Raw genomic sequence first — 115,343 nt, forward strand, 5'->3', positions numbered from 1 at the left:
GCCAGGGGTCGGCTGGTCCGCTGGTTCCCCGTCCGTAAGGCGCCGTTGCATGCCCGCGACCTCCCGAACATCCGTACCTACCCTGATGGCTACGACGTCACCGCGCTGGGCACATTCCCTCGTGGATGCCCTGTGGTGCACGGCGATTCGTCCCCGGTGGCTTCGGGGCAGGCAGCTGCGGCCACCCTCACCAAGTGATCTGGCAACTCACGCAGGCATCTTGACGTCTTTTGCGGCGAGGAGAGCTGACAGCGCCTGAGGTACCAGGGCAAGACTCAGCACGCCCATGGCCAGCGGCCATGAACCGCTGATGTCATGCAAAGCGCCGATGGCCAAGGGGCCGGCTGCGGCGAGGCAGTAGCCGACGGCCTGCGCCATGCCCGATATCTGGCCGGTCTGGGCGGGACTCGAGCTGCGCAACACCATGAACAACAGCGCCAAACTGATCGACGCCCCCGGCCCGGCAGCCACACAGATCACCCAGAACGCGGTCCAGTGGTCGGTACCGATGAGTCCGGCGAATCCGACTGCACTCACCACGCACGCCGCCAGGGTGATCACACGCTGGCCGCGGAAATGCCCGGCGATGATGGGGACCACCAGCGACATGAGCAGCGCGACGGTCTGGGCCAGCGCCAACAAACCGCCGGCTGCGGATTTGGCCATGCCCCCATCGATCAGGTACTCGGGAAGCCACGCGGTGAACGTGTAGAAGATCAGCGACTGGGCACCCATGTAGATGGTGATCGCCCAGGCGATCTTGTTGCGCCACAGCGAAGGAAGCGCGGGTCGGGCGCCCATCCGGTGTTTGCGTGAGAGTTGCGGAATCCACAGGACGAGCCCGACGACGGTCAGCAGCGACCACGATGCCAAGGCGATGCGCCACTGGTCATCGACCGCCGAGTAGATGGGAACCGTTAGGCCCGCTGCCAGGGCCGCGCCGCCGGACAGTGTCATCGAGTAGAGACCGGTCATCAACCCCGATCGGTGCGCGAAGTCCCGTTTGATCAATGCCGGCAGCACCACGTTGCAGATGCCGATCGCAACGCCGGCCAACGCCGATCCGGCAAAGAGCGCCGGTACCGAGGGAACGAGACGGAGCAGTATTGCACTGAGCAACAGGAGCATTGCGCCGAACACCGTGCGTTCGATACCGAACCGGCGGACGAGCCGCGGCGCGATCGGCGACACCAGCCCGAAGAACAACACCGGAAGGGTGGTCAGCAGCCCGGCGGTGGCACTGCTGAAGCCCTCAGAGGCCTTGATGTCGTCGACCAAGGGAGCGACGGCCACCACGGCAGGCCGTAAGTTCGCTGCCACCACCATGATCGCGAGGCCGGCAAAGATTGCCGCGGTGCGGCCGGGCCGTCGCGGGGACGTCGACGGCGGACCCACGGCGACAGTGGTACTGCCCGAACTCGTGAGAGGACCAGTCATGAGAGGACCTCGATCGAGCGGTCGAGGTAGCAGGCGACAGCCGCCTCTGCCGCCACCGGGTCGCGATCTCGGATGGCTGCGACCACTTCGGCATGTCCGGTCGGATGGGGGTGTGACTGGGCGTCGGCCGCGATGACGGTCGCATGGGTGCGTGCCATCACCTCCGCGACTCCGGCGTAGAGCTCACCGAGAAGCCCGTTGCCCGAGGCCGTGATGATGGCGGTGTGAAAAGCGATGTCCGCGTTGATGTATCGATCGAGGTCGTCGGCGTCGAATGCCGCGCGCATCTCGGTCAGGAGTCGGTCGAGTTCCCGTACGTCATCGTCGTTCCTGGTGGACGCTGCCGAGCGAGCGGCTTCGCGCTCGAGGGCGCGTCGCACCTGGAGCAGCTCGAGGATCTCGGCGTTCTCCACGCACCGGCCGATGGCAGCGGCCATGAGATTACGGCTGCGCACGTATGTACCATCGCCGCGCCGGGGCTCCAGGAAGCCCGAATGTTCCAACGCGCGAACGGCTTCCCGAACTGTGTTGCGCCCGACGCCGAGCTGGGTCACCAACTCGGGCTCAGCCGGGATCCTGGCGCCGACTGCCCACTCACCCGACCGGATCAACTCCTGCATTTGCTCCACGACGAGTTCGCTCGTACGCCTCGGACGAGTGATCGACGCCGCCTCGACGGGTACCTGGGTCATCTCCGTTCGCATGAAAACAACCTAACATCCCATGTTTGGAGACGCGAGCGATCCATGGTCGGGAAGGGGCGGGCTATTCGCCTTCGACGTTGTTGTCCAGCGAGAACATCGACAGCGCTGTGAAAATCGTCAGCCGTCGCTCCGGTTCATTCATGAAAGGGCCGGTGATCTGCTCGATCCGGGCAATTCGGCTACGAAGCGTGTTGGGGTGGATGTACAGCTCCCGTGCGGATTCGGTGATGTTGCAGTCGGTGGACCGCAGCACTCGCAGGATTCGCCGTTGATCGAGACCGTCCGGGGTCGGACCGGCAACCGAGCCCAGTGTCTCGGCGACAAAACTGCGGCGGGCGTGTTCGGGCAGTTGGTACAGCAGGCCGAGCACACCCAGGTCGCGGTATCTGGTCACCCGGTTGATCGCGCCGACGCGTCTGCCGACCGCCACGGCACGGCCGGCCTGACGGAACGAACTCGGATAGCTGCGTGGATCGTCGACCTCGTCGCTGGCGCCGACCGCCAGCGGAACCTGCACCGAACGGTACAGCGCACGGGCCAGGGCATCGAAATCGACTGTCGCACGGATCATCACGACCACGGTGCCGGAATTGACGATGGTGATCGAGTCGGGATCGAATCGCAGGGCCACGGGGGTCATCGCCGTTCTGAGCTGCTGCAGCCCGTTCAAGTCCACCGAGATGCCGAACGGTTCGATGCCCAGACAGACGACGCGATGGCGCGGGAACAGCGACAACCGCCGGCTCTTGCGCAAGCTCATCTCGCGTTGCACGAGGTCGTCGCCCAGGATGTGTTTGAGGTTGCGGGCGATTTCCGCGGCGGCTTCGTCGGTGGCTGTGTCGGCGAGCCTGGCGTGCAGGCGAAAGACGGGCGCGAGCGTCGTCAGGATCAGGAGTTCGTCTGGCGTGAGGGCGTTGTCGCGGCGAACTTCCAGTACGGGTCCGCCCACCGACGCCGCAGACAATCGCACCGAGGTGACGTCGGGATCGGCCGGGCCCGCGACGTCGGAGAGGTGTAGGTCGGCGCCGAGGAACCGGCCCAGACGGTCGAGCAGCTTGTCGAGGTCGTCGGCTGCGCCAAGGATGTCGTCGGGAACGGACGCAGCGCGTGGCCCGGTCTCGGAACGGACCTCGCCCGACTGCTGCAGCTGCCGTTCGAACGACACGACGAGATCTGCATGCGGCACCAGTGCGCTGTTCCACAGCAGGCACACACCCGCCCGCTCGGCGCGAGCCACCAGCTGCCGGGGCGGATTGACCGGCCGAATGGGGCTGACGAGTACTGCCACAGGTTTCTTCACCAGCACCGGGTCCAGGATCGGCAACAGATCTGGAAGTGGGCCGCTGGGCCGGGTGGGCTTCCATTCCACCGTCACAACGGCCTGGTCGAGCGTGAGGTGGTCCCGTGTATCGGCCAGGTCGATCACCGACGTGATCGAGGTGTCGATTCCGGCGGGCGAGGTGGCCATCTGGACGCCGGTGAGCCCGGCGAGCCCAGCCGGTGTGGCTCTCCCGTTCGGCACGTCGATCCTCCTCTGGGAACCACACTGCAGGTTCGTCAGGCAGAGTAGTCGCGTGCTCGCCATCCCGCCGGTCGACTTGCTCGAAGCCTCCCGCGACCCCGAATCGAGGGCGCGCCAGATCGAGCTGCTCGACACCGCCTGCTCCCGCACCGGCTACGCCTTGCTCACCGGTCACCGCATCCCGACCTCGTTGCTCACCGAGCTGTACAGCGTGAGCAGGCAGTTCTTCCTCTTGTCCGACGAGGAAAAAGCAGCCGTGAGGCAGCCGGCGCCTGAGCAGGTTCGCGGCTGGACGGGACTCGGATCCGAGGGGATGGCCTACTCGCTCGACGAGGAATCGCACGGCGACCTCAAGGAGAAGATGGACATCGGCCCGGTGTCGGGCCCGACGGTGGGGCAGCCCGGCGCCGGCCCGATGGCGTATCCGAATCTATGGCCGCGATCCCCTGAGGGGTTCAGAGCGGTGTGGGAGGACTACTACCGCCATATGCAGCGGGTCGGCGCCGAATTGCTGTCGCTGGCGGCCGAGGGGTTCGGTCTGTCGTCGGATCATTTCGCGCCGATGTTCGACACCGAGATGAGCATGCTCCGCGGGCTGTACTTTCCGCCCCAACCCGAACCGCCCCTGGCCCACCAGGCACGCGCCGGCATCCACACGGACTACGGCGCGTTCACCGTGGTCTCCGCGGAGTCGTCGCCGGGAGGCCTTCAGGTACTCGACCCCGACGGCGAATGGCTGGAGGTCACCACCACCCCGGCCACGTTGGTGGTGCTCACCGGTGACCTGCTCGCGGAATGGACCGGTGATCATTGGCCGGCCACCTTGCACCGCACGGCCAATCCGCCGCGGTCGGTGGCCTTCGACAGCTCGCGCCTGAGTTTCGCCTTCTACCAACATCCAAATTTCGATGTGTCGGTTGCGGCCTTACCTCCTTTTGCGGCATCCGATCCGGCGGCCGTACCGGACCCACTGCGTGCCGGCGACCACCTGGCCGAGAAGTACGTACGGCAGACCACATTCGGCCGGCGCACCGCCGATTGACACCGATCGCGGTGTTACGTCTCGAGTGCGGCAGGAAACGTCCACGTAATCCACTGTTACGCATGTGTTTCCGATGTGGTGATGTGACAGGTGGCGGCGCGAACTATCGGTGATCAGTGCTCTTGTTGGTTGCTTGCATCGCAAACAGACTTGATGCAGACGACAAGTGAGGAGCCTGCAGATGTCTGTAGTACCGGTGATCGACATTTCCGCACTGCACGGAGACGACGACAACGCCAAGGCCGCGGTGGCGGCCGAACTCGACCATGCATGCCGCGAGATCGGGTTCTTCCAGATCACCAATCACGGAATCGACGCTCAGGTGATCGCCGACATGTACCGCACGTCCGACGAGTTCTTCTCGCTGCCCGAAGCCGAGAAGCGGCACGTCGCGCAGCCGAGTCCGGACACCGTGCGCGGTTACTCGTCCATCGGTGAGCAGGCGTTCTCCTACAGCGAGGACGTCCATCAGCCGCGTGATCTGCACGAGAAGTTCGACGTGGGCCCGGTCGACTTCGATCGCGACGACCCCTACTTCTCGGTGGATAACGCAGGTCCGCACTTCCTGCCCAACCAGTGGCCGCAGCGCCCGGCGGAGATGGAACAAGCCTGGAGCGCCTACTTCCGCGCGATGAACGACCTCTCCCGCAACCTGATGAGTGCCTTCGCCCGCGGACTCGGACTCGACCCCGACTACTTCGTCGACACCATCGACAAGGACATCAGCATGCTCCGCGCCATCAACTACCCGCACATGACCACACCGCCCCAGCCGGGTCAGATGCGCGCAGGAGCCCACACCGACTACGGCAGTCTGACCATCGTCCGGCAGGAAGAGGCGCCCGGTGGACTCGAGGTGTTCACCATGGACGGGGACTGGATCCCGGTGCCGGTCATCCCGGGTGCACTGGTGGTCAACATCGGAGACCTGATGGCGCAGTGGACCAACGACCAATGGACGTCCACCCGGCACCGTGTGCGCACGCCGCGGCCCGACGCGGCCGGCGACACCCGCCGGATGTCCCTGGTGTTCTTCCACCAGCCGAACTACGACGCGATGATCGAATGCCTGCCCACCTGCCTGGCTCCGGGGGAGGAGCCGAAATACCGGCCGATCAGTTCGGGTGACCACCTCACCGAAAAGTTTGCCAAGACGATCGCCCTCACGCCTCGCTGATGTCGGGCTCGAGCTTCGAGATCGAGCTGCGGCGCACCGGGCGGGTGGTGACGGTACCGGCCGACCGGTCCGCATTGGCAGCGGTCCGCGATGTGGTGCCCACCGCCGAGTTCAACTGTCTCCAAGGCGAGTGCGGTGCATGCGTGGCCACGGTGCTCGAAGGCACCCCTGACCACCGCGACACCGTTCTGTCCGAGCGGGCAAAAGCCGCAGGCAAGCGAATCATCCTCTGTGTCAGCCGATCCGCCTCGGATCGGCTGGTGCTCGACCTCTGAACGAAAGGCCCCGACCATGACGACAACCAGCCTGTCGTTTGCCAGCGTGTTCACTACGGACATCGAGAAGCTCAGCACCTTCTACCGCGAGCTGCTCGGACTCGACGAGGTACTCGAGTTGCGCTCGGAGCACTTTCGCGGACTTCGCATCGGCGGCACCATCCTGGGTTTCAGTGCCCCGACTGCCTATTCGATGCTCAATCTCGTTGCCCCGAAACATGATCAGGACGGGGTGAGCAGCTTTTTGACGTTCGAACTGCCCACCGATGCCGACGTCGACACCGTCACCGCGGCCGCAACGGCGGCCGGGGCAACCTGCGTGAAAGAACCCGGTCGGACGTACTACGGGGCCTGGCAGTCGGTGCTGCTCGACCCCGACGGCAACGCCTTTCGGCTCAACCACCTGACGCTCGAACAGCCTTCCTGACGTTCTCTCCACCCCGCCCCACCTCGACAGTGCCGTCGAATCATCAGATCCGCACGGGCGCAGGTCTTCTCTGCGCCGAAAGGAAGCCCGCATGTCCATATTCGACTGGCAACTCAAAACCGGTGACGCCGTCGTGGCGCCGCACGAACGCCTCAGCTGGCCGCGCACCGTCGGCATCGGGCTACAGCACGTGGTCGCGATGTTCGGCGCGACATTCCTCGTCCCGGTCCTCACCGGTTTCCCGCCGGCCACCACGCTGCTGTTCTCCGGTATCGGAACCATCCTCTTCCTCATCATCACGCGTAACCGGCTGCCCAGCTATCTGGGTTCGAGTTTCGCGATCATCGCCCCCACGATCGCGGCGGGCGCCTCCCACGGCCCGTCCGGCGCACTCGGGGGGATCGTTGTGGTCGGCGCCTTGCTGATGATCATCGGTGTGGTGGTCCACTTCGTGGGCATCGGCTGGATCGAAGCATTGATGCCCCCGGTGGTGACCGGCGCGATCGTGGCGCTGGTCGGCTTCAACCTCGCGCCCACGGCCAAGACCAACTTCGAAGAAGACGCCATCACCGCCTTCATCGTGCTTGTGCTGCTGCTGTTGTCGCTGGTGCTGTTCCGCGGCTTGCTCGGTCGACTCGCCATCTTCACCAGCGTGGTGATCGGCTACTTCATCGCCCTGGCCCGCGACAAGGTCGACACCGATCCCATCGGCCAGGCCGACTGGTTCGGTCTGCCCGACTTCACCGCACCCACCTTCCACCTGTCGGTACTGCCGATGTTCATCCCGGTGGTGCTCGTGCTGGTCGTCGAGAACATCGGGCACGTCAAATCCATCAACACCATGACCGGCATCAACAACGACCACCGGATCGGGCGGGCACTGGCGGCCGATGGCCTCGCAACCGTGCTGGCCGGTAGCGGCGGTGGTTCTGCCACCACCACATACGCCGAGAACATCGGGGTCATGGCCGCGACCAAGGTGTATTCCACCGCCGCCTACTGGGTGGCAGGTGGCGCGGCGATCCTGCTCGGCCTCTCGCCAAAGGTGGGTGCGGTCATCGCGTCCATCCCGCCGGGCGTTCTCGGCGGCGTGACCACCGCGCTGTACGGCCTCGTCGGTATTCTCGGCGTCCACATCTGGGTCACCAACAAGGTGGACTTCTCCAAGCCCATCAACCAGTTCACCGCGGCAATCGCTCTTGTCATCGGCATCGCCGACTTCTCGTGGAAGATCGGCGATCTGAGTTTCGGTGGCATCGCTTTGGGCGCCATTTCCGCGGTGGTGATCTACCATGTGATGCGTCTGATCGGACAGTGGCGCGGCACCGTGGTGGTGGACGAACGAGTGCCTGCCACAACCGGGCCGACCGATCCCGAACGTCCGCACAGCGCGGAGAAGCAGGAGATCTGATGGCGATCACACTCATCCGCGGCGGCACGGTGGTGTCCTCGACCGGCAGACAACTCATCGACGTGTTGATCGACGGCGAGACGATCGTCGCGCTCGTCGAACCGGGCGCCACTGCGCTGGGCGCCGATCTCTCCGCCACCGCCGACACCGTCCTCGACGCCACCGGCAAGTACGTCATCCCCGGCGGTGTGGACGCGCACACCCATATGCAGATGCCATTCGGTGGCACCACCGCGTCGGATACCTTCGAAACGGGTACCCGTGCAGCGGCTTTCGGCGGTACCACCACCATTGTCGACTTCGCCATCCAGACACCCGGGGAGCGATTGCAGGACACCCTCGGCGCGTGGCATGACAAAGCGGCGGGCAACTGCGCGATCGACTACGGGTTCCATCAGATCATCGGCGATGTCAACGACGAATCCCTCTCGGCCATGAGCGAACTGGTGGCCGAAGGGGTCACCAGCTTCAAGTTGTTCATGGCCTACCCGGGCGTCTACTACTCCGATGACGGCCAGATCCTGCGGGCGATGCAGAAGTCCGCCGACACCGGCGCGCTGATGATGATGCACGCCGAGAACGGCATCGCCATCGACGAATTGGTGGCCCAGCACCTCAAGCGTGGAGAGACCTCCCCGTACTTCCACGGTGTCTCACGGCCGTGGCAGCTCGAGGAAGAGGCCACGCACCGGGCCATCATGCTCGCCGATGTCACCGGAGCTCCTCTCTACGTGGTGCACGTGTCCGCCCGGCAGGCCCTCGAGCAGATCGCGACCGCACGTGGCAAGGGCGCCAACGTGTTCGCCGAGACATGCCCGCAATACCTGTACCTCTCGCTGGAGGAACAACTCGGCGCCGCTGGCTTCGAGGGTGCGAAGTGGGTGTGTTCGACGCCGCTGCGCTCACGTGCCGAGGGTCATCAGGACGAGCTGTGGAAGTTCATCCGGACCGGCGATGTGTCCGGTGTCGCCACCGACCACTGCCCGTTCTGCATGGTGGACCAGAAGGAGCTCGGAATCTCCGACTTCTCCAAGATCCCCAACGGGATCGGCGGTGTCGAACACCGGCTCGACCTCATGTACCAGGGTGTGGTCGACGGACGCATCAGCCTGGAGCGCTGGGTGGAGGTGTGTGCCACCACGCCGGCCCGCATGTTCGGGATGTACCCCCGCAAGGGAGTGATCTCCCCGGGAGCCGATGCCGACGTGGTGATTTATGACCCGGCAGGTCACACGAGCATCGGGCTGGGCAAAACGCACCACATGAACATGGACTACTCGGCCTGGGAGGGTTTCGAGATCGACGGCGCCGTGCAGACGGTGCTCTCCCGGGGCAAGGTCATCGTCGATGGTGGCAGTTACCTCGGGGCCAGCTCAGACGGGCGGTTCGTGCGCCGCGAGCTGTCACAGAACCTGCTCTGAGAAGGCCGCTCGCCGGCAATTTTCCGACAGCGGTCCCGGTAACGGTCAACCACCGCACTCTCAACGATTGGAGACACCGCATGGATTTCGGTGTTGTCATGCAATGCAATCCGCCGGCATCGCGGGTGGTCGAACTGGCCGTCTCGGCCGAAAACCGTGGTTTCAGCCACGTGTGGACCTTCGACTCCCACGTGTTGTGGCAGGAGCCGAACGTGATCTACAGCCAGATCCTCGCGGCCACCCGCAATGTGACCGTCGGTCCGATGGTCACCAATCCGCTCACGCGTGACGCAACGGTGACCGCCTCGACGTTCGCCACGCTCAACTCGATGTTCGGAAATCGCACGGTGTGCGGTATCGGCCGGGGCGACTCGGCCGTGCGTGTGCTGTCGGGCAAGCCATCCACACTGGCGACTTTGCGCGAAAGCATCGATGTCATCAAAGAACTCGGCAACGGGCGTAGTGCCACGATCAACGGCACGTCCGTGCGCTTCCCCTGGGCGGGCAAATCGCGTCTCGACGTCTACGGCGCCGGGTACGGACCGAAGGCGCTCGAGATGATCGGTCAGGTCGCCGACGGGTTCATCCTGCAACTCGCCGATCCCGCCATCGTCCGATGGACGGTGGAACGCGTGAAGCAAGCAGCCGAGGCGGCGGGGCGTGATCCCGCGGCGGTATCGATCGTGGTCGCCGCCCCGGCCTACGTCGGAGACGATCTGGACCACCAACGCGATCAATGCCGCTGGTTCGGCGGAATGGTGGGCAACCACGTCGCAGACCTCGTCGACAAATACGGCGGTGACGGCGCGCAGGTACCTTCGGCCCTCACCGACTACATCAAGAACCGGCAGGGTTACGACTACAACGAACACGGCCGAGTGGGCAACAGCCACACCGCATTTGTGCCCGACGAGATCATCGATCGGTTCTGCATCCTCGGTCCACCGGAGCGTCATGTCGAGCGACTGGAGGAACTGCACGCCCTCGGTGTCGACCAGTTCGCCGTCTACCTTCAGCACGACGGTAAGGACTCCACCCTCGACGCGTACGGCGAGACGATCATTCCCGCCCTCGCGCCCACAGTCGCTGCGCGATCATGACCGGCGCGGAACAGAAAGGACCGTCATGACCCCCTCCGAATCGCACGCCTCCGGGTCCGTTCGGGTCGAATCGAAGTCGGCGTCCGACACCGCGTTCCTCGATGACTTCGCCACCATGTCGACCTTCGGCGCCACCACGGCGGGCGGTGTCGAACGACAGGCCGCGACAGCCGCCGATGCCGACAACCGGCGCTGGCTGAGCCGGTGGCTCACCGATCGCGGGTTCACCGTTCTCTACGACCGCGTCGGCAACATGTTCGGCCTCTACGAACTCGTACCGGGGGCGCCCTACGTGCTCGCGGGTTCGCATCTGGACAGTCAGCCACGCGGCGGACGCTTCGACGGTGCGTACGGTGTGCTGGCTGCCGCCCACGCGATGGACAGGCTGCGCCGTCATTACACCGACCACCCGGAGCACGCCCGCCACAACCTGGCAGTGATCAACTGGTTCAACGAGGAAGGCTCTCGCTTCAAGCCGTCGATGCAGGGCAGTGGCGTCTTCACCGGGAAGATCGCCCTGCAGGCTGCCCTCGACACCACCGACGCCGACGGGACCACCGTGGCGCAGGCGTTGGGCGCGTGGGACATGCTCGGCGACAACGACGTCTTCACCGTCGGTGACCACCACACCGCCGGCGGCCGCGCTGTCGCGTCGTACGCCGAGATCCACATCGAGCAGGGCCGCGAGCTGGACAAGGCCGGTGTGCTGATGGGTGTGGTGCCCTCCACCTGGGGAGCCAACAAATACGAGATCTCGGTGCTGGGCGCTCAATCCCATACCGGGGCCACCGCCATCGCCGACCGTCAGGACGCCCTGTACGGGGCAGCCAAAGTTGTTGTGGCACTGCGTGAACTTGCTGATGAGTACGGTGATGACCTGCACACGTCCTGTGGTCAGCTGACCGTGTACCCCAACTCGCCGGTGGTGGTCGCCCGCGAGGTGGACATGCATCTCGACCTGCGTTCGCCGTCCGATGAGTTGCTCGAGGAGGCCGACGCCAAGTTGACCCGGGCGTTCGCCGAGATCGAGGTGGCCGCCGACGTCAAGATCGAGCGACGTTTCGCACACACCTGGAAAGGCCATACCTATCAGCCAGAAGGCGTGGCTTTGGCCGAAGAGGTGATCGATGCCCTGGGGCACAGCCACATGCAGGTGCGCACCCGTGCAGGCCACGACTCGACCAACATGAAGGACGTGGTTCCCACCGTGATGTTGTTCATCCCGAGCGTCGACGGGGTATCCCACGCCGAGAACGAATACACGCACGACGGCGATCTCACCGCGGGGGTCGACGTGCTGACCGAGACCGTGGCGCGGATGGTGGAAGGCAAACTGTGACCGATACGTTCGAGAACACACCGTTCGGGGGCCAGGACGCATTCGACGAGGCTCGCGAGGCCGGCCGCCGTGCCCACGAACTCGACCGCGCCCACGTCTTCCACTCGTGGTCGGCGCAGGCTCAGATCTCACCGATGACGATCCTCGCGGCGTCGGGTTCACACATCTGGGACGGCGACGGCAACCGGCTGTTGGACTTCTCGTCGCAGATGGTGAACACCAATGTGGGACACCAGCATCCGAGAGTGGTCGAGGCCATCGCCGAACAGGCGCGCACGCTGTGCACCATCGCACCCCAGCATGTCAACGTGGCACGGTCCGAAGCTGCACGCCTGATCGCCGAACGCACCCCCGGTGACCTCGACCGCATCTTCTTCACCAACGGCGGCGCGGATGCCGTCGAACATGCGGTGCGGATGGCGCGGCTGCACACCGGACGGCGCAAGGTGCTGACCCGCTTCCGGTCCTATCACGGCGGCACCGACACAGCGATCAACATGACCGGCGACCCACGACGCTGGCCGAACGACTACGGCGCCGCGGGGGTGGTCCACTTCTTCGGCCCGTTCTTGTACCGCACGCAGTTCCACTCGGTCGACGAGCAGCAGGAGTGTGAGCGCGCACTCGAACATCTCGAGGCCGTCATCTCCATGGAGGGTCCTGCGACCATCGCCGCGATCGTCCTCGAACCGGTGCCCGGAACCGCGGGGATCATGGTCCCACCGCCGGGGTACTTGGCCGGTGTCCGTGAACTCTGCGACCGGTTCGGCATCGTCATGATCGCGGACGAGGTGATGGCGGGGTTCGGGCGGACGGGGGAGTGGTTCTCCATCAACCACTCCGGAGTGGTACCCGACCTCATCACGTTCGCCAAAGGCGTGAACTCGGGGTACGTGCCGCTCGGCGGTGTCGCGATCAGCGGTGCGATCGCCGAGACGTTCGCCGACCGTGCGTACCCGGGCGGGTTGACCTATTCCGGACACCCGTTGGCGACAGCCGCAGCGGTCGCGACCATCAACGCCATGACCGAGGAAGGCATCGTCGAGAATGCAGCGGCCATCGGACGCGACGTCCTCGGGCCCGGGCTCGCCGAGCTGGCGGCACGACATCGCAGCGTCGGCGAGGTGCGTGGGATCGGCGTTTTCTGGGCGGTGGAGCTGGTCAAGGACCAGGGCACCCGAGAACCGTTGGCGCCGTACGGTTCCACCAGCGCAGCCATGAACGACGTCATAGGCGCGTGCAAGAAGGGTGGGCTGTTGCCGTTTGCCAACTTCAACCGCCTGCACATGGTGCCCCCGTGCACGGTGAGCCCGGCCGAGGTCGCCGAAGGCCTGGAGATCCTCGACGCCGCACTCACCGTCGCCGACGCGTTGGTCGGCTGACGGCGAGCGGTCGGTCAAAATCGGCTGGTGTGCCGTCCGGCGTCGTTACCCGGTCCGCTTACTCCTCGACAGCGGCGGTGAGTGCATCGATGTCGTTCTCGGACAACTCGATTCCGGCCGCGGCCATGTTGTCTTCCAGGTGGTCGACGCTGGACGTCCCCGGAATGGGCAGTATCACAGGCGATTTCGCGAGCAACCAGGCGAGCGCGAGCTGAGAGGGGCTGGCTTGCTTCTGTTCGGCGATGGCGGCGAGCTTGCTGCCAGGGCCGGCGAGTTCGCCGGTGGCGAGCGGGAACCAGGGGATGAAGCCGATGTTCTCGGCGGTGCAGTGGTCGAGGAGCGGTTGCGCGCTGCGGTTGGTGAGGTTGTACAGGTTCTGCACGCTGGCGATCTCGACGATCTTCTGTGCCTCGATCAACTGGTCGACGTTGATCTCGGAGAGGCCGATCTGATTGATCTTGCCCTCCTCCTGCAGCAGCTTCAGTTCGCCGATCTGGTCGGCGAGATCGACCTTCGGATCGATGCGGTGCAGCTGGAACAGAGGGATCCGCTCGATGTCGAGGATGCGCAGACTCATCTCGGCCTGCTGGCGTAGGTATTCGGGCCTGCCGACCGGCCGCCAGTCACCCGGGCCGCTGCGCGTCAGGCCCGCCTTGGTCGCGATGACGAGGTCATCGGTATAGGGGTGGAGGGCTTCCTTGATCAGCGGTTCCGCGATCGCCGGGCCGTAGGAGTCGGCGGTGTCGATGAGGTTGACCCCGAGATCCACGGCTCGACGCAACACCTTCACGGCTTCCTCGGGGTTCGCGGGCGGTCCCCACACGCCGGGCCCGGTCAACTGCATCGTTCCGTAGCCGAGTCTGTTGACATTCAAGGATCCGCCGATGGCGAATTGTCCGGATTGCTGTGCGGCTGTGGTGTTGCTGGTCATATAGGCACTCCCGATTGGAGATCGAAGACTGGATTGGACGGGTCATTTCACGGTAGACCCGATCGGCGCGGGGCGCTTCTGGGGTTCATGGCGTCCGAGGTGTCGCGGGCTAACCTGGTGTTCTGACGTCCGAACGAACACCGTGAAGGGATCCGAGTGCCGAAGCTCAGTGCCGGGATCATGCTGTACCGCAGTCGTGATGGACGCACCGAGGTGCTGATCGCGCACCCTGGTGGTCCGTTCTGGGCCCGCAAAGACGAAGCGGCGTGGTCCATCCCGAAAGGGGAGTACACCGAGGAGGAAGAGCCCCTGGACGCCGCTCGTCGGGAGTTCCGCGAAGAGCTCGGTCTGGACGTACCCGGCGGTGAGGTCGCAGAACTCGGGGTGATCAAACAGTCGGGTGGAAAGATCGTCACCGCGTTCGCGATCGGGGCCGACCTCGACATCACCGGCGCGGTGAGCAACGAGTTCGAGATGGAATGGCCGCCGCGGTCGGGGACGATGAAGTCGTTTCCCGAAGTCGACCGGGTTGCCTGGTTCGACGTGGAGACGGCGCGCGTGAAATTGCTCAAGGGGCAACGCCCGTTCCTCGATCGGCTGCTCGATCTGCTCTGAGAATGCGAAATGCGGCGGGATCAGTCCGGCATGGCGCGCGACACCTTGCGCAGCAGCTGAACAAGAGTGGCGCGCTCTTTCGCGGTGAGTCCGGCGAGCACTGCGGTGTCTCGGGCCAGTCGCCTCGGGAACTGGGCGTGGACCAATTCGCGGCCGGTGTCGGTCAGCTCCAGCAACACCACCCGGCCGTCACGGTCGGATTTCCTGCGCGCCAGTAGACCGAGCTCGGCGAGGCGCTCGGTGAGTTTGGTGATGGATGCGCCGCTGAGCTTTGTCGTCGACACCACCTCGCTGGCACGCAACGGGCGGTCGGCGCGGGCCAGTGCGCCCAGGATGTCGAACTCCGACCGGGTGATGGCATGGGCGTCCAGATCGCGGTCGAGTTGGTGGGCGAGGACCGACGAGATCCGGTTGATCCGTCCGATCACTTCCACGGGTTCGGTGTCGAGATCGGGATATGTCCTGGCCCATTCCTGCCGAACCCGCTCGACGACGTCCGACGGCTCATTCTCTTCGACCACCGGCACAGCTTATCGACCCAGGATATTTAGTTCACTAGTAAAATAGTGATAAATTACTTATGTGCCTCTCACCGTCCCCGTCATCGACCGGGTCCATCGGAGCAGGTCGGCGCTGCTTCACTCGCTCGATCCGCAGACCTGGCGGTCCGCCGTCGTCACCGTCGAGACCGGCAACACTGCGATTGCTTCGGCAGTCCGGGTGGGACTGGCGGTGGCCTTGGTGCTGGTTGTCGGTGGGCTCACGGGCCACCGAGACGTCGCGGGATTCGCCGCGTTGGGTGCGCTCACCTCGGCCTTCTGTCGCCCCGACCCTTTTCGGGTTCGTCTGCCCCGACTGGTGGTGACGGGGGTGATGGTCACCGGGTACGTCGCATTAGGTGCGGTGCTGGGGGCAGCGGGGGTATCTCTCGCCGGAGAGGTGGTGACCATCGCACTCGCCGCAGGTTTCGCCGCGCTGGTACTGGGAGCGTTACGGGTGGTCGGCCCCGGCCCGGTCGTGATGGTCTTCGCTGCGGCAGGCGCCGCAGATTTTGCCGACAGCGCCGACGACGTCTGGAAAGCGTCGACCGCCGCGGTGATCGGCGCGGTGGTGGGCGTGGTCGCCTCGCTTGCGCCGTGGCTTGTGATGTGGGTTCGGCGTGAACGTCCCCAGCCCCACCCGTCACCCGCTCGCGCCTCCCTGGTCCAGGAGTTGAAACGGATCGGGGACACGGAGCTGCTGTCGCGGTCACTCCGGATCGTCGTGGCAGGCGGTGTCGCGGCCGGAATGGTCGCGGCGGTCGGTCTGCAGCATCCGATGTGGGCGGCCATGGGTGCCGTTGCCACGCTGCAGGGCGTCAACTATCACCTGACCGTCACCAGGGGAGTCCAGCGACTGCTCGGGAACGTCGGGGGCGCTGCGATCGCCGCTGGATTGCTGGCACTGCCGATCGGCTACTGGGGCGCAGTTGTTCTCATCGCCGTTCTGCAAGTGCTCGCCGAGACACTGGTCACGGTCAATTACGTACTGTGTTCGCTACTGGTCACGCCGATGGCGCTGATGCTGACCGCTCTCGGCGCCGGACTTGCGCCCGAGGTCGCCGTCGACCGGGTGCTGGACACTGCGGTCGGAGTGGTGATCGCGGTTGTGCTGGCTGCGTTCACCATCGCCCACCACGACGCCACCGTCTGATCAGCGTCAGCTCAGATCAACGCCCGATTCCCTCGGTCAGGAGGTGGGCGAGTTCGAGGTACGCCTGAGAATCGTCAAGCCCGACAGCAGCTTTCATGCCCCGCTGCTGGATTCGAACCATCGCCGAGGTGGCGACATCGGCGACGAAGTCGGCGTGCACATCACGTACGTCCCCGGTGGCAACCCCTTCGTTGATGAGTTCGCGGACTCGGCCCGCGGCGGCACGCGTGTTCTGCTCGTACAGTTCTCGAGCCGGCGCGAAGGCGGCGAGATCTTCCATGAATGTCTCACTGGCGCGGCTGAGCGCCGCTCCCACGGCGGTGAGATACGCGGTCAACCTCGCCTTGGTGCCGGTGATGCCGACCAGTGCTTGTTCCACCTCGGCCGTGGCCGACCGGAAGAAGTCCACGGTGACCGCTCGCACCAGATCGTCCTTGCTGCCCGCGAGTGTGTAGAGGGTGGATTTGGAGCAGCGCAGTTGCGCGGCGATCTGGTCCAGCGTGAGATGCGCGAAACCGTCGGCGAGGAACAGTGCCGCCAGTTCGTCGAACAACTCGGCCCGGCGAGCGGTGGCGTGGGTCGGCGCAGCGGGAGTGGCCATGCGTCGATAGTACTGGCGAAGTGAATCTAGTACTGTCAGCAGTACTAGAGCGCGGCTTCCAGTACTGTCGCGCCCGTCCGACCAAGGAGACACCCATGCCCGTGGACCGGCTGCTGCCCACCGACGAAGCCCGCGACCTGGTGCAATTGGCAGGCGATGTCGCCGACAAGACCCTCAAGCCGATCGCCGATGAGTACGAGAAGGCCGAGAAGTACCCGGCTGAGGCATTCACGGTGCTGGGGCAGGCCGGGCTGCTGAGCCTTCCGTACCCCGAGGAGTGGGGTGGTGGTGGCCAGCCGTACGAGGTCTACCTGCAGGTGCTCGAGGAGATCGCCGCCAGATGGGCGGCAGTTGCCGTTGCGGTGAGCGTGCACTCGCTGGCCTGTCATCCCCTGATGGCGTTCGGAACCGACGAGCAGAAGAAACGATGGCTGCCGGGAATGCTCAGCGGCGATCAGATCGGGGCGTACAGCCTGTCGGAGCCGCAGGCCGGATCAGATGCGGCAGCGCTCAACTGCAAGGCGGTGGTCGCTGACGGGGGCTACCGGGTCACCGGCGCGAAGGCGTGGATCACACACGGTGGGATCGCCGACTTCTACAACCTCTTCGCGCGTACCGGCGAGGGGTCCAAAGGAATCTCGTGCTTCCTCGTCCCGGACGGCACCGACGGACTGACCTTCGGCAAACCCGAAGAGAAGATGGGCCTCTCGGCCGTTCCGACCACCTCGGCACACTACGATTCCGCCTTCATCCCGGAGGAACGGCGCATCGGCGCGGAGGGCCAGGGGCTGCAGATCGCCTTCAGTGCACTCGATTCCGGACGGTTGGGTATCGCTGCGGTGGCGGTCGGAATCGCCCAGGCGGCGCTTGATGAGGCGGTGGCGTACGCGAAAGAACGAAAGACATTCGGCAAGAAGATCATCGACCACCAAGGGCTCGGGTTCCTCCTTGCGGACATGGCTGCAGCGGTCGACTCGGCCCGGGCGACATACCTTGATGCAGCGAGGCGCCGCGACGCCGGGTTGCCTTACTCGCGCAACGCGTCGGTGGCCAAGCTGGTCGCCACCGATGCGGCGATGAAGGTGACCACCGATGCCGTTCAGGTGTTCGGCGGCTACGGCTATACCAAGGACTTCCGGGTCGAACGGTTGATGCGCGAGGCCAAGATCACGCAGATCTTCGAGGGCACCAACCAGATTCAGCGGCTGGTGATCAGTCGGTCGCTGGCAGGTTGATCCGCCGGGTTCAGGGAAGTCCGACCATGTCGCGCCGGTAGATCAGCGCCGCTGCCCCGGCGAGCGGCGCGTCTTCCGGCAGCCCGGCGTCCAGGATCTTGACCCTCGAGATGTATTGCAGTGGATGGCGATTGACCACAGATTGGATCAGCGGCAGCAGATCGGGAGTCACTCGCGAGAATCCGCCGCCGATGGCCACGGTATCGAGCTCGACCAGCGCCGCGGCACTGCAGATCGCCTGGCCCACAGCCTCTGATACCCGGAGCACCGCGCTGTAGGCGATGTCGTCGCCGTCGCGGTATGACGCGGCAAGGTCTTCTCCCGACTCGCCGGTCCACCCCTGAGCGCGGGCCCACGCCACCGCATGGGGTCCGGATGCCACCGACTCGAGGGTTGTCCGGCTGCCGATGCTGACCTCGCCCGTGAACCCTGACACCTGAATCTGTCCGATGTGGCCGCTGTTGCCGGCGAGCACACGACCGTCGACGATGAAACCCCCACCGATACCGGTGGAGAGCACCATGCCCATCAGATTGCGGGCACCGATCGCGTTGCCGAGCCACTGCGCAGCCAGCACGATCGCCACGCCGTCGCGATGCAGGTGAACGGGGATGTCGCGCAGCGGATCCGGCAAGCGGTCGCCGATCAGTTGTCGAAGTGGATGACGACGCCATCGGGGCAGGTTGATGGGGGAGACGGTTCCGTTGTCCTCGTCGACGGGCCCTGCGGCGGCAATGCCCACGCCGACCACCCGTGTACCGGCCGGAATCTGCGCGAGTGCAGTGTCGACGACGCGCACAACGCTTTCTTCGAGTTCGGAGCTGGTGGCATCGGGCCCGGTGGGTGCGCGATTGCGTCCCGCCTCGAACACCTGCCCGGAGGAATCGACCCACGCGGCTTCGACCTTGGTTCCACCGAAGTCGACGGCGAGGACAACATCATTGGACACCCGTCCCAGCCTAGTGTGCGGGTCACCCGCACGGTCCAGTTGCGCAAAGACGCGCCACCGAGGTGGGGGTGGCGCGTCATGCGTTGATGGTCGACAACCGAGTTCAGAGCCGTTCGATGATCGTTGCGTTGGCGAGCCCACCGGCCTCACACATCGTCTGCAGTCCGTAGCGGCCGCCGGTCTGCTCGAGTGCGTTGACCAGGGTGGTCATGATGCGTGCTCCGCTGGCCCCGAGGGGATGGCCGAGTGCGATCGCGCCGCCGTTGACGTTGGTCTTGCCGAGATCGGCCCCCGTGTCCTTGGCCCAGGCCAGCACCACAGGTGCGAAGGCTTCGTTGACCTCGAACAGATCGATGTCCGAGATCTGCAGACCCGCTCTCTCGAGGACCTTCTGCGTCGCTGGTATGACACCCGTGAGCATGTAGATCGGGTCGGAGCCCACCACGGAGAAGCTGTGCAATCGGGCCAGCGGCTTGAGGCCCAGTTCCTTGGCCTTGGCGCTGCTCATGATCAGTACCGCGGCGCTGCCATCGGAGAGTGGGCTCGAGTTCGCCGCGGTGATCCGCCAGTCGATCTGCGGGAACCGTTCTTTCATGGCCGGGTTGTAGAACGCGGCCTTGAGTCCGGCCAGTTGCTCGACGGTGCCGCCGGGGCGGATCATCTCGTCGGTCGACACGCCCGCGAGGGGAGCGATCTCTCGCTCGAATCGGCCGGCCTTGGTGGCCTCGGCGGCCTTCTCGTGGCTGGCGATCGAGAACTCGTCGAGCTCGGTGCGCGAGAAACCCCAGTCCGCCGCGATCAGTTCTGCGCTGTACCCCTGGGGGATGAACCCTTCTGGGTAGCGGCGCAAGAGCGCTTCACCGAATGGGTTTGCCCCGTCTCGGACATCGGACAACATCGGTACGCGGCTCATCGACTCCACGCCCGCGGCGACCACGATGTCCTGCACACCAGACATCACGGCCTGTGCTGCGAACGAGATGGCCTGCTGGCTCGACCCGCATTGGCGGTTCACCGTGGTGGCCGGAACGGTCTCGGGGAAGCCCGCGGCGAGCACCGCATTGCGGCTGATGTTCTGGCCCTGCTCGTCGGCCTGTGTGACGTTTCCGGTGATCACGTCGTCGATCAGGGCCGGATCGATGCCGGTCTGTTCCACCAGGGACGTGAGGCTGTGGGCCAACATGTCCACCGGATGCACGCCGTGGAGCGCACCGTTTGATTTGCCCTTACCGATCGGGGTCCTGACTGCCCCGACGATGACAGCGTCGACGATCGAACTCATTGCGGCCTCCTGTTGTCTGACTATGGTCTATATAAGTCAGGTATACCCCTGGATATTCCGGGTTGTAAACCCTCCGACGGTGCCCCTGTTCCAGCCGGTCGAGGGGAGTGGGGCGGGGAGAGGCAAGGTCAGTCCCGGTCAACCACCCAACCTGGCCGGTAGTGTGTGCTTCCGTGGTGCGTCTTCCCAATCTCATGACCGGTCCAAGGCTTCTGACCAGTGCGGCAACAGCTGGCGTAGCGCTCACCGCGGCCGGCGTCGGCGCCGGGTCCGAGGTGTTCCGAGCGATGGGTGCACCCAAAGACCTTGTGCTATCCCACATCAACCATTCGCCGCATCAAACCGGCGGCAACTTCGGAAATGTGGAGCCGCCGACACCCGTGCAAGGGGATCGGGCAGCCGCGCTGGCAATGCTCCGTCGCGGCGACATCGGCAAGCCGCGGCGACCGCTGGAGTTCGATGTGACGCCGTTGCCTGATGTCGCAGCCGAGCTGGCGGCGACCTGGATGGGGCACGCGTCGGTGCTCGTGGAACTGGACGGATACCGCATCCTCACCGACCCCGTCTGGAGCAAACGGTGCTCACCGTCGAGTCTGGTGGGACCGGCGCGTATGCACCCGGTACCCCACGCGCTGGCGGATCTGCCCGCGCTGGATGTGGTGCTCATCAGTCATGACCACTACGACCATCTCGATACGGCCACTGTTCGCAAACTCGCGGCCACCCATCCCGAGGCCGCGTTTGTCGCTCCCATCGGCGTCGGGGCGCACCTCGAGTACTGGGGCATCAGCCCCGAACGTATTCACGAGGCTGACTGGGGTGACTCGATCACGATCGGCGAGCTGACCTTCAATTGCACTCCCGCACGCCACTTCTCGGGACGCGGGCTGCAGCGCAACACCACCCAGTGGGCCAGTTGGGCGGTCGCCGGACCTCGACACAACTTCTTCTTCTCCGGCGACACCGGAATCACCGACGCATTCGAGCAAGTCGGCACCGACCAAGGTCCGTTCGGGCTGTCCCTGATCGCGATCGGCGCCTACGACCGGCTGTGGCCCGACATCCACCTCAATCCGGAAGAGGCGGTGAGAGTGCACCGAATGCTCAATCGCGCCAATCTGTCCGAGTCGTTGCTGCTGCCGATTCATTGGGGCACCTTCAATCTGGCTCTGCATGAATGGGCCGACCCGGTCCAACGTCTGCTGCCCGCCGCTCAGAGCGAACACATCCCCGTGATCACGCCGATGCCCGGTGCGCGTTTCGACGTACCGTCGCGGTCCGGCCACGGATTCGACACCCAGTCCTGGTGGGAAGGCGCAGCGTGACCACGCTCGGCGAAACACACGTGACCACAGGCCTGACTGCCGCGCAGGTGGCCGAACGCGTCGCCGCCGGCCAGGTCAACGTCCTGCCGGACCGCTCCGGCCGCAGTGTCCTCGACATCGTTCGCGCCAATGTCCTCACCCGTATCAACGCCATCTTGGGTGTGCTGTTCATCATCGTGATGACCACCGGCTCGATCATCAACGGCGCCTTCGGTTTACTGATCATCGCCAACAGCGGCATCGGCATCATCCAGGAGATCCGGGCCAAGCGAACACTCGATGCGCTTGCGATCGTCGGGCAGACCCGGCCCATGGTGCGCCGGGATGGGGTGGCCGCCGAGATCGCGCCGAGCGAGGTGGTGCTCGGCGACATCATCGAATTGGGGCCCGGAGACCAGATCGTCGTCGACGGAGAGACCGTGGAGGCGGGAGCACTCGACGTCGACGAATCGTTGCTGACCGGTGAGGCCGACGCCGTCTTCAAGTCGGTGGGTGATCCGATCCTGTCCGGCAGCTTCGTGGTGTCGGGTTCGGGTGCCTATCGGGCGACCAAGGTCGGTCGCGACGCGTACGCGGCGCAGCTCGCCGAGGAGGCCAGCAAGTTCACCCTCGTCAACTCCGAACTCCGCAACGGGATCGACAAGATCCTCCGGATCATCACCTGGCTTCTGATCCCCGCTGGGCTGCTGACAATCGTCAACCAGCTGTTCATCAGTGAAAACGGCATCAAGGCAGCCCTTTTGGGTATGGTCGCCGCGCTGGTGCCGATGGTTCCCGAGGGCCTGGTGCTGATGACGTCGATCGCCTTCGCCGTCGGGGTGGTGCGGCTGGGTCGTCGACAGTGTCTGGTGAACGAGTTGCCGGCCATCGAGGGACTCGCCCGGGTCAACGTGGTGTGCGCGGACAAGACCGGCACGCTCACCGAGAACGGCATGCGGCTGGCGCAACTGGTTCCGCTCGGCGACGATCGCGCCCAGCTCGAAGAGGCCCTGGCCGCCCTCGCGGCGCACGACCCACGCCCCAACGCCAGTGTGCAGGCGATGGCCGAGGCCTACCCCGTCGCCCCGGAGTGGTCGGCGACCCACATCGCGCCGTTCACGTCGGCGAAGAAGTGGAGTGGGATCTCGTTCCAGGACACCACGACCGCCCAGGGCCAGGGCAACTGGTTGCTCGGCGCCCCCGACATGTTGCTCGATCCGGCGAGCGAGACCGCGGCGCGCGCAACGGAACTGGGCTCGGAAGGATTGCGGGTTCTGCTACTCGCCTCCACCGATCAGCCGGTCGACACTCCGACCGACGACGGCCTGTCAGCTCCGGGACACGTTGTGCCGCGGGCACTCATCGCACTGGAGCAACGCGTTCGTCCCGACGCCCGCGAGACATTGGACTACTTCGCATCCCAGCACGTTGCGGTGAAGGTGATCTCTGGCGACAACGCCGTGTCGGTGGGCGCGGTGGCGGGTTCGCTGGGCCTGGGAACCGTTGACGACGCCGTCGATGCGCGGAGTCTGCCGACCGACCAAGACGAGCTCGCCGACGTCCTCGACGGCCACACCACCTTCGGTCGCGTACGACCCGACCAGAAACGCGCGATGGTGGGTGCGTTGCAGGGCCGTGGCAATACCGTCGCGATGACCGGCGACGGCGTCAACGACGTCTTGGCCCTCAAAGACGCCGACATCGGTGTGGCGATGGGGTCGGGTAGTTCGGCCAGCCGCTCGGTGGCCCAGATCGTCTTGCTCGACAACAAGTTCGCCACGCTGCCCTACGTGGTCGGCGAGGGCAGGCGGGTCATCGGCAACATCGAACGCGTCTCCAACCTGTTCCTGACCAAGACCGTGTACGCGGTGCTGCTGGCGTTGATGATCGGCATCGCAGGGGTGGCCGGGGAACTGTTCGGCTTCACGCCCATCTCCTACCCGTTCCAGCCCATCCACGTCACGATCTCCGCATGGTTCACCATCGGTGTGCCGGCGTTTGTCCTCTCGCTGGCACCCAACAACGAACGCGCTCGCGGTGGTTTTGTCGGCAGGGTGCTGCGGTTGGCCATTCCCTCCGGCATCGTGATCGCCGTGTGCACGTTCGTGGCGTACGCACTGGTCTATCCCGGCGGAGAGGGTGTTGCGCTCGGCAGCAAGGACTCGGTCGAGATGACCCCGGAGCAGACGCAGGCGGCCACGACGGCCCTGATCACCCTCATCGCGATCGCGTTGTGGGTGCTCGCGGTGATCGCGCGACCGTACAACTGGTGGAAGGTTGTGCTGCTGGTCGGCTCGGCACTGGCCTACGTGCTGATCTTCTCGCTGCCGTTCACGCAAGAGCTGTTCAAACTCGACCCGACTGACTGGAGCAAAACCGGAATTGCAGTCATTGCATCGGCGATCGGTATCGTTGCTGTGGAAGTGCTGTGGCGACTGAACCCGACAATTGCGGCGTGGTTTAGTAAAGTTAAATCGAATCCGCAAGAGCAAAGATCGCCGGCGTGAGAGCATCGGCGATCCGGAGATAGGAGTGGCATGGATTTCAAGAATTTGGTCAACAAGGGCAAGTCCACGCTGAGCAAGAACACCAAACTCATCGACCAGGGCGCCAGCGCGGTCAACAAGGCCACCAAGGGCAAGTACTCGAACCAGATCCGAAAGGGTGCAGATGCTGCCCGGAAGTTCGCGCAGGACGGGAACAACCCCGGCCACCAGAACCCCGGTCATCAGCCTCCTCGGTAAGGCGATCCCGGCAGCAGCGATTGTGCTGCTGTCGGTGAGCGCGTGCGCCGGCGGCGAGGACAACGGTCGAACGGCCGCGTCCTCGCCGCTGTCGTCTGTCCAGTCCTCGTCTGTTCCGGCCCCGGATTCGGATCGTCCACCGGCTCCGGCGCCCGGCGAGCGCGGCGACATCGTCGAGCAGATGCCTTTCCAGGCGAGTTCCTCCCTGAGTGATGGGGCCGAGGTGACGCGTGTCATCTATCGCTCGACCGCCGGATACCAGGGCGGGTTCGGCACGGAGGTGTCCGGCGTGATCGCCGTCCCGAACGGTGAGCCGCCCGCGGGTGGCTGGCCGATCGTCGCCTTCGGTCACGGAACAACAGGTACCGACGAGAGTTGCGGTCCGTCGGACTACCCAGACCTTCTCGGCGAAGACGGTGCCATCACGCGACTGGTCGGGCGCGGATACGTGGTGGCGGCCAGTGACTACCAGGGGCTGGGTACCTGGGTGAAGGACGCGCCTGGCCACCCGTACCTCGAACCGAAGACAATCGCCTACAACATGATCGACGCTGTGCGTGCCGCTCGAAACCTCGTTCCGGACACCTCGGACCGGTGGGCGGCAATGGGTGCTTCACAGGGTGGCCAGGCCGCGTGGGCGTCCGCCGATCACGCCGATGACTATGGCCAGGGTCTCGAGTTCGTCGGAGCGGCCGCATTGGCCCCTGCTGCCGACCTCTCGCCGATCACCGACGCCGGAACCCAGATGGCCTACACCGACGCTCAGAAGATCTTCATCCCCAACCTCATCGAGGGATTGAGGGAGGTGTACCCAGATTTCGACGCGGACGACTACATACGCGGAGGGCTGGCCGACAACGCCGAAGTCTTCACATCCTGCGGTCCCACAGCCATGGTGGACCGATTCAGCGCGGCGATGAGCGTGGCCCCTGGAGACGCGGCCGTCGCCGATCAGGAGGCAGTGGAACGTATCCGCACGATCCTGAAGCAAGACGCGTTGCCTGCGGGCCGGGCAGCCGGACCGCTCTTCGTCGCATTCGGCGACCAGGACTCGATCATCTTGCCCGCATGGACCGCGGCAGCAGTGCAGCGTGCATGTGCAGGCGGTGACGTCATCGAGGTGGTTCGCAAGCCCGACGGCGGGCACACCAATCTCGGTGTGACAGGCCCAGCGGTCAACTGGATCGGCGACCGCTTCGCTGGTGAACCCGCCCCGGACACCTGCCCGGCATGACACCGATGGCTATGGTCCACCGGTTGCCGGTGTCGGAGCGCTAACGTCGCACCTATGGCAAAGGTCAAAGATTCGATCGACGTGAACCAGTCCCCGGATGACGCGTGGGCGCATGTGCTCGATCTGTCGCGGTATGGCGAGTGGCTCACTCTGCACGATGGCTGGCGTAGCGAGTTGCCCAGCCCCGACGAGATCCAGAAGGGCACGAAGGTGTCTTCGGTCATCGCGGCCAAGAATGCCAAGCTTCGTTTCGACTGGGTGGTGGATGAGTTCGATCCGGCCCGCCGGGTGGACCTGAAGGGCGACGGCAAGGGTGGCGTCACGGTCACCCTGACGCTGACGGTGGAGCCCGCCAAGAGTGGGTCAAAGGTAGGACTCGAGGTGAACCTGACCGGATCGCCGATGATGTCGTTGATCATTCGCAGTACCGCGAAGATCCTCAAAGGTGAGATCAACCAATCACTCAAGAACTTTCGCGATCTTTACTCCTGACCGTAGAGCCGTTCGCCAGACCTGAGGGCGAGCCGGGTCTGGCGTCTGCCCGCCACCATCTGGGGTGTTGGTTCCTGATTCGCTGTGGATAGAATCCGGCGAACCTCGAAACAACAGGGTGGGTGACGCATGGGTCGACATGGGGTCGATAGCAGGGCCGATGACGACTTCGGATTCAGCGAGGGTCGAGACGGCGGTCGGGGTGGCGGTGGGGGCGGCGGCGCTCGCTGGGCGCTTCTTGCGCTGGTTGTCGTCGCGGTGTTGGTGGCCGGGCTGATTCTCTGGCGGACGGTCTGGGCATCGTCCGGCAGCGACTGCGATTCACGAGAAGCGGTGTCGGTGATCGCCGATCCGTCGATGGCTGCGACCCTCAAGCCCCTGGCGGCCAAGGCGTCGGCTGACTCGTGTTACGACTTCAATGTGGCTGCGGTCAGCGGTGCCAACGTCGCCGGCCAGCTCACCAAGGGTGATCAGGCGCCCGACCTGTGGATCGCCGATTCGCAGGCTCGGGCCCGCAAGGTCACCGACCAGGCCCGCGTGCAGCGCGACGTGATCGCCGAATCCGTTGCGGCCAGCCCGGTGGTGGTGGCAGGTAAAGATGTTCCGGCGCTGACCAATTGGGTCGACGTCATGAAGCTGCCCGGCCTGCGCCTTGGCAACCCCATCGACTCCAGCACCGGCGACGCGCCGATCGTCGGGGCGCTTGCGGCCGAACAGGCCGGCGCCATCGACCGCAAGCAGTTCACCGACGGAATGACCCTGCTGGCTCTGCAGCAGGGCAATGCCCGCATCGGGGGCGACTCCGATGTCGACCGGCTCCAGGTGGCTGCAGGCAGCGAGTCGCCGACAGTGGTCAGCGAGCAGCACTTCATCGAGTTCCAGAACACCAGCGGCAACAGTGGTCTGCGAGCCGCGATCCCCGCCGACGGGACCATGATCCTCGACTATCCGATGCTCAACACCGCGTCGGCAGCTCGGAAAGAGATCGTGGCCGCAGCGGGTGAACAACTGGCCGAACACATCACGTCCGAGGACGGCGCGAAAGCGCTGACCACCGCCGGATTCCGAACGGCCATCGACGCGCCGTCGCCGGAAGGGGGCGTGGGTGCGGTAAAGGTGCTGGCGCTCAAAGACCCTGCGCAGGAAGAGAAAGCGCTCAGGCAGTGGGCAGTTCTCGGGGTGCCGATCCGCACGCTGGTGGTGGAAGACGCGTCCGGTTCGATGCGTGAACCGGCGGGCACGTCAACCCGGGCCGAGATGCTCGTGGAGGCCAGCCAGAACGGCCTGAAGATCTTCCCCAACAATTCGGCGCTGGGTGCGTGGCTGTTCTCCATCGACATGGGTGGACCGGATCAGGACTGGCTGCCGATCGCTCCCATCGAGCGCCTCGACACCGTTGATGCCGATGGCCAGACCCATCGCAAATATCTGGAGTCGCAGATCGTCACGCTTCCGGGTCGGGTGGGCGGCGCCACCGGGCTCTACGACACGACGCTGGCGGCGTTCAAGGAGGTCCAGGACAGTTATGATCCCAACTATTCGAACAGCGTCATCCTCCTGACCGACGGCCAGAACGAGGACGACAACTCGATCAGCCTCCAGGGTTTGCTGGCCGAACTGAAACGGCTCGAGGATCCGGCCAGACCGGTGCTCATCCTCACCATCGGCATCACCGAGGACGCCGACGCCGAATCACTCAAGCAGATCGCGGACGCCACCGGCGGAAGCAGCTACGTTGCAGAGACGCCCGCCGACATCTCGAACGTGTTCATCGACGCGGTCGCGGCGCGGATCGCCGCAGCTGGACGGTAAAATATTCAGTTCTACAACGAGTCCGCTTAAAGCCGGCTGAGATCTGAGAGTCTGCTGTCAAAGGCCCCTGAAACGGACCACGGTCGACCCTGAAGCGGCAGTATGGAGCCATGACCTCGACATCGACTTCATTCCACAACAGCCGAATCGTCAACGCGGGCAAGGTCGCTGCAGTCATTGCAGCCGCGGGAGCGGCCATCGCCGCCTGTGGCGACGACGGAAGCAGCACCGCAGCAAGCTCCACGACCGCGGCGGCCAACAGCACCGCTGCCGACACCAGCGCAGTACAGAACGAAGCAGCCACCTCGGCCTACAAGAACGGCGAATACACCGCCGTCGGCTCTTACCAATCACCCGGCGGCGAACAGCAACTCGGCGTCACCGTCACCCTGTCCAACTCGGTGATCACCGCGCTGTCGGTGGACACCAGTCAGACCAAGGGCACCTCGGCCGACTTCCAGGGCAAGTTCAAGAGCGGCATCGACGCGCTGGTTGTCGGCAAGAGCATCGACGAACTCGACGTCAGCAAGGTGTCCGGATCCTCCCTGACGTCGGGGGGCTTCAACGACGCCATCGACCAGATCAAGACCGACGCCGCGGCCTGATCGACACCCGCCTTGTCGTGACCGATTCGAATGAGTGGGTGTTCACCGCACTGGGCACGGCCTGGGACATCACCCTCTCGCAGGCCGTGCCCGAAGTGTTGCAGGCTTCGGTCCTCGGTGAACTCGACCGCATCGACCGCACCTGGTCTCGGTTCCGGCCCGACTCGATGGTCGCCTCGATTGCCCGCGCGCCCGGCACCTACCCGGTCGAGCCGTCTGACCAGCCATTGCTCGACCTGCACCGCACGCTGTACGAACTGACCGGCGCGATGGTGACGCCCATGGTGGGACAAACCCTGGCAGACGCCGGATACGACGCCGAGTACACCTTGCAGCCGGGCGAGACGATTGCGACCGTCCCGGCCTGGGACGACGTGCTGGGCGGGTGGCAGGGCCAGCTGGAGGTACGGTCTCCGTGCCTGCTGGATGTCGGGGCCACCGGCAAAGGACTCGCGGTGGACCGCGTCAGCGCACTGGTGAAAGCGGCGGGCTTCGATGAGTACCTGGTCAACGGGAGCGGTGACATCAGGGCCGGTGCCGCACCTCATCGCATCGCGCTGGAACACCCCACCGACCCGACCAAGGCCATCGGCACGGTGGTCATCGAGAACAACGCGATCTGTGGCTCGGCGGGAAACCGCCGCGCGTGGGCCGATTGGCACCACATCGTCGATCCCGTCACGTCCGCGCCGACCCGCGAGGTGCTGGCGACCTGGGTGATCGCCGACGACACCATGATCGCCGACGGACTGTCCACGGCGCTGTTCTTCACTCCCGCACAGAAGCTGTTGAGCCACTTCTCGTTCGACTACGTTGTGGTGCGCGCCAACGGCACGGTCGAACATTCGCACGCCAGAGAACTGGAGCTTTTCCTATGAAGATCGTCCGCGCCGTGGACCGATTGTCGATGTACCGGTTCGTGTTGATCGCGTTGGCGATCCTGGCGGCCTACGCAATCATCGTCGCCGCGTCCGGCGCCGACTTCGCCTACACGGCAACCGAACTGCTTGGATCACTGGCCATTCTCGTGGTCGTCTGTGCCGCCGTGACATACCTCTGCGCCGCCATCGTGCGGGTGCCGCCGGGTAGCGAGTCGTGGTTGATCACCGCCCTGATCCTGTTCTTCATCTTTCCCGGGCTCACCGACACCGACAGTGCATGGGGACTCGTTCTCGCGGCCGCGATCGCCAGTGCCTCCAAATACGTTGTCGCCGTGCGTCGTCGACATATCGTGAACCCGGCAGTGGCCGGTGCGGTGGTGAGCTACCTGTTCGCGTACTTCTCGGTCGGGCCGTTCCTGTACCCGGTCTGGTGGATCGCAGCCGAACCGTTGATGGTCGCAATGATCGTCGTCGGTGCCGCGGTGGTGTGGAAGCTGCGCGAGTGGTGGCTCGTCGGGGTGTTCCTGGCAGTGGCCGTCTTGACGATGATCGTGGTCGCGGCCGACAACGGCACGCCCGTGGGCGACGCGCTGCAGCTCGGATTCCAGTCCACGCCACTGCTCTTCGTGGCGGCCATCATGCTGACCGAACCCTTGACGTCGCCGACCAGTCGAATCCCCACACTCGTCTATGCCGCTCTTGTCGCCGTGTTGATGTACTGGAATCAGTCCTTCGAGATCACGTCCGAGTACACATTGGAGTTCGTACCGGAGATAGCGCTGCTGGCCGGCAGCCTGTTCACGTTTGTCGTCGGGCGGCAGTGGCGACGGCACATACTCGAGGTCGAGTCCGTGCAGCCGATCGGCACCGACACATACGAGGTGCTGGCCTCACCAGGGTTGCGGTTCCGGCCCGGGCAATGGGCCCAGATCTCTGATCCCACATGGAGTCCGGCACCCGAAAAGCAGGGCACGCGTAGGGTTCTGTCCCTGGCAGGCGCGCCGGGGGAGGGCACCACCCGCTTCGGATTCACCGTCAGCGGCCGTCCCTCGGAGTTCAAGCGGCGTCTCATCGAAGACGGTGCGGGGCGCCGACTGTACGTCGACGAGGTCGGCGGCGACTTCACGCTGCCACGAAACCTGCGCTCTCCCATGGTGTTCATCGCCGGCGGTATCGGTATCACGCCGTTCCGGTCGATGCTCGCGGACCTGACGGCGCGCGGCGACACCGACCTCACCAAGGTCTCGCTGATCTACGCCGCGAACTCCGAGGACCGCCTCGTGTACGGCGATGTGCTGGATGCGGCGCGCGCTCGTGGAGCCCAGGTGATCACCGTGGTCGGGGGACTGGTGAGTGTTGATGACGTCGCTACGGTCGCGCGCCCCGGCGCACACTATTACCTCTCTGGCCCGCCGATGATGCTCTCTGCGCTCAAGCCCATGCTGATTCGCGCAGAACCCGCCTTGCGCTGGCAGCCATGGCGTCTGCACACCGACCGGTTCATCGGGTATTGAGTTCTCGGGGGTGGTTTGGCACTTCCTCCGGTTGTGGTGAGTTCCTCCGGTTGCAGTCGGAGGGTGTGGCTGGAGTCGGAGGTTGTGGTGGTTGGGTTGGGGTGGGGAGGTGTGTCGGCACTTCCTCCGACTTTGGTGAGTTCCTCCGGTTGCAGTCGGAGGATGTGGCTGAAGTCGGAGATTGTGGACCTGTGCACACACTCGAAACTATCCACAGAAGGCCCTTTTTCGGCGGTACCTGGTCGGCGGGGGCAACGACGATGGGTAGATGCAGTCATCGGAGTTCGGGCTCATCCGGCGAAAGACAGTGGTCGAAGGCGGGTTGGGCAGCGACTCACAGCTGAGAGCGGCACGGCGGGCCGGAATCATCCAGCCGGTTGTCCGCGGCGTTTCGGCACCTGCCGACGGCGTGGCCCTTTCACCGGATGACGAGTACCGCCGGCGGGTGATCGCCGTTGCCGGGCGTTCACGCGTTCGCGTCGTGAGCCATCAGTCGGCAGCGGTGTGCCATCGGATGCAGCTCTTTCGACCGGACCAGCGATGTGTCCACTTCATTGCGCAGACCAAGGGCAAGCGGGAGGGCGACGTTCACGTCCACCATGCCCTTCTGGCCGCCACCGACATCGTGCTCATCGACGGTATTCGAGTGACGAGCCGAGCAGTGACGGCGTGTGATGTGGCGCGGGCGGGAACGTTTGAACAGGCCGTTGCCGCGCTGGACGATGCCCTGAGGTGGGGCGTATCGCTGGCCGAACTACACGCCATCGCGGCGCGAACCCCACACGCCGCAGGTATCGGGATGTTGCGTCGCGCATTGCTGACGGCTGACGGGGACGCGGAATCCGTTGGTGAATCGGTCAGTCGAGCCTTGATGGCGGGTTGGAAAGACATCCCCGTGCCGACGTTGCAGTCGGAGTTCTTCGATGCAGACGGACTGATCGGCCGGACGGATTTTGACTGGGACGGGAAGGTCGTCGGCGAGTTCGATGGGCGGATCAAGTACCTCGGCACTCTCGCGGAAGGCGAGCGGCCCGAGGACGCGGTGTACCGCGAGAAGTTGCGCGAGGATCGGCTTCGGGCCATGGGAATCGTGGTGGTCCGGTGGTCGTGGGATGACCTCCTCAATCCAGGTCGCCTGCACGCGAAACTGCGATCCGCGCTGATCCGCGGTGGCGTAATCCCCGGTTGAGGACCCACATCCTCCGACTGTGGTGAGTTCCTCCGGTTGCAACCGGAGGGTGTGGCTGATGTCGGAGGGTTTGCGGGGTGGGGGCAAGATCCTCCGACTTTGGCTCTCTGGTTCGGGTTCGTTTGCCGCGGTTGGTTGGGCGGGGCTCGCTTCCTCCGGTTGCGGTGAGTTCCTCCGGTTGCAACCGGAGGATGTGGCTGGAGTCGGAGGGTTTGCGGGGATGGGGCCTCATTCTCCGACTTTGGCTTGCGGGCGCGGGTCGTTTGTCGCCGTTGGTCGGCGCGGCTCAGATCCTCCGACTGCGGTGAGTTCCTCCGGTTGCAACCGGAGGATGTGGTTGGAGTCGGAGGGTTTGCACGCACGGGACCCACATACTCCGACTCCAGCCGACAGAACCGGCCTACCCCCGAGACACCAACGCTCGCAAGAAAAACGCCACGTTCGCCGGGCGTTCGGCCAGGCGGCGCATGAAATAGCCGTACCACTGCGAACCGAAGGGAACGTAGACACGGACTCGACGTCCGATGCCGACGAGTCGGAGTTGTTCGGCGCTCCGGATCCCGTAGAGCATCTGGTGTTCCCAGTCGTCGGTGGCGCGTCCGGCGTCGGCGGCCATGGCCGCGGCGGCGGCGATCATGGCCGGATCGTGACTGGCCACCATCGGGTATCCCTGCCCGTTCATCAGCACCCGCAAGCAGCGTTCATAGGCCGCATCGACATCGGGTTTGCGTTGAAACGCCACCTCGCCCGGTTCGGCGTAGGCGCCCTTGCAGAGCCGGATCCGCGAGCCGGGGGCCGAGAACTCGTGGCAATCGTCCTCGGTCCGGTGCAGGTACGACTGGAGAACCGTTCCCAGTGCCGGGAAATCGGCACGTAATTCACGGACAATCCGCAGAGTCGAGTCTGTGGTGGTGTGGTCCTCGGCGTCGACGGTCACCCACACTCCCGCGTCCTCTGCTGCGGTCGCGATCCGGTGCGCGTTCTCCAGAGCGATCTTCTCGCCGTGCCGAGGCAAGGCGCGGCCGAGCGCCGACAGCTTGAGGGACACCTCCACCGGATGCGAACCGGCGACCGACTCGGTGTGGTCGCCCAACATCCCGATCAACCTCAGGTACGCCTGGACAGTCGCGTCGGCTTGGGCTTCGTCGGTGGTGTCCTCACCGAGGTGGTCGATAGAGATCATCCGACCAGAGTTCAACAGCCCGACCCCGGCCTCCATCACCTCACGATGGGACTTGCCGGCAACAAAGCGCGACACCACGTTCCGGGTCACCGGGACTCGTTCAGCGGTTCGCTTGATCCGGTCGCTGGAGGCGGCAGCCATGATGATGGTGCGTGCTGCACCCGCGGTCACGCCGGTCATGTCACTCACCGCGCCCGGCATCGTCGCGTTCCATGTGTGGGTACCCCGCCGACGTCGCCGGGACGAAGGTCTCCTTGATGGTGCGTGTCGACGTCCAGCGCATCAGGTTCTGCTTCGACCCAGCCTTGTCGTTGGTGCCCGAGGCGCGCCCTCCACCGAACGGCTGTTGCCCGACCACGGCGCCGGTGGGTTTGTCGTTGACGTAGAAGTTGCCTGCTGCGTTGCGCAACCCGGTCATCGCGGCTTCGACGGCAGTCCGGTCATCGGCGATCACTGCCCCGGTGAGTGCGTAGCTTGCTGATGAATTGATCTCCTGTACAACAGAATCGAACTCGCCGTCGTCATAGACGTGCACCGCGAGGATGGGAGCGAAGTACTCCTTGTGGAAAGCCTCGTCGGCGGGGTCGTCACTGAGCAGTACCGTTGGGCGTACGAAGTATCCCTCTGCGTCGTTGTAGTCACCGCCCGCCGCGATCGTCAATGACGGAACCGACTTCGCCCGTTCGATTGCGTTGACCGCCTTGTCGAAAGCGCGTCTGTCGATGACTGCGCCGCCGAAGTTGGCGAGGTCGCGGACATCGCCGTATGAGAGGGCATTGGCTTCTTGCAAGAAATCGTCGCCCATCTTGTCCCACACCGACCTCGGGATGTACGCGCGCGAGGCTGCCGAGCACTTCTGGCCCTGATATTCGAACGCGCCGCGGATCAACGCTGTGCGCAGAACGTCGGGGTCGGCCGAATCATGCGCCACGACAAAGTCTTTGCCTCCCGTCTCGCCGACGAGTCGGGGGTAGGCGCGATAGCGTTGGATATTGCTTCCGACTTCCCGCCACAGATTCTGGAATGTGGCGGTCGAGCCTGTGAAGTGGATGCCTGCGAGGTTCTCGTCGGCCAACGCGACGTCTGACACGGCGATGCCGTCGCCGGTGACCATGTTGATGACGCCCGGGGGAAGGCCTGCGGCTTCGAGTAGCTGCATGGTCATATACGCGGCGTAGGTCTGCGTCGGTGACGGCTTCCAGACCACCGTGTTGCCCATGAGCATCGGTGCGGTCGGTAGATTCGCGGCGATCGCGGTGAAGTTGAACGGGGTGATGGCGTAGACAAAGCCCTCGAGTGGGCGATGATCGAGCCGGTTCCACACCCCAGGGCTGGAGACGGGTTGCTCGGCAAGGATCTCGCGAGCGAACCCGACATTGAACCGCCAGAAGTCGACGAGCTCGCACGGCGCATCTATCTCGGCCTGCTGCACGCTCTTCGACTGGCCCAGCATCGTTGCGGCGGCGATCTTCTCGCGCCAAGGTCCCGACAGGAGGTCCGCAGCCCGGAGCAAAATGGTTGCGCGTTCGTCGAAAGATGTTGCCGCCCAGTCCGGTGCGGCGGCGAGCGCAGCGTCGACCGCTCTGCGCGCATCGTGTGTGGTCGCGTTTGTCAGTGTGCCCAGCACCTCGTGGTGCGCGTGTGGCTGGACCACCGCGATGGCGGCGCCCGAACCGCTGGCATGTGTGCCGCCGATGACGTGGGGGAGTTCGATCGGGTCGGCGGCGCTCATCTCGGCCAGGGTGGCCACGATCCGGGAGCGTTCCGGAGATCCGGGGGCATAGGTGTGCACGGGTTCGTTGTGGGCAGGTGGGGGTGCGGTGATGGCGTCCATGTCCTCAATCTCAGCTGCACCAGCGGTCCAGCGATATGGCTGATCGGACTAAGATGAAGCGAGTTCTTGGGCCGATCGAACAAGGGGTGCCGATGGCAGATGCCGATGGTCGCGGGGCCGTGACACTCGGGCGGTTGCTTCTGGCACTCGACGGAACGCTCGTCACGCTGGTGGAGGCGCCCGAAGGACTCGACTGCCCGGTGACCGCAGCCTCCCTGCTCGACGCGGATGACCTGCACCTCGGGGTGGGACGCGGGGCCAGAGCGGCCGAGTTGGCCCTGCTCGTCGGTGTCGCGCCGGCACAGGTGATGGCGTGGTTGGCGAGTCTCGGCAGCCATGCTCCGGCGGCCATCCTGCTCAAAGCGCCGGACGGGGACGTCACCCGGCGCGCGGTGTCCGCTGGTATCGCTGTGGTCGCGGTGGATCCGCATGCGCGGTGGGAACGGATCTACAACTTGATCGGGCGGGTCCTCGACCACGCTCGTGCCGAGTCCCCGGAATCGATGGCGAGCGGCACGGCGGGCGACCTGTTCGCTCTTGCACAGGCGGTCGCAGATCGGACCGGCGGACTCGTCAGCATCGAGGATGCGGGCTCACATGTGTTGGCGTACAGCTCATCTGATGAACAAGCCGATGCCCTTCGCCGGTTGTCGATCCTCGGACGGGAGGGCCCACCGGAGATGCTCGACTGGCTTCGGCAGTGGGGCGTGTTCACTGCTCTGAGAGCGGGGCCGGACGTGGTGTCGGTGGCGGCCCGCGACGACCTCGGGCTGCGACCGAGAATTGCCGTGGGCATCAGAACCCCAAGAGGCAGTGAGTATCTCGGCACCTTGTGGCTCCAGCAGGGAAAGGCCGAACTGTCGCCGGATTCCGGCGATGTGATCGCCGGCGCCGCAGCGGTCGCCGCTCGAATCATCTCGCGCTCTGCGGCGGTCCCGTCCGTGCATGCCGAACAGGTGCAGCGCCTGCTGGGCTTTCGCGGTGACACCGTCGACATCCCTTATCTCGCCGACGCCCTGAACATTCCGCGCTCAGGTCCCGCTACCGTCGTCGGTTTGGCACGTCGGTTTCCCGCACAGTTGGCGACGGATTCCGTTGCTGCCTATTTGCCGGCAGTCACGCTGCACGCCAGCGCTTTTCGTCCCGAATCGGTGACCGCCGCGGTCGGTGAGAGGGTGTACGTCATCTTGCCGGACACGGACGGCGGAGCATCGACGGTGCGCTGGGTGCAGAGCACGGTGGCAGCTGCTGACCGCCGGTTCGCCACGCAGATCCGGGGAGTCATTGCCGATTCGCCCGCTGGTCTGGCGGCGGTGCCGGGCCTGCGGACCGAGATCGACCGGGTTTTTGACGCGGCATCGCGGGAAGGCGCGTTGATCGACGTGGTGACCACCGTTGCGGAGTCGCGCACCGGCGTCTTGCTCGGCGAGATCGTCGGACTGCTCGCCGACAACCCGGATCTCGTCGACCCGAGAGTGGGCCGACTGAGGGACTATGACCGCACCCACGGCTCCGACCTGGTGGCCAGCGTTCGCGCCTACCTGGATGCGTTCGGCGATGTGCGCACAGCTGCCGCCGCCATGCACGTGCATCCGAACACGCTGCGATACCGGGTTCGGCGAGCCCAAGAGCTCACCGGACTCGACCTCGGCGACCAGGCGTCGCGGCTGGTGGTGTCGCTGGCCCTGCGGGTCTGACACCTCGAACGTCGGGCACAGGAAGTGCCCCCGGCAGGAATCGAACCTGCGACACCCGCTTTAGGAGAGCGGTGCTCTATCCACTGAGCTACGAGGGCGGACCCGACAAACTTACCAACTCAGTTGAGATAACCCTCGACCACATTCGGCGGACGGACTTCGGCGTCGTCAGGGTCTTTGCCCGCCCGACGGAGGGCGTCGCGCTGGCGGAGCAGATCCCAGCACTGGTCGAGCTGAACCTCGATGTCGCTGAGCTGCGAACGCTCGTCGTCGGGGCTGATCTCCCCGCTGGACACCTGGTCACGCAGTTCTTTCTCCTGCGCGATCAGGTCGGTGATCTGCGTATGCAAATTCTTGTCACTGGTCATTTCACGAATTCTAGGCGCGCGCGGGTTCGCGCACAGTTCGGCCCCGCCCATCGGCCGAATCCTGGCGACTCGGACCGGTGGCATCCGTAATGTCACCAACCATGAGCCGAACCATTGTGCCCAGGGAACCCGCGATCGAAGCGCTCACCGCGGTCTGGGCGTCCGTGCACCGATTGGCCGACTCGTTGACCGACGACCAGTGGAAGCACCCGTCGACGCTGCCGGGGTGGTCGGTGGGGGACATCGTGACCCACGTGTTCACCACGGAGTTGATGCTTCTCGGCGATCCGGAACCTGTGGTCGAGGCCGACGTCAGCGCCTATCCGCACGTCCGCAACGACATCGCGGCGATGAACGAGCGGTGGCTGGTGCACTACCGCGCACAGGGGAGGGCCACCACGATGGCTGACTTCGCGGACACAATCAAGCGCCGCAGCGCCGCCCTCGACGCGACAACGCAAGACGACTTCGACGCCGACTCATCCACCCCGGCAGGGCCGGACACCTATGGCAGATTCGTGCGGATCCGGGTCTTCGACTGCTGGATGCATGAACTGGACGTGCGCGACACCCTCGGACTGCCTGCGCCGGATGATGCAGTCAGTGCGCGGTTCGCCGCCGACGAGATCACCCAATCGCTGCCCTACCTCGTCGGAAAAAAGGCGGGGGCACCGACAGGCAGTCGGGTGCGCTTCGACATCACCGGTCTGACGCCCAGAACAGTGAACATCGCCGTCGACGGCCGAGCGGCCGTGGTGCCGGAGTTCGCCGAGGAAGCGACGCTGGGGCTGAGCCTCGACATCGCAGATCTCGCCCGCCTGATCGGTGGACGGACAAGTGCTGATCCGTCGGCCGTCGAGGTGACCGGCGATCCCGACCTCGCAGATGCTGTGCTCGGCAGCCTCGCATTCACGATCTGACTCGGAGATGACCATGATCAGGCGGATTCTCGCGGTTGTTCTCCCGATTCTCGTCGCCGTGGCCGTCCCGGCCGCGCCCGCTTCGGCGCAGGGTTCGGTGCTCGGTGACGACTTCCTGTGGGGCGTGGGTTCGGCAGGATTCCAGTCCGAGGGCAGCTCCCCGGACAGCAACTGGCTGCGCTACTCGAACAGCACACGGGTCCACGACCGCGTCGGCACCTCTGTCGACTTCCGCCACCGCTACGCCGAAGACATCGAGAACGCGAGGTCGATGGGCGTCGAGGTGTACCGGATCAGCATCGAGTGGGCGAGGATCCAGCCTTCACCGGGGGTATGGGATCAACAGGAACTCGCCTACTACGACGACGTGATCCATCACATCCTGCGTGCGGGGATGCGCCCGATGATCACCCTCGACCATTGGGTGTACCCGGGCTGGGCTGCTGATCGTGGTGGCTGGAACAACCCGACGATGGCTGCGGACTGGCTCGCGAACGCGCGTGCGGTGGTCGACCGCTACGCCGCATACGATCCGATCTGGATCACCATCAACGAACCGATGGTCTACACCTTTCTTCGTGAGGTGAACTTCGGTGGTCTTGCGCCCCAAAACGTTCCGCTGATGCTGAACCAACTCGTACACGTGCACCGCACCATCTACGACTACATCCACGCTCGTCAGCCAGGCGCCTGGGTGTCGTCGAACTCGGCCTATCTGCCGACCGTGCAGCCGGCCCTCGATGCACTCTTCCTCGACCGCATCGCCGACAAGCAGGACTTCGTGGGCATCGACTACTACTACTCCGTGGCCGCAACGGATGTGAATACCTACAACGCCGCGACCGAGGAGTACTGGAAGGCATCCACGTCGGCGGATGGGCTCTACTACGCGCTGCGGTACTACGCGCGAAAGTTCCCTGGCACGCCGCTCTACATCGTGGAGAACGGTATGCCCACCAAGGACGGCGAACCGAGGCCCGACGGATACAAGCGTGAAGACCAGCTCCGCGACGCCGCGTACTGGATCTCCCGCGCCAAGTCCGACGGGATGAACGTGGTCGGCTACAACTACTGGTCCATCACGGACAACTACGAATGGGGCAGTTACGCTTCACGATTCGGTCTCTACCGCGTCGATGTGAAGTCCGACCCGTCACTGACCCGGCAGCCGACCGATGCGGTGGCCGCCTATCGCGACATCATCTCCAGTGGAGGCGTTCGGTCAGATTATCGACCCACCCGGCCGGCCCAGTTCTGCTCACTGGTGGATGCTCCAACGAGCTGCAGTCAGCCGGTACGGTGAACTCGCCGGACGAGAAGTCCGCACGATCGCCCCGAAGATTCTCCTCGGCGGAACGTTCGGCTTCTGCCGTTCCGAAGATCGCAACGGCAACCGCGCCGAGTGTGGCGAACGTGAAACCTGCCAGGGCAAGCCATTCGAGCCCCGGCACCGTCGAGTCGCCGAGCCACATGACGCCGACGATGGCCGGTGCCGCGGTTTCACCGACAACCAGTGCCGCGGTCGACCCGTTGACCGCACCGAGCTGCAGCGCCACCGTGTGCAGGTAGAAACCTGCGGCTCCGGCGATGGCGATGACCCAGGCGGCGGGGTCGGTGAGCATGGTGGACATCGAGAACGGGGAGACGCCGTCGAGCACTCTGACGCCGATCGCGACCGCACCGAACAGCAAACCTGCTGCGGCCCCGGCCGCCACCGATCCGCCGCGTCCCATGCGTCGCACACCGAACAGCGACAAGCCGACAACCAGCAGGGTGGCCAGCAACAGTGCCCAATGCAACGACCTCGACGTCTCGTATGAGGTGTGCGGTTCTGACGCGGCCCCGAGCAGCAGCAGCGAACCCATCACGGTGCCCATGGCCGCCCAGTCGCGGCCATGGAGTTTGATTCCCAGCAACCGGGTGCCCAACAGCGCGGTGACCACCAGGTTTCCGGCGACGATGGTCTGCGACAGGAACAGTGGCAATGCGCGTGCGGCACCGGCACCGGCGATGAAACCCAAGACGTCGAACAATGCGCCGACGATGAACACGCCGGTGAGCGCAGTGGCGACGGTCGACTGCAACGTGGGCGAGCCCGCTGCGGTGGACATGCGGTGGTCATCGGCGTTTTCGCGTGCCGCCTGGCGCGCACCGAGCGCCTGCATCACCGACGACAGTCCGTAGCCGACCGCGGCCAGCAACGCCAACGTGATTCCGATAATCACAGGCCCACACCCACTTCCCACACTCGACCCGGTCCAACAACAAAGGATGCTCAGGTAATTCCCAGGTTCGCCACTGATTTAAATGGTCACCCTGCGAGATCTGACCGTGGTCAGCCCGAAAACTCATCGTCGGCGGAGGCTTTCGGTCCGCCGTCGGCAACCGCCTACTGTGTTCGCATGACCCGAACTGTGCTGATCACCGGCGCTTCCAGTGGCATCGGTGCCGAAGTCGCTCGTCAACTGGTGTCTCGTGGGCTGACGGTGCTGGGTACCAGCCGTCACCCCGAGTCTGTGACAGATCCCATCCCTGGCGTCCGCTACCTCGAGCTGGACCAGAACGATCCGGCCAGCATTGCCCGATGCGCCGAGCAGGCCGGCGCGGTGGACATCTTGATCAACAACGCGGGCGAGAGCCAGATGGGGCCGCTCGAGGACACCCCGATGGAGGTGATCGAGAAGCTGTTCGCCACCAACGTCTTCGGTCCGATCGCCTTGACCAAGGCGGTTCTGCCAGGGATGCGTCAGCGTGGTCGCGGCACCGTGGTGATGGTGGGTTCGATGCTGGCGAGCTTCCCGTTGCCCTTCCGGTCGACCTACGTGGCCACCAAATGCGCCATCAAAGGTTTCGCCGACGCGACTCGTCGCGAACTCGCGCCCTTCGGCGTCGCCATCTGCACCGTGGAGCCTGGCACCATCGCCACCGGCATCGGGGACCGCCGGGGCTACTTCATCGCCGACGACTCCGCCTACCGCCGCGAGTACGACATCGTCGCTGCGGCCACCCGCCGCAATGAGGATGCCGGTCTCGACGTTGTCGAGATGGCCGAGGTCGTCGTCGACGCGGCGCTGAGTCCGGATCCAAAACCGCTGTACGCCAAGGGTAATCGGGCGCCGATCGTGTTCGCGCTGCGTCGTGTGCTGCCGCGCCGGGCCATCCTCGACATCACGAGCAGATTCCACAACCTGCCCAAGGCGCGGCCGTGATCGAACGGACGCTTCTGGTCATCGGTATCGGCCCCGGCGATCCGCGGCAGGTCACCATCGAGGCCATCGAGGCGATGAAGTCGGTGGAGGTGTTCTTCGTCCTGGACAAGGCTCCCGAACGGGGAGTCGAGGTGAAGCAGTCGCTGGTGGGTCTGCGTCAGGAGATCTGCGAGCGATATCTCGAGGGCGGGTACCGGTTTGTCGAGGTGCCAGACCCGCCGCGCGATCGCAATCCCGCCGACTACGCCGCCGAGGTCCGCAGGTGGCACGACGCCCGGGCCGACCTCATCGAGCGGGCCCTGATCGACGAACTGCCAGAGGGAGGGGTGGGGGCGATCCTGGTGTGGGGTGATCCGGCCCTGTACGACAGCACCCTGCGGATCGTCGACACGATCATCGGACGTGGGCACATCGGTCTCGACCATCGCGTCATTCCAGGTATCTCCAGTGTCTCGGCACTGACCGCGGCCCATCGGATCCTGCTGAACCGGATCGGCGAACCCATCCACATCACCACCGGACGCAAGCTGGCCGACACCCCGGGGGAGGTGGCCGCCAACCAGGTGGTGATGCTCGATGCCGACTGCGCTTTCCTGGACACCGCAGATGCGCTCGACCACATCTGGTGGGGTGCCTACCTCGGAACCGAGCACGAGATCTTGATCGACGGAACCGTCGGCGAGGTGGGGGAGCAGATCCGCGACGTCCGCACTGCCGCGCGTGAGCGGCACGGCTGGATCATGGACATCTATCTGCTCCGCAAACCCCGATGATGGTGGGTTTCGGTGAGGTCGACCTGCAGGTTTGCTCGCCCGAACCCACCAATTCCGGGGAGCTGGGCTAGAGGATCTCGTCGAGGGCAGCGAGGATCGGGTCGCGTAGTTCGGTGCGGCAGATGATGAAGTCGGGCATGAACGGGCTGGGCCGGTTGTATTCGAGTTCCGAACCGTCGATGCGGCTGCAGTGCAGACCCGCAGCCCGGGCGACTCCGACCGGCGCGCAGTTGTCCCACTCGTATTGACCACCGGCGTGGACGTAGGCGTCGGCATCACCGCGCACCACGGCCATCGCCTTGGCTCCTGCGGACCCGATCGGCATCATCTGCAAACCGAGGCGCCGGGAGACGTGGTCGGCCTCGTACGACGACCACCCGCGTGAGGCCACCATCCGGCCGGTGAGTTCACCCTCGACCACGGGCACGGTGTCGGTGGCGAACACCTGACCGATCGCAGGCAGTGACACCGCGCAATCGGTGGGCTGACCACCCATCGTCAGAGCAATGTGCACCGCCCAGTCGTTGCGACCGGAAGCGAACTCGCGGGTGCCGTCGAGCGGGTCGATGATCCAGACCCGGTCGGCGCGCAGACGGCCGGCGGAGTCGCGTGCCTCCTCCGACAGGACGGCGTCGGCGGGGCGGTGTTCGGCCAGCACCGCGGCGATCCAGGTCTGCGCCATCGCATCGCCGACGTCGCCGAGCAGTCGCCCCTGCAGAAGGTGTTCGTGGCGGATGTCGACGAGAATCTTCCCGGCGCCTTCGGCCAGTAGTCGGGCCAACTCGGCGTCCGACGCCGAACCAGTAGAGCGCATCTGGTTACTAGAGCACACTGTCTACATGCCTGAGTTACCTGAGGTGCAGGCCATCGCCGATTACGTTGATGGCCGTGCCGCCGGATTGCCCATCCGACGAGTCGACGTGGCGTCGCTGGCAGTGCTCAAAACGGCCGACCCGCCGTACACGGCGCTCACGGGCCGCATCGTGGAGTCCGTGGGACGAGTAGGAAAATACCTGGTCATCACCACCGCTGCGACCGACCCCGGCGATGTGGACCCCCGGTTGCACCTGATCATCCACCTGTCCCGCGCCGGATGGCTGCGATGGTCGGACAACCTCTCACCCGCCCCACCGCGCCCCGGAGGAAAAGGGCCGATCGCACTCCGGGTGCACTGCGGTCTGCCCGGTGAGGGCTTCGACGTCACCGAGGCGGGCACACAGAAACGTCTCGCAGTCTGGTTGGTACGCGACCTGGACGAGGTCGAACGGATCAAGACACTCGGTCCGGATGCGCTCGCTCTCAGCCGTGACGAACTCGCCGCCCTGCTCGGCAAGACGAGTGCGCGCATCAAGACGGTGATCACCGACCAACGCACCATCAGCGGTATCGGCAACGCCTATAGCGACGAGATCCTCCACACCGCCAAGCTCTCGCCGTTCGCGACCGCAAAGGGGTTGTCGGCTACCCAGATCGACGAGCTCTACGCCGTGATCCACGACGTGCTCGAAGGCGCCATCGGTCGTCTCGAGGGGCAAGAGGTCGCGCGGCTCAAAGGCGAGAAGCGGTCCGGGTTGCGAGTGCATGCGCGAGCAGGTCTGCCGTGTCCGGTGTGTGGTGACACCGTTCGAGAGGTGTCGTTCACCGACCGTTCCTTTCAGTACTGCCCCACGTGCCAGACCGGCGGCAAGGTGCTGGCCGATCGCCGGATGTCACGACTGCTCAAGTGACCACATCCGACAGATCGGCCCGTGTCCACCGGGGTGAGAACGGGACGGACCCTCTGCCATCCGGCTTGCGGCTCAACGAGATCCAGTTCATGGCGACGCACAACTCGAGTCATCAGCTGATGCCGCCGGACGAACGGTTCACCTGGTTGATGGGATCGAACCTCGACTCCTACCGATATGAACACCTGCCGTTGGACCGTCAGCTCGGCGAGCAGGCGGTACGGGGCCTCGAGCTGGATCTGTATCCCGACCCACAGGGCGGCTTGTACCGCCACCCGCTGGCCAGGCGGTGGCGCCGCCGTGGTCCACGCCCCGAGAGTCTCTGGGATGAGCCGGGTTTCAAGGTGATGCACGGTCCCGACGCCGACTACCGCACCAGTTGCCCGACGCTGACCGGCGCCCTGCAGACCATCAGTGCATGGTCCACGTCGAACCCCGGTCATGTGCCCATCGTTGTTCAACTCGAACTGAAAGGGTCGTGGCCGTGGGCACGGCTGACCGGTGGCGCCCGGGTACCACGATGGACGACAACGGTTCTCGACGACCTCGACCGGGAGATCCGGTCTGTGTTCGCCGACCACCGGATCATCACTCCGGACCGGGTACGCGGTGACGCCGAGACACTGGAAGATGCCGTGCTCACAAGCGGCTGGCCACTACTCGACGATGTCCGGGGGCACGTGATGTTCTTCCTCGACTACGGCGACAACACCTACGTCCGGGACAACTATCGAGCGGGCCGGCCCAGCCTGGAGGGGCGGGTGGCATTCACCACTCCGCCTCCTGCCGAGACAGATTCGGCGTTCATCATGGTGAACGATCCACGAGGGGCGAACGGTGCTCACATCACCGACCTCGTGCGCCGCGGATACCTGGTGCGCACCCGCTCCGACGACCCGGTCTCGACTGCGAAGGCGAACCAGCACAACCGGGTGGCTGCCGCCCTGGACTCGGGCGCGCACATGATCAGCACCGACTTCCCGCAACCCGGTCTGGCTTTTCGCTGGGGTGATGGCGAGTTCAGAGCGCAGCTTCCCGGTGGTGTGCCCGTTCGGGTCAACCCGTCCGTCGTCACCGGCGTAGGACGGGGCCAGGTAAGTTCACGGCCATGACGCGCAACAAGATCCTGATCACGGGCGCCAGTTCGGGATTGGGCGAGGGAATGGCCAAAGCCTATGCAGCGCAGGGTCGTGACCTGGCGTTGTGCGCCCGCCGCATCGACCGCCTCGAAGACCTGCAGACCGAGCTCTCCGGGCGGGGCGGCCGTGTTGCGGTGGCCCAGCTGGACGTGACAGACACCGCATCGGTGCCCATCGCGTTCCGGCGGTTGCGCGACGACCTCGGCGGGCTCGACCGTGTCATCGTCAACGCAGGCCTGGGCAAAGGCGCCCCACTGGGCACCGGCAAGGCACACGCCAACATCGAGACCGTACAGACCAACCTGATCGGTGCGCTGGCACAGATCGAGGCCGCGATGGAGATCTTCCGGGCGCAGGATGCGGGCCACCTCGTCCTGATCAGTTCGATGAGTGCGGTCCGAGGTCTGCCCAGGGCGCAAGCCGCGTATTCGGCATCGAAGGCGGGTCTGTCGGCTCTGGGTGAGGGTTTACAGGCCGAGCTCGCGGGTTCGCCGATCAAGGTCAGTGTGATCTTGCCCGGGTACATCTCCACAGACATCAATGCCGGGGTGAAGACCAAGCTGATGGCCGACAGAGACATCGGCGTGCAAGCTCTGGTCGCCGCGATCGAGTCCGAACGCGCTCGTGCCGTGGTGCCGCGGTGGCCGTGGACCGGGATCGATCTGGCGCTGCGTCATCTCCCGGCCGGGATCACCCGCAGGTTGCTCTGACTCGTTTATGCTCGCCGCAGGCATTGGCCTGTGGGACACAATCGGGGTCGGAGGTCGGCTAGGTGCGCGTTCTGGTGGTCGAGGACGACGTCCGCGCGGCAGAGACAGTTCGCCGGATGCTGGTCAGTGACGGGTGGAGTGTGGTGATCGCCCGCGACGGGGCCGACGGCTTGTGGCAGGCGACCGAGAACGAGTTCGACGTCATGGTGCTCGACATCATGCTGCCGGAGATGAACGGCTACCAGGTGATCAAAGCACTGCGTGCGCGGGAGATCTGGACGCCGGTGCTCATGCTGTCCGCCAAGGATGGTGAATACGACCAGGCAGAGGCGTTGGATTACGGCGCCGACGACTACCTGGTGAAGCCCTTTTCCGTGGTGGTCCTCAAGGCGCGTCTGCGTGCTCTGCTGCGCCGCGGAGGCAAGGAGCGGCCGGCCGTTCTCTCCGCCGGGACCCTGCGGCTCGATCCCTCCGACCACGGGGTGACCCGTGACGGCGAGCCGATCAAACTCACACCGCGCGAATACTCGGTGCTCGAGTTCCTGATGCGCAACAAGGGTCGTGTTGTCACCAAAACGCAGATCATGCAAGCGATCTGGGACGACAACTACGGCGGGGACGTGAACATCGTCGAGGTGTACGTGCGTTACCTCCGCAAGCGCATCGACGTCCCGTTCGGACTGGATTCAATCCGCACTGTGCGCGGATCCGGATACTGCCTGTCCGACGACCAGTGACGGCTCGGGGCTGCCGGCGGCGGCCTTGCCGGTCTCGGCCGCGATGGTGGTCTCGGTCCGGATCGTGATGCTGAAGGTGGCCCCGCCGCCCGGCGTGTCCGACACGGCGATGAATCCGCCGTGCGCCCGCGCGATCTCGGCGGCGATGGGCAGACCGAGCCCCGATCCGCCGGAGTGCCGGCCGCGATCATTGCCGTGGCGGTAGAAGCGATCGAAGATCTTCCCGCGAGCGTCCGCCGGTACACCGGGGCCGTCGTCGGCCACCTCGATCGTGGCGGTGCCCGCCCCGACGTCCTCGCTCATCGACAGCGTGATCGTGGTGTTCGCGTGGTGAGAAGCGTTGTCGGTCACGTTGCGAACCGCGCGGGTCAATTTCTCCGAATCGCCGATCACCCGGATGGGTGTCACCTCCGCGACCACTGTTGCCAACCCGAGTGAGCGGAGCCGTTGAGCCTCGGCGCCGACGATGTCGTCGAGGTCCACCTCGTCGACGATCAACGGGATCCCGCGCTCATCCGCACGTGCCAGGAGCAGCAGATCTGCGACCATGGTCTTCATTCGCAAGGCCTCGGGAAGCAGGATCGTGCGAACGGTGTCGACGTCCACGGCGGAGTCGGTGTCATCGGCGAGGTCGAGGATGCCCACCAATGTGGTGAGCGGCGAACGCAATTCGTGTGATGCGTCGCCCACGAATTGCAGCTGACTGTCCCGGCTCTGCTCGAGCCGTTCGAGCATCGTGTTCATGGTGGAGGCCAGCCGGGTCACCTGGTCGTCGGTGGTGGGCACCGGAACCCGCCGGCTCAGATCCGAACTCGTGATGGCCTCGACCTGCTCGGTGATGCGGGTGACCGGCCGAAGCGCGCGGCCGACGAAGTAGTACACCGCCGCACCCGCGATCAGGATGATCAGCGGGAACTCGATCGCGAGAATCACTGCGGTGCCGCGCAACCCGGACAGGTAGGGCTGCTTCGAGACCGCGGTGATCACGTTGTAGTCGACACCTTGCCACTGCGCGCCGGTCACCTGTCCGCAGTACGTCCCGGATCGGCCGGGAACCTCGACGTCGAAACGCTCGGTCTTCCACCATCCAGGGGAGACGGGGTAGATGGGATCTTCGTCGGAGTCGGGTGAGCTGAACACCACGACGCCGTTCGCGTTCACCACCTGGATGATGTCCACGCCCGTGGTGGGGGCGAGCAACCGGGGAGCGATGTTGCCGATGCCACCTTCGTCGATCTGGCGGGCTATCTCGTACGACCGTGAACCCGTCGACTCGTACATCGTGCGGTCCTGGTGGCGGTGCAGCATGTACAGCATCAGGGCGCCGCCGGTCATCAGCGCAAGCGCAACGATGATGGTCGCGACGACGGTGGAGCGCATGCGCACTCCCTGATCGCGGCGGAACATCGCACGGACACCGCGTGTCCTGTCGGCTGACACCTGTACCGAACTCCTTGCTGAGGGCTGCCTCGATGGTAGGTGGGCCGTCCATCGCAGGCCAGCGGGAGCTTTCAGCGGACCTTCAGGCGAACACCCCACACGCGTGGGCAGATACCCGGGAGCTCGGTCGCGACGGTCGATCAGCTGGTCGGAACGGCCGAATCCGAGGGGGCCACCGGGGATCCGTCCGACCACACCACGGGTGCGGACTTGTAGTCGAATGGTTCCTCTCCGGTGTCGGCCCAATAGATCACCCTGCTCAGCTGTGTGCCCGGATCGGCAAGCGCCACAAGGCACGTGGCGAACGACTGCCCCTTGGTCAACGTCTGTGGCCGTTCGGCCGCCTGGCACCTGGCGAACCCGTCCGGAGGTGTGAGGGTGAGTGCCGGCGTGACCCCGTCGGCGCTGCCCGCGAACCCCGCCGTCGACATCGTGTTGCGCTGACGGTCGACGGCTTGGGTGATGGTGAGGCGCACGTAGAAGGGTGTGCCGCCATGAGTGAACGACTCCGGCAGATCACCGTCGGCTCCGGGCTCGATGCCGGTGACCGTGAACCCGGCCAACTGCTGCTCGGGGCGAAACGCATCGGCCGGTAGAACTGCTGTCTGCGACCACTGCAGTGAGTCGCCGGGTTCGGTCCGCTCCGGAGGTCCGGCAGGCAGGGTGACATCGGCCGAGACCGGCACGGTGACGCGCGGACTCGCGGGCGCCGGATCTTTGTCGTCACCACTGCTCGAACAACCGGCCAGGGCGATGGCGACTGCGCTGAGGGCTGCAATGACCACAGTGGAACGCACACTCATGCGGTGATCGTAAGTGCTGGACGCCGATGACGGGCGACGTAGGGTGAGCGGTATGGGTAAACGAAAGGGCGAGGTCTACGGGCGCGGCGCATTCCAGCTCTACGGCAGCGAACGCCAGGTACGCATGAGTGATCTGCTCTGCGATGTCTTCGGTCGCGACGACATCACCTGCTACGCGGGCGATTGGCGGGGCATCCTCTACTTCACCCTCGACGAGGAACCGGACGTGGCCCCCGATCAGGTTTTCGGCTTCGACCCGTCGACCGGCGACAGCGGCGAGCTCGCAACGCTTCCCGAGCTGATGGCGTCCATCGACCGCGGCGACATCACCGAAGCCGTTGACGGCGAAGCTTTCTCGGCGTGGCTCGCCGAGACGGGACACCGCGAGATACCGATGGGAACCTGCGCGCCGACAGTGGAACTCGAGTTCATCGGCGGGTCTGCCGACGAACGGGTGACCGAACCCCGTGACGTGGTCACCCACGTGGCGCTGGCCGCCGTCATCATGGGTCGCCTGGAAGCCCTCGACGTGCAACCAGGCGACCCCATTCCCGACGAGCTGTTCGATCAGGCCCGCTGGGAGTGACGGCTAGGAGCCCGGAGCCTCGCCGGCGCTGACGAGTGCCGACGGGCCCAGCTCCCGGCCATTGGGGTACGGCAGACGAATGCCGTTCGCCTCGTAGGCTTCCAGGATCTGCTTGCGGACACGACGCTGCAGCGACCACTGTGCGTTCGGCCGGGTCTTGATGAGCACTCGCAAGGTCACCATGTCGGCCGAGATCTCTTGCACACCGAGCATTTCGGGTGCGCCGAGGACGTCCCGGGCAGTGGATTCGTCGGCCACTGCCTCGTGCGCGGCGTCGAGTGTGACCTGTTCGGCGCGTTCGAGATCGACGTTGTGGGCGATGGGCACCTCGACCCGGGCCACGGCGTAGTCCTGGCTCATGTTGCCGACCCGGACGATCTCGCCGTTGCGGACGTACCAGAGGGTTCCATCGATGTCCCGGACGGTGGTCACACGCAACCCCACGGTCTCCACCTCGCCGATGGCTTCACCGAGGTCGACGATGTCGCCGACTCCGTACTGATCTTCGAGCAGCATGAAGACGCCCGAGACGAAATCCCGGACCAGGTTCTGGGCACCGAAACCGATGGCCAGACCGACAAGTCCGGCGGAGGCAAGAAACGGTGCGATGTTCACCTGCACCACGCTCAGGCAGGTGAGCACCACCCACACCAGGATGAGGATCGAGGCTGTGGATTTGAGTACCGAACCAATTGTCTCGGCCCGTTGTTGTCGCCGTTCGATCACCTGGGGATCACGCAGCGCCTTGGGAGTTCGTTCGCGCAGATGGCGCACGATCGCGGGCTTCTGGTGTGCATCACCGTCACCGGTGGCCCGTGGCCGCCGGGTGGCACGGTCGATCACTCGGTGTGCGACATACCTGACGGCCAGGCCGGCCAGGACATAGATCACAATTCGGATGGGGTTCTCGATCAGCCAAAGTCGGTTGGTATCAGTCCATTCGAACGCCGAGTGGACCTCGGAGGCGGAAAAACTCATTGGTCCGACGGTACGTACTTGTTGTCGTGGGTCAACCCGCAGCGCCGAGTTCGACTCATTGAACCTGGTGGTTGACTCGCGCGTCCGTAGCGATCTATCGTGGTTTAAACCAAAAGGTTGAAAGCCGAGGAAGGGGGCGCGTGTTGGACGAGCTATCGCGGATCTTTGCCGCGCTTGCGGATCCGACAAGGCGTGACATGGTGACCAGGCTCTCTGCCGGTGATTCGACGGTGAATGAGCTCGCCGACCCTTACCCGATTTCGCTTCAGGCGGTCTACAAGCACCTCAAGGTCCTGGAAAACGCCGGAGTGGTGACACGGCCGCCGGGGCCCCAGCCCCGGCCCGTTCGACTCGAAGCGGAGGTCTTCGACCTGATGGACCACTGGATCGAGCGATACCGGCGGCGCGCCGAGGAGCGATACCGCCGTCTGGACGCGGTTCTTGCGCATGTGAACGACACCGAGTCAGGCAACGTTGAGCAGAAAGGAAACACGGCATGAGCACCACCACCGAAGCGAAGATCGAGGCCGATCCGAACGTGCCGATCATTCGCATCACCCGTGAGTTCGCGGGCACGCCCGAGCAGCTGTTGCGGGCGCACACCGATCCCGAGCTGTTCGCGCAGTGGATCGGACCCAGCGCTCTGGACACACGTATCGACGAATGGGACGCGCGCTCCGGCGGCAGCTGGCGGTTCGTATCCACCCGCGACGGAGAGGAATACGCTTTTCGCGGCTGCTTCCACGACATCCGGCCGGACCGCATCGTGCAGACATTCACGTATGAAGGTGACCCCGATGGGGTGGCCCTGGAAACCCTGTGGTTCGACGACCTCGGGGACGGACGTACCCGGCTGCGCACGCAATCGCTGGTGGACAGTTTCGAAGGCCGGGACGCCTGGCTTCGGAGCGGTATGGAGGTCGGGGTCAACGAGGGATACGCCAAACTCGAGGAGATGCTGACCAGTGACGCTGTCTGATCAACCAGCCGAACGGCACCGTGAGGTCTGCCGGATCTTCAGCGATCGCGTCCGGGGCACGCAGTCCTGGGATGTGCCGTCACCGGTCGCCGACTGGACGGCCCGAGATGTGGTGCGCCACCTGACAGAGTGGTTCCCACCGTTCCTCGCCGGCGGCAGCGGTGTTCGGTTGCCGTCCGGGCCGAGCGTCGACGACGACCCGGTCGGGGCGTGGCTCACCCAGTGTGACGCCGTGCAGGCGGTGCTCGACGACCCGGCGACCGAAAACTCGGTCCTGAGCAACCCGCACATCGGCGACGTACCGCTCGGCCGCGCGATCGACCAGTTCTACACCGCCGACGTGTTCATGCACACCTGGGACATCGCCCGTGCCACCGGCCAAGACGACCGGCTCGACCCAGCCTTCTGCGCTGTACTCCTGTCCGGGATGGAGCCGGCCGAAGAGATGATTCGGTCGTCGGGTCAATACGGCGCCCGCGTGCCGGTGTCCGATGACGCCGATGCGCAGACCAGATTGCTCGGTTTCATCGGCCGGAACCCGGAGTGGGCGCCGCTCTGACCTCGACTACCAGTACGTCGGTGTCAGATCCCATCGAGCAAGGATCTGGTCGATCAGAAGGCGCAGATCCTCGCTGCGCGCGACTGCCGGATCGGGCGTTCCGACACAGAACGTGAGGCAGTCGCCCGTGGTGGCGGCCCATCCGGCAACTGATGTCCGGGTGTGCCCACATTGCCGCCCGGTGAGTCCGCCGTGAACCGACCGTGCGGCGATGGCACGGCCGCGATGACCGGCAAGCATCGTCAACATGCCGTCGAGCGCACCGAGATTGGACGCCAGACCATCTCGTGATCCTGGGTCGGGCATCAGCCTGTGGGCAGCCCGATGACCGATCACCTGCACCAGTTCTTCGGGCATTCCTGCCGGCGGACCGATACCCACACCCGTCCCTGCGGCTTGAAACGCAAGGCGTGCTCGGGTACGCAGACCGGCCAGGTCTCGGCACTCGTCGATCGTGGACACCGACACCGTCGCCGCCGTCAGTGAATTCCCGGCGGCACCACCCAGTGAGATCGGAATGATCAACTCGGCAGGGCCCGAACCCCGGACCTGCAACACCAGTTCGGCTATCAGTGCCGTGAACAACGTGTTGGCGGTACCGCCGTGTGCATCTGCCACCTCGCGCCAGGCGCCGAGATCGATCGAGAAGATGGCTGTCGGTTCACGCCAGGTGGGAGCACCTTCGGTTTTCGCGGGCATCGGCTCCGATCCAGTTGCCGCCGCGAACAATTCGGCTCGCCGACGCGAGTCGATCATCGCCTTCCACAGACTACGTGCGACACCCCCGACGACCGTCCGCAGCTGTCTGGCCGCATCACGCATGTCGTCGGACACGGTGGGCAGATCGTTGACCTGATCGCCGGGAGGTGCTGCACCCGAGGCGATCTGCACGGCACGGACAAGAGACAGGGCATCGGCGACGACATGTGAACACAGCAGCGACACCACGCTGCCGCCCTCGGAAAGTCTGGCGACCGAGAGTTCCCACACCGGGCCGGTGTCGATGTTCAGGGTGGTGTCGCCCCGAGAGTCGGCCCACTCCGTGATCCCACCGGGAGGCAAGGGCCCGCTCTCCGAATGGATCGGGGCAAGGTCTGCGCCGTGGACAAAGCTGCTCCGCGCCGGCCACACCCGCCCGCGCACCACGCGTCGTGTCAGCGGGCCTGCGGCCAGTGCCTGGTACATCGGCTCGAGATCCGCGGGGGTCAGGACGGTGTCGAAGCGCCACAGTCCCTGCATCGAGGTGGGGATGCCCATCCCGTGGTGGGTTCGCCAGAAGATGTCATCGGCCACCCCGAGCCGATCGATGCGCCGGGGTGCGCCGATGCGGCGCCCCTGTGCTCTCACGCGGTGCGGCCCCGGTGGGTCCGGTACCAGCGGGCCAGTGAGTCGGTGGACGAATCATCCTGCGGTGCAGGGGATTCGTCATCGGTGATGATCTTGAGCAGTTCTTTTGCCTGCGTCTTGCCGAGTTCGACGCCCCATTGATCGAAGCTGTTGATACCCCAGATCGCACCTTCGACGAACACCTGGTGCTCGTACAGGGCGATCAACTGACCCACCACCGACGGCGTCAGCTTCGGGGCCAGGATGGAGGTGGAAGGCCGATTGCCCGGCATGACCTTGTGCGCCACCACATGCGGGTCGACGCCTTCGGCGGCGACCTCGTCGGCGGTCTTGCCGAACGCGAGAACCTTTGTCTGGGCAAAGAAGTTGCTCATCAACAGGTCGTGCATGCTGCCGGTCCCATCAGCCGTCGGCAGGTCGTCGGTGGGCTCGGCGAAACCGATGAAGTCTGCCGGCACCATCCTGGTGCCCTGATGGAGCAGTTGATAGAACGCGTGCTGCCCGTTGGTTCCCGGCTCGCCCCAGAAGATCTCGCCGGTGTCCGTGGTGACGTGGTGCCCGTGCGCGTCGACAGATTTGCCGTTCGACTCCATCGTGAGCTGCTGCAGGTACGCGGCGAACCGGGAGAGATCGTTCGAATAGGGCAGCACCACACGGGCTCCGGCGTCCCAGAAGTTCGAATACCAGAGGCCGATCAGGCCCAGGATGACCGGCGCGTTCTGGTGCAGCGGCGCAGTGCGGAAATGCCGATCGACCAGATTGAAACCGGCGAGGAAATCGGCGAAGGCCTCCTTGCCGATCGCCGCCATCACCGACAGCCCGATCGCGGAGTCCACCGAGTAGCGCCCACCGACCCAATCCCAGAAGCCGAACATGTTGGCCGTGTCGATGCCGAAGTCGGACACCTTCTCGGCGTTGGTGCTCACGGCGACAAAGTGTTTGGCGACGGCCTCGGGTCCGGCACCCAGCTTCTCGAGCAGCCAGGTACGTGCCGCCGCGGCGTTGGTCAGCGTTTCCAGCGTGGTGAAGGTCTTGGATGCGATCACGAAGAGGGTGGTCTCCGGATCGAGATCGGCGAGGGTGGCAACCAGGTCGGCGGGATCGACGTTCGAGACGAACCGGCAGCGGATCGCGGTGTCGACGTAGTGACGCAATGCCTGGTACACCATCACCGGCCCGAGATCGGAGCCACCGATGCCGATGTTCACCACTGTCTCGATCGGTTTACCGGTGTGTCCCTTCCACTCACCCGAACGCAGCTTGTCGGTGAACTCACCCATGGCGTCGAGCACCTCGTGGACGTCGTGCACCACGTCCTGGCCATCCACCTTGAGCGTGGCGTCGCGTGGCAACCGCAGTGCTGTGTGCAGCACAGCACGGTCTTCCGAGGTGTTGATGTGCTCGCCCCAGAACATGGCGTCGCGCTTCTCTTCCAGACCGACCTCCCGGGCGAGGTCGAGCAGCAGATCGAGGGTCTCGCGCAGGACGCGATGCTTGGAGTAGTCGATGTGGAGGTCGCCGACGTCGATGGTCAGCTCGGCACCGCGCTTGGGGTCCACCGCGAAGACCTCCCGCAGGTGCATCGCGTACACGTGCGACTGGTGGGCCGACAGCTGCTGCCAGGCATGTGACCCGGTCAGGTCGAACTCGCGGGCGGACTCGCTCGGGACGCTACTCATTTTTCGACAGACCCCTTCGTCGGTTACGAACTGCACATCTGCACTGAGGATGACCTCGACCGTCAGCCTATCCAGATCGAGCGCTCGGCTCGCAGCGAGCGGTCGAACTGTTTGCGATAGTTCGGCGAACACTCCGGTGGTACCGGCAGCCGAATACAGTGAGTCCATGTCCTGCTGCACCCCACGGTCCGAAGGAATGCCGGAGTTGTCGGCGACCTCCGTCGAGGGTCGGGGCACGCACCGGGTTTCCCAGGTGAGCATTCCGGCCGGGACATTCACCATGGGTGATTCGACGGGCGACGGGTTTGCCGCAGACGGAGAGTCGCCGCTGCACGAGGTCGCGGTGAGCGCGTTCGACATCGACGCCGTCACGGTGAGCAACAACGACTACGCGGAGTTCGTGGCAACCACCGGCTACACCACGGTGGCCGAGCGACAGGGATCCTCGGCCGTCTTCCATTCACTGGTGGCCGAGGGCAGCGATGTGGTGGGCCGGTCTCCGACCGCGCCGTGGTGGCTCGCGGTCGCCGGTGCGGACTGGGCGCACCCGTTCGGCCCTTCGTCCGATCTGGACGACCTCGGCGACCATCCTGTCGTGCACATCAGTTGGCATGATGCACAGGCATATTGCGAGTGGTCGGGGCGCAGGCTACCCACCGAGGCCCAGTGGGAGTACGCAGCGCGAGGTGGTATCGCGGGCGCCCGCTATCCGTGGGGAGATGAGTTGCTGGCGGCCGATGGGACCTGGCAATGCAACATCTGGCAGGGCGAGTTCCCCTCGAACAACACCGGGGATGACGGATTCGTCGGTACGGCGCCGGTGACAGCATTCGCGCCCAACGGTTTCGGGTTGTGGCAGATGGCCGGCAATGTCTGGGAGTGGTGCGAGGACCGATTCGATCCCCGGTACTACCGCAGTGGCGATGTGGTCGACCCCGTCGGGCCCCAGCGGGGACGCTCGCGCGTGCTGCGCGGGGGTTCCTACCTCTGTCACGACTCGTACTGCAATCGCTACCGGAACTCGGCGCGGTCGCACAACACCCCGGAATCGTCGATGGGCAACGCCGGATTCCGCACCGTCGGGAGATGACTGTCGGGAGATGACCGACGGCAGCTGGCCGTCGCCAGGTGTGCCTCAGGGGAGTCGGCCGTCACCGATCACGCTGCGGCCACCGGAAGTCCGCCGTACGGGCGGGCGTGTGCGTTTCCATCTTCATCGCTGATGATCGCTGCGGCATGATCACGAAGCCATGGCGAGGGGTCGGCGGGTGCCCGTAGAACGTAGAGCCCTGCGGCGTGGGCCATGGCCGCGCTGCCGGCGACGATCGTCATCTGTCCGGCGGCACCACGTCTGTCACCGACTCGTGCCGTTGCCTGTCCGGCACAGAGCGGGATGCGCACGCCGTCGATGTCGACGGTCCAGTGTTCGTCGGTGCCCGGTCCGCCGGATGGTGCCTCGCCGGCCGTGGCGGCGACAGCGCCGACCCGGATGAGGACGCCGCAGCCGAGCTCCCGGGCGAGCACCTCGGCGGCATGATCAGCCAGGAAAGCCCGGCCGGTCGCCATCAGGTCCAGTCTCAGGCCGGCAGGAACTGTGGTCGCCGCGCCGCCGATGTTCACCCGATGCCATGGCGGGACGGGTGAACCCGTCGCCGGTCCCAAGACCGCTTGCGTGGCGCCGTCGGTGAGGTCGTCGTAGAACAGGGCTTCGATGATGACCTGATCGAGCAGCGACGAGACCATCACCGGTTCTCCGTCGGCCAGGTCGAGTGCGATGATCTCGGCGTTCGCGAACCCGCGGTTGATCGTCTCGTCGAGTCGCCGAGCGAGCGACCGGGTGTGCCGCACGGCGCGGTCGAGACAGTTGGGGTCGGTGACCGACACCGCTATATCGGTGTCGAGACCGAAGAGGGTTGCGGAGGCAATTATCGTCGTACCTGCTCTGGTCGGTGTGGCGCTGGTGAAGACAATTTTGCGCGCCGAACCTGGTAAGCGGCTGTGAACCGACGATGAGCAACCTGACGATCAGGACGTCTGAGCTGTGCAAACGACGAAACCGGGTCACCTCACTGCTGAAGTGACCCGGCCGGCGTGATGGCGGTCAGGCCGCGATCACCACGTCGTAGAAACCGTCGTAGTCGGTGTCGGAGGCGTACTCGTCGACATAGCCGTCGTAGTTGTAGTCGTACTCGGCCTCATCGGCCCAGCCGTCGGCGTTGGTGTCCCACTCCTGGACGTCGACGTAACCGTCGCCGTTCGTGTCGGTGACGATGGTGTCGACGATGCCGTTGTAGTCGGTGTCGAAGTACTGGCTTTCCATGGCGGTCTCTTTTCGGGGGAGTGAATCTTCCGGTGCTGCAGCTCGTTTGCTGCATTCGGAGATAAGAGACGGGGCCGTGGTGGATTGTTCCCGGCAGGTGCCGGGAACTTCGTCAGTGACTGTGTTGGGTGTGCCGGGTCGGGACGTTGCGGAGCTCGCGCTCTTCGGCCCGGGTGCGACGCGACGGCAGCGAGCGGTCGGCGTGGTCGACGTCGACCTTGTCGAGCTGGCGCTGGTAGCGGGTCATGAAGTCGTGTGCGATCGAGTTCCCGTCGGTCTCCGACGGGAGGTTGTCACCGGTTTCGGTGCGCCACCTGGTCAACCGCCCGGACAGGTCGGCCACGACATCGGACAATTCCGGATCGTCAATCAGGTTGTTCAGCTCGAGAGGGTCGGTGGTCAGGTCGTACAGTTCCCTCGGCGCGCGGGGGAGGTCCTGCGACCCGTCGAGAGCCCGTGCCGACGGGCTGTCGCGGATGTCGAGTGGGAGGCTCAGCGCAGGGCGACTCGCATAGTTCTCGATGTAGGAGAACCGGTCGGTGCGAACGGCCCGGATCGGGTCGAAATTGTCGTGGTAGGTCTTCTCGGTGAACACCTCGGTCCGTACCGAGGCGATCTCACCCGCAGCGATCGGGGCGGCGTGAGAGAACCCCTCGACGGCCTCGGGAACGTCGACACCGACGAGTTCGAGCACGGTCGGCGTGAGATCGACACCGCTGAAGAGATCGTCGTACACGAACGGCTCGATGCCCCGAGCCGACGGCGGACGGATGATCAGCGCAACGCCGGTGCCCTCGGAATACAGGGTGGACTTTGCCCGCGGGAACGCCAGTCCGTGGTCGGTGATGAACACGATCCAGGTGGTGCGGTCGAGCCCCAATTCGGTCACCGTGTCGAGAAGCCGGCCCACCGCCGCATCCGCCTTGGTGATCGAGCCGTGCAGGCCTGCCAGATCTTCGCGTACCGGCCGCGCATCGGGCAGGAAATCGGGGACCACGATGCTCTTGGGGTCGGCGTGCTTGTACTCGTCCGGCGGATAAGGCCGGTGGGTCTCGAAGAAGCCGGCCGTCAGCAGGAACGGAGTCGACGCACGTTCGGGGTCGCCGGCGAGGTCACGTAACCATTCCTGAGACTGCGCCACCACGTAGTCGCATTCGGAATCGGAGACGTCGAGTTCGTCGAAGCCGAGCCGGGTGGGGTCGCTCGACTCGTGCTGCATGCCGAACAACACTGTGCGCCAACCGTTGTCGCTCAGTACCTGTGGGAGGGTCTGCACGTCGTCGTGATACTCGAAGCCGTGGTGCGCCAACCCGGCGAGGCCGTTGGAATGTGGGTACCGGCCGGTGAACAACGAGCCCCGGGCAGGGGAGCACAGGGGCGCGGTGGAATGGGCGTTGGTGAACCGGATGCCGTCCTCGGCCAGCGCGTCCATCGTCGGGCTCTCGACACCCTCGGCCCCGTAGCAGGCGAGATGGCGACCGAGGTCATGCCAATGGATCAACAGAACGTTCTCAGGCATATTCATCCCACCATGTGCGTGCGCGTTTGGATCAAGTCGCCAATCCTGCAAGCAACCCGGAGGCCGGGCCACACTTTTGATCGGCGTGGGTAAAACCCCGCCACCCGGGTGACGGGCAGGGTAGGGCTATCGGCCGAGTGGTCCCCGGCCCAGCCGGAGCAGCATCATCGCCAGCGTGTGACCCTCTTGGCCCAGCTCGCTGAAGCGTTCGAGCACCTTCATCTCGCGGCTGTGCACCAGACGGGTGCCGCCGGACGCCATCCGCGCCTGGCCGATACGCTTGGACACCGCGGTACGCCGCTTGATCGCGGCCAGGATGATGGCGTCGACACGATCGATCTCGGCGCGCAGGTCGTCGATGCTCTCCGGAAGGTCGCCCACGTCAGAGCCCAAATCGAAGCCGGACAAATCAATCGGCTGGTCAGCAGTCACGCAGCCAAGTGTGCCACGCAGTATCGGGGCGCTGGTAAGAGTGGTCCGGTGAATCGACGACCGGGGACCTCAGGTATCGGACGGCCCACCAGGTGCTGACCGTCAAGCCTTCTGCGCGGACGGTCGTGTGGATTGCCCTCGCTCTGATCGCCGTCCAGACCGTGATCCGGATATGGCTCGTCGCGCGCGGATACTTCTACTGGGACGACCTGATCCTGATCGGCCGCGCATCGACCGAGTCGATCTGGTCATGGTCCTACCTGATGCAGGATCACGACGGGCATCTCATGCCCGGGGCATTCCTCGTGGCCGGGGTGATCACCGAACTGAGCCCGCTGAACTGGGCGATACCTGCGGTCACGCTGGTGGTCGGTCAGCTCGCGGTGTCACTGGCCGTGCTGCGCATGGTGGTGGTGATCGCAGGTCGTGTCCGCCCGATTCTGCTGGTGCCGCTGGTGTTCTTCCTGTTCACCCCGATGACCGTGCCGGCCTACACGTGGTGGGCGGCGGGTCTCAACACCCTGCCACTGCAGTTCGCGATGGCGGTGGTGGTGGCCGACGTGGTGCAGCTCTGTCGCGGGCAGGTTGCCGATCGCCGCCGGGTCATCATCCGATCGCTGGTGGTGTTCGTGGTGGCGCTGGCGTTCTTCGAGAAATCGCTGCTGATCCTGCCGGTTGCCGCGGTCGCCGCGGTGCTGTGGGTTCACGTCAATTCGTCGGCCGAGGGGCCCGGGCTCATGCGCCCCATCCGTACGGCATGGTCTGCGGCTCGCGAACTGTGGATCGCGATGGCAGCAGTCGCCGCCGGATGGATGGTCCTCTACTTCGCCTCCACGTCCATCGCCGACGGGCATTCGATCGGCCAGGCGATGTCGCTCACGTGGCGGTCCATCAACCGGGGACTGGTGCCCGCCGGAGTCGGAGGGCCGTGGTTCTGGACCCGCTGGCTCCCGAGCCCGCCGATGGCCCAACCTCACGACTGGATGATCGCGGCCGGCTGGGTGGTCCTGATCGCGGCGGTCGCCTATGTCCTCTGGGCCAGGCGCGGCGCGGCCCTGGTCCTGGTTGCGGTGTTCGCTTACGTCGTCGTGTTGCAGATCCCGCTGTTCTGGAGCCGGACAAGCGAGTTCACCTCCCTCGAGTTGGCGCAGACACTGCGGTATCTGCCAGACACCGCCTTGGTGATCACGGTCGCGATGGCGCTGCTGGTGTCGGCGCCTCGACGTCGACGCTCCTCGGCCGGTGCACCTGGTCACTCTCGGCGCAGCGCTGCCCTTCCGGCCCGGTCAGCGACAATTGCCGCCGCCGTGGTCGGTGTCGCCTACATCGGTAGCTCGTTGGTCTCGACCGCCGAATTCGCCGACGAATGGAACTCGAGCCCGACCGAGGAGTACATGGCCAACGCGCGGGCGTCGCTGGCGCAAGCGGCCGGAACACGAATGTTGGACCATGCCCTCCCACTGCTGGTGATCCTGCCGGTGACCTACCCCGACAATCAGGTGGGCAAGGTTTTTGCTGCGCTCGACCAGCGACCCACTATCGGCCCGTGGACCGACAAACTGCAGGTCCTCGACGACCAGGGCCACCTGGTGTCGGGCGACGTGACTGCCGCGAGAACCTTCGGCGAAGGCGCCGGGGCATGCGATCGACCCGAGATCACCGGGCCGTCATCGATCCCTCTGAACGGGCCGCTGCTCGACTGGACCTGGGTGGTGGCGCTTCCGTACTGCGCCAACACCGACGGAACCGTGCGGATCGGTCTGGCCGAGGACTCGTCGCTCGAGGTGCCCGTGAAGGCAGGTCTGCACACCGTGTTCGTTCAGGTCGAGGGGTCTGGTTTTGAGGTTCAGTTGCGTCCCGTGACGCCGGGCCTGCAACTGCATGTGGGCCAAGGCCGCGTCGGCGAACTCGTGCGTGCGCCCTGATCGGGTTCGTACGCGGTCAGCCCGTCAGCCAGTCAGCCCGTCTGCACCGCGACGGTCGTGATACCTCGAACCCCTTGTGACTGAAGGGTTTTCCCGACGGCCTCGGCGGCCTCCGGTTCGGCGAACACCCAGCGGACAGGTGTCGAACCCGCTGCCTCGAGCTGCTGATCCGCGTTCGCGAGGAGCACCTCGGTGCCTTCCCAATCGGAGCCGAGAAGTCCGTCGCGGCCGATGTTGTCGGCGTAGCCCGGGCCGAATGTCATCAACAGGGTGCCGTCGGACGCCCGGCCATCGAACGCGTACTCGTTCACCTCGTAGACGAATGTGGACGGGACGCCGGTGACCTGCCTGCTGTGGTCACGCGCCTGCCGAGTCTCCTTGAATCCCGCTGGTTTCCATGTGCCCACAGCGCCGGTGGTCGCCGCCTTCTTGTTGGCGCCGAGCGCGTTCTCGAACGCACCACGATCCTGATCCAGGAAGGTGGTGAACACATAGGTGACGTCGCCTTTGAGCGTGCCGTCCTCGTTCGGGACGGTGAACGGGCAGCGCGACTCGGCACGGCCGTTGAGTGGAACGGTGACGGTATGGGCGCAGGTCCCGCCGACGGGACGGCCGTTGAGGGTGAGCGTCATGTTGCCGACGACTGTGGCCGACCCTGGACCGGTGGGCGACGGGGTGGAAGCCACGTAGGTGACGATGTATTCGCAGACAGGCGGGCTGCACGGCGAGACGGACAGCCGGAAGCCGCTGGCGGCGAAATCGGGACGGATGTAGGGGGCCGGCACGTGAGTCAGGGCGGCGGTCTGCTCGCCGATGGTGTCGTACACCCGGCCGACCTCGTTGGGTCCGGCTTTCTGGACCTGCAGGTCGACGTCGAACACGTTGCCGCCGCCTGCCGGGAGCGGGCCGCTGACCGAGGAGATGCCGCCGTCATCCTGTGTGGTGATGCGAAGCGAGTCCCCGGCCAGCACGACGGAGTCGCTCTCCGCGACTACCGCAGGCAATCCCGCCGGCCGGTATCGGACGTCAGGTGTTCCGATCAGTCCGTTCGCAGGACCTCGCGCCGTGAGGTCGAAGAGTTTGTCGTCGCCCGCCACGGCACCGGCCAGGTTCGGCGGTGCCAGCAGACGGCCCAGATCGGGGAACACGGCCGGGTCGAGCTGCGCCCAACCAGTCGCGACTGCTTCGTAATTGATCTTCGGGGTGTCTTCGAGTTGGCCTTTCCAGAACCCGGCGGAACCCTTGGCGAAGGTCTGGCCGTTCACGCCGATGATCTCGGCGGCCTCGCCGCCGACCTTGATCCGCCCGGACAGGTCGCCCGCGGCCGACACCACGACCTCGTCGAGATTGATCTTGTCGCGGTCGGAGGACACCGACCCGGTGTATTTCGCGCCAGGGTGGGCTGCGAATTGGCCGGCAGCCTCGGTGAGGCTCTTCTGCACGACTATCGGAGCAGGTGCCGACGCGGAGCCATCGGTGGTCCGGGGCAGAAAGATCGCCACCAGGACCACCACCAGCCCCAAGACAGCCGCCGCCAAAGCCGCACCGGCCACAGTTCTGCTACGCATGAGCCCCCGCCCGAAACCCCCGCCGCGGGTGGCCTCCCATCGAGACGCCCGCGACCACTGACCATCAGTCGAGGCGATGCTACCCAGGCGGGCCGACAGGTGGTTCGGTGGCGTGAGTTGTCGGGGCGAGCGGGTAACTTTGTAAGACGATGAAAAGCGCTGCTCCCAATCCGTCGCTGCCGGGTCTGGCCACTGGAAACCTGCAGGAAAACACCCGTACGCCCTCGCGGCGTGCTGTTGAGCTGCTCGATGGGCTCAACCCCCAACAGAGGGCTGCGGTGCTGCATGCGGGGTCACCGCTGCTGATCGTCGCCGGCGCCGGGTCGGGCAAGACCGCGGTGCTCACCCGCCGGATCGCGTACCTGCTCGCCGAGCGCGACGTCAGTCCCGGCCAGGTACTCGCGATCACCTTCACCAACAAAGCGGCCGCCGAGATGCGCGAACGAGTGGTCGATCTGGTCGGTCCCCGGGCTCTGCGGATGTGGGTCAGCACTTTTCACTCCACCTGCGTGCGAATCCTGCGCGCTCAGGCGTCGCTGCTGACCGGGATGAACTCCAACTTCTCGATCTACGACGCGGACGACTCGCGCCGGTTGCTCGGCATGATCGTGCGCGACATGGACCTCGACCCCAAGAAGTTCAGCCCCCGAGGGGTCGGGATCGCGATATCCAACTTCAAGAACGAACTGGTGGATCCGGACGGTGCGGCCGCGGCCGCCGAGGAGAGCGGGGAGCCGGCCGCGCAGACGATCGCCCAGATCTACCGGCAGTACCAGCAACGCCTGCGCGCCGCTAACGCCTTCGATTTCGACGATCTGATCGGCGAGACGGTCGGGGTGCTGCAGGCTCATCCGGAGGTCGCGGAGTACTACCGGCGCCGATTCCGGCACGTCTTGGTCGACGAATACCAGGACACCAACCATGCGCAGTACGTGCTGGTGCGGGAGATGGTCGGAACGGGAAGCGTCGGAAACGTGAGCCCTTCGGAACTGTGTGTGGTGGGTGACGCGGATCAATCGATCTATGCCTTCCGCGGTGCCACCATCCGCAACATCGAAGAGTTCGAGCGCGACTTCCCGGACACCGAAACCATTCTGCTGGAACAGAATTACCGATCCACACAGACCATCCTGTCGGCCGCCAACGCGGTGATCTCCCGTAACGCGGGCCGACGCGAGAAGAAGTTGTGGACCGATTCCGGTGACGGCGAACTGATCGTCGGCTACGTCGCCGACAACGAGCACGACGAGGCCCAGTTCATCGCCCGTGAGATCGATGCCCTCACCGACACGGGCGAGTTCCGGTACTCGGACGTCGCGGCCTTCTATCGCACCAACACCGCCTCGCGTGCGCTGGAAGAAGTGTTCATCCGGCTCGGGATCCCCTACAAGGTGGTCGGTGGGGTCCGGTTCTATGAGCGCAAAGAAGTCCGGGACGTCGTGGCGTACCTACGGGTGGTCGCCAATCCGGACGACCAGGTCAGTCTGCGTCGCATACTGAACACTCCCCGTCGTGGCATCGGAGACCGCGCGGAAGCCTGCGTGGCCGTCCACTCGGAGAACGCCGGTATCAGTTTCTACCAGGCGCTGATCGATGGGGCCGAAGGCAAGGTGCCGTTGCTCAACACCCGTGCCACCAAACAGATCTCCGGGTTCATCGAACTCATCGAGGGCCTGCGGAACGACTTCCTCGCGAGTTTCGGTGCGGCCGGGTCCGACGGCGCCGACGTGGCGGCAGTCGATGCGGGTAGCGAGGCCGGCGACATCGGCGAACTGGTCGAGGCCATCGTCGAACGCACAGGTTATCGGGACGAGCTCGAGGGCTCATCGGATCCGCAAGACGGTGCCCGACTCGACAACATCAACGAATTGATCTCGGTGGCAAGGGAGTTCAGTGCCGAAGCCGCGGCTGCCGAACCGCCGGAGACGCAACTGGACAACGGCGACGACGACGGTCTGACACCCGACGACGGTGAGCCGGAGCCGGGGTCGCTGGCGGCCTTCCTCGAACGTGTGGCCCTCGTGGCTGACGCCGACCAGGTGCCCGACGACGAGGACGGTGTGGTGACGTTGATGACGTTGCACACGGCGAAGGGGCTGGAGTTCCCCGTCGTTTTCGTCACCGGTTGGGAAGACGGTCAGTTCCCGCACATGCGGGCTCTCGGTGACCCCGCCGAGTTGTCGGAAGAACGCAGGCTTGCATACGTCGGCATCACCCGTGCCCGCAAACGGCTGTACCTGAGCCGGGCGATGGTCCGCTCGGCGTGGGGATCGCCGATGCAGAACCCCGAATCGCGCTTCCTGCAAGAGATCCCGCAGCATCTCATCGATTGGCGGCGCACCGAGCCGCGGCGTGGGATGGGGCGCATGACCAGCGACGGTGGCCGGGATTACGGCGACAACGGCCGCGGTTTCGGAGAGGGTCGTGGATTCGGTGGCCGTTCATTCGGGTCGGGTTCGCGGCGCCAGGAGTCGTTCGGCTCGCCGACCCGTGGTCGCAACAAGCAGGTTCACGTGACCGTTGGCGACCGGGTGACCCATCCCAAGTACGGGATGGGCAAGGTGGTGGGCAAAGAAGGAGCCGGCCCCACCGAGCGCGTCACCTTCGACTTCGGAAGCGCCGGAAGGATCACCCTCATGTCACTGGGTGGTCTGCCCGTCGAAAAGCTGTAACCGAGTAGGTACTCGGTCGACAGTTACGCCGAAAGCTGTTGTGGCGCAATCGTTCACGGGAGCTGCGGGTGCGGTAGTAGCGGGGTTCGTGAGCGCTCGGCTTACTGGGCGACGCTCGGTCTACGGATAACGCGTTGACGCGTTCAACGAGCGGGCTCCGGGGGCGCTCGCAATACTGGCTCCTGCTCGCTCTGCGGGTATCGCTTTGACGAGTTTCCCGAGCGGCCGAACGGGAGCGCTCGCAATACTTGTGCCTGCTCGGTCTGTGGATGCCGCGTTGACGAGTTTTGCGGGCGGGCTCGGGGGAGCGCTCGCGTTGCTGGCCCCTGCTCGGTCTGCGGGTATCGCTTTGACGAGTTTCCCGAGCGGCCGAACGGGAGCGCTCGCAATACTTGTGCCTGCTCGGTCTGTGGATGCCGCGTCTACGAGTTTCGCGAGCGGGCCCGGGGGAGCGCTCGGGTTACTGGCCCACGCTCGATCTACAGACACCGCATCGACGGGTTTGAGCGCACGCTTGCGCTCCGACGTGACAGGGAGAAAAGCTCAGCTTCCGGTGTAGGAGGCCAGGCTGATGCCGTGGGCCGCGAGCCATGGAGCTGGGTCGATCTTCATGGTTCCGTTCTTCCACACCTCGAAGTGGAGGTGGGGGCCGGTGGAGAAGCCTTCGCTGCCGACTTCGGCGATCTTCTGGCCGGCGATGATCTTGTCGCCCTTCTTGACGAGCACGCCGCCTGCGGACATGTGCCCGTACATGGTGACCGTGCCGTCTTCCGCCTGGATCTGTACCCAGTTGCCGTACCCGGAAGCGGGCCCGGCCTCGATCACGACGCCGTCGGTGACGGCGTGGATGGGAGTGCCCAGGGGCGCGGCGAGGTCGATGCCACCGTGGAACGAACCCCAGCGGTTCGCGTACGTGGAGGTGAAGGTGTACGCGCCGGCCGGGATGGGGGCAGCGAACAAGGGGATGCGCGCGGCTTCGTCTTGCGCATGCGCTGCTTCAGCGAGTTCCTGGCCGACAGCCAGTTGCTCGGTGAAGGTGTCCATGTTGGCCGGTGCGGGCGCAGCGGCGATTCCGGCGGCAAGACTCTCGTCTGTGCTGATCGGGTTCACCACGGGCGTAGGAGCCGCGGACTGGGTGGGCTCGGCAGCAGGCTGTGCGAACTGACCTGTGGCGGCGGCGACGGCAGCACCGGCCGCAACAGCCATCAGCGCTGCACGTCCCTTGAAGGCCTGCGGCGGCGCGGCGATGCGGTGTTTACCGCCGGTGCGGCGCGGGGAAGTCTGTTTTTGTGGCGACCACGACGTCTCATCGGCTGCGGGTGCAAAATCATCGAACTCGGCGCCATGGACCTCGAAAGGATGATCATGGAGAATCTCGTCGAGTTCGACCTCGGCGACGATGATGTCTTGCGTGATCTCGGCCGGGCGCGGGGCGTCGTAGGCATCGCGGTCGAATCGGCGGGCACCTGCCCGACGACGGCCGCCGTCAACGCTGGCGTTGCGCCACTGGGTCAGCGGCCCGTCGGCGTACTCCTCGAGACCGAAGTCATCGATGGGAATGATCGACGTGATGGAGTTGTCGTGCGGATCACCGGGTCGTTCGCCGTCGATGGTCCGAGCCGAAGTGCGCGAATGCGCAACATCGCCGGTGATCGAATCGCGAACTACCAACAGCTTGAGCCTTTCTGACAACTGGCCCGCGCCGATGAATGTGATCCGCGCAGGCGGTACGGAAACTCGATGTGACGGATCCGTGACCTTCTGACCTCAGGAACGGTAACGAAATGATTGCGACGACCGCAACCGGACGCGAGAATTGCTGTGATGTTGTGAGGCGCATCACAGATACGTTTAGGTGCTGTTCACGGCTGCGTCGCAGGTCGGCGCGATCGGCGACCGGTGAGCGGTAACAGGCGGCACCCCGAGTGATCTGTGGCACAAGCTGCAGGGAGTAGTGATCGTGGCTGTTCGGCGCGACGCTAAGGTCGCTGTGGTTCGCAACACCAACAGCGGACAAACCTACGAGATGGTGAGCTGAATGGATCTCTTCGAATACCAGGCGAAGGAGCTCTTCGCCAAGCACGAGGTGCCGACCTCGGCCGGCCGTGTAACCGACACGGTCGACGGCGCGCGTCAGATTGCCGAAGAAATCGGCAAGCCCGTGATGGTCAAGGCACAGGTGAAGGTCGGTGGCCGCGGCAAGGCCGGCGGCGTCAAGTACTCGGCAAACGTCGATGAGGCCGTCGCGAATGCCGAATCGATTCTCGGCCTCGACATCAAGGGCCACGTCGTCAAGAAGCTGCTGGTCGCCGAGGCCAGCGACATCGCCGAGGAGTACTACATCTCCTTCCTGCTCGACCGCACCAACCGCACCTACCTGGCGATGTGCTCGGTCGAAGGTGGCGTCGAGATCGAGGTGACCGCCGAGGAGAACCCCGACGCACTCGCCAAGATCCCCGTCGACGCCGTCAAGGGTGTCGACCTCGCGTTCGCGCGCAGCATCGCCGAGGCAGGCAAGCTGCCCGCCGAGGTGCTCGACGCAGCAGCCGTGACGATCCAGAAGCTGTGGGAGGTCTTCATCAACGAAGACGCTCTCCTGGTGGAGGTCAACCCGCTGGTCCGTACGCCTGACGATCAGATCCTCGCCCTCGACGGCAAGGTCACCCTCGACGCCAACGCTGATTTCCGCCAGCCCGGCCACGAGGCGTTCGAAGACAAGGACGCGACCGACCCGCTCGAACTCAAGGCAAAAGAGAACGACCTCAACTACGTCAAGCTCGACGGACAGGTCGGCATCATCGGCAACGGTGCCGGACTGGTCATGTCCACGCTCGACGTGGTCGCATACGCCGGAGAGAAGCACAACGGCGTCAAGCCGGCGAACTTCCTCGACATCGGTGGCGGCGCCTCGGCCGAGGTGATGGCCGCCGGACTCGACGTCATCTTGGGCGACGAGCAGGTCAAGAGTGTTTTCGTGAACGTATTCGGTGGCATCACCGCGTGTGACGCGGTCGCCAACGGCATCGTCGGTGCGCTGAAGAAGCTCGGCGATGATGCCAACAAGCCTCTGGTTGTGCGTCTCGACGGCAACAAGGTCGAAGAAGGCCGCAAGATCCTCGCCGACGCCAATCATCCTCTGGTGACGCTCGCCGAGACCATGGACAGTGGCGCCGACAAGGCCGCCGAACTGGCGAGCAAGTAGGAGCAGCAGATCAATGTCGATTTTTCTGAACAAAGATTCCAAGGTCATCGTTCAGGGCATCACCGGTGGTGAGGGCACCAAGCACACCGCTCTGATGCTCAAAGCAGGCACCAAGGTCGTCGGTGGCGTCAACGCCCGCAAGGCCGGCACCACCGTCAGCCATGACGGTGGCGTGGAGCTGCCCGTGTTCGGCACCGTGTCCGAGGCCATCGAGAAGACCGGCGCCGACGTGTCGATCGCTTTCGTGCCGCCGAAGTTCGCCAAGGACGCGATCATCGAAGCCATCGATGCGGAGATCCCTCTGCTCGTGGTCATCACCGAGGGCATCCCGGTGCAGGACAGCGCATACGCGTGGGCCTACAACGTGGAGAAGGGCAACAAGACCCGGATCATCGGTCCGAACTGCCCCGGCATCATCACCCCCGGCGAGTCGCTCGTGGGCATCACCCCGGCGAACATCGCGGGCACCGGGCCCATCGGTCTGGTCTCCAAGTCCGGAACGCTGACCTACCAGATGATGTACGAGCTGCGTGACATCGGCTTCTCCACCGCAATCGGCATCGGCGGTGACCCGGTCATCGGCACCACGCACATCGACGCCATCGAGGCGTTCGAGAAGGACCCCGACACCAAGGTCATCGTGATGATCGGTGAGATCGGCGGCGACGCGGAGGAGCGGGCGGCCGATTACATCAAGGCCAACGTCTCCAAGCCGGTCGTCGGGTACGTCGCGGGCTTCACCGCTCCCGAAGGAAAGACCATGGGCCATGCCGGCGCCATCGTCTCCGGCAGCTCGGGAACCGCTCAGGCCAAGCAGGACGCACTCGAGGCGGCCGGGGTGAAGGTCGGCAAGACGCCGTCCGAAACCGCCGAACTCGCACGCGAGCTCTACAAGAGCCTGTAAGCAGACAGAACACGAAGCGCCGGTCCTCGAAAGGGGACCGGCGCTTTGTGTTGTTTGCACTCCCATCCGGTGCGGCCGGTCGACGACCATCCATGAGGGCACGCGAACAACCCCACAAGTTCGGGGGTTCGGCGGCGTGCCCGGCGAGTAGTGTTCTCAGTCACGGCGAGTGAAAGAAGCGCGCGCATGACCGGTGGACCACTGCTGGACGGATTGCTGAGAACGGCGGGCTCGGCCTACTCCCTTGCGGTGCGTGTCCCGGTGGTCGGCGGTGTGCTGCAACGGCGCACCGAAGATGTTGTCGCGCTGGGTGAACGCGCGCTCGCTGCGGCCATCGTGGTGGCGCGTTCGTCGCTCAAGGTGATCATCCGTGAGGTGATCGATGCCCTGGTCGTCGAGGTTGACCTCACCGAACTGGTGCGTGGCCACGTGGACCTCGATCGGATCGCCGTGGGGATCGACGTGGACCGCATCGCGGCCCGGATCGACATCGACGCGATTCTCGACCGGGTGGACATCGACAGGATCATCGAAACCGTCGACCTCGACCGTGCCGTTGCCGGCGTGGACATCGACGCGGTCGCCGCGAAGATCGACGTCGACGCGATCATCGGGCGTCTCGATCTCATCGAACTGGCGAATCAGATCATCGACGGGGTCGATCTCCAAGCGATCGTTCGTGACTCGACCACCACGTTGACAACCGGTGTGCTCGAAGACGTCCGGACGCAGGGGGCACGCGCCGACGATGTGGTGGCAGGGGTTGTCGGACGACTGCTCGGACGTCACGATGGCAAGCGCGCTGCCCGCCCGGTCGAGCCGCCGGCCCGGAACGACCGGCACCCCGACGCCGGCTCCCTGAACGGAACATCGCCCCCGGCCGAGGTGATCATCGAGGTGCACCGACGTGTTCCCGACAAGCCTGGCGAGCGGTCCGGCGCCGCCACCGACGTCCCGGCGGACAGGGGATGACCGAAAAGTCGCGTGAGGTCGCCGAACCCCACCACACGGGCAGGGACGAGTTCGAGAGCAGGATCGCCGGCATCGTCAGTCGTGGTGTGGCCGCGGTCCTCGATGTCGCGACAGTCGCCGCGATCCTCGGAATCTTGTACCTGGGGGCGCTGCTGCTCGGACTGTTGTTCACCAGCGGGAACTTTAAGACACCAAACCCGAACGTGCTGTTCTCCGGAGTGGCGACGTATGTGGTCGCGGTTGTCTACCTCGCAGGCTGCTGGACGGTGTCGGGCCGCACAGTGGGTTCGGTTGCGATGGGCCTCGAGGTGGTCAACCGCAGGGGTGGTCGGCTCGGTCCGGTTCGCGCTTTGTTACGTGCCATGTTCTACACCACCTTCCCGATCGGCCTGCTGTGGGTTGCCGTGGACAGACGGCGCCGTTCGGTGCAGGACATCGTGCTGCGTAGTCGGGTCATCTACGCGTGGTGAGCCACTCGATTGGCGTGATCCCATAAAATCTGCCGGATTTTAACCCCTGGCCCGGAAATAGAGCAGGTCAACGACTTTCGTCTGCCCGGTGTCGCCTCGGCGCTTCCTGCTCGTGTTGTCTCCCGTCGTTACAGTCACTACGCGCGACCGCCGGTCGGTCGCTCATGTGCTCGGCCGCCTCGGCCGTGAGACGAAAGGGAACGGGTTGTCATGCGTTTGAGAAGGCTTGCCCTGCTACTGGTTCTGCCCCTGCTGGCCCTGGGGATGGCCGCGTGCGGCAGCGACGACTCGGACACGGTGAAGATCGGTGTCGCCGACGCCAGTGAAAGCTACTGGAATGTGTTCAAGCAGAAGGCTTCCGATGAGGGCATCGACGTCGAGCTGGTGAATTTCACCGACTACAACCAGCCCAATCCCGCGCTGGCCGAGGGAGAACTCCAGCTCAACGAGTTCCAGCACCTGCTGTACCTCGCCACATACAACGCCAAGAACAATCAGAACCTCGTGCCCATCGGTGCAACGGCCGTCTATCCTCTGCCGCTGTACTCGACCAAACACGCGTCTCTGGACGAGATCCCGCAGGGCGGCAGCGTGGTGATCCCGAACGACCCGACCAACCAGGCCCGCGGCCTCTTGGTGTTGCAGCAGGCCGGTCTGATCTCCCTGAAGAACGGCGGGTCCGCGTTCTCGACCCTGGCCGACATCAACGAGGGTGCGTCAAAGGTGAAGGTGACCGCAGTCGACGCCGGCCAGACCGCCCAGAGTCTTGATTCCGTGGATGCCGCGATCGTCAACAACAACTATGCGACGTCGGCAAATCTCGGCGCGGACAAGGTGATCGCTCAAGACGACCCGAACAGCGATATCGCCAAGCCGTACATCAACGCTTTCGTCGCACGCGACGAAGACAAGGACAACGCCGACTACCTGAAGTTGGCCGCGCTCTACCACGACCCCGAGGTGGAAGCGGCGGCGAAGAAAGACCTGGGCGCAAGCGGGGTCTTCAAGACGAACCCCGCGTCCGAACTGCAGCAGCTCACCGTCGAACTCCAGGAGCAGGTGAAGTCGAGCGGTGCCTGACGAACCCGCCATCTCGTTCCGGGGCGCCACCAAGCGCTTTCGCGGCAAAGGAGGCAAACAGCTCGTCGCGGTGGACGGGGTGGACCTGGACATCGCCCGCGGCGACATCACCGGGGTGATCGGATATTCAGGTGCTGGTAAGAGCACCCTCGTTCGGCTGATCAATGGTCTGGAAACCCCCGACGAGGGGCAGATCCTGATCGACGGCGAGGACATCAGCCGAGCCCGTGAACGCCAGTTGCGCCGCGTGCGCGGGGACATCGGCATGATCTTCCAGCAGTTCAACCTGTTCTCGTCGCGCACCGTTGCCGGCAATGTCGAGTTCCCACTGAAGGTTTCGGGCATGACGCGATCTGCGCGTGCCGCTCGCGTCACCGAGCTCCTCGACTTCGTGGGCATCGGTGACAAGGCCCGTCAGTACCCGCAGCAGCTGTCCGGTGGACAGAAGCAGCGGGTGGGAATCGCACGGGCACTGGCGACGTCACCGAAGATCCTGCTGGCCGATGAGGCCACCAGTGCGCTCGACCCGGACACGACAGCGGAGATCCTCGGGTTGCTCAAACGGGTCAACCGCGAGCTGGGCACCACCATCGTGGTCATCACCCACGAGATGGACGTGGTGCGTGACATCTGTGACCGGGTGGCCGTCCTCGATTCGGGGCGGCTCGCCGAGCAGGGTCTGGTGTACGACGTGTTCTCCGGGCCCGCGTCGCCGATCACGCGACGCCTGGTGCGTTCGGCGGTCGGTGATGCGCCATCGGGGGAGACGCTCGTCAGGTTGCGCTCCCGCCACAGCGGTCGATTCGTGACCGTTGCGGTACGGGAAACCGATTCCGGCACGGTCGATGTCACCGGAGCCCTGGCGCGGCCCGGCGTCCGGGCCACCGTGGTCTACGGCGGGATCATCGAACTGTCCCGGCGCCCGTTCGGTTCGTTGACATTTGCATTGCAGGGTGGCGACAGGGAGATCGACGCGGCGCTTGCAGACCTCCGCGAACTGACCGACGTCACCGAACATCCGGTGAAAGAGGAGGTGTAGCCCGTGTTCCTCGGCGACATCATCACTCCAGAGCTGCGGCCGATCCTGTGGGACGCAGTCATCCAGACCTTCCAGCTCGTGGGTTTCACGCTGGTGATCGGCGGCGTCATCGGGCTGGGTCTCGGTGCCCTGCTCTACGCCACCCGCCCGACCAATCTGCTTGCCAACACGGTTGTCTACAACCTTCTCAACGTGGCGGTCAACATCGTCCGGCCCATCCCGTTCATCATCTTCATCACGGCCATGGCACCGCTCACCAAAGAGGTGATGGGCACCAGGATCGGTACCGAGGCAGCGATATTCCCGATGACGGTGATGGCTGTGTTCGTGATCGGGCGCGTGGTGGAGCAGAATCTCGTGGCCGTCGACCCGGGTGTGGTGGAGGCGGCGCGCGCGATGGGTACAAGCCGACTTCGCACGTTGCTGACGGTGGTGATCCCGGAAGGTCTTGCGCCGCTTGTGCTCGGCTACACATTCATCTTCGTCGCGATCGTGGACATGTCCGCGATGGCGGGATACGTCGGTGGCGGGGGGTTGGGCGACTTCGCCCAGCAATACGGCTATCAGCAATTCAACTGGAAGCTCACCGTGGTGGTCATCGCGATGCTCATCGTGTTGGTGCAACTGGGTCAGTGGCTCGGGAACCGGCTGGCCAGGCGCGCGTTGCATCGTTGACGTGCGGTGTGACGGCTGGGCGAACCCGTTCCCGACCCATGGGTCGGGCGGGTAACCTCAGCAGGCGATGACCACTGCATCAGCCGGAACTCCTGACGGGCCCGCAGAGCCCGCGGATGATGACGTCCACGAGTCGTCGGCAGAAACCCCGTCCGGACCCGCTCCGGTCACACGCAGGGGTCTGGCGAAAGCTGCGCGGCGGCGGGAGTTGCTGGCCGCAGCGGCACGTCTGATGGCCGAGCGAGGATTTGCGGGGGTCCGTCTCGAAGACATCGGCGCCGCGGTGGGTGTCAGCGGTCCGGCGATGTACCGGCACTTCACGGGCAAGGACGCAGTCCTCGCCGAGATGCTCATCAGCATCTCGGAACGGCTCTTCGACGGCGGCCAATCGGTGGTCGCCTCCACCGACGGACCCGACGAAGCACTGGACGGTCTGATCGACTTCCACGTACGGTTCGCGACCACCGAGCCCGAGCTGATCCGCGTGCAGGATCGGGATTTCTCGTCACTCGCCTCCGAAGCCAGTCGCACGGTCAGGCGGCTACAGCGGCAGTACGTCGAACTGTGGGCCGACACGCTGATCCAACTAGATGGCTCGATACCCCGGCAGGAAGCGCGGACGCGGGTTCAGGCCGTGTTCGGACTGATCAATTCCTCGCCGCGACTCCCGGATCTGGATGCCCGGCGTCTGCACGTGATCCTCGCTCGGATGGCTCACGCGGCTCTGCTGAGTTCGTGACCCCGGTGGTGCGACACCGCTGACCAGAGGTGACAGAACGCGAGGACGCCCACGTGCTCATGGAGCGTCCCCGCGTACTGCGTGGGGTGCCGGCGGTTCAGATATTCAGTGCCGCAGTGTGTTCGGCCACTGCTTCGCGGTACCGGGCCACGTTGCGCATCTTGATGTCTTCGTATCCGCGCACCATGTCGGGCAGCTCGGCCACCGCAACAGCCGAAGGCATGTCGTCGGCGGTCAGCCGGCCGTCCGCAAAGGCCTCCAGCAACCGGGTGATGAGTTCGCGGTACTCGACGATCAGTGCCCGCTCGGTCTCGCGGACCTCGGCACGCGCAAACGGATCGAGCTTGGTGCCACGCAGGCGCTTGGCTTTTGCCAGTGACTTCAGCGCAGGCGTGCCCCAGGCCCCGATGGCGATCTTCTTGCGCATGCCCAGCGACCGGAGAGTCGGCGGATGCAGGCGCACAGCAACTTTTGCGTCTTCACCGAACTGGTCGGCGACCTCGGCTGCGAACTGATGGTCCTGCGTCAGACGTGCCACTTCGTACTCGTCCTTGTAGGCCATCAGTTTGAACAAGTTGCGCGCCACGGCGTCGGTGAGGCCACCCACCTCGGGCCGGCCTTCGGCTCGTGCGACGTCACCGACGAACCGGACGTAATCGGTTGCGTAGGAGACGCTCTGGTAGTCGATCAGTTCATCGACCCGGCGGCGCACCGTGCCCAGCACCTCGGTGCTCACACTGTCCAGCGACCGCGTGAGGGTGATGGCCCGGGTGCTGGGCTGCCACGGCGGGGGCGCCGGGTGTGCGGCCGCAACAGCAGATCTGACCGCCTCGCGATCGGCGACGATCTGCCGCCCACGGCGAAACGCCTGCAGATTGCGTTCGACGGCGACGCCGTTGAGCTCGATGGCACGCTCGATCGATTCGGCCGTGATCGGCATGGCTCCCGACTGGAATGCCGCACCCACCAGGAGCATGTTGGCGTACTGCTCGTCCCCGAAGAGTTCGAGCGTGAGTTCGCCGGCGTCGAGGTAGATGCCTCGTTGCACCGACCGGTCGATGGACGACGCGATCTGTGCATCGCTGGGGTAGGACACCGAGGTGTCGATGACCATTGCGCCTGTCGGGATCTTGGTGGTGGAGACGATGGCGGTGGTCTTGAGGGGCGAGGCCACCTTCAGGTTCGCCGGGTCCACGCCGACGAGTCCGTCGCACGACAGGTAGAGGTCGCAGTCACCCGACGCGACTTTCGCCGCCTGTTCCACCACGCCCGAGCTGACCTTGACGTCGCTCACCACTGCGCCGCCCTTTTGCGCCAGCCCGGTCATGTCGACCGTGCGTGCCACGTGCCCGTCGAGAACGGCTGCGGTGGCGATCACCTGGGACACCGTGACAACCCCGGTGCCGCCGATACCCGTGACCCGGAGGGTGAATCCGTCGTCGATCCGTTTGGTGGCGGTGGGCGTCGGCAATACGTCGGCGTCGATGTTCGGCACCGTGTGGCGAACCCGAGCGGCCTCGCCGGGGGTGATCGTGACAAACGACGGGCAATCGCCTTTGAGGCAGGAGAAGTCGAGATTGCACGAACTCTGATCGATCCGGGTCTTGCGACCGAACTCCGTCGACACCGGATGCACCGACAGGCAATTGGACTTCTCGCCACAGTCGCCGCACCCCTCGCAGATCCGCTCGTTGATCATCACGCGCGTGGTGGGAGTCGGTTGCTCACCGCGCTTGCGCTTGCGGCGCTTCTCGGCGGCGCAGTGCTGATCGTGGATGAGCACAGTGACACCCTCGATGGCCGCGAGCTCCTGCTGGATCTGCATCATGTCGTCGCGACTGCGCACCTCGACCCCGGGCGGTAGCTGCAGGGAACGGGTGCGAATCGGATCGTCCGAGGTGACCACCACACGCCGAACCCGCTCGGCCAGAAGTAGTTTGGTGATCTGCGGCAGGTCCATCTGACCGACCGGGTTCTGTCCACCCGTCATCGCGACCGTGCCGTTGAACAGCAGCTTGTAGGTGATGTTCGACCCGGCGGCGACCGCCGAACGCAACGCCAGCGATCCCGAGTGCATGAAGGTTCCGTCGCCGATGTTCTGCACGAAGTGTTTCTCGTCGACAAACGGGGAGATTCCCAGCCACTGCGCACCCTCGCCGCCCATCTGTGTGACTCCGGCGATGTCACCGACCTGGTCGGGGTCCATGAGCAAGACCATGGCGTGGCAACCGATCCCGGCGCCCACCAATGTTCCGTCGGCGACCTTGGTGGAGCTGTTGTGCGGACATCCCGAGCAGAAGTACGGGCTGCGCACTGCCAGCGGTAGTTCGATGCGGCCCCGACTGCGACCGCTGGTCTCGAGCCAGTTCTTGGCCTCGGGGATCTGGTGGTGACGGGCGAGTCGGTTCGCGAGACCGCGGGTGACCGAGTCGATGTCGAGTTCGCCGAACCGCGAGAACAGGGTGGATCCGTCTTCGTTGGACTTGCCTACGATGTTCGGTACATCGGGGCGGCGGAACAGGATGTCGCGCATCATCGTTTCGAGGAAGTCGCGTTTCTCTTCGACCACGATGACCTCGTCGAGCCCGGCGATGAACTCGGTCATGATCTCGCGCTCGAACGGGTACACCATGCCCATCTTCAGGATCCGGATGCCCAGGCGGCCCAGGTCGGCGTCGGTGATCCCCATCAGCCGCAGCCCTTCGCGGACATCGAGGTAGGTCTTGCCCGCCGCGACGATGCCGATCCTGTCGTCCGGGGTGCGCGAGACGATCCGGTTGAGCCTGTTGATGCGTGCGTATTCCATCGCGCGGGGCAGACGGATCGTCAGCTGGTTCTGTTCGAGCTCCATGAGGTTGGCGCCCAACAGCTTTCCGCTGGGGACATGTGGACTGGTACCGAGATCGCCGTAGATGGGGAGGATGCGGTCGGGATGCACGTCAGCGGTGGATGCCCCGTCGGCGACATGGGCGGAGATCTTCATCGACGTCCACAGGCCGGACACCCGAGACATGATCGCGGCGTGGACTCCGAGATCGAGGATGTCCTGGGAGTCGGCGGGATAGAGGATCGGCATGTACAGGTCTGCCAGCGCCATCTCCGAGGCGCAGGGGACGGTGGAACTCTTGGCACCCGGATCATCGCCGACCAGGGCGACGGCGCCGCCGGTGGGGTGGGTGCCGATGATGTTGGCGTGCCGGAGGGCATCGGTGGCCCGGTCGAGGCCTGGAGCCTTGCCGTACCAGTAGCCGACGACGCCGTCGAGCGCACTGTTCTCTCCGCGGTTCGACAGTGTTCCGACCTGGGCCGCCACCTGCGAACCCATCACCGATGTCGCGGCGATCTCTTCGTTGAGTCCCGGGCGGTGCACCACGTCGAAGGGGTCGAGGTACTTGGCGCGACGGGCGATCTCGAGGTCGTAACCGGCGAGCGGAGAACCCTCGTAGCCGGAGATGAAGGACGCTGTGCGCAGATTCTGCCTGCGGTCGAGGCGGGCCCGGTCACGAACCATCCGGACCAGTGCCTGGATGCCGGTGAGGTAGACGGTCCCGGACTCGCGGGTGTAGCGGTCGTCCAGTGAGAAGGACTCGACGGAAGCGGCTGCTCCGCCCAGTGGATCGCGGTCGTGGTCGCCGTCGTGGTGGTTCTGCGTAACGAGGGTCATGGCTGTTTACCCGGCTCTCTATTGTGTTGTGCCGACCCGGGGGTGGTGGGTCGGAGCTTGTTCTTCGGTACCGCGATCGTACGTCAACCTGTGATGCGGGTCACGACGGATATCGGCGTGTGCGGATATCGGGGGCAGGCGGTGAGTGCGGGCGTGGGCGGGATCGGCGAAACTTCGGCCGCGATGTCGTCAATCGCGTGACAATGGGTCTGCCAGCACTTACAGTGACTTCAGTTAATCGTTCCTAACTGAAAGGCGGTGGACGCCGGTGTCCACGACCGCAACCGCACCCCGGTGGCGTGCAACGCATGAAGCCAACGTGGCGGCTCTGCGTGCCCGACTGGATCGCGTGGCCCAGGGCGGCGGCGAGAAGGCGCGGGCCAGGCACCTGGACCGCGGGAAACTGCTGCCTCGTGACCGGGTCGACACGCTTCTCGATGCCGGGAGTCCGTTCTTGGAGATCGCGCCGCTGGCAGCCGAGGACATGTACGGCGGCAAGGCGCCCGCGGCGGGGGTGATCGCCGGCATCGGGCGGGTGGCCGGACGTGAGTGCGTGGTGATCGCCAACGACGCGACGGTGTCGGGCGGCACCTACTACCCGGTGACCGTGAAGAAGCACCTGCGAGCTCAGGAGGTGGCGGCGGCGAACCGGTTGCCGTGTATCTACCTGGTGGACTCCGGCGGCGCGATGTTGCTGCAGCAGGACGAGGTCTTTCCCGACCGCGACCATTTCGGGCGCATCTTCTTCAATCAGGCCAACATGAGTGCGGCAGGTATCCCGCAGATCTCGGCTGTGCTCGGGTCGTCCACAGCCGGTGGTGCCTATGTGCCGGCCATGAGTGACGAGACGGTGATCGTGCGCGATCAGGGCACCATCTTCCTCGCCGGACCGCCACTGGTGAAGGCCGCAACCGGAGAAGATGTCAGCGCCGAGGACCTCGGTGGCGGACTGATGCATTCGACCGTGTCCGGGGTGACCGACCACCTCGCGGACAACGACGAGGACGCGCTCGAACGGGTCCGGCGGATCGTCGCCACGCTCGGGCCGGCCGACTCCCCGCAATGGGACGTGCAGCCGGTTCGCGAACCTGTTGCGGCGCAGACCGATCTCTACGACGTGGTCCCCACCGATGCTCGTACCCCGTACGACGTTCGCGCGGTGATCGAGATCATCTGCGACGCCGGTCAATACGATGAGTTCAAGGCGGGATACGGGACGTCGCTGGTCACCGCATTCGCCCACATCCATGGCCACCCTGTCGGCATCATCGCCAACAATGGCGTGTTGTTCAGTGAAAGTGCGCTCAAGGGAGCGCATTTCATCGAACTGTGCGACAAACGCAAGATTCCTCTGGTGTTCCTGCAGAACATCACGGGGTTCATGGTGGGACGGGAATACGAGCAGGGCGGGATCGCCAAGAACGGCGCCAAGATGGTCACCGCGGTGGCTTGCGCTCGGGTGCCCAAGTTCACCGTGATGATCGGTGGATCGTTCGGTGCCGGCAACTATTCGATGTGTGGGCGTGCCTACTCTCCACGGTTTCTGTGGATGTGGCCCAATGCGCGCATCTCGGTGATGGGTGGACCGCAGGCTGCCGACACCTTGGCGACGGTGCGGCGCAACCAGATCGAGCGTGGCGGTCAGGAGTGGTCTGCGGAGGACGAGGAACAGTTCAAGTCGCCGATTCGCGAGCAGTTCGAAACACAATCGGACGCCTATTACTCCACCGCACGGCTATGGGATGACGGCGTGATCGATCCCGCCGACACCCGCACCGTGCTCGGGCTGGCGCTTGCCGCTGCGCGCAACGCACCACTCGCGCCGGTGTCCTACGGCGTCTTTCGGATGTGATGTGGCGATGAAACAGATAGACACGGTATTGGTCGCCAACCGCGGGGAGATCGCCTGCCGGGTGATCCGCACTCTGAGGCAAGCGGGAGTCCGCAGCGTTGCGGTGTACTCGGACGCAGATTCTGATTCGCTGCACGTGGCCATGGCCGACGAGGCCGTCCGACTCGGCCCGGCCGCCGCGACCGAGAGCTACCTGAAGATCGACGCGGTGATCGCTGCCGCGCGAAGTGTCGGCGCCGATGCGGTGCATCCCGGATACGGATTCCTCTCGGAGAACGCGGCATTCGCACGTGCACTGGCGGAGGCGTCGATCGTCTTCCTCGGCCCGCCGGCAGCGGCGATAGAGATCATGGGCGACAAGATCGCCGCGCGGGAGGCTGTGTCGGCCCGCGACGTCCCCGTGGTTCCCGGCATCTCCCGGCCCGGGCTCACCGACGACGACCTGATCGAGGCAGCGTCCGACATCGGGTTCCCCGTGCTCATCAAACCGAGCGCGGGCGGTGGCGGCAAAGGGATGCACCGCGTTGCCGATCCGGTCGACCTGCCCGCCGCGCTGCGGACCGCCCGGCGCGAGGCCAAGGCGGCATTCGGCGATGACACGCTGTTTCTCGAACGGTTCGTGGACACCCCGCGTCATATCGAGGTGCAGGTACTCGCCGATACCCACGGCAACGTGGTGCATCTCGGTGAGCGCGAATGTTCCCTCCAGCGACGGCACCAGAAGGTCATCGAGGAGGCGCCCTCGGCGCTGCTCGACACCGCCACGCGTGCCCGCATCGGCGCGGCGGCCTGCGACGCGGCGCGGTCGGTCGGCTACACCGGCGCCGGAACGGTGGAGTTCATCGTCTCGGCACACAAACCCGACGAGTTCTTCTTCATGGAGATGAACACCCGTCTGCAGGTGGAACACCCGGTCACCGAGATGGTCACCGGCGTCGACCTCGTCGACTGGCAGCTGCGGGTGGCCCGGGGGGACAAACTGGATTTCGCCCAGGACGACGTGACGATGACCGGCCACGCAATCGAAGCCCGGGTGTACGCCGAAGACCCTGCTGCCGGATTCCTTCCCACCGGTGGGTCCCTGCTCCTCGTGGACGAACCTGCCGGCCCCGGAGTCCGGGTCGACTCGGGCATCGTCACCGGAGATGTGGTGGGCAGCGACTACGACCCGATGCTCGCGAAGGTCATCGTCCACGGCGATGATCGAGCCGACGCCATCGCCCGTCTGGATGCAGCGTTGGCGCGCACCCACGTGCTCGGCGTTCGCACCAACATCGGGTTCTGCCGCCACGTGCTCGACCAGCCCGATGTTCGGGCCGCCGAGCTCGACACCGAGCTGCTCGACCGCCTCGTCGTCGACTACCGCGAACCCCCGCCCCCTTTCGAGGCACTGGCATTGGTCGGGCTTCACCGGGTGCGAACCGGTCGCAGCGGTGAGACACCGTGGACCTCGCAGGTCGGCTGGCGCATAGGTGGACCAGCAGCTACGAGGACACGCCTACAGGTCGGGGACGATGTGGTGACGGTCGCGGTGACCGGAACGGAAACCGACGCCCGCGTCACCATCGGTGACCGCACAGCCACAGCATCGGTGTCCGGCGAGCGACTCACCCTCGACGGCATGACGTCGCGATGGCTGATCGTGCAGGCACCACCGAAGCCGGCCGCAGGCCATCGGACCGACAGTCCGGGGCATTACTGGGTCAGCGGCCCGGCCGGTACCTGGGAAATTGCCGAGTCGAAGATCCTGCGGTCGTCCACCGATGCCGAGGAACTCGGGGAGATCACCAGTCCCATGCCGGGAACCGTTGTCGCCGTGCTGCATCCAGGAGGCGAGTCGGTGGAGGCCGGTACGCCCGTACTGGTGGTCGAGGCGATGAAGATGGAACACACGCTGACCGCTCCACGTGCCGGTGACCTGTCGGTGGTGGTCGCAGTCGGCGACAAGGTCACCAGCGGCCAGCGGCTGGCAACGATCATCGACCACTCGGAAGGAAATCCCACATGACCATCACCGACGACCTGACGGTCGAGTACGACGAACTGCGCAGGACAGTGGCCGACTTCGCACAGTCGGTGGTTGCCCCGGTATCGGCCAAACACGATGCCGAACACACCTTCCCGTACGAGGTGGTGCGCCAGATGGGGGAGATGGGCCTGTTCGGTCTGCCGTTCGGTGAGGAATACGGCGGGATGGGAGGGGACTACTTCGCGCTGTCGCTGGCGCTCGAGGAACTGGGCAAGGTGGACCAGTCGGTGGCCATCACCCTCGAAGCCGGTGTGGGCCTCGGCGCCATGCCGATCTACCGGTTCGGTACCGAAGAGCAGAAGCAGAAGTGGCTGCCGGACCTGATTGCCGGCCGCGCGTTGGCAGGGTTCGGGCTCACCGAGCCGGGCGCGGGCTCGGATGCGGGTGCCACCGCCACCACGGCCAAGCAGGACGGCGACGAGTGGATCATCAACGGGGCCAAACAATTCATCACCAACTCCGGCACCGACATCACCTCGCTGGTCACCGTCACGGCCGTCACCGGAGCGCGGTCACCGGGGCCGGACGGGTCGGCCCGCAAGGAGATCTCGACGATCATCGTGCCCAGCGGCACAGCGGGTTTCACCGCCGAGCCCGCGTACAACAAGGTGGGGTGGAACGCGTCGGACACCCACCCGCTCAGTTTCAGTGACGCGCGGGTGCCCGCGGAGAATCTGCTCGGTGAACGCGGCCGCGGCTACGCCAACTTCCTGTCCATCCTCGACGAGGGACGGATCGCGATCGCGGCGTTGGCGACCGGGGTGGCGCAGGGCTGTGTGGACGAGAGTGTGAAGTACGCCAAGGAACGTCACTCATTCGGCAAGGCCATCGGCGAATACCAATCGGTGTCGTTTGCCATCGCCCGGATGGAGGCTCGCGCACACACCGCGCGCACCGCGTACTACCACGCGGCATCGAAGATGCTCGCCGGCAAACCGTTCAAGAAAGAGGCGGCGATCGCCAAGCTGGTCTCGAGCGAGGCCGCCATGGACAACGCACGCATGGCCACGCAGATCCACGGCGGCTACGGCTTCATGAACGAGTATCCGGTGGCACGCCATTACCGGGATTCGAAGATCCTGGAGATCGGCGAGGGCACCACCGAGGTGCAGTTGATGCTGATCGCGCGCGAGCTGGGTTTCGCATGACCGGCGTGAGCGAGACGGACCGCCAGAGCGAGGACTCGCCGCAACCACGTCGGGTCACCCAGCGCGGCTTGTGGTTTGACGAGTTCGAGGTGGACGCGGTGTACGAACACCGACCAGGGCGGACGGTCACCGAGGCCGACAACGTCTTGTTCACCACCCTGACCATGAACACCCAGGCACTGCATCTCGACGCGGCGTACGCCGCCGAACAACCGGGTTTCGGTGGGGAGCGCCTGGTGAACTCGATGTTCACCCTCTCGACGATCGTCGGATTGTCGGTGAGTCAATTGACGCAGGGAACCCTGGTGGCCAATCTCGGTTTCTCGGAGATCGCGTTCCCCGCACCGCTCTTCCACGGTGACACGCTGTATGCCGAGACCGAATGCACGGGAAAACGGGAAAGCAAATCCAGACCCGGCGAGGGCGTGGTGTCATTGCGTCACATCGGAAAAAACCAGCACGGCGACGTGGTTGCTGTAGCTCAGCGGTCCACGCTCGTGCGCAAGCGCGTCACGTGAGGTCCAGACAGGTGGCGCACCGAGACATAGGAGGAGCACCGGTGACCAACTGGAGTCCGCCCGGCCCGGCCATTCTGTTCTGCCCCGCAGATCGTCCCGAGCGGTATGCCAAAGCTGCAGAGCGCGCCGACGCGGTCATCATCGACCTCGAGGATGCGGTGCGCCCTGAGGCACGCGAGGCCGCTCGCGAAGCGCTGATCAACAATCCGATCGACCCGAACATCACCATCGTGCGGATCAATGCCGCCGGCACCGGTGACCACTACCGCGACCTCAAAGCCCTCGCGCAGACGGCGTACCGCGTTGTCATGCTGTCCAAGAGTGAGACCGCCGAGGATCTGTCACAGGTCGGGTACCAGGTGATCGCCTTGATCGAGACCCCCGCCGGTGCCCTGGCCGTGGAGCAGATCGCCTCGGCGCCGAACTGCATCGGGCTGATGTGGGGCGCAGAAGACCTCGTCGCCGCCATGGGCGGGCGGTCGAGCCGGTTCAGCACCGGCGAAGCCAACACAGGACGTTATCGAGACGTGGTCAGGCAGGTTCGCGGCATGGTTCGGTTGGCCTGTGCAGCCCACGGGCGCTTCGCCGTCGACTCGGTACACATCGACATCGCCGACACCGACGGTCTACACGCAGAGGCGCTCGACGCGGTGAACCTGGGCTACGAGGCCACCGCGTGTATCCACCCGTCGCAGGTGGATACCGTTCGAGCGGCCTACCGGCCCACTGACGACGAGATCCGTTGGGCGGAACAGATTCTGGGTGCCGACAAAGACAACACCGGCGGGGTCTTCCAGGTCGGCGGCCAGATGATCGATTCACCCCTGTTGGGACAGGCGGAGGCGATCATGCGCCGCGCCGAATCACACTAGGAGCGCTTTTCATGGCAACACCTGAGCCCTCGCTTGCAGAGGGGCTGCCGCAACCGCCGCTGCTCACCGTCACGATCGGGGAGTCGTTGCGACAGACCGCCGAGAGATTCGGTGACAACGAGGCCCTGGTCGACGTTCCGACGGGTCGTCGATGGACCTATCGCGAGTTCCGTGATCAGGTGCGTGCGTTGGCTGCCGGCCTGGCACGCAGTGGCTTGGTGCCTGGCGACCGAATCGGGCTGTGGGCCCCCAACTGTGCGGAATGGGTGCTGACTCAGTACGCGGCGGCGGAGTCGGGTCTGATCCTCGTCAACCTGAATCCGGCGTACCGCCAGACCGAGATCGAGTTCGCGTTGCAACAGTCAGGAACGCGCACCGTGATCGCTGCACCGCAGTTCCGCGACGCCGACTACGCCGGGATGCTCACCACCGCCATCGACAACTGTCCCGACCTCGCATCGGTGGTGCTACTCGGTTCCGATGAATGGTCCGAATTGCTCTCGACCGCAACACGATCAGAGTTGTCCGCACTCGACGACATCGCGTCGACGCTGACACCCGACGACCCGATCAACATCCAGTACACCTCCGGCACAACAGGTAATCCCAAGGGTGCCACCCTGTCCCACCGGAACATCCTCAACAACGGCTATCTGGTGGGGGAGCTGTGCAATTACACCGACCAGGACCGGATCTGCATCCCTGTCCCGTTCTACCACTGTTTCGGCATGGTGATGGGAAACCTGGCGGCCACCACCCACGGGTCCGCGATGGTGATTCCGGCACCAGGGTTCGACGCCGCCAAGACGCTCGATGCTGTTGCGGGCGAACGCTGCACCAGCTTGTACGGCGTCCCGACGATGTTCATCGCCGAGCTCGCGCTGGCCGATTTCGACACCTATGACCTGAGCTCCCTGCGCACGGGGATCATGGCCGGATCGCCGTGCCCGGCGGAGGTGATGCGGCAGGTGATCGACAAGATGCACATGTCGGAGGTGTCCATCTGTTACGGCATGACCGAGACGTCGCCGGTATCGACGCAAACGCGCTCCGACGACACGTTCGACCGGCGTGTGGGCACCGTCGGCCGGGTTGCACCACACCTGGAGATCAAGGTCGTCGACCCGGCCTCGGGGGACACCGTGCCCCGCGGCGACGTCGGCGAGTTCTGCACCCGTGGTTACAGCGTGATGATCGGATACTGGAACCAGCCCGACAAGACGGCCGAGGCCATCGACGGCGACGGCTGGATGCACACCGGCGATCTGGCCGTCATGGATGAGGACGGTTATGTCCAGATCACCGGCCGCATCAAAGACATGGTGATCCGCGGCGGTGAGAACATCTACCCCCGCGAGATCGAGGAGTTCCTCTACACCCATCCCGACATCCTCGACGCCCAGGTCATCGGGGTGCCGGATGAGAAATACGGCGAGGAGTTGATGGCATGGGTGCAATTGCGTGACGGCGTCAGCGATTTCACCGTCGACGATCTCCGCGCGTTCGCCGACGGAAAGATCGCGCGCCACAAGATCCCCAGATACGTTCACGTGGTCGAAGCGTTCCCGATGACGGTCACGGGTAAGATCCGCAAGGTCCAGATGCGGGAGAGTGCCCTGGACATCCTCGGAATCGGCCGATGAGTCGAATGGACGAGTTCGCCGAAGCGGTCGGTGCTGCCCGCGGACTGACGTTCAACGGGTACGACGATCTGTGGCAGTGGTCGGTGGACCGGCCCGAGCAGTTCTGGCGCGAGGTGTGGGACCACTTCGGCGTGCGAGCGACCGGCGGTAGCACGCTCGGCGACGCCGACTCCGATGTACTGCGCGATCCCGAGATGCCGGGTGCACGGTGGTTCCCAGACGTCTCCCTCAACTATGTCGACCAGATCCTGTCGCACACCGACCAGGACGGTGTCGCCATCGTAGGGCTGAGCGAGGACGGTCGCCGTACCGAGATCACGTGGGGTGAACTGCCACAGCAGATCGCCGGTGTTGCAGCGACATTGCGTGAGATGGGCGTCGGGCGAGGCGACAGGGTGGTGGCCTACCTGCCGCATGTGCCCGAGGCCGTGATCGCGTTCCTGGCCACCGCTTCGCTCGGAGCGGTGTTCTCGGGCTGTGGCCAGGACTACGCGCCGGCCGGTGCTGCCGGCCGCTTTGCCCAATTGGACCCGCTGGTGATGATCTGGGCCGACGGCTATCACTACGGCGGCAAGTGGATCGACAAACGCGGCGACAGTGCGGAGCTGGCCGGAATGCTCCCGACGCTGACCGGGCAGCTGGTCGTGCGTACCGCCGAATCCGACCCGGAAGATGAGGATTCGGCCGACGGAGCCGTCGAGTTCTCCGTCGCCGCACGCCGTTCGGCAGACCTGAAGCCTGAACCGGTACCCTTCGACCATCCGCTCTGGGTGCTGTTCAGCTCCGGCACCACCGGAAAGCCCAAAGGCATCATGCACGGCCACGGTGGGGTGGTGCTCGAACACCTCAAAGCCGTTGGCCTGCATGGTGCAATGAACCGCGACGACGTGTTCTTCTGGCAGACCGCCCTGAGCTGGATGATGTGGAACTACCAGGTCGCCGGTCTGCTGGTGGGGGCCAGGATCATCTGCTACAGCGGCCACCCGCTCAATCCGGATGCCGACAGGCTGTGGGGCTTGGTCGAATCGGAGAGGGTCACCTACTTCGGTACCAGTCCCGGACAGCTGCAGGCCTCACGCAAGGCCGGGCTCCATCCCGGCACGGATCACGACCTCAGCGCGTTACGCACCATCGCGAGCACCGGTTCCACGCTCGCGGCAGATCTGTTCATCTGGGTGGATCAGAATGTGAGAGAGGGTATTCCGGTGTCCTCGATCAGCGGGGGGACCGATGTGGTGACCGCCTTCGCAGGCGGCTCGCCAGGCGTCCCGGTGGTGCCGGGCGAGCTGTCGGTGCGGTATCTCGGTGTCCAACTGGCCAGTTGGAGTGCGCACTGCGAACCGCTGATCGGCGAGGTCGGAGAGATGGTGATCACCACCGCCATGCCGTCCATGCCCGTGGGGTTCTGGAATGACCCTGCCGGGGAGCGTTACCGGAAGGCGTATTTCGACCACCAGTGGGCCGCCGGCCCCCGTCCACATGTGTGGCGACACGGCGATTGGGTCACCGTCACCGAACGCGGATCGATCATCATCCACGGTCGTAGTGACGCGACGTTGAACCGCAACGGGATCAGGATGGGCTCGGCCGAGATCTACGAGGTGGTAGAGGGCATCGACCAGATCGCCGAAGGATTCGTGGTGGGGGTCGACGGCCCCGGCGGCGCGTACTGGATGCCGTTGTTCGTCACCCTCACCCCGGGCGCATCCCTTGACGAATCGCTCGTCGCGCAGGTGCGTTCGGACATCCGGCGCAGGCTGTCGCCGCGGCACGTCCCCGACGAGGTGATCGTGGCACCGGGCATCCCACACACCCGAACCGGCAAGAAGCTGGAGGTACCGGTGACCGCGATCTTGGCTGGTCGCGCCGATGTCGCGGTGGACCCTCGGTCGGTGGACGCACCGGAATTGCTCGATTGGTATCGACGGCAGGGCCGCGAACACAGCTGGAAGTGACGTAGTCCGTTTGTTGTCGCAGTCGAAATCAACGGTTGTCGTCACCAGTGGATGTACTAGCGTAAGGCGCGACATATAAATCCGCCGAGCAGCACGCGGGACGAACACCCTCAACAGCAGGAGTGAACATGAGCTATCAACCCGGTGGGTCCGGCTACGGTTCGCAGCAGCCGTACCAGGGCTCGCAGTACCCCGGCGCGGGGCAGCACGAATCAGGACAGCCGTCGTACAACCCCGGCTATGGCCAGCAGCCCGGTGGCGAGCAGGCGCAGAATCCCGGTTACGGCCAGGGCTACGGTCAGCCTGCACAGGGTTACGGCCAGCAGCCCGCCGGTCAGCAGCCCGCCGGTCAGCAGGGCTACGGACAACCGTCGCAGCCATACGGTCAGCAGGGTTACGGCCAGCAGCCGGCCCAGAGTTACGCCCAGCAGGGCTATGGACAGCAGGGTTACGGACAACAGGGCTACGGCCAGTCGCAGGGGCCCAAGGGTCTGCCCGCCGATCTGGCGAAGTACCTCGCCTATGCCGTCGGTGCACTGGGCCTGATCAACTTCTTCCTCGGCTTCGCACCCGCGTTCGACGCCGAAGGCTTCGACGTCGACCAGAACAACCTGTTCCTCAGACTCCCCACGGCCATCGCGCTTCTCGGGGCAGCCGGTCTCATCGCGCTCACCACGGCGCTCCTCCGGCAGAACGCCAAGCTCAGCGGGATCGTTGCCGCGCTGTCGGTCATCGGCGCATTGGTGTTGCTGTTCCAGTTCTTCACCAAGGGTGACATCGACGCCGGGATCGGCTTCATCCTCGCGATCGTCTTCGCAGTCCTCCAGGCTGCCGTCGCCATCGCGTGGCTCCTCACCGAGGCCGGGATCATCAAGACCGCTGGTTCTGGCGCATCGAACGCCAGCGCGGACACCGCGTCGACCAGCACGGGCCAGCATTCGAACAGCAGCCTGACCGGTGACCAGGGCACCAGCTACGGCCAGGCAGGCGACCAGAGCACCGGATACGGCCAGGCAGGCGGATACGGCGCGGCCTCCTCCTACGGCCAGAGCAGCGGAGCCACGGCTGCCGGCTCAGGTGACCAGCATTCCGGTGGTCACCAGGCCGCGCCCGGTCAGAGCAATCCCTACGCACAGTCGGGTTACGGGCAGCAGGGCACCGACTCGGGTTCGATCGGACTGGGCAAGTCCGATTCCGGGCCTGCCGGATCGTCGGACGCCACCACGGTGGTCCCGTCGAGCCCGTCGTCGCCGTCCACGGCTCCAGGTCAGCCGAGCACGCCGTCGTCGGCTCCGGGAACGAGCAGCTTCGGCGCTCAGCCCGGTGCTTCCGCGCCGTACGAGGCCCCATCGACGCCGTCGGGTGAGCAGCAGAACCCCTACGGCGACCAGACCACGCAGTTCAAGTCGCCGGAGCGCTGAGCAAGCACTTCGGTCCAGGTCAGGAGGAGCCGGCCATCACACGATGTGTGGTGGCCGGCTTTTTCGTGTGTCCGTGACGTCTGCCACCGCACGGGTGTAGGGGAGGCCGCTCGTCTTGCCGACCGCTCGGCGCGCCTGACCATCTGTTCGCCGGGCAAATGACACCCTGACAAGGGTGGCCAGCTCTACAGCGGAAAATCTCGCCGCGCGTCTGCGTGAGATGCGCCGGACCCGCCGCGCCCACGAGGTGGGCGCCGCGGACTCGGCACGGGCACTGGTTCGCCTGGCGTTCGGGACCACTGCGATCACCCTCGCGATCCTGGTTGTCATCGCCGCGCTGACCCTTGTTGCGGTCGGTGACGGGCTCGGCAGTCTGCCTGCCACCGTTGCGTCCATGTGGCTGGGCATTCATCAGATCCCACTCACCATCGGCGAGGTCACCATCGGGGTCCTGCCGTTGGCCCCGACCCTGCTGATGGTGGCTGCGGTGGCGCGGGCCACGACGCGGGCAACAGACGTCGACCGTCCTCACAGCGAGGTGACGGCCGTGATCCTCTCGGCCATCGGCGGGCCCCTTCTCGCCACCATTCTGTCCCTGGCGGTGGTGATGGACGCATCCACCGTGATGACCATCCAGAGCCCGGATGCGTTGCTGGCCTTCGCCTGCACGTTCGCAGTGCATGCAGTCGGCGCCGGAATCGGCGTGGGCCTCAAATGGTGGTCCACCCTGGTCGTGCGCGCAGGAGTTGCGGACTGGGTCCTCAAAGGACTTCGCTGTGGAGTCGTTGCGGTGACCGCACTCATGACGCTCGGCGCGATGGTGGTGGCAGTGCGGCTGGTGATCAACTGGTCGGTGGCCGGCGACCTGCTCGCAGCCGGGAACGGCTGGATCGGTGGTCTCGGACTGACGTTGCTCTCCATCCTGTACCTGCCGAACATGGTTATCGGTGCGGCGGGCGCCTTGGTCGGGGCGCCGGTGGCTGTCGGCGGGGCAACCGTCGATCTGTTCGGATCACAGGGCGGTCAGGTTCCGCCGCTGCCGATACTCGCCGCGCTTCCCGATGGTGGAGCCGGGCATTGGACAGCGCTGCTGCTGATCGGGATCGCGTGCACAGCGCTCTTCGTGGGCCGGCTCTGTGTGGACGAATCGCTGCTGCGCAACATCCGGATGGTGGTGGTCGCGGCCGCGACCTCATCGCTCTTCCTGGTGATCGCCAGCGTGCTGGCTGGTGGCGAGTTGGGCGTTCTGGGCAAGGTCGGCGCCAACCTGCCGGTGGCCGGGGTGTTCATGTTCGGGTGGATCGCCGTGATCGGATCGGTGACGGCCCTGGTGTACAGGGCGTTGCCGAGCAGACGCCGCGCGCGGTCGAACATCATCGATGATGACTACTACGACGACGACGGCCGTGGCGAAGAAGGCCGTTCGGACACCGACGACGAGGGCGTCGAGTCGAATCCGGTGGCCGACGAAGCAGCCATCGAATTCGTCCCCGTCGACGAGCAGACCCCGCTCGACGACGACCACGAGTTGTCGCCGGAGCCGGGCCGACCCGAGGTGATCGTGGACGGCTGGGACCCGGAGGACTGGGCCCTGGACGAGGTGTGGGACGACACCGGCAGTGTGGTGGTCGACGAGCCCATCGACGCCGCCGAAGGCGAAGAACTGGTGTCGACCGACGACTTCGGTACCCGGCGCACCCGCTGAATCGGAGGCCATTAGGCTCGGTCCGAGCGACGCAGCCGCCCGCCCGAGGTCCTGTTTTCAGATGGCGGACCCGGCTACGCCCCACCGAGTTCGAGGAGAATCACCCTGGACGCCATGCCGTCAGCCACACCGGTGACCGTCGTGATCCTTGCGTCGGGCGCCGGCAGCCTGGCGTCGGCCCTGCTCGACGCCGCAGAGGACGACGAGTATCCGGCCGACGTGGCGGCGGTCATCTGCGACCGTGACTGTCCTGCTGAGCAATCCGCGCGCCGGCGAGGTACCCCCACCGCAGTGGTGGCCCTGGAGGGCGACCGCACCGAATGGGACCGCCGGCTCACCGACACGGTCGCGGGTTACGCGCCCGACCTGGTGGTGTCCGCCGGGTTCATGAAGATCCTGGGCACGCACTTCCTGGAACGCTTCGGCGGCCGGACGATCAACGCGCATCCGGCGCTCCTGCCCTCGTTCCCGGGCGCGCATGCTGTGGCCGCCGCGTTGGAGCACGGCGTCAAGGTCACCGGTTCCACGATCCACCTCGTGGACGGCGGGGTGGACACCGGCCCGATTCTCGCCCAGGCGCCGGTCGCGATCAGCCCAGGCGACGACGAGATCACGTTGCACGAACGAATCAAGATGGTCGAGCGAGTGCTGCTGGTAGCGGTTGTGCGTTCGATTGCCACCAAAGGTGTTGTCATCGAAGGACGAAAGGCCCACATTCCGTGAGTAGTGACCTGCAGCGCAAACCGTTTCGACGTGCACTGGTCAGCGTGTACGACAAGACCGGGCTCGCGGAGCTTGCCGAGGGGCTGCACGCCGCCGGCGTAGAGATCGTGTCGACCGGTTCGACCGCGAAGAAGATTGCCGAGTCCGGTGTACCGGTGCTCGAGGTCTCCGAACTGACGGGCTTCCCGGAATGCCTCGAGGGCCGGGTCAAGACGTTGCATCCCCGGGTGCACGCGGGCGTCCTCGCCGACACCCGCAAACCCGACCACCTCGAACAGCTCGAGGAACTCGGCATCGAGGCCTTCGAGCTCGTGGTGGTGAACCTGTACCCGTTCACCGAGACGGTGGCATCGGGCGCGAGTCCGGACGAATGCGTCGAGCAGATCGACATCGGCGGTCCGTCGATGGTGCGCGGTGCCGCAAAGAATCACCCATCGGTGGCCGTGGTGGTGGATCCAGGGGACTACGCGACCGTCCTGACCGCGGTCGCTGACGGCGGCTTCACGTTGACCGAACGGCAAGCGCTCGCGGCGAAGGCATTTCGGCACACCGCCGACTACGACGTGGCCGTGGCCTCGTGGATGAGTTCGGTTGTCGCGCCCGAGCCCGAGGGCTCGTTGCCGACGTGGATCGGCAAGAGCTGGGAACGGTCGTCGGTGTTGCGGTACGGCGAGAACCCGCACCAGTCCGCGGCATTGTTCGTCGGTGGCTCCGAAGCCCCCGGGCTGGCGCAGGCCGAACAGTTGCACGGCAAAGAGATGAGTTACAACAACTACACCGACGCCGACGCTGCGTGGCGGGCCGCGTACGACTTCGGTGAACCTGCGGTCGCGATCATCAAGCACGCCAACCCCTGTGGCATCGCGGTCGACGACGACATCGCGGCGGCGCACCGTAAGGCCCATGCCTGTGACCCGGTGAGTGCATACGGCGGCGTGATCGCTGCCAACCGCCCGGTGAGCATGGAGATGGCCGAGCAGGTCGCCGAGATCTTCACCGAGGTGGTGGTGGCACCCGGTTTCGAGGACGGCGCACTCTCGGTGCTGACCCGCAAGAAGAACGTACGTGTACTTCTCGCGCAGCCCCCGCAACGCGCGGGCCTGGAACTGCGCCCCGTGTCGGGCGGGTTGCTGGTGCAACAGCGCGACATCCTCGACGCGAGTGGCGATTCGCCCGAGAACTGGCAGCTGGTTGCCGGTGACCCGGCCGATGACGCGACCCTCGCCGATCTGGTGTTCGCCTGGCGCGCATGCCGCGCCGTCAAGTCGAATGCGATCCTGCTGGCCAGTGACCAGGCGTCGGTCGGTGTCGGGATGGGCCAGGTGAACCGGGTGGATTCGGCACACTTGGCGGTCAAGCGAGCCGGCGAACGAGCGATGAACAGCGTAGGCGCGTCCGACGCCTTCTTCCCCTTCCCGGACGGTCTGCAGGTGCTGATCGACGGGGGAGTGAAAGCCGTTGTGCAGCCCGGTGGTTCGATCCGCGACAACGAGGTCATCAGTGCCGCACACGATGCCGGCATCACGCTGTACCTGACAGGTGCGCGGCACTTCGCCCACTGACGAACGACGCGGCGCCCTCGTGGCGGTGCTCCCAGATCGGGACCGCCACGAGGACACCGCATCGACGTGATCAGATGGGCAGCAGGATGTTCTTCACCTGAGGGTCGGTGGCCAGGTACTCCTGTACCGCAGGGTCTTTGAACACCTGCACCAGCTTCTTGATGTTCTCGGTGTCCTTCCACTTGGTGCCGATGGTCAGCTGGCCGGCGAACTCGTCGGGTGCCGGCGGCGCGAAGATCTGCTTCTTGATGTCGATGTCGGCGGCGAGGTAGTACTCGGTGTAGCCGACGGCGGCATCGATGTCGGGCAGTGCGCGCGACTGCGCCGCGAAGTCGAGCAGTGTGAACTGCAGGTTCTTCGGGTTGGAGACGATGTCCTTCTGGGTGGCCTTCCACTTGTCTGCCGCCGGGTTCAGCTCGATCAGACCGGCACGCTCGAGCAGCCACAGGCCCTGCGCCTCGTTGGCAGGATCGGAGTACAACGACACGGTGGCGCCGTCGGGCAGCTGCGCGGGGTCGGTGTACTTGTCCGACCAGATGCCGAATCCCCAACGGAAGACCGGGGTTGCGGCTTCTTCCTTGAAGTCGGGGTTGGCTTCCAGTACCTGACCGAGCCACAGCTTGTGCTGGTAGATGGTTCCGGCGACCTCGCCGTCACTCACCGCTCGGTTGATGGTGGTGCTGTCGGCCAGCCCTTTGAACTTGATCTTCAGGTCGTACTTCGGGGCGACCTCCTCGGCGATTAAGTCGACGAGCGCCTCTTCGGCGGCATTGCCTTCGGCCGTGGCGATCTCGAGTGTCGCACCGGCGGTTTCGTTGGGTGACTTCGAATCCGAACCACCCCAGAACCGCCACCCGACGAACGCGAGTACCACAGCGACGACAACGCCGATCGCGATGTACAGCGGAAGTCGCCTGCGGGACTTGATGTCGAAGCCGCCGGGATCACCGCTTCCGGTGGGGCGCTCAGTTGTGGACGTCATGGTTATCTCCTCATCGGTGCGAAATCAGTGGGTGTGCAGATGAAAACGGCACGGCCGTGCGCGCAGTGGGTGTTGTTTCCCGCGTCAGGTGGTCGCGGTGGTCGAGCGGGTACGGCGTCAGGCGTGCGACCGGGCGCGGATGGTCTGTCCCGGCGTGAGGTGACGGACCAGCGCATCGCCGACGATCTGGATGAGTGCCACGGTGATCACCAGCGTCACGATGGTCGCGATCATCACGCCGTGATCGAATCGCTGATAGCCATAGGTGACGGCGATGTAGCCAAGACCGCCTGCGCCGATCGTTCCCGCGATGGCCGAGTATTCGATCATCGCGATGGTGTTGATGGTGAGACCACCGACGATGTTCGGAAGTGCTTCGGGTATCTGCGTCTTCCAGATCACCTGACCGTTGGACGCGCCCGACGCGCGGGCCACATCGATCACCGCCGGCGGCACCGACCGCAGCGAGTTCTCCACGATTCGGGTGAAGAAGGCGATGCCCGCCAATGACATCGGGACTACGGCTGCGGGTATGCCGATGTTGGTGCCGGTGATCAGGCGGGTGAGCGGGATGATCGACGTCATCAGGACGAGAAACGGCAACGAGCGGCCGATGCTGATCACCCACGACAGCGGTGAGTGGAAGACCTTGTTCTCGAACAGGCCGCCAGGCGCCAGGTTGTGGATCGTCGCGCCCAGTGGCACGCCGACGAGCAGCACGATCACCATCACGATCGACACCATCGTGAGGGTGTCGACGAACGCCGGGATCAGCAGATCCGGGATCTCGTCGGTGGGTACGGTGATCGCCGCGAGGTGCGTGATGTCGCTCATGCCGCGACCTCGACCACGGGCTTGGCGGGCAGGCTCGTCGAGAGCCCATGGCGGGCTGCGCTTTCCAGAAATGCTCCGGAGAGCTCGTCCGGTACCGAGACCGTGATCTCGCCGACGGACACGCCGTCGACCACCTGTACGGCGGCCCCGAGGATCGAGATCGGCACGGACAGCTCGGATCCGATGCGGCTGATCCAGTCGGCAGGCACCGATGCCGAGTTGTAGGTGAGTTCGAACGAGCGTTGGCCCGGCTCGGGATCGGCAGAGGTCCCCCGTGGACGCAGCGATCGCCCGAGGACGGAGGTGGAGTCGGTGAGAAGGTCCACCAGCGAACCTTTTTCGACGATCCGGCCCGCATCCAGGCGGCCGACGCTGTCGGCGACCTTCACGATGGTGTCCATCTCGTGGGTGATGAACACCACCGCCAGGTTGAGTTCTTCGCGCACCTCGCGCAGCAGTTCGAGGAAGGAGTCGGTTGTCTGCGGATCCAGGCCCGACGTCGCCTCGTCGGACAGCAGCACCGAGGGGCGCAGGGCCAGGGCACGGGCGATGCCCACACGCTGTCGCTGCCCTCCGGACAACTGGTGGGGATACAGGTCCGCGCGGTCGGTGAGGCCGACCCTGTCGAGGAGCTCGGCCACGCGGTCGCGTGTCTGTCCCTTGGTGACGCCGAGGAATTCCAATGGCAGCGCCACGTTTTCGGCTGCCGTCCGCCGCGAGAGCAGGCTGGACGACTGGAAGACGGTGCCTATGCGCCTGCGGGCATCGCGCAGGGCCCGGGTGCTCAACTCGGTCAGGTTCTGGTTGTTCACGACGACCTTGCCCGACGTGGGCCGTTCGAGCAGGTTGAGGCAGTGCGCGAGGGTGCTCTTGCCGGCGCCGCTCGGTCCGACGATGGCAAAGATCTCGCCGGGGTCGACGGTGAAACTGACGTCGTCCAGCACGGTCGCGGCCGTCGGCCCGGTGCCGTAGATCTTCCCGAGCTTTTCTACTTCGATCACGAGGTGGTTCTTTCCAGGAGACAGGGACGGGCGTCCCCGGCACACTGGATGCGCCGGGGACGTCGGGTATGACGGAAATGGTGCGCAAGGGTGCGTGTTTGGCACAGCTTTGCGATCATCGTGACTCCAAGTGGACTGCGGACAGTCCGATGTGCCGGGGTGCTGGCCGGTACCCGCGAGGGCAAGGCGGAGTAGATTGCCGCTGTGGCAGAACTGGCATTCCTGATCGCCGCCGGTTTCCTGTCCGGTGTGGTGGGTTACGTGACGGGGATCGCCTCACTCGTCAGCTATCCCGCATTGCTGATTGCCGGACTGCCCCCGCTGACCGCGAACATGACCAACACGGTCGCGTTGATCCCCGTCGGGGTCGGCAGCACTGCTCAGGCGCGGAACTCGTTGACCTTCGACAGGCGTCTTGGCCTCTGGTGTGTTGCCGCCGCGGTCGGGGGAGTGCTGGGATCGGTTCTGCTCCTGTTGACCCCGGCGGGGGCCTTCGAGGCGATCGTCCCGTACCTCGTGGCCACCGCGGCCTTGGCAGTACTCGGCCAGCCGCTGATCCGGCGGATCGCCGGCCATCGCGACGCGCCCCGGGTTTTTGTGGCGGGCATCGTGGTGATCGGCGTCTACGGCGGCTACTTCGGGGCCGGCGCGGGCATCATCTTCACCGCACTCGCCCTCATCCTCACCGCGCAGCCACTCGGCCAGGCGACGTTGATCAAGTCGGTGTTGTTGTGTGCATCGAATGCTGTTGCCGCATTGGGCTTTGCCATCTTCGGCGACGTCGACTGGTCGTCGGCAGCGGCGATGGGGCTCGGTTGTCTCGCCGGCGGTTGGATCGGCCCACCCGTCGTGAACCGGCTGCCCGTCGCGGTGCTCCGGGTTGCCATCGCACTGGCGGGTTTCGCTCTGGCCGCCTGGCTCGGACTGCGTTGACGAGCGCGAATTCGGCGGGTGAGTGGCGACTCAGACAACGCCTTCGTCATGCAAGGCTGCCACTGCGTCCGGGCTCAAACCCAGTAGGGCGCCGAGGACTTCGCTGTTGTGGTAGCCGGGAACGGGAGCACCGGCATTACGGATGCTGCCGGGGGTGCCCGTCAGGTGCGGCACGATACCGGGACCCAGCACGGTGTCGTTGATGCGCTCATCGAAGTGCTCGGCGATCATGCCCCTGGCGATGAGTTGTGGATCACGGATCACCTCGGCAACCGTATTGATCGGCCCCACAACCACTCCCGCGGCGGTGAGGAGTTCGATCAGCGCGTCGCGCGGCTGCTCGGCAGTCCACTGGGCGATCAGCTCGTCGAGCTCGTCCTGGTTCTCGCCGCGCGCACCGTGGGTGGCGAAACGGGGGTCGGTGCTGAGTTCGGGCCGGCCCATCGCCGTGCACAGCCGGGCGAACACGGTGTCCTGATTCGCGCCGATGACAACAAGCGAGCCGTCTCCGGTGGGGTAGATGTTCGACGGCGCGATGCCGGCCAGCCGGGTGCCCGAGGGCCCACGGACCACGCCACCCTGGTCGTAGTCGGGGATCGTCGATTCCTGGATCGCCAGGCATGCCTCGTTCAGAGCCGTGTCGACGATCTGGCCCTCCCCGGTGACGGTGCGGCGGTACAGCGCCGCGAGAGCGCCGTGCACGGCGAACATCCCTGCCAGGGTGTCGCCCAGTGACAGCGCGATCCGTGGCGGAGGCTGATCGGGATATCCGTTGAGATGGCGGAGGCCGCTCACCGCTTCGGCCACGGACGCGTACCCAGCCCGTCCTGCGTCCGGTCCGGTCTGCCCGTAGCCCGACACCCGCACCAGGATGATGCCCCGGTTGCGCTCGCGGAGGACGTCGTAGCCGAGGTCGAGCTTCTCCAGGGTGCCCGGGCGAAAGTTCTCCACGATGATGTCGGACTGGTCGACCAGTTCGAGGAACAGTTCGCGTCCGCGTTCGCTGCGGAGGTCGAGGGTGATCGCACGTTTGTTGCGCGCGTACACCGTCCACAGGAATCGGTGACCATCGCGTTCGGCCTGGCCCCACCCGCGCAGCGGGTCGGGCAAGCCGGGCGCCTCGATCTTGATGACGTCGGCGCCGAGGTCACCCATCAGGCGGGCGCCGAACGGCCCCGCGATGAGGGAACCGAGTTCGAGCACCCGGATACCGTCGAGAGCGCCGGCGGGCGGGGTACCACCGCTGGGGGATGTGCTCGACTCTTCGGCCGGTTCCGACGGTGTGGGTGGCGTCATCGGTCAAGTGTCGCCAATGGTCGCGAACCCACACCCAATGGGGTGTGCCGGAGGCCGTCCCGTGTTCCTCTGCGGGCGTAAACAAGTGCACTCCGGCGACGAGGCTCGTAGCGTGGACATGGTGAGCACACCCCACACCACGAACACCCGCTCTGCCCACCCCTCTCCACGGACCCTGGGGGAGTTGCGTGCCTCCGGCCACGTACAGCGCAGCGTCAAAGACGAGATACGCAACAACCTGCTGTCCGCACTCCGGTCGGGCACCGATCCCTGGCCCGGGATCCTCGGGTTCGAGACCACCGTCCTGCCCCAGCTCGAGCGTGCGCTGATCGCCGGCCACGACGTGGTGATGCTCGGTGAACGCGGCCAGGGCAAGACCCGTCTGCTGCGTACGATCGTAGGCCTGCTCGACGAGTGGACCCCGGTCATCGAAGGCTCTGAGCTCGCCGAGCATCCGTACGAGCCCATCACTCCCGGTTCCATTCGTAAGGCCGCGAACCTGCAGGAAGACCTGCCCATCGGGTGGCTCCACCGCAGCGAGCGCTACAGCGAGAAGCTCGCCACCCCTGACACCTCGGTGGGCGACCTCGTCGGTGACGTCGATCCGATGAAGGTCGCCGAGGGCCGCAGTCTCGGTGATCCCGAGACCATCCACTTCGGGTTGATCCCGCGCGCACACCGCGGCATCGTGGCGATCAACGAGCTGCCCGACCTCGCCGAGCGCATCCAGGTCGCCATGCTCAACGTGATGGAAGAACGTGACATCCAGGTCCGCGGGTACAGCCTCCGGCTGCCGCTCGATGTGGTGCTGATGGCCAGTGCCAACCCCGAGGACTACACCAACCGCGGCCGCATCATCACGCCTCTCAAAGACCGTTTCGGCGCCGAGATCCGCACCCACTACCCGATCGAGTTGGTCGACGAGATCGCGGTGATCGAGCAGGAAGCCGATCTCACCGCGTCGGTACCCACCTTCATCGTCGAGATCATCGCCCGCTTCACGCGGTACGTGCGCGACCACCCGTCCATCGATCAGCGCTCCGGAGTCTCCGCGCGGTTCGCCATCGCGGGTGCTGAAACGGTCGCCGCCGCCGCTTTGCACCGCGCCACCATCCTGGGCGAGGACCTCGCGGTCGCGCGCGTCGTGGACCTGTCCTCGGTGATCGAGGTGCTCCGCGGCAAGGTCGAGTTCGAGTCGGGTGAAGAGGGCCGCGAGATCGAGATCCTCGAACACCTGCTGCGCAAGTCGACGGCCGACACCGTGCGTGCGCATCTCGGTGGTGTCGACCTGGCCACGCTCGTCACCGCGCTGGAAGCCAGTGACCCGATCATCACCGGTGACCGGGTGTCGGCGAGGGAGTTGCTGACCTCGATGCCCGAGGGCACCGACCCCGTCGTGACAAAGATCGCCGAGCGTCTCGAGGCGACGGACGACGGTGAACGGGCCAGCGCGCTGGAGCTCGCCCTGGAGGGATTGTTCTTGGCCCGCCGGATCGGCAAAGAAGCCGACGAGGCAGGCCGGACCGTGTACGGCTAGGTCGACATCGGGTTCCGCGGCCGGTCCGCGGAACCGGTGTCGGTCGGTTATTCAGACATATTGGACGGGAAAAAGCATGGCCCGCAATAATTTCCATCGCGCTCGGTATCTCCGCTACTCCGGAGGGCCGGACCCCCTGGCGCCGCCGGTGGACCTGCGTGAGGCACTCGACGCCATCGGCGACGACGTGATGGCCGGTGGGTCACCGCAGTCGGCGATGCGCGAGTTCCTGCGGCGCGGCAGCGACAACATGCGCGGCCTCGACGAACTCCGCGAGATGGTGAACAAGCGTCGCGAAGAACTGCTCAAATCGCGCAACCTCAACGGCACCTTCGAAGAAATCCGTGAGCTGCTCGACTCCGCAGTTCTCGAGGAGCGCAAGCAGCTCGCCCGCGACCTCGACGACGACGCCCGGTTCGCCGAGATGCAGATCGAGAACCTGCCTCCGTCCACCGCACAGGCGGTGCAGGACCTGGCCAATTACGACTGGCGCAGTCCGGCGGCCAAAGAGAATTACGAGAAGATCAAAGACCTGCTCGGTCGTGAACTCCTCGATCAGCGATTCTCGGGCATGAAGGAGGCGCTCGAGGGCGCCACCGAAGAGGACCGGCAACGTATCGCTGACATGCTCAAGGACCTGAACAAGCTCCTCGCTGCGCACAACAACGGCGAGGACACCACCGAGCAGTTCGGTGAGTTCATGGACAAGCACGGCGAGTTCTTTCCCGAGAACCCCCGCAACACAGACGAGTTGATCGACTCGCTGGCCGCTCGAAGTGCTGCGGCCCAGCAGTTCTACAACTCGCTGTCGGAGGAACAGCGCGCCGAACTCGATCAGCTGGCGCAGCAGGCATTCGGTTCACCCGACCTGATGGACCAACTCTCGCAGATGGATTCGCAACTGCGAGCCGCCCGGCCCGGCATGGGCTGGGACGAAGGTCAGAGCTTCGAGGGTCAGCAGGGCATGGGGATGGGCGAGGGTGCCGGTGCGCTTCAGGACCTCGCCGAGCTCGAGTCATTGTCGGAGCAACTGGCGCAGCAGTATTCGGGCGCTCACCTCGACGATGTGGACCTCGACGCACTGGCCCGTCAGCTCGGCGACGATGCCGCTGTCGACGCCCGGACACTTGCCGAACTCGAGAAGGCACTCAAAGAACAGGGTCTGCTCGAACGCGGCAACGACGGTCAACTCCGGCTGTCTCCCAAGGCCATGCGTCAGCTGGGTCAGTCGATCTTCCGGGATGTCGCCGAACAGCTGTCGGGTCGAGGTGGCGACCGCCAGACCCGGCGTTCGGGATTGGCAGGCGAACCCACCGGTTCCAGCCGGGAATGGGAGTTCGGTGACACCGAACCCTGGGATGTCACCCGCACGGTGTCGAACGCGGTGTTGCGCACCATGTCCGAGGATCGCGACAAGCTGCACGCAGGCAACGCGATGCTCCGGGACGGCGTCCGCATCGACGTCCGCGACGTGGAGGTCGGTGAGACCGAGGCCCGCAGTCAGGCCGCAGTCGCCCTGTTGGTCGATACATCGTTCTCGATGTGGCTGGAGAACAGGTGGACCCCGATGAAGCGCACAGCGATGGCGCTCAACCATTTGATCTCGACACGCTTCCGCAGTGATGAACTGCAGCTGATCTCCTTCGGTCACTACGCCAAGACGCTGGAGATGTCCGAATTGATCGGGCTCGACGGGATGCGGCAGCAGGGGACCAACCTGCACCATGCGTTGCTCCTGGCACAGCGGCACTTTCGTCGCCACCCCAACGCGCAGCCGGTGGTGCTGATCGTCACCGATGGCGAGCCGACAGCACATCTGCTGCCCGGTGGCGAACCGTTCTTCTACTACCCGCCGCACCCGGCGACGTTGTCGGCGACGGTGCGAGAGTTGGACAACGTCGCGAGGATGGGTGCCCAGGTGAGCTTCTTCCGGCTCGGTGACGACCCCGGACTGGTGCATTTTGTGGACCAGATGGCACGACGGGCATCGGGTCGGGTGGTGGCCCCGGATCTCGATGGTCTCGGCGCCGCCGTGGTCGGCGACTACCTGGGCACCAAACGGCGTCGCGGGCGTCGCTGATTCTGTCGCACCGATGAGATACCGATGAGATGAGGACGCCCCGGCTGTAGCCGGGGCGTCTCATTTTTGGATCATGCAGGTCGAAGTCAGGTCGCGTCGTGTGGACGGCGTCGCACCACTTCCACCCCACCCATGATGGCCAGGCCGCTGACGGTGATGATCGGGCCGCCCGGAATGCCTTTGCCCTCGGCGTTGCGACTGCCTCCGAACCCGCCCATGATGCCCATCCCGGTGATCCGGACGGTCGCGTCGTGCGGAACCACGATCTCGATCCCGCCCATGATGGTGTTGGCGCGGATGGTCAGGTGGTCGGCCGTGAACTCCGCGTCGCGCAGGTCGATCTCGACACCGCCCATCAGGGCGAACGCGTTGAGATGTTCCCCGACCGCGGCCGGACCCTTGAGTTCTGAACCGCTCATGATGGCGATGCGGCTGGTGATCACCTCCACACCTGCCGACGGGGTGGTGACTCGCCGGCTGGTCGCGACCCCAGCGGTGGTCAGCTGGTTGACCGGCAGATCGTCGGTGAGCTCGTCGAGCTCTCCGAATGTCTTGGCGGCAACCGCCTTGGCGGCCCGCTCTTCGTATTCGACGGGACTGAGATGACCGGAACTCATTGCAGATGACAAAATGTCATGAACGAAGTTTCGGTCGGCGTCGCTGGCCCGGAGGCGACTGCGGCCTTCGCGCTCATCATCATTCGGTACCAGATCACTCACCGCTACGAGGTTAGTCCCACCGGTGGCTGTGGCCAACCGCCACAGGATCGTTCGTCGTGCGAAGGGCTGGTCCGTGCCGTGACCATGGACCGGTTCAGGCGAGCAGAAGCGCGATGAGCATGATCGCCGGGATCGAGAGGAGGGTGGTGACCAGCGCGGAATCGCGTGCAAGCACGACGCCCCGTTGGTAGCGGTTGGCGTACACCAGAACGTTTTGTGCGGTGGGCAATGCGGCGATCACAACCAGCGCGAAGAGTTCGTGCCCGGTGGCGTGGAAGGCGTAGCGGGCGACCAGGTACACCAGCACCGGTTGCACCACCATCTTCAGCACCGATGCCAGCGCGACGTCGCGGCGTGGGCTCTCGCCCTTCTGCAACACGGAGACCCCGGTCAGTGAGAGACCGAACACCAGGAGTGCGCCAGGGACCGAGGCGTCCCCGAGCATGTCGAACGGTTCCATCACCGCCTCGGGCAGTGTCACACCGATCAGTGACACGACGAGACCGGCCGCACCGCCGAGCACGATGGGGTTCGTGAACGGGGTGACCACGGTGTCGCGCAGTGAGATTCGGCGACGTGAGCCTGATTCGTCTGAATCGCGCAACGCGGTCAGGTCGAGTGTGGTCAAGGCCAGCGGCGAGTACACCATGATCTGAAAGAGCAGCAGCGGCGCCACAAACGATGCGTCGTCGAGCACAAAGATGGCGATCGGTATCCCGAGATTCGCGCTGTTGACGTAGGAAGCAGACAACGCGCCGATCACGGCTTCGGGAATCGCGCGACGCAGCAGCAGTCGCGCCAGGGCGAAGTAGATGGCGCCCACCACAAATGCGCTGCCACCGGCGACCACAAGGGTGGTGGAGAACACGTCGGCGAGGTCGGCCTTCGCGAGCGACGAGAACAGCAGTGCCGGCGTGCAGACGAAGAACACCAAGCGCGACAACACCATTACCGCGCCCGGGCCGAGCGCCTCGGTACGGCCGAGGACATATCCGACGGCGACCACGATGAAGATCACCGTGAACCCTTGGATGACGCCGGACATCCGGGCAGTCTATGGACCCCGAAGATGTGCCCTTTTGGTGGGGGTCACCAGGGTTTGGCGTCGCCAGAAAGGCACACTATCGGGGATCGAGCAGGGTGCGGAGGGCTTTCGAGTGTGCCTCGTACGCCCGCCGTCCCGTGGTGCTGACCCGGTAGGTGGTGCTGCTGCCTCGTCCGAGGCTTTCTTTCGACGCGCGGACGTACCCGGCCGACTCCAGTGCCGACATCTGTTTCGAGAGATCAGAATCAGTGAGGCCCAGATGTTCTTTGAGGAATCGGAACGACGTCGACGAGCTGTTGACGAGAATCGCCATGGCCGCCAGTCGTTTCGGGGCGTGGATGACCGGATCGAGACCTTCGATCATGAGTGCTGGGCCATCATGAGAGCCGAGCTCGGGTCGCCTCCGCGGCGAGCTCGTATCGTTTTTCGTAGATCACCAATCCACCGGTCACCAGCACAAAAGCCACTGCAGCAGCCGTCGCGACACCACCCAGCCACCACGACGCCGCGACCAGCGCCGCAACCGCAGGCAGCGCCATGAAGTATCCGCGCCAGACGACGCCGATCTCCGCAGGCGGTCGTCCGCGGCCGGGCTGCGGCAGAGACCCGTGACGGCGTTGCATCCAGTTGATGAATACGATTTCGAGGACGATCAGGATTGCCAGTGTCCCGACGAAGAGCGGAATGCTCTCGCGCCACCAGGCGAAGGCACCGATCATTCCCGCCGCCCAGGCGCCGATCGCCGGGCAGTACCAGCAGGGCGTCGGGGGATAGTCGAGATAAGGGGCGGCCTCTGCTCGCTCGGCCACCCGCAGCAGCTCGCGTGCCTCTTCACTTTCCATGATGGAAAGTTTATGAATCGCTTTCCACTTGTGCAAGTGGAAAGCGATCCGTCGGACTATCGGGACGAACCGGGGTAGGGGAGCAGCGCCATCTCGCGCGCGTTGCGGATGGCGGTGGCCACCTGACGTTGCTGCTGGGGGTCGAGTCCGGTGATGGACCTGCTGCGGATCTTGCCGCGGTCGGACAGGAACTGGCGCAGCAGTGCGGTGTCCTTGTAATCGACCGTGGTCACACCAGCGGCCAGCAACATGTTGCGTTTGCGTTTGGCCGAGAGGTCGGTTTTTGCGGGGCGTCGTGCCATCGATCAGGTCCTTGTCGTGAGAGTGATTGTCACCAGCTGGATTTGGTGATACCGGGCAGTTCCCCGTTGTGCGCCATCTGGCGCAGCCGGATACGCGAGAGGCCGACTTTGCCGATGTAGCCGCGGGGACGACCGTCGACGGCGTCGCGATTGCGGACCCGGGTGGCGCTGGAGTCGCGGGGCAGGCGCTGCAGGGCCAACTGAGCGTCCGCTCGTTCCTGGTCGGTGGACGACGGCCGCCGGATGATGTCCTTGAGTGCCGCACGGCGTTCGGCGTAGCGGGCGACGATCACCTTGCGCTGTTCGTTGCGCTCGATCTTCGATTTCTTTGCCATCAGCGTTCCTCTCGGAAGTCGACGTGACGCCGGACCCGTGGGTCGTATTTGCGCATCACCATGCGGTCGGGGTCGTTACGGCGATTCTTGCGCGTGACGTAGGTGTATCCGGTCCCGGCTGTCGACTTCAGCTTGATGATGGGCCGTATCTCATTGCGTGCCATTCAGATTCGTTCTCCTCGTGCGCGGATCTGGGCGACTGCCGCCTCGATTCCGATTCGATCGATGGTCTTGATGCCTTTGGCGGACACGGTCAGCGTGACGGTGCGGTGTTCGCTCGGCAGGAAGTAGCGCCGACGCTGGATGTTCGGATTCCAGCGGCGATTGGTGCGCACATGCGAATGCGACACCTGTTTGCCGAAACCTGGTTTGCGGCCGGTGACCTGGCAGTGCATGGACATGGGCGCGCCTCCTGTCTCTAATGGGAATGATTGTCGACAACGTGCGAATTGGACTGTACATTCAACCTCGACCAAATGAAAACCATTCCCGATAGGAGCTGCCTGTGACCCGCCTGGTCAACAAGACCCCGCTGGTGATCGTGACCGGCTTCGACCGCGAGGCGACGGTGCGCAGTGCGGAGGCGCTCGGCCTGCCGGGGACGACTGTGGTGCACCACGATCTAGGCCTCGTGGACGCCGGAACCATCGTCCGAACGGTCACCTCGATCGACTTCAACGGTGAGAAGACCTCGCGCACAACACAAACCGCACTCGATCACGGATGTCTGTCGTGTGCACTCCGCGAAGACGTGCTGCCCTTGCTGCGGGCCCTGCACCGCCGCTCCAACGTTGACCGGATCGTTCTGGCCCTCGACCCGGCCATCGAACCCGAACCCATGGCTTTTGCAATTGCCAGCACGGTGGTGGCCGGCGTCCCCGGTCAGGTCGACGGCCCGGCCGGTCTCGACGTGGAGATCGAGGCGGTCATCGGGTGCGTCAACGAAGGTGAGTGGCTGCGCGACGCAACCGGCGACGAGGCCCTCGACGAGGACGATCGGTTTCAGACCGCCGACGACGAGCGGACCATCGCCCAGCTCGCGGTCGGGCACGTCGACTTCGCCGACGCCCTGGTGGTCCACGGACAGGCTGACAACGGATGGGCCGGGGCGCAGCTGTTCGCCGTTCTCAAGCGGCTCAACCCGACAGCGCCCATCATCATGGAACTGCCGAGGCGTCCACTGACCGCCTCGATCATGCGCAACCTGATCTCGGCCATCCCGCCCGGCGCGCGCCGAGGCCGGATCACCGGGCCGCACGACCCGCTGCTGCGCGGGCAGCCGCCCCTCGATGCCGACTGCGGAGTCGCGGTGGTCGAGTTCCATGCCGATCGGCCGTTCCATCCGGAACGCCTGCACGACGCGATCGACATACTGCTCGACGGTGTTGTCGCCTCCCGCGGTCGGCTGTGGCTGGCCACCCAGCCCGATGAGGCGCTGTGGCTCGAGAGTGCGGGCGGCGGCCTACGCATCGCGACCGGTGGCACCTGGCTCGCGGCGATGTCCGACGACGAGGCGGCTGCCGCCGACCCAGAGCGCGTCGCGATGGCATCACTGCGCTGGCATCCCCTCTACGGCGATCGCAGCAGCTCGATCGTCGCGATCTCGTACCGCGCCGAACCCGCGCGAATCCGCTGGGCGCTGAGCAGCGCACTGCTGACCGACGACGAGCTGTCGGAGGGTCAGCAGGGCTGGGATCGGTTCACCGATCCGTTTGGTGTGGCCCACGCCGACCCATGCCAGGACGTGCTCGACGAGCGCGCTCTGCTGGCGGGAACAGACCCACCCATCGAATGGTTCAAGCAGGCAGAGGGCTCGGCTGGACAGCAGACGAACCCGGAACGGAAGGACAAATCATGAAGGCGAACATCCACCCCGACTACCATCCGGTGATCTTCAAGGACTCGGCGACAGGCAAGGCGTTCCTGACCCGTTCCACACTGACGTCCGACGTCACTTTGGAATGGGAGGACGGTAACCGGTATCCTCTAGTGGTTGTCGATGTCACGTCCGACTCGCACCCGTTCTGGACAGGTGCGCAGCGCGTGATGGACACCGCAGGACGTGTGCAGAAGTTCGAACGCCGATACGGTCGCCGGACTCGCGCGAACCAGGGAACTTAAAACGAAGAAATGAAGGGCTGAATCATGGCTGTACCGAAGCGCCGGATGTCGCGGTCGAATACTCGTAGCCGCCGTTCGCAGTGGAAAGCGGACAACCCCGCCTTGCAGGAGGTGAAGGTCGGTGGCGTCGCTCATCGCGTGCCCCGTCGCCTTGTCAAGGCGGTCAAGCTGGGCATCGTCGACCTCGACAAGCGCTAACAGCCACACAGCCGACAACAGGGACTGGCCGTCGATCGACGGTCAGTCCTTTGTTGTGTCCGGAAGGTGCCCCGGAGAGCATGGTGACTCGTCGGGGCCGCACAGATCGAGAACTGGGAGTCCGCGATGCTGCAGGACGTCCTGAACTACGCCGGCGTTGCGGTGTTCGCCTGCTCAGGCGCACTGGTCGGCGTCCGCAAGGACTTTGATCTGTGGGGCATTCTCTCGATGGGTGCGGCCACGGGTATCGGTGGCGGGATCGTGCGCGACCTCCTCCTCGGCATCACCCCGCCGACCTCGGTCCAACACTGGCCCAACCTCACCATCGCCGTGGTCGCCGGTCTGATCACCTTCTTCTTCCATCCTGCGTTCCGGGCGTTGTTCCCGGCCGTCCTGATGCTCGATGCGGTCGGGATGGGTGTGTTCGCGGTGTCGGGTGCGTTGTTGGCACTCGAACGAGACTCGAGTTCGATGGCTGCGGTGCTCATCGGGATCACCACCGCGGTGGGTGGTGGCGTGATCCGCGACGTGCTCGCCGGTGAGGTCCCCCTGTTGCTCCGACCCGCCGACCTCTACGCCGTCCCCGCGATGTGCGGAGCGCTGGCCGTGGTGATCGCCGACGGCACAGGTCTGCCGATCTGGACCGGTCTGGTGGCGGGGGCGACCCTGGCCTTCCTGTTGCGTGTGGGAAGCCTGCGATTCCGATGGCGACTGCCGATGGCCCCGACGCGCCGGGTCGGGGGATGAGTGCGCGACGGGTACGAAGTCCGCGTGCGACGGCTTCAGAACAAGAAAACTGGCGCGTCGCAGGGGATTACTTAGCGCACTCTCAGTCGTGGAAGTAAGACTGTTGTCATGCGCATACTGGTTGTGGACGACGATCGTGCCGTTCGCGAGTCTCTGCGCCGGTCCCTGACGTTCAACGGGTACACGGTGCTCACGGCGGGGGATGGCGTCGAAGCCCTCGAAAAGATCAATTCCGACCGTCCCGAGGCGGTGGTGCTGGACGTCATGATGCCGCGCCTCGACGGGCTCGAGGTATGCCGTCGCCTCCGAAGCACCGGCGACGATCTCCCCATCCTGGTCCTCACCGCTCGCGACTCGGTGTCCGAGCGGGTCGCCGGACTCGATGCGGGGGCCGATGACTACCTGCCCAAACCCTTTGCGCTCGAAGAGTTGCTCGCACGTCTGCGGGCCCTGATGCGCCGCGCGACAGCCGAACCGCTACCGGACTCGGAGGCGATGACCTTCGAGGACCTCACGATGGATCCGGTCACGCGCGATGTCACCAGAGGCGAGCGCCCGATCAGTTTGACCCGCACCGAGTTCGCCCTGTTGGAGATGCTGATGGCCAATCCGCGCCGTGTGCTCACCCGCAGTCGCATCCTCGAGGAGGTCTGGGGTTACGACTTCCCGACGTCGGGCAACGCACTCGAGGTGTACGTGGGCTACCTCAGGCGCAAGACCGAGGCCGAAGGCGAGTCGCGCCTCATCCACACCGTGCGGGGCGTGGGATACGTCCTGCGGGAGACCCCTCCGTAAATCGTGAGCTTCTATCACCGTCACCCGCCGGTCCCCGGCGAAGCCCCGCCGGCAGGCGTGGTGACCGCACAGCGGCCAATACAGATGGCTTCCGCCCCGGATCTGCCCCGGCAGATGCGTAAGCCGACGCCTTTGACCCGGACCATCTCGCTGCGTTGGCGCATCACGATCCTGTCCGCGACGGTGGTGGGCATCGCGGTTGCCGTGATGGCTGCCGCGGCTTTTGCGGTCGTCTACCGGGCCATGTACGCCGACGTCGATTCGCAGCTCACCAACCGGGCCAACGGGATGACCGAACTGGCCCGGATCGGGGTCCTCGACGACTCGCCCGAATCACTGGTGGCCGGCACGGTGTTCTCCACAGACATGTCGGTGGCACTGGTGATGCCCGGGGGCCGTGGATTCCAGATCGGCGGCGTTCCCTACGGCGAGTCCGAACGCGATGTGGTGGACGGGAAAGCGGAGTCGTCGCTGCGGACCGCGAAGAACCAGCGGGTGCTGGCCCGCAAGCTCAACGACGGCAACACCCTGATCATCTCGCAGAGCCTTCGCGACACAGACGACGTGCTGCACCGATTGGCCTGGGTGCTGGGGGTGATCGGTGGCTGCGGGATCATCCTGGCCGCGGTCGCCGGAACGACCGTGGCGCGTGCCGGACTACGGCCGGTCGCGCGGTTGACCCGGGCCGCCGAGCGAGTGGCGCGCACCGACGACCTCACGCCCATCCCGGTCATCGGCAACGACGAATTGGCCAGGCTCACCGAGAGTTTCAACCTGATGCTGCGGGCGCTTGCCGAGTCGCGAGACCGGCAGAGCCGGCTCGTCGCGGACGCCGGCCACGAATTGCGCACGCCGCTGACGTCATTGCGCACGAATCTGGAGTTGATGATCGCGTCGAGCCAGCCGGGTGCGCGGGCGGTGCCCGAATCGGACATGGCCGAGCTGCGAACGGACGTGATGGCCCAGATCGAAGAACTCTCCACGCTAGTGGGCGATCTCGTGGATCTCGCGCGTGAGGATGCGCCCGAGGTGGTGCACGAAGAGGTCGACCTCTCCGAGGTGGTGGACCGCTCTCTCGAGCGTGTCCGCCGCCGGCGCAGCGACGTCGACTTCGAAGTGCACGTCACGCCCTGGTTTGTCTTCGGTGAGAGTGCCGGGTTGTCGCGGGCCGTGCTCAACGTGCTCGACAACGCGGCGAAGTGGAGTCCGCCCGGCCGGCCCGTGGAGGTCCGGCTGGCTCAGATCGAGCCTGATCGCGCGATTCTGACCGTTGCCGATGCCGGCCCCGGTATCCCTCCCGAAGACCGGCAACTGGTCTTCGAGAGGTTCTACCGGTCCACCGCGTCCCGATCCATGCCCGGCTCCGGGCTGGGGCTGGCGATAGTCCGTCAGGTGGTGGACCGCCATGGCGGCACGGTGACCGCCGGTCAGTCCGAACTCGGAGGCGCCCTGGTGACGATCAGCCTTCCCGGGTCGCCGGTACCGGCCGAGATCGCGCCCCAGGTGGTCCAGCAATAGGTTCTGATCGAGCAGTGTCGAGCGTTCGGCGGTCGTTCGAAGGGTCTGACGTCTCTGTCCGTCGATCGGCGGCTTTGTTTGGCGAAGTCCCTGCGGGGAACAATGAAGGGGAAACAAACAGCACTGTCTCAGCCCCGTCTCAGGCCGACACAGCAAGGTATTCCTCAGTGCCGGTAAATGTTGCGGCATCGGGGAGCGCAGGGTGCGCCTGGCAGAAAGCAAAAATCGACATGGTCGGCAGCAACGATGACGAGCGCGGGACAAACCGCGACACCAGTTCCTTTCCGGGAGAGGGCATCTCGCAATCACCGGGACAATCGCATCCCAGCGGGTCCGCTGATCGGCCGGACGGGCCGAGCAACGCCGGACCGCAGGACAACCCCTATGGGCGAACCTCGGCGTTCGACCCTCGGCAGCAGGATTCCTCGGGTGAGCAGACGGCACAGTTCGGTACCTCCGGCATGAACGGCCCTTCCGGACCTTCCGGACCCTTCGGACAGCCTTCGGAGGGTGCATCCGCAAGTCGCGGTCCGGGTGGTTACGGCTATGGCGCTCAACCTGATCCGTATGCTCCGTCCGGGCGATTCGCGCAGCCGAACCCGTATGGGGCCTACTCCCACGGCGCGGGGACGGGTACCAACCCCACCAGTCAGATCCCGGCCCCTGGGGCCGGCCAGAACCCGTACGGGAGCTCGCCACAGCAGTTCGGCTCCCCGCCGCCCGCACGCAGCGGGCGTTCGGGCGGAGCCAAAGCCGGATTGGCGGCTGCCGCAATCGCTTTGGTGCTCGTCGGCGGTGGCATCGGAGGTGTGGTCGGAGCCAATGTGGCCGACGATTCATCGGGATCGAGATCAACCACCAGCGAGAGCGTGCTCGGTGGCGACCGCGACAACAGCCAACCGGTCCAGGCCCCCGCCGGCTCGACGCAGGAAGTCGCGGAGAAGGTCACGCCGTCGGTCGTGTCGATCGAGGTGGAGGGCAGCCAGGCGTCCGGGTCCGGGTCCGGCATCGTGCTCACCGCGGACGGCACCATCATGACCAACAACCACGTGGTCGCCGGTGCGGGCAACAATCCGGACCTCACCGTCACGTTCAGTGACGGCAGCACGGCAGCCGCGCAGATCGTGGGTGCCGACCCGATCTCCGACATCGCCGTGATCAAGGTCGACAAGTCCGGCCTCACCCCGATCGCCGTCGGTCGCTCCGACAATCTTGTGGTCGGTCAGGAGGTCATCGCGATCGGGTCGCCGCTGGGGCTGAACGGCACGGTCACCACGGGAATCATCAGCGCACTCAACCGTCCGGTGTCCACACAGGGTGAGCAGGGTGGCCAGGCCTCGGTGATGGATGCCATCCAGACCGACGCGGCGATCAATCCGGGCAACTCCGGTGGTGCGCTGGTCAACGCCAACGGCGCCCTCATCGGGGTCAACACCGCGATCGCCAGCCTCTCCCAGGGCGAGACCGGCGGAAGCATCGGCCTCGGGTTCGCCATCCCGGTGGACCAGGCGATGCGCATCGCCGACGAGCTCGAGAAGACCGGTAAGGCGACACAGGCGGGGCTCGGCGTCACAGTGCGGTCGGGGGCACCGTCAGCTGACAGCCCCGGCGCGCTGATCAACGAGGTGACGTCGGGTGGAGCCGCCGCGAAGGCAGGCATCCCGAGTGGTGCGCTGGTCACCAAGGTCGACGATCGTGTGATCGCCTCCGGAGACGCGCTGATCGCGGCGGTGCGGTCGCACGCTCCGGGCGACCAGGTGACCATCACGTACGTCACCAACGGACAGACAAAGACCGCGCAGGTCACCCTCGACACCCTGGACACCGGAGGACGCTAGACCGTGAAACACATCGACGATCACATTGGTACCCGACTGCGGGCAGTCATCCCCATCCCGACCGATAGAGTTCCTGACGGAGATGGTGCTATCTCAGTCCTGGGTATCGGCGAGGCAGATGTCGTCGCCGCGGACGCCGCGGCGGAACAGCTCGCCGTCCGCACAGGGGAGATCGAAGCGGAAGGACAGCGCATGAGGTCACTGAACTTGGCTGAAGAGGATCTGGGTCGGGCCCTGGTGGTGATCGTCGATGACCGGGCCGCCCATGGTGAGGACCAGGCCTTGATCGGTCCTCTGGTGGGGGAGTTGCTCGAAGAAGCCGGTTTTCACGTCGACGCGGTGGTGGCGGTGGAGTCCGACGAGGTGGAGATCCGCAACGCCCTCAACACTGCGGTCATCGGCGGGGTGGACTTGGTGATCTCGGTCGGCGGCGTCGGGGTCGGTGGTCGCGATGTGACTCCCGAGGCGACCGCGGATCTACTCGATCGCAAACTGCCTGGTATCGAAGAGGCCTTGCGCAGTTCCGGATTGGCTGCCGGCGCGATGGATGCCGGGCTGTCACGCGGGCTTGCGGGTGTCTCGGGGCAGACGATCGTCGTCAACTTGGCCAATTCGCGGGCCGCTGTTCGTGATGGCATGGCCACCATCACCCCGATGGCGAAACACCTGATCTCGTCGATCAGCAACTTCTGATCGGGTCCGATGAGCGACTCGAAAGACGGAAAGCGAACCAAGACTCGGGCCGAGTTAGAGAAGGTTTTCGGCGAGGATTTGCCCTCGACCAGCAGCGATGAGCGACCGATCGGTCGAAGTGATGAAGGTCACAGTAACGCCGATATGCGTGGGGACGAATGGTTTATCGAGAATCGCCCGCCACATCACGGCTGAATCGCGAATAGGTCACGGCCCGGTTCCTGGGCTTTTCCTGATAATTCGCTGAACTTGCTGCAAAATCAACAGTTGTTCATTCACTTTAGCGAAGTTCCCTATCCAGACACGACTGCTGCGAACTGTTGCCCGCACCTGTTCCTGGGGTTAACGTTCCGCTCGATACGGCCAGTACCAGTGCGGGGGTTGGGCGTATCCCGTGCGACGTCCCCAATGGCGACCGCGGTGTGGGCAAGGTGTTCGGCTGAGATTTACCTACCGGAAACTACGGGCACACAAGCCCGTTAACTGCCCCGGTAGAAGATTCCGCTGAACCTTTTGGTCACTTCGAGCTCACGATTTGGTTGAGCTTGGATTACACAGCAATCCTGTGAGAGGGAACGAATGAGCAAGATCAACATGTTCGGTCTGCGCCGCGTTGTCGGCGTTGGTGCGATTACCGCGGTTGCCGCCATTGGCCTGGCCAGCATGGGCGCAGGAAACGCCGCCGCAGGACCCCTGCCCAGCGGCAGCAAGGTGACCCAGGGTGTCGACGGCACCGTCGTCAAGATCAGCCGCACCGGCGAGGCCGCTTACCCGGTCCCGTCCTTGGCGAACAACGGCGCAGGCCGCGCCGCAGAGGTTTCCGGCCTCGTCACCGTCACCGCCGGTGGCGCCAGCGGTACCCTGACCACCGGCTACATCGTCGGCTGCCAGGTCGACATCACCGGTCTCGAAGGTGGCCTGAACGCCTCCATCGATTCTTCTCTGAGCCTGGGCCTCGACGGCTCGCTCTCGTTCCCCCTGGCACCCGGTGAAGCGGCTTTCGTCCCGCTCGGCACCAAGACCTTCGAGGGCGGCGTTGCAAGCGTCCAGTACAAGCGTCAGGGCATCGAGGTGCAGCAGTGCGGCGGATACCCCCAGGCTCGCGCCTTCACCACCGTGCAGACCGAGGGCAACTACGTCATCAAGTCGACCCTCTACGGCGCCCCGTTCAGCCTGAACTGATCGTCGGCAGATAAACCAACTAGTCTGAAATCTCATCTGCCGCAAGCAGATTCATATTCCTGAAGGGGAATCATGCGCAACAAACTCTCGCGTCGTCTCGCCGCGGTGGTCGGCATCGCCGGTGTCTCGGCCATCGCACTGTCCTCCATGGGTGCCGGCGGCGCAGCTGCCGGCGCTCTGCCCGGTGGCGTCGCCACCCAGAAGCTGATCGACGGCTCCAACGTCACCGTCACGCTGAAGGACGAGTTCGTCAACATCCAGCCGTCGACCGTGGCGGTTCCGACCAGCCGCAACGTGTGGCTGTCGGGCAAGGTGCTCGTCACCGTCGACGGTGAAGCCGAAGGCGCCACCGTCGAAGCCGGTTACGTTGTCGGCTGCCAGCTGACCTTCGGTGCCGGCGGCAAGGCCGGTATCGGAACCTCGCTGGATCTCTCGGCTCCCGGCACCCCGTTCACCACTCCCGAAGCCGGCCTGAGCGGCGGTCTGACACTCGGACCCGGTGAGGCCACCTACGTGCCGATCCTGTCGTCCGACGACGCCACCGACTTCAGCTTCGAGGGCAACGCCGGCGGCATCGCTTACAGCCAGGAAACCGTCAAGGTCGACGGCTGCGCCGGATACGCCGAAGGACAGGCGTACGTCAAGGTCACCGTCGACACCCCGTCGGTCACCGGCATCGTCACCCTGTGGGGCTCCAAGTTCAGCCTCGGCTGATAGGCAGATCCCTGCTGCCTGACAACTGAACAACCCG

At 65.3% G+C, this 115,343-nt stretch carries 107 protein-coding genes, 1 tRNA gene and 1 pseudogene; 71 read left to right on the top strand and 38 right to left on the bottom strand.

The genetic code is table 11. The annotated features are described in order from the left end of the window. Positions 1 to 198: pseudogene (locus WIMU1_RS26450) on the top strand (oxygenase MpaB family protein); the annotation flags it as partial. 9 nt (positions 199 to 207) lie between these two features. Here the strand turns inward: WIMU1_RS26450 and WIMU1_RS21745 are convergent. From WIMU1_RS21745 to WIMU1_RS21755, 3 genes are all read right to left on the bottom strand, one after another. After that, positions 208 to 1,437: a CynX/NimT family MFS transporter gene (locus WIMU1_RS21745; protein ID WP_084248475.1), complete on the bottom strand. Its 1,230-nt coding sequence runs from the start codon at positions 1,435 to 1,437 to the stop codon at positions 208 to 210. Then, complete coding sequence (locus WIMU1_RS21750) at positions 1,434 to 2,141, bottom strand: FadR/GntR family transcriptional regulator (RefSeq protein ID WP_245969093.1); 708 nt, start codon at positions 2,139 to 2,141, stop codon at positions 1,434 to 1,436. The genes WIMU1_RS21745 and WIMU1_RS21750 overlap by 4 nt, the downstream gene beginning before the upstream one ends. Positions 2,142 to 2,202: 61 nt before the next feature. Further along, entirely contained in the window at positions 2,203 to 3,663 is a 1,461-nt protein-coding gene (locus tag WIMU1_RS21755; protein WP_245969092.1) for a PucR family transcriptional regulator, read from the bottom strand. A 52-nt stretch (positions 3,664 to 3,715) separates the two neighbouring features. Here WIMU1_RS21755 and WIMU1_RS21760 point away from each other — a divergent pair, with 52 nt between their 5' ends. The 9 genes from WIMU1_RS21760 (at position 3,716) to WIMU1_RS21800 (ending at position 13,237) form a co-directional block, all read left to right on the top strand. Further along, positions 3,716 to 4,705, top strand: a complete 990-nt coding sequence (locus tag WIMU1_RS21760) for an isopenicillin N synthase family dioxygenase (protein ID WP_062800618.1) — start codon at positions 3,716 to 3,718, stop codon at positions 4,703 to 4,705. A 181-nt stretch (positions 4,706 to 4,886) separates the two neighbouring features. Continuing rightward, positions 4,887 to 5,882, top strand: a complete 996-nt coding sequence (locus WIMU1_RS21765; protein ID WP_062800342.1) for an isopenicillin N synthase family dioxygenase — start codon at positions 4,887 to 4,889, stop codon at positions 5,880 to 5,882. Next, positions 5,882 to 6,157: a 2Fe-2S iron-sulfur cluster-binding protein gene (locus WIMU1_RS21770; RefSeq protein WP_062800343.1), complete on the top strand. Its 276-nt coding sequence runs from the start codon at positions 5,882 to 5,884 to the stop codon at positions 6,155 to 6,157. The genes WIMU1_RS21765 and WIMU1_RS21770 overlap by 1 nt, the downstream gene beginning before the upstream one ends. Before the next feature lie 16 nt (positions 6,158 to 6,173). After that, positions 6,174 to 6,584: a VOC family protein gene (locus tag WIMU1_RS21775; RefSeq protein WP_062800345.1), complete on the top strand. Its 411-nt coding sequence runs from the start codon at positions 6,174 to 6,176 to the stop codon at positions 6,582 to 6,584. Positions 6,585 to 6,675: 91 nt separating this feature from the next. Continuing rightward, positions 6,676 to 7,995, top strand: coding sequence for a uracil-xanthine permease family protein (locus WIMU1_RS21780; protein WP_062800347.1), 1,320 nt, complete (start codon positions 6,676 to 6,678; stop codon positions 7,993 to 7,995). Next, complete coding sequence (gene hydA, locus WIMU1_RS21785; RefSeq protein WP_062800349.1) at positions 7,995 to 9,416, top strand: dihydropyrimidinase; 1,422 nt, start codon at positions 7,995 to 7,997, stop codon at positions 9,414 to 9,416. The genes WIMU1_RS21780 and hydA overlap by 1 nt, the downstream gene beginning before the upstream one ends. Positions 9,417 to 9,496: 80 nt before the next feature. After that, positions 9,497 to 10,516, top strand: coding sequence for a TIGR03842 family LLM class F420-dependent oxidoreductase (locus WIMU1_RS21790; RefSeq protein WP_062800350.1), 1,020 nt, complete (start codon positions 9,497 to 9,499; stop codon positions 10,514 to 10,516). A gap of 25 nt (positions 10,517 to 10,541) precedes the next feature. After that, entirely contained in the window at positions 10,542 to 11,855 is a 1,314-nt protein-coding gene (locus WIMU1_RS21795) for a M20 family metallo-hydrolase (RefSeq protein WP_062800352.1), read from the top strand. Then, complete coding sequence (locus tag WIMU1_RS21800) at positions 11,852 to 13,237, top strand: aspartate aminotransferase family protein (protein WP_062800353.1); 1,386 nt, start codon at positions 11,852 to 11,854, stop codon at positions 13,235 to 13,237. Before WIMU1_RS21795 ends, WIMU1_RS21800 begins: the two co-directional genes overlap by 4 nt. Positions 13,238 to 13,295: 58 nt before the next feature. On the opposite strand, the gene WIMU1_RS21805 is transcribed toward WIMU1_RS21800, so the two are convergent. Next, a complete protein-coding gene (locus WIMU1_RS21805) occupies positions 13,296 to 14,168 on the bottom strand; it encodes an aldo/keto reductase (protein ID WP_062800355.1) in 873 nt (290 codons plus the stop codon). Between the two features lie 156 nt (positions 14,169 to 14,324). Here WIMU1_RS21805 and WIMU1_RS21810 point away from each other — a divergent pair, with 156 nt between their 5' ends. Next, a complete protein-coding gene (locus WIMU1_RS21810; protein ID WP_062800356.1) occupies positions 14,325 to 14,783 on the top strand; it encodes an NUDIX hydrolase in 459 nt (152 codons plus the stop codon). A 20-nt stretch (positions 14,784 to 14,803) separates the two neighbouring features. On the opposite strand, the gene WIMU1_RS21815 is transcribed toward WIMU1_RS21810, so the two are convergent. Further along, a complete protein-coding gene (locus tag WIMU1_RS21815; protein WP_243404398.1) occupies positions 14,804 to 15,304 on the bottom strand; it encodes a MarR family winged helix-turn-helix transcriptional regulator in 501 nt (166 codons plus the stop codon). A 61-nt stretch (positions 15,305 to 15,365) separates the two neighbouring features. Between WIMU1_RS21815 and WIMU1_RS21820 the strand changes: the two genes are divergently transcribed. Continuing rightward, a complete protein-coding gene (locus WIMU1_RS21820) occupies positions 15,366 to 16,475 on the top strand; it encodes an FUSC family protein (RefSeq protein WP_245969091.1) in 1,110 nt (369 codons plus the stop codon). A 16-nt stretch (positions 16,476 to 16,491) separates the two neighbouring features. On the opposite strand, the gene WIMU1_RS21825 is transcribed toward WIMU1_RS21820, so the two are convergent. Then, the gene (locus WIMU1_RS21825) at positions 16,492 to 17,076 is read right to left on the bottom strand and encodes a TetR/AcrR family transcriptional regulator (protein ID WP_062800360.1); all 585 of its coding nucleotides are present in this window, start codon (positions 17,074 to 17,076) and stop codon (positions 16,492 to 16,494) included. A 95-nt stretch (positions 17,077 to 17,171) separates the two neighbouring features. Between WIMU1_RS21825 and WIMU1_RS21830 the strand changes: the two genes are divergently transcribed. Continuing rightward, positions 17,172 to 18,311 carry an acyl-CoA dehydrogenase family protein gene (locus tag WIMU1_RS21830; RefSeq protein ID WP_062800362.1) on the top strand — a complete coding sequence of 380 codons (1,140 nt, stop codon included), beginning with the start codon at positions 17,172 to 17,174 and terminating at the stop codon, positions 18,309 to 18,311. 10 nt (positions 18,312 to 18,321) lie between these two features. On the opposite strand, the gene WIMU1_RS21835 is transcribed toward WIMU1_RS21830, so the two are convergent. Further along, entirely contained in the window at positions 18,322 to 19,260 is a 939-nt protein-coding gene (locus WIMU1_RS21835) for an ROK family protein (RefSeq protein WP_062800363.1), read from the bottom strand. Between the two features lie 103 nt (positions 19,261 to 19,363). Continuing rightward, complete coding sequence (locus tag WIMU1_RS21840; RefSeq protein WP_062800365.1) at positions 19,364 to 20,542, bottom strand: thiolase family protein; 1,179 nt, start codon at positions 20,540 to 20,542, stop codon at positions 19,364 to 19,366. 194 nt (positions 20,543 to 20,736) lie between these two features. Between WIMU1_RS21840 and WIMU1_RS21845 the strand changes: the two genes are divergently transcribed. From WIMU1_RS21845 to WIMU1_RS21890, 10 genes are all read left to right on the top strand, one after another. Next, complete coding sequence (locus tag WIMU1_RS21845) at positions 20,737 to 21,867, top strand: MBL fold metallo-hydrolase (protein WP_062800622.1); 1,131 nt, start codon at positions 20,737 to 20,739, stop codon at positions 21,865 to 21,867. Continuing rightward, a complete protein-coding gene (locus WIMU1_RS21850) occupies positions 21,864 to 24,353 on the top strand; it encodes an HAD-IC family P-type ATPase (protein WP_062800367.1) in 2,490 nt (829 codons plus the stop codon). Before WIMU1_RS21845 ends, WIMU1_RS21850 begins: the two co-directional genes overlap by 4 nt. Positions 24,354 to 24,383: 30 nt before the next feature. Next, positions 24,384 to 24,590 carry an antitoxin gene (locus tag WIMU1_RS21855; RefSeq protein WP_023962599.1) on the top strand — a complete coding sequence of 69 codons (207 nt, stop codon included), beginning with the start codon at positions 24,384 to 24,386 and terminating at the stop codon, positions 24,588 to 24,590. Continuing rightward, complete coding sequence (locus WIMU1_RS21860; protein WP_084248479.1) at positions 24,517 to 25,824, top strand: lipase family protein; 1,308 nt, start codon at positions 24,517 to 24,519, stop codon at positions 25,822 to 25,824. Before WIMU1_RS21855 ends, WIMU1_RS21860 begins: the two co-directional genes overlap by 74 nt. A gap of 54 nt (positions 25,825 to 25,878) precedes the next feature. Then, complete coding sequence (locus WIMU1_RS21865) at positions 25,879 to 26,316, top strand: type II toxin-antitoxin system Rv0910 family toxin (protein WP_062800371.1); 438 nt, start codon at positions 25,879 to 25,881, stop codon at positions 26,314 to 26,316. 129 nt (positions 26,317 to 26,445) lie between these two features. Then, complete coding sequence (locus WIMU1_RS21870; RefSeq protein WP_062800372.1) at positions 26,446 to 28,128, top strand: substrate-binding domain-containing protein; 1,683 nt, start codon at positions 26,446 to 26,448, stop codon at positions 28,126 to 28,128. A gap of 110 nt (positions 28,129 to 28,238) precedes the next feature. Next, entirely contained in the window at positions 28,239 to 28,733 is a 495-nt protein-coding gene (locus WIMU1_RS21875) for an FMN-binding protein (protein ID WP_023962608.1), read from the top strand. A 17-nt stretch (positions 28,734 to 28,750) separates the two neighbouring features. Next, positions 28,751 to 29,611: an FAD:protein FMN transferase gene (locus tag WIMU1_RS21880; RefSeq protein ID WP_245969090.1), complete on the top strand. Its 861-nt coding sequence runs from the start codon at positions 28,751 to 28,753 to the stop codon at positions 29,609 to 29,611. Further along, a complete protein-coding gene (locus tag WIMU1_RS21885; protein ID WP_062800374.1) occupies positions 29,608 to 31,128 on the top strand; it encodes a hypothetical protein in 1,521 nt (506 codons plus the stop codon). Before WIMU1_RS21880 ends, WIMU1_RS21885 begins: the two co-directional genes overlap by 4 nt. A gap of 268 nt (positions 31,129 to 31,396) precedes the next feature. Then, positions 31,397 to 32,317, top strand: coding sequence for a type IV toxin-antitoxin system AbiEi family antitoxin domain-containing protein (locus WIMU1_RS21890; RefSeq protein ID WP_062800376.1), 921 nt, complete (start codon positions 31,397 to 31,399; stop codon positions 32,315 to 32,317). A gap of 400 nt (positions 32,318 to 32,717) precedes the next feature. On the opposite strand, the gene WIMU1_RS21895 is transcribed toward WIMU1_RS21890, so the two are convergent. Together WIMU1_RS21895 and pruA are read right to left on the bottom strand one after the other, a co-directional pair. Further along, a complete protein-coding gene (locus WIMU1_RS21895; protein WP_084248498.1) occupies positions 32,718 to 33,680 on the bottom strand; it encodes a proline dehydrogenase family protein in 963 nt (320 codons plus the stop codon). Position 33,681: 1 nt separating this feature from the next. After that, a complete protein-coding gene (pruA, locus tag WIMU1_RS21900; RefSeq protein ID WP_062800379.1) occupies positions 33,682 to 35,334 on the bottom strand; it encodes an L-glutamate gamma-semialdehyde dehydrogenase in 1,653 nt (550 codons plus the stop codon). A 92-nt stretch (positions 35,335 to 35,426) separates the two neighbouring features. Here pruA and WIMU1_RS21905 point away from each other — a divergent pair, with 92 nt between their 5' ends. After that, positions 35,427 to 37,031 (top strand): PucR family transcriptional regulator, encoded by a 1,605-nt coding sequence (locus tag WIMU1_RS21905; protein ID WP_062800626.1) that lies wholly within the window; start codon positions 35,427 to 35,429, stop codon positions 37,029 to 37,031. A gap of 25 nt (positions 37,032 to 37,056) precedes the next feature. Here WIMU1_RS21905 and WIMU1_RS21910 read toward each other — a convergent pair. Then, positions 37,057 to 37,129 (bottom strand) — tRNA-Arg (locus WIMU1_RS21910). Positions 37,130 to 37,150: 21 nt separating this feature from the next. Next, entirely contained in the window at positions 37,151 to 37,399 is a 249-nt protein-coding gene (locus WIMU1_RS21915; protein WP_062800380.1) for a DUF2630 family protein, read from the bottom strand. 101 nt (positions 37,400 to 37,500) lie between these two features. On the opposite strand from WIMU1_RS21915, the gene WIMU1_RS21920 reads away from it, so the two are divergent. Together WIMU1_RS21920 and WIMU1_RS21925 are read left to right on the top strand one after the other, a co-directional pair. After that, positions 37,501 to 38,319: a maleylpyruvate isomerase family mycothiol-dependent enzyme gene (locus WIMU1_RS21920; protein ID WP_062800382.1), complete on the top strand. Its 819-nt coding sequence runs from the start codon at positions 37,501 to 37,503 to the stop codon at positions 38,317 to 38,319. Between the two features lie 7 nt (positions 38,320 to 38,326). Then, positions 38,327 to 39,622 (top strand): family 1 glycosylhydrolase, encoded by a 1,296-nt coding sequence (locus WIMU1_RS21925; RefSeq protein WP_062800383.1) that lies wholly within the window; start codon positions 38,327 to 38,329, stop codon positions 39,620 to 39,622. Here WIMU1_RS21925 and WIMU1_RS21930 read toward each other — a convergent pair. Then, on the bottom strand, positions 39,519 to 40,544 hold the full coding sequence (locus WIMU1_RS21930) for a hypothetical protein (protein WP_062800385.1): 1,026 nt from the start codon (positions 40,542 to 40,544) through the stop codon (positions 39,519 to 39,521). The genes WIMU1_RS21925 and WIMU1_RS21930 overlap by 104 nt on opposite strands. Positions 40,545 to 40,721: 177 nt before the next feature. Between WIMU1_RS21930 and WIMU1_RS21935 the strand changes: the two genes are divergently transcribed. Beyond that, a complete protein-coding gene (locus WIMU1_RS21935) occupies positions 40,722 to 41,528 on the top strand; it encodes an SDR family oxidoreductase (RefSeq protein WP_062800386.1) in 807 nt (268 codons plus the stop codon). Then, positions 41,528 to 42,301 (top strand): precorrin-6A synthase (deacetylating), encoded by a 774-nt coding sequence (gene cobF / locus WIMU1_RS21940; protein WP_062800628.1) that lies wholly within the window; start codon positions 41,528 to 41,530, stop codon positions 42,299 to 42,301. Before WIMU1_RS21935 ends, cobF begins: the two co-directional genes overlap by 1 nt. Positions 42,302 to 42,368: 67 nt before the next feature. Here the strand turns inward: cobF and WIMU1_RS21945 are convergent, their stop codons facing one another. Continuing rightward, complete coding sequence (locus tag WIMU1_RS21945; RefSeq protein ID WP_062800388.1) at positions 42,369 to 43,115, bottom strand: 3'(2'),5'-bisphosphate nucleotidase CysQ; 747 nt, start codon at positions 43,113 to 43,115, stop codon at positions 42,369 to 42,371. Positions 43,116 to 43,140: 25 nt separating this feature from the next. Here WIMU1_RS21945 and WIMU1_RS21950 point away from each other — a divergent pair, with 25 nt between their 5' ends. The 4 genes from WIMU1_RS21950 (at position 43,141) to WIMU1_RS21965 (ending at position 46,614) form a co-directional block, all read left to right on the top strand. Continuing rightward, positions 43,141 to 44,028 (top strand): DNA-formamidopyrimidine glycosylase family protein, encoded by an 888-nt coding sequence (locus tag WIMU1_RS21950; protein ID WP_062800389.1) that lies wholly within the window; start codon positions 43,141 to 43,143, stop codon positions 44,026 to 44,028. After that, positions 44,025 to 45,140 (top strand): Ca2+-dependent phosphoinositide-specific phospholipase C, encoded by a 1,116-nt coding sequence (locus tag WIMU1_RS21955; RefSeq protein WP_245969089.1) that lies wholly within the window; start codon positions 44,025 to 44,027, stop codon positions 45,138 to 45,140. Before WIMU1_RS21950 ends, WIMU1_RS21955 begins: the two co-directional genes overlap by 4 nt. Then, complete coding sequence (locus WIMU1_RS21960; protein WP_062800391.1) at positions 45,137 to 45,877, top strand: SDR family oxidoreductase; 741 nt, start codon at positions 45,137 to 45,139, stop codon at positions 45,875 to 45,877. The genes WIMU1_RS21955 and WIMU1_RS21960 overlap by 4 nt, the downstream gene beginning before the upstream one ends. A 62-nt stretch (positions 45,878 to 45,939) precedes the next feature. Further along, positions 45,940 to 46,614, top strand: coding sequence for a response regulator transcription factor (locus WIMU1_RS21965; protein WP_023962643.1), 675 nt, complete (start codon positions 45,940 to 45,942; stop codon positions 46,612 to 46,614). Here WIMU1_RS21965 and WIMU1_RS21970 read toward each other — a convergent pair. Next, on the bottom strand, positions 46,564 to 47,994 hold the full coding sequence (locus WIMU1_RS21970; protein ID WP_243404395.1) for a sensor histidine kinase: 1,431 nt from the start codon (positions 47,992 to 47,994) through the stop codon (positions 46,564 to 46,566). The genes WIMU1_RS21965 and WIMU1_RS21970 overlap by 51 nt on opposite strands. A 200-nt stretch (positions 47,995 to 48,194) precedes the next feature. Next, positions 48,195 to 48,857 carry a hypothetical protein gene (locus WIMU1_RS21975; protein WP_062800392.1) on the bottom strand — a complete coding sequence of 221 codons (663 nt, stop codon included), beginning with the start codon at positions 48,855 to 48,857 and terminating at the stop codon, positions 48,195 to 48,197. A 52-nt stretch (positions 48,858 to 48,909) separates the two neighbouring features. Between WIMU1_RS21975 and WIMU1_RS21980 the strand changes: the two genes are divergently transcribed. Next, on the top strand, positions 48,910 to 49,443 hold the full coding sequence (locus tag WIMU1_RS21980) for a hypothetical protein (RefSeq protein WP_023962647.1): 534 nt from the start codon (positions 48,910 to 48,912) through the stop codon (positions 49,441 to 49,443). A 3-nt stretch (positions 49,444 to 49,446) separates the two neighbouring features. Here the strand turns inward: WIMU1_RS21980 and WIMU1_RS21985 are convergent, their stop codons facing one another. Next, positions 49,447 to 50,421, bottom strand: a complete 975-nt coding sequence (locus WIMU1_RS21985; protein WP_062800394.1) for a mechanosensitive ion channel family protein — start codon at positions 50,419 to 50,421, stop codon at positions 49,447 to 49,449. Between the two features lie 140 nt (positions 50,422 to 50,561). Between WIMU1_RS21985 and WIMU1_RS21990 the strand changes: the two genes are divergently transcribed. From WIMU1_RS21990 to WIMU1_RS22000, 3 genes are read left to right on the top strand one after another with little or no spacing between them, the layout of a single operon-like run. Next, entirely contained in the window at positions 50,562 to 50,921 is a 360-nt protein-coding gene (locus tag WIMU1_RS21990; RefSeq protein ID WP_062800396.1) for an ArsR/SmtB family transcription factor, read from the top strand. Continuing rightward, a complete protein-coding gene (locus tag WIMU1_RS21995; protein ID WP_062800397.1) occupies positions 50,918 to 51,400 on the top strand; it encodes an SRPBCC family protein in 483 nt (160 codons plus the stop codon). Before WIMU1_RS21990 ends, WIMU1_RS21995 begins: the two co-directional genes overlap by 4 nt. After that, positions 51,387 to 51,959 carry a TIGR03086 family metal-binding protein gene (locus WIMU1_RS22000; RefSeq protein ID WP_062800399.1) on the top strand — a complete coding sequence of 191 codons (573 nt, stop codon included), beginning with the start codon at positions 51,387 to 51,389 and terminating at the stop codon, positions 51,957 to 51,959. Before WIMU1_RS21995 ends, WIMU1_RS22000 begins: the two co-directional genes overlap by 14 nt. 6 nt (positions 51,960 to 51,965) lie before the next feature. Here the strand turns inward: WIMU1_RS22000 and WIMU1_RS22005 are convergent, their stop codons facing one another. Together WIMU1_RS22005 and pgi are read right to left on the bottom strand one after the other, a co-directional pair. Next, on the bottom strand, positions 51,966 to 53,306 hold the full coding sequence (locus WIMU1_RS22005) for a hypothetical protein (protein WP_147431406.1): 1,341 nt from the start codon (positions 53,304 to 53,306) through the stop codon (positions 51,966 to 51,968). Beyond that, entirely contained in the window at positions 53,303 to 54,985 is a 1,683-nt protein-coding gene (gene pgi, locus WIMU1_RS22010; protein WP_062800634.1) for a glucose-6-phosphate isomerase, read from the bottom strand. Before pgi ends, WIMU1_RS22005 begins: the two co-directional genes overlap by 4 nt. 166 nt (positions 54,986 to 55,151) lie before the next feature. On the opposite strand from pgi, the gene WIMU1_RS22015 reads away from it, so the two are divergent. Further along, the gene (locus tag WIMU1_RS22015; protein ID WP_062800636.1) at positions 55,152 to 56,075 is read left to right on the top strand and encodes a formylglycine-generating enzyme family protein; all 924 of its coding nucleotides are present in this window, start codon (positions 55,152 to 55,154) and stop codon (positions 56,073 to 56,075) included. 68 nt (positions 56,076 to 56,143) lie between these two features. Here the strand turns inward: WIMU1_RS22015 and WIMU1_RS22020 are convergent, their stop codons facing one another. The 4 genes from WIMU1_RS22020 to WIMU1_RS22035 all read right to left on the bottom strand — a co-directional run bounded on the left by WIMU1_RS22020 (position 56,144) and on the right by WIMU1_RS22035 (position 59,256). Beyond that, positions 56,144 to 56,956: an FAD:protein FMN transferase gene (locus WIMU1_RS22020; RefSeq protein WP_084248480.1), complete on the bottom strand. Its 813-nt coding sequence runs from the start codon at positions 56,954 to 56,956 to the stop codon at positions 56,144 to 56,146. Positions 56,957 to 57,086: 130 nt separating this feature from the next. After that, on the bottom strand, positions 57,087 to 57,305 hold the full coding sequence (locus WIMU1_RS22025; protein ID WP_023962665.1) for a hypothetical protein: 219 nt from the start codon (positions 57,303 to 57,305) through the stop codon (positions 57,087 to 57,089). 112 nt (positions 57,306 to 57,417) lie between these two features. After that, the gene (locus tag WIMU1_RS22030) at positions 57,418 to 58,824 is read right to left on the bottom strand and encodes a sulfatase family protein (protein ID WP_062800403.1); all 1,407 of its coding nucleotides are present in this window, start codon (positions 58,822 to 58,824) and stop codon (positions 57,418 to 57,420) included. A 126-nt stretch (positions 58,825 to 58,950) separates the two neighbouring features. Continuing rightward, a complete protein-coding gene (locus tag WIMU1_RS22035) occupies positions 58,951 to 59,256 on the bottom strand; it encodes a chorismate mutase (protein WP_023962670.1) in 306 nt (101 codons plus the stop codon). A gap of 92 nt (positions 59,257 to 59,348) precedes the next feature. On the opposite strand from WIMU1_RS22035, the gene WIMU1_RS22040 reads away from it, so the two are divergent. Then, positions 59,349 to 61,181, top strand: coding sequence for a hypothetical protein (locus WIMU1_RS22040; protein ID WP_245969088.1), 1,833 nt, complete (start codon positions 59,349 to 59,351; stop codon positions 61,179 to 61,181). Between the two features lie 32 nt (positions 61,182 to 61,213). Here the strand turns inward: WIMU1_RS22040 and WIMU1_RS22045 are convergent, their stop codons facing one another. After that, the gene (locus tag WIMU1_RS22045; RefSeq protein ID WP_147431405.1) at positions 61,214 to 62,749 is read right to left on the bottom strand and encodes a hypothetical protein; all 1,536 of its coding nucleotides are present in this window, start codon (positions 62,747 to 62,749) and stop codon (positions 61,214 to 61,216) included. 149 nt (positions 62,750 to 62,898) lie between these two features. Here WIMU1_RS22045 and WIMU1_RS22050 point away from each other — a divergent pair, with 149 nt between their 5' ends. Then, positions 62,899 to 65,421: a UvrD-helicase domain-containing protein gene (locus WIMU1_RS22050; protein WP_062800408.1), complete on the top strand. Its 2,523-nt coding sequence runs from the start codon at positions 62,899 to 62,901 to the stop codon at positions 65,419 to 65,421. Positions 65,422 to 65,964: 543 nt separating this feature from the next. On the opposite strand, the gene WIMU1_RS22055 is transcribed toward WIMU1_RS22050, so the two are convergent. Beyond that, the gene (locus WIMU1_RS22055; RefSeq protein ID WP_062800640.1) at positions 65,965 to 67,092 is read right to left on the bottom strand and encodes a M23 family metallopeptidase; all 1,128 of its coding nucleotides are present in this window, start codon (positions 67,090 to 67,092) and stop codon (positions 65,965 to 65,967) included. A gap of 367 nt (positions 67,093 to 67,459) precedes the next feature. Between WIMU1_RS22055 and sucC the strand changes: the two genes are divergently transcribed. The 8 genes from sucC to WIMU1_RS22095 all read left to right on the top strand — a co-directional run bounded on the left by sucC (position 67,460) and on the right by WIMU1_RS22095 (position 74,502). Continuing rightward, on the top strand, positions 67,460 to 68,623 hold the full coding sequence (sucC, locus tag WIMU1_RS22060; RefSeq protein WP_023962681.1) for an ADP-forming succinate--CoA ligase subunit beta: 1,164 nt from the start codon (positions 67,460 to 67,462) through the stop codon (positions 68,621 to 68,623). 13 nt (positions 68,624 to 68,636) lie between these two features. Then, positions 68,637 to 69,527 carry a succinate--CoA ligase subunit alpha gene (gene sucD / locus WIMU1_RS22065; protein ID WP_023962683.1) on the top strand — a complete coding sequence of 297 codons (891 nt, stop codon included), beginning with the start codon at positions 68,637 to 68,639 and terminating at the stop codon, positions 69,525 to 69,527. Between the two features lie 186 nt (positions 69,528 to 69,713). Further along, complete coding sequence (locus WIMU1_RS22070; protein ID WP_062800409.1) at positions 69,714 to 70,499, top strand: hypothetical protein; 786 nt, start codon at positions 69,714 to 69,716, stop codon at positions 70,497 to 70,499. Further along, positions 70,496 to 70,969 (top strand): RDD family protein, encoded by a 474-nt coding sequence (locus WIMU1_RS22075; protein ID WP_062800411.1) that lies wholly within the window; start codon positions 70,496 to 70,498, stop codon positions 70,967 to 70,969. The genes WIMU1_RS22070 and WIMU1_RS22075 overlap by 4 nt, the downstream gene beginning before the upstream one ends. Before the next feature lie 210 nt (positions 70,970 to 71,179). Beyond that, a complete protein-coding gene (locus WIMU1_RS22080; protein ID WP_023962689.1) occupies positions 71,180 to 72,049 on the top strand; it encodes a MetQ/NlpA family ABC transporter substrate-binding protein in 870 nt (289 codons plus the stop codon). Next, positions 72,042 to 73,088, top strand: a complete 1,047-nt coding sequence (locus tag WIMU1_RS22085) for a methionine ABC transporter ATP-binding protein (protein WP_062800412.1) — start codon at positions 72,042 to 72,044, stop codon at positions 73,086 to 73,088. The genes WIMU1_RS22080 and WIMU1_RS22085 overlap by 8 nt, the downstream gene beginning before the upstream one ends. A 3-nt stretch (positions 73,089 to 73,091) precedes the next feature. Beyond that, entirely contained in the window at positions 73,092 to 73,763 is a 672-nt protein-coding gene (locus tag WIMU1_RS22090; RefSeq protein WP_023962693.1) for a methionine ABC transporter permease, read from the top strand. A gap of 67 nt (positions 73,764 to 73,830) precedes the next feature. Beyond that, positions 73,831 to 74,502, top strand: coding sequence for a TetR/AcrR family transcriptional regulator (locus WIMU1_RS22095; protein ID WP_062800414.1), 672 nt, complete (start codon positions 73,831 to 73,833; stop codon positions 74,500 to 74,502). 97 nt (positions 74,503 to 74,599) lie between these two features. On the opposite strand, the gene WIMU1_RS22100 is transcribed toward WIMU1_RS22095, so the two are convergent. After that, positions 74,600 to 78,166 (bottom strand): indolepyruvate ferredoxin oxidoreductase family protein, encoded by a 3,567-nt coding sequence (locus tag WIMU1_RS22100; RefSeq protein ID WP_062800416.1) that lies wholly within the window; start codon positions 78,164 to 78,166, stop codon positions 74,600 to 74,602. 268 nt (positions 78,167 to 78,434) lie between these two features. Between WIMU1_RS22100 and WIMU1_RS22105 the strand changes: the two genes are divergently transcribed. The 11 genes from WIMU1_RS22105 to purH all read left to right on the top strand — a co-directional run bounded on the left by WIMU1_RS22105 (position 78,435) and on the right by purH (position 93,594). Further along, the gene (locus tag WIMU1_RS22105) at positions 78,435 to 80,018 is read left to right on the top strand and encodes a carboxyl transferase domain-containing protein (RefSeq protein ID WP_062800417.1); all 1,584 of its coding nucleotides are present in this window, start codon (positions 78,435 to 78,437) and stop codon (positions 80,016 to 80,018) included. Positions 80,019 to 80,025: 7 nt separating this feature from the next. Then, positions 80,026 to 82,026: an acetyl/propionyl/methylcrotonyl-CoA carboxylase subunit alpha gene (locus WIMU1_RS22110; RefSeq protein WP_174548768.1), complete on the top strand. Its 2,001-nt coding sequence runs from the start codon at positions 80,026 to 80,028 to the stop codon at positions 82,024 to 82,026. Continuing rightward, positions 82,023 to 83,195 carry an acyl-CoA dehydrogenase family protein gene (locus tag WIMU1_RS22115; protein ID WP_062800421.1) on the top strand — a complete coding sequence of 391 codons (1,173 nt, stop codon included), beginning with the start codon at positions 82,023 to 82,025 and terminating at the stop codon, positions 83,193 to 83,195. Before WIMU1_RS22110 ends, WIMU1_RS22115 begins: the two co-directional genes overlap by 4 nt. Positions 83,196 to 83,200: 5 nt before the next feature. Further along, positions 83,201 to 83,713, top strand: a complete 513-nt coding sequence (locus WIMU1_RS22120) for a MaoC family dehydratase (protein ID WP_245969086.1) — start codon at positions 83,201 to 83,203, stop codon at positions 83,711 to 83,713. A 41-nt stretch (positions 83,714 to 83,754) separates the two neighbouring features. Continuing rightward, positions 83,755 to 84,585 (top strand): HpcH/HpaI aldolase/citrate lyase family protein, encoded by an 831-nt coding sequence (locus WIMU1_RS22125; protein ID WP_174548769.1) that lies wholly within the window; start codon positions 83,755 to 83,757, stop codon positions 84,583 to 84,585. A gap of 11 nt (positions 84,586 to 84,596) precedes the next feature. Beyond that, positions 84,597 to 86,228, top strand: coding sequence for an AMP-binding protein (locus WIMU1_RS22130; protein WP_062800423.1), 1,632 nt, complete (start codon positions 84,597 to 84,599; stop codon positions 86,226 to 86,228). Next, on the top strand, positions 86,225 to 88,183 hold the full coding sequence (locus WIMU1_RS22135; RefSeq protein ID WP_062800424.1) for an acetoacetate--CoA ligase: 1,959 nt from the start codon (positions 86,225 to 86,227) through the stop codon (positions 88,181 to 88,183). Before WIMU1_RS22130 ends, WIMU1_RS22135 begins: the two co-directional genes overlap by 4 nt. Before the next feature lie 128 nt (positions 88,184 to 88,311). Further along, complete coding sequence (locus tag WIMU1_RS22140) at positions 88,312 to 89,604, top strand: DUF5336 domain-containing protein (RefSeq protein ID WP_147431404.1); 1,293 nt, start codon at positions 88,312 to 88,314, stop codon at positions 89,602 to 89,604. 175 nt (positions 89,605 to 89,779) lie between these two features. Beyond that, a complete protein-coding gene (locus tag WIMU1_RS22145) occupies positions 89,780 to 91,309 on the top strand; it encodes a cell division protein PerM (RefSeq protein ID WP_157366803.1) in 1,530 nt (509 codons plus the stop codon). A gap of 114 nt (positions 91,310 to 91,423) precedes the next feature. After that, the gene (purN, locus tag WIMU1_RS22150) at positions 91,424 to 92,032 is read left to right on the top strand and encodes a phosphoribosylglycinamide formyltransferase (protein WP_062800428.1); all 609 of its coding nucleotides are present in this window, start codon (positions 91,424 to 91,426) and stop codon (positions 92,030 to 92,032) included. After that, entirely contained in the window at positions 92,029 to 93,594 is a 1,566-nt protein-coding gene (gene purH, locus WIMU1_RS22155; RefSeq protein WP_062800430.1) for a bifunctional phosphoribosylaminoimidazolecarboxamide formyltransferase/IMP cyclohydrolase, read from the top strand. Before purN ends, purH begins: the two co-directional genes overlap by 4 nt. Positions 93,595 to 93,664: 70 nt before the next feature. On the opposite strand, the gene WIMU1_RS22160 is transcribed toward purH, so the two are convergent. The 3 genes from WIMU1_RS22160 to WIMU1_RS22170 all read right to left on the bottom strand — a co-directional run bounded on the left by WIMU1_RS22160 (position 93,665) and on the right by WIMU1_RS22170 (position 96,411). Next, entirely contained in the window at positions 93,665 to 94,576 is a 912-nt protein-coding gene (locus tag WIMU1_RS22160; RefSeq protein ID WP_062800433.1) for a MetQ/NlpA family ABC transporter substrate-binding protein, read from the bottom strand. Between the two features lie 117 nt (positions 94,577 to 94,693). Beyond that, positions 94,694 to 95,410 (bottom strand): methionine ABC transporter permease, encoded by a 717-nt coding sequence (locus WIMU1_RS22165; RefSeq protein WP_062800434.1) that lies wholly within the window; start codon positions 95,408 to 95,410, stop codon positions 94,694 to 94,696. Next, the gene (locus WIMU1_RS22170) at positions 95,407 to 96,411 is read right to left on the bottom strand and encodes a methionine ABC transporter ATP-binding protein (protein WP_062800436.1); all 1,005 of its coding nucleotides are present in this window, start codon (positions 96,409 to 96,411) and stop codon (positions 95,407 to 95,409) included. The genes WIMU1_RS22165 and WIMU1_RS22170 overlap by 4 nt, the downstream gene beginning before the upstream one ends. Before the next feature lie 204 nt (positions 96,412 to 96,615). Between WIMU1_RS22170 and WIMU1_RS22175 the strand changes: the two genes are divergently transcribed. Next, a complete protein-coding gene (locus WIMU1_RS22175; RefSeq protein ID WP_245969085.1) occupies positions 96,616 to 97,344 on the top strand; it encodes a sulfite exporter TauE/SafE family protein in 729 nt (242 codons plus the stop codon). Between the two features lie 30 nt (positions 97,345 to 97,374). On the opposite strand, the gene WIMU1_RS22180 is transcribed toward WIMU1_RS22175, so the two are convergent. Then, positions 97,375 to 98,640: a CaiB/BaiF CoA transferase family protein gene (locus WIMU1_RS22180; protein WP_084248482.1), complete on the bottom strand. Its 1,266-nt coding sequence runs from the start codon at positions 98,638 to 98,640 to the stop codon at positions 97,375 to 97,377. Between the two features lie 121 nt (positions 98,641 to 98,761). Between WIMU1_RS22180 and WIMU1_RS22185 the strand changes: the two genes are divergently transcribed. Then, positions 98,762 to 100,177, top strand: coding sequence for a sigma 54-interacting transcriptional regulator (locus WIMU1_RS22185; RefSeq protein ID WP_232232846.1), 1,416 nt, complete (start codon positions 98,762 to 98,764; stop codon positions 100,175 to 100,177). 76 nt (positions 100,178 to 100,253) lie between these two features. Then, positions 100,254 to 102,257, top strand: a complete 2,004-nt coding sequence (locus tag WIMU1_RS22190) for a vWA domain-containing protein (protein WP_030170488.1) — start codon at positions 100,254 to 100,256, stop codon at positions 102,255 to 102,257. 86 nt (positions 102,258 to 102,343) lie between these two features. On the opposite strand, the gene WIMU1_RS22195 is transcribed toward WIMU1_RS22190, so the two are convergent. The 8 genes from WIMU1_RS22195 to rpmB form a co-directional block, all read right to left on the bottom strand. Beyond that, positions 102,344 to 102,976, bottom strand: coding sequence for a DUF1707 SHOCT-like domain-containing protein (locus WIMU1_RS22195; RefSeq protein ID WP_255283889.1), 633 nt, complete (start codon positions 102,974 to 102,976; stop codon positions 102,344 to 102,346). A gap of 94 nt (positions 102,977 to 103,070) precedes the next feature. Then, the gene (locus tag WIMU1_RS22200) at positions 103,071 to 104,021 is read right to left on the bottom strand and encodes an AEC family transporter (protein WP_062800441.1); all 951 of its coding nucleotides are present in this window, start codon (positions 104,019 to 104,021) and stop codon (positions 103,071 to 103,073) included. Between the two features lie 76 nt (positions 104,022 to 104,097). Further along, positions 104,098 to 104,385, bottom strand: coding sequence for a transcriptional regulator (locus WIMU1_RS22205; protein WP_062800443.1), 288 nt, complete (start codon positions 104,383 to 104,385; stop codon positions 104,098 to 104,100). Between the two features lie 13 nt (positions 104,386 to 104,398). After that, positions 104,399 to 104,863, bottom strand: a complete 465-nt coding sequence (locus WIMU1_RS22210; protein WP_062800445.1) for a hypothetical protein — start codon at positions 104,861 to 104,863, stop codon at positions 104,399 to 104,401. A 56-nt stretch (positions 104,864 to 104,919) separates the two neighbouring features. Beyond that, entirely contained in the window at positions 104,920 to 105,165 is a 246-nt protein-coding gene (gene rpsR / locus WIMU1_RS22215; protein WP_062800447.1) for a 30S ribosomal protein S18, read from the bottom strand. Between the two features lie 29 nt (positions 105,166 to 105,194). Then, the gene (gene rpsN, locus WIMU1_RS22220; protein WP_023962744.1) at positions 105,195 to 105,500 is read right to left on the bottom strand and encodes a 30S ribosomal protein S14; all 306 of its coding nucleotides are present in this window, start codon (positions 105,498 to 105,500) and stop codon (positions 105,195 to 105,197) included. Further along, positions 105,500 to 105,664 carry a 50S ribosomal protein L33 gene (gene rpmG, locus WIMU1_RS22225; protein WP_023962746.1) on the bottom strand — a complete coding sequence of 55 codons (165 nt, stop codon included), beginning with the start codon at positions 105,662 to 105,664 and terminating at the stop codon, positions 105,500 to 105,502. The genes rpsN and rpmG overlap by 1 nt, the downstream gene beginning before the upstream one ends. Beyond that, on the bottom strand, positions 105,665 to 105,901 hold the full coding sequence (gene rpmB / locus WIMU1_RS22230) for a 50S ribosomal protein L28 (RefSeq protein WP_030170500.1): 237 nt from the start codon (positions 105,899 to 105,901) through the stop codon (positions 105,665 to 105,667). It lies immediately after the preceding gene. Between the two features lie 104 nt (positions 105,902 to 106,005). On the opposite strand from rpmB, the gene mrf reads away from it, so the two are divergent. From mrf to WIMU1_RS22280, 10 genes are all read left to right on the top strand, one after another. Further along, positions 106,006 to 107,358 carry a ribosome hibernation factor-recruiting GTPase MRF gene (mrf, locus tag WIMU1_RS22235; protein ID WP_245969083.1) on the top strand — a complete coding sequence of 451 codons (1,353 nt, stop codon included), beginning with the start codon at positions 106,006 to 106,008 and terminating at the stop codon, positions 107,356 to 107,358. Next, positions 107,355 to 107,621: a type B 50S ribosomal protein L31 gene (locus WIMU1_RS22240; RefSeq protein ID WP_062800448.1), complete on the top strand. Its 267-nt coding sequence runs from the start codon at positions 107,355 to 107,357 to the stop codon at positions 107,619 to 107,621. The genes mrf and WIMU1_RS22240 overlap by 4 nt, the downstream gene beginning before the upstream one ends. 24 nt (positions 107,622 to 107,645) lie before the next feature. After that, positions 107,646 to 107,819 (top strand): 50S ribosomal protein L32, encoded by a 174-nt coding sequence (rpmF, locus tag WIMU1_RS22245; protein ID WP_023962752.1) that lies wholly within the window; start codon positions 107,646 to 107,648, stop codon positions 107,817 to 107,819. A 126-nt stretch (positions 107,820 to 107,945) separates the two neighbouring features. After that, positions 107,946 to 108,566, top strand: coding sequence for a trimeric intracellular cation channel family protein (locus WIMU1_RS22250; RefSeq protein ID WP_062800450.1), 621 nt, complete (start codon positions 107,946 to 107,948; stop codon positions 108,564 to 108,566). 108 nt (positions 108,567 to 108,674) lie between these two features. Then, positions 108,675 to 109,361: a response regulator transcription factor gene (locus WIMU1_RS22255; protein ID WP_023962756.1), complete on the top strand. Its 687-nt coding sequence runs from the start codon at positions 108,675 to 108,677 to the stop codon at positions 109,359 to 109,361. 84 nt (positions 109,362 to 109,445) lie between these two features. Then, a complete protein-coding gene (locus tag WIMU1_RS22260) occupies positions 109,446 to 110,879 on the top strand; it encodes a sensor histidine kinase (protein WP_031333498.1) in 1,434 nt (477 codons plus the stop codon). Between the two features lie 230 nt (positions 110,880 to 111,109). Continuing rightward, a complete protein-coding gene (locus tag WIMU1_RS22265) occupies positions 111,110 to 112,717 on the top strand; it encodes a S1C family serine protease (RefSeq protein ID WP_084248483.1) in 1,608 nt (535 codons plus the stop codon). 48 nt (positions 112,718 to 112,765) lie between these two features. Continuing rightward, positions 112,766 to 113,410, top strand: coding sequence for a MogA/MoaB family molybdenum cofactor biosynthesis protein (locus tag WIMU1_RS22270; RefSeq protein WP_030170518.1), 645 nt, complete (start codon positions 112,766 to 112,768; stop codon positions 113,408 to 113,410). Positions 113,411 to 113,989: 579 nt separating this feature from the next. Continuing rightward, positions 113,990 to 114,592 (top strand): MspA family porin, encoded by a 603-nt coding sequence (locus tag WIMU1_RS22275; RefSeq protein WP_062800454.1) that lies wholly within the window; start codon positions 113,990 to 113,992, stop codon positions 114,590 to 114,592. A 72-nt stretch (positions 114,593 to 114,664) separates the two neighbouring features. After that, complete coding sequence (locus tag WIMU1_RS22280) at positions 114,665 to 115,306, top strand: MspA family porin (protein ID WP_062800455.1); 642 nt, start codon at positions 114,665 to 114,667, stop codon at positions 115,304 to 115,306. Positions 115,307 to 115,343: the final 37 nt, after the last annotated feature.

This window comes from Williamsia muralis NBRC 105860 (assembly GCF_001598915.1).
GTDB classification, from domain to species: domain Bacteria; phylum Actinomycetota; class Actinomycetes; order Mycobacteriales; family Mycobacteriaceae; genus Williamsia; species Williamsia muralis.

Bases quoted from the DNA above. Each gene is read 5' to 3' on its own strand.
- sucC (WP_023962681.1), top strand. From the start codon at position 67,460: ATGGATCTCTTCGAATACCAGGCGAAGGAGCTCTTCGCCAAGCACGAG.
- WIMU1_RS21905 (WP_062800626.1), top strand. From the start codon at position 35,427: ATGGCAGATGCCGATGGTCGCGGGGCCGTGACACTCGGGCGGTTGCTT.
- WIMU1_RS22265 (WP_084248483.1), top strand. From the start codon at position 111,110: ATGGTCGGCAGCAACGATGACGAGCGCGGGACAAACCGCGACACCAGT.
- WIMU1_RS21980 (WP_023962647.1), top strand. From the start codon at position 48,910: ATGGGTAAACGAAAGGGCGAGGTCTACGGGCGCGGCGCATTCCAGCTC.
- WIMU1_RS22250 (WP_062800450.1), top strand. From the start codon at position 107,946: ATGCTGCAGGACGTCCTGAACTACGCCGGCGTTGCGGTGTTCGCCTGC.
- WIMU1_RS22130 (WP_062800423.1), top strand. From the start codon at position 84,597: ATGGCAACACCTGAGCCCTCGCTTGCAGAGGGGCTGCCGCAACCGCCG.
- WIMU1_RS21915 (WP_062800380.1), bottom strand. From the start codon at position 37,399: ATGACCAGTGACAAGAATTTGCATACGCAGATCACCGACCTGATCGCG.
- WIMU1_RS21970 (WP_243404395.1), bottom strand. From the start codon at position 47,994: ATGCGCTCCACCGTCGTCGCGACCATCATCGTTGCGCTTGCGCTGATG.
- WIMU1_RS22140 (WP_147431404.1), top strand. From the start codon at position 88,312: ATGAGCTATCAACCCGGTGGGTCCGGCTACGGTTCGCAGCAGCCGTAC.
- WIMU1_RS22260 (WP_031333498.1), top strand. From the start codon at position 109,446: ATGGCTTCCGCCCCGGATCTGCCCCGGCAGATGCGTAAGCCGACGCCT.
- WIMU1_RS22045 (WP_147431405.1), bottom strand. From the start codon at position 62,749: ATGCGTAGCAGAACTGTGGCCGGTGCGGCTTTGGCGGCGGCTGTCTTG.
- WIMU1_RS22210 (WP_062800445.1), bottom strand. From the start codon at position 104,863: ATGGAAAGTGAAGAGGCACGCGAGCTGCTGCGGGTGGCCGAGCGAGCA.
- WIMU1_RS22160 (WP_062800433.1), bottom strand. From the start codon at position 94,576: ATGACGTCCACAACTGAGCGCCCCACCGGAAGCGGTGATCCCGGCGGC.
- WIMU1_RS22050 (WP_062800408.1), top strand. From the start codon at position 62,899: ATGAAAAGCGCTGCTCCCAATCCGTCGCTGCCGGGTCTGGCCACTGGA.
- WIMU1_RS22095 (WP_062800414.1), top strand. From the start codon at position 73,831: ATGACCACTGCATCAGCCGGAACTCCTGACGGGCCCGCAGAGCCCGCG.
- hydA (WP_062800349.1), top strand. From the start codon at position 7,995: ATGGCGATCACACTCATCCGCGGCGGCACGGTGGTGTCCTCGACCGGC.
- rpsR (WP_062800447.1), bottom strand. From the start codon at position 105,165: ATGGCACGACGCCCCGCAAAAACCGACCTCTCGGCCAAACGCAAACGC.
- WIMU1_RS22030 (WP_062800403.1), bottom strand. From the start codon at position 58,824: ATGCCTGAGAACGTTCTGTTGATCCATTGGCATGACCTCGGTCGCCAT.
- WIMU1_RS21830 (WP_062800362.1), top strand. From the start codon at position 17,172: ATGCCCGTGGACCGGCTGCTGCCCACCGACGAAGCCCGCGACCTGGTG.
- pruA (WP_062800379.1), bottom strand. From the start codon at position 35,334: ATGGACGCCATCACCGCACCCCCACCTGCCCACAACGAACCCGTGCAC.
- WIMU1_RS21945 (WP_062800388.1), bottom strand. From the start codon at position 43,115: ATGCGCTCTACTGGTTCGGCGTCGGACGCCGAGTTGGCCCGACTACTG.
- WIMU1_RS21855 (WP_023962599.1), top strand. From the start codon at position 24,384: ATGGATTTCAAGAATTTGGTCAACAAGGGCAAGTCCACGCTGAGCAAG.
- rpmF (WP_023962752.1), top strand. From the start codon at position 107,646: ATGGCTGTACCGAAGCGCCGGATGTCGCGGTCGAATACTCGTAGCCGC.
- WIMU1_RS21995 (WP_062800397.1), top strand. From the start codon at position 50,918: ATGAGCACCACCACCGAAGCGAAGATCGAGGCCGATCCGAACGTGCCG.
- WIMU1_RS22100 (WP_062800416.1), bottom strand. From the start codon at position 78,166: ATGACCCTCGTTACGCAGAACCACCACGACGGCGACCACGACCGCGAT.
- rpsN (WP_023962744.1), bottom strand. From the start codon at position 105,500: ATGGCAAAGAAATCGAAGATCGAGCGCAACGAACAGCGCAAGGTGATC.
- WIMU1_RS22025 (WP_023962665.1), bottom strand. From the start codon at position 57,305: ATGGAAAGCCAGTACTTCGACACCGACTACAACGGCATCGTCGACACC.
- WIMU1_RS22115 (WP_062800421.1), top strand. From the start codon at position 82,023: ATGACCATCACCGACGACCTGACGGTCGAGTACGACGAACTGCGCAGG.
- WIMU1_RS22240 (WP_062800448.1), top strand. From the start codon at position 107,355: ATGAAGGCGAACATCCACCCCGACTACCATCCGGTGATCTTCAAGGAC.
- WIMU1_RS22080 (WP_023962689.1), top strand. From the start codon at position 71,180: ATGCGTTTGAGAAGGCTTGCCCTGCTACTGGTTCTGCCCCTGCTGGCC.
- WIMU1_RS22200 (WP_062800441.1), bottom strand. From the start codon at position 104,021: ATGTCCGGCGTCATCCAAGGGTTCACGGTGATCTTCATCGTGGTCGCC.
- WIMU1_RS21885 (WP_062800374.1), top strand. From the start codon at position 29,608: ATGAAGATCGTCCGCGCCGTGGACCGATTGTCGATGTACCGGTTCGTG.
- WIMU1_RS21745 (WP_084248475.1), bottom strand. From the start codon at position 1,437: ATGACTGGTCCTCTCACGAGTTCGGGCAGTACCACTGTCGCCGTGGGT.
- WIMU1_RS22255 (WP_023962756.1), top strand. From the start codon at position 108,675: ATGCGCATACTGGTTGTGGACGACGATCGTGCCGTTCGCGAGTCTCTG.
- WIMU1_RS21870 (WP_062800372.1), top strand. From the start codon at position 26,446: ATGGGTCGACATGGGGTCGATAGCAGGGCCGATGACGACTTCGGATTC.
- WIMU1_RS21895 (WP_084248498.1), bottom strand. From the start codon at position 33,680: ATGACCGGCGTGACCGCGGGTGCAGCACGCACCATCATCATGGCTGCC.
- WIMU1_RS21840 (WP_062800365.1), bottom strand. From the start codon at position 20,542: ATGAGTTCGATCGTCGACGCTGTCATCGTCGGGGCAGTCAGGACCCCG.
- pgi (WP_062800634.1), bottom strand. From the start codon at position 54,985: ATGAGTAGCGTCCCGAGCGAGTCCGCCCGCGAGTTCGACCTGACCGGG.
- WIMU1_RS21770 (WP_062800343.1), top strand. From the start codon at position 5,882: ATGTCGGGCTCGAGCTTCGAGATCGAGCTGCGGCGCACCGGGCGGGTG.
- WIMU1_RS21935 (WP_062800386.1), top strand. From the start codon at position 40,722: ATGACCCGAACTGTGCTGATCACCGGCGCTTCCAGTGGCATCGGTGCC.
- rpmB (WP_030170500.1), bottom strand. From the start codon at position 105,901: ATGTCCATGCACTGCCAGGTCACCGGCCGCAAACCAGGTTTCGGCAAA.
- sucD (WP_023962683.1), top strand. From the start codon at position 68,637: ATGTCGATTTTTCTGAACAAAGATTCCAAGGTCATCGTTCAGGGCATC.
- WIMU1_RS21790 (WP_062800350.1), top strand. From the start codon at position 9,497: ATGGATTTCGGTGTTGTCATGCAATGCAATCCGCCGGCATCGCGGGTG.
- WIMU1_RS22070 (WP_062800409.1), top strand. From the start codon at position 69,714: ATGACCGGTGGACCACTGCTGGACGGATTGCTGAGAACGGCGGGCTCG.
- WIMU1_RS22205 (WP_062800443.1), bottom strand. From the start codon at position 104,385: ATGATCGAAGGTCTCGATCCGGTCATCCACGCCCCGAAACGACTGGCG.
- WIMU1_RS22165 (WP_062800434.1), bottom strand. From the start codon at position 95,410: ATGAGCGACATCACGCACCTCGCGGCGATCACCGTACCCACCGACGAG.
- rpmG (WP_023962746.1), bottom strand. From the start codon at position 105,664: ATGGCACGCAATGAGATACGGCCCATCATCAAGCTGAAGTCGACAGCC.
- WIMU1_RS22110 (WP_174548768.1), top strand. From the start codon at position 80,026: ATGAAACAGATAGACACGGTATTGGTCGCCAACCGCGGGGAGATCGCC.
- purN (WP_062800428.1), top strand. From the start codon at position 91,424: ATGCCGTCAGCCACACCGGTGACCGTCGTGATCCTTGCGTCGGGCGCC.
- WIMU1_RS21825 (WP_062800360.1), bottom strand. From the start codon at position 17,076: ATGGCCACTCCCGCTGCGCCGACCCACGCCACCGCTCGCCGGGCCGAG.
- WIMU1_RS21795 (WP_062800352.1), top strand. From the start codon at position 10,542: ATGACCCCCTCCGAATCGCACGCCTCCGGGTCCGTTCGGGTCGAATCG.
- WIMU1_RS22280 (WP_062800455.1), top strand. From the start codon at position 114,665: ATGCGCAACAAACTCTCGCGTCGTCTCGCCGCGGTGGTCGGCATCGCC.
- WIMU1_RS22180 (WP_084248482.1), bottom strand. From the start codon at position 98,640: ATGACGCCACCCACACCGTCGGAACCGGCCGAAGAGTCGAGCACATCC.
- WIMU1_RS21750 (WP_245969093.1), bottom strand. From the start codon at position 2,141: ATGCGAACGGAGATGACCCAGGTACCCGTCGAGGCGGCGTCGATCACT.
- WIMU1_RS21950 (WP_062800389.1), top strand. From the start codon at position 43,141: ATGCCTGAGTTACCTGAGGTGCAGGCCATCGCCGATTACGTTGATGGC.
- WIMU1_RS21865 (WP_062800371.1), top strand. From the start codon at position 25,879: ATGGCAAAGGTCAAAGATTCGATCGACGTGAACCAGTCCCCGGATGAC.
- WIMU1_RS21805 (WP_062800355.1), bottom strand. From the start codon at position 14,168: ATGACCAGCAACACCACAGCCGCACAGCAATCCGGACAATTCGCCATC.
- WIMU1_RS22135 (WP_062800424.1), top strand. From the start codon at position 86,225: ATGAGTCGAATGGACGAGTTCGCCGAAGCGGTCGGTGCTGCCCGCGGA.
- WIMU1_RS21985 (WP_062800394.1), bottom strand. From the start codon at position 50,421: ATGAGTTTTTCCGCCTCCGAGGTCCACTCGGCGTTCGAATGGACTGAT.
- WIMU1_RS21925 (WP_062800383.1), top strand. From the start codon at position 38,327: ATGACCATGATCAGGCGGATTCTCGCGGTTGTTCTCCCGATTCTCGTC.
- WIMU1_RS21845 (WP_062800622.1), top strand. From the start codon at position 20,737: ATGACCGGTCCAAGGCTTCTGACCAGTGCGGCAACAGCTGGCGTAGCG.
- WIMU1_RS21775 (WP_062800345.1), top strand. From the start codon at position 6,174: ATGACGACAACCAGCCTGTCGTTTGCCAGCGTGTTCACTACGGACATC.
- WIMU1_RS21890 (WP_062800376.1), top strand. From the start codon at position 31,397: ATGCAGTCATCGGAGTTCGGGCTCATCCGGCGAAAGACAGTGGTCGAA.
- WIMU1_RS21960 (WP_062800391.1), top strand. From the start codon at position 45,137: ATGACGCGCAACAAGATCCTGATCACGGGCGCCAGTTCGGGATTGGGC.
- WIMU1_RS22075 (WP_062800411.1), top strand. From the start codon at position 70,496: ATGACCGAAAAGTCGCGTGAGGTCGCCGAACCCCACCACACGGGCAGG.
- WIMU1_RS21975 (WP_062800392.1), bottom strand. From the start codon at position 48,857: ATGAGTGTGCGTTCCACTGTGGTCATTGCAGCCCTCAGCGCAGTCGCC.
- WIMU1_RS21765 (WP_062800342.1), top strand. From the start codon at position 4,887: ATGTCTGTAGTACCGGTGATCGACATTTCCGCACTGCACGGAGACGAC.
- WIMU1_RS21860 (WP_084248479.1), top strand. From the start codon at position 24,517: ATGCTGCCCGGAAGTTCGCGCAGGACGGGAACAACCCCGGCCACCAGA.
- WIMU1_RS22015 (WP_062800636.1), top strand. From the start codon at position 55,152: ATGTCCTGCTGCACCCCACGGTCCGAAGGAATGCCGGAGTTGTCGGCG.
- WIMU1_RS21780 (WP_062800347.1), top strand. From the start codon at position 6,676: ATGTCCATATTCGACTGGCAACTCAAAACCGGTGACGCCGTCGTGGCG.
- WIMU1_RS22190 (WP_030170488.1), top strand. From the start codon at position 100,254: ATGGCCCGCAATAATTTCCATCGCGCTCGGTATCTCCGCTACTCCGGA.
- WIMU1_RS22275 (WP_062800454.1), top strand. From the start codon at position 113,990: ATGAGCAAGATCAACATGTTCGGTCTGCGCCGCGTTGTCGGCGTTGGT.
- WIMU1_RS21875 (WP_023962608.1), top strand. From the start codon at position 28,239: ATGACCTCGACATCGACTTCATTCCACAACAGCCGAATCGTCAACGCG.
- WIMU1_RS21920 (WP_062800382.1), top strand. From the start codon at position 37,501: ATGAGCCGAACCATTGTGCCCAGGGAACCCGCGATCGAAGCGCTCACC.